The sequence below is a fragment of the Trueperaceae bacterium genome (assembly GCA_036381595.1).
Lineage (GTDB): Bacteria > Deinococcota > Deinococci > Deinococcales > Trueperaceae > DASVCN01.
On the sequence record DASVCN010000020.1, the window covers coordinates 1 to 115,343 of the forward strand.

At 66.0% G+C, this 115,343-nt stretch carries 106 protein-coding genes and 1 pseudogene (1 of these 107 running past the window's edge); 51 read left to right on the forward strand and 56 right to left on the reverse strand.

Annotated features, from left to right (window positions below; all coding sequences use genetic code 11):
- Positions 1–120 precede the first annotated feature (120 nt).
- Positions 121–1,611: an aldehyde dehydrogenase family protein gene (locus tag VF168_05120; GenBank protein HEX7003544.1), complete on the reverse strand. Its 1,491-nt coding sequence runs from the start codon at positions 1,609–1,611 to the stop codon at positions 121–123.
- A 315-nt stretch (positions 1,612–1,926) separates the two neighbouring features.
- Between VF168_05120 and VF168_05125 the strand changes: the two genes are divergently transcribed.
- The 8 genes from VF168_05125 (at position 1,927) to VF168_05160 (ending at position 12,724) form a co-directional block, all read left to right on the forward strand.
- A complete protein-coding gene (locus VF168_05125) occupies positions 1,927–3,309 on the forward strand; it encodes an NAD(P)-dependent oxidoreductase (protein HEX7003545.1) in 1,383 nt (460 codons plus the stop codon).
- A gap of 30 nt (positions 3,310–3,339) precedes the next feature.
- On the forward strand, positions 3,340–4,695 hold the full coding sequence (gene preA, locus VF168_05130; protein ID HEX7003546.1) for an NAD-dependent dihydropyrimidine dehydrogenase subunit PreA: 1,356 nt from the start codon (positions 3,340–3,342) through the stop codon (positions 4,693–4,695).
- Between the two features lie 41 nt (positions 4,696–4,736).
- Entirely contained in the window at positions 4,737–6,116 is a 1,380-nt protein-coding gene (hydA, locus tag VF168_05135; GenBank protein ID HEX7003547.1) for a dihydropyrimidinase, read from the forward strand.
- 124 nt (positions 6,117–6,240) lie between these two features.
- Positions 6,241–7,011: an ABC transporter ATP-binding protein gene (locus VF168_05140; protein HEX7003548.1), complete on the forward strand. Its 771-nt coding sequence runs from the start codon at positions 6,241–6,243 to the stop codon at positions 7,009–7,011.
- A gap of 16 nt (positions 7,012–7,027) precedes the next feature.
- Positions 7,028–8,881, forward strand: coding sequence for an ABC transporter permease (locus VF168_05145; GenBank protein ID HEX7003549.1), 1,854 nt, complete (start codon positions 7,028–7,030; stop codon positions 8,879–8,881).
- A gap of 8 nt (positions 8,882–8,889) precedes the next feature.
- Entirely contained in the window at positions 8,890–10,050 is a 1,161-nt protein-coding gene (locus VF168_05150; protein HEX7003550.1) for an ABC transporter permease, read from the forward strand.
- A 176-nt stretch (positions 10,051–10,226) separates the two neighbouring features.
- Positions 10,227–11,279 (forward strand): ABC transporter substrate-binding protein, encoded by a 1,053-nt coding sequence (locus VF168_05155; protein ID HEX7003551.1) that lies wholly within the window; start codon positions 10,227–10,229, stop codon positions 11,277–11,279.
- A 137-nt stretch (positions 11,280–11,416) separates the two neighbouring features.
- Complete coding sequence (locus VF168_05160) at positions 11,417–12,724, forward strand: aspartate aminotransferase family protein (protein HEX7003552.1); 1,308 nt, start codon at positions 11,417–11,419, stop codon at positions 12,722–12,724.
- Positions 12,725–12,833: 109 nt separating this feature from the next.
- Here the strand turns inward: VF168_05160 and VF168_05165 are convergent, their stop codons facing one another.
- The 5 genes and pseudogenes from VF168_05165 to VF168_05185 form a co-directional block, all read right to left on the reverse strand.
- Positions 12,834–13,712: a S1C family serine protease gene (locus tag VF168_05165; GenBank protein ID HEX7003553.1), complete on the reverse strand. Its 879-nt coding sequence runs from the start codon at positions 13,710–13,712 to the stop codon at positions 12,834–12,836.
- A 105-nt stretch (positions 13,713–13,817) separates the two neighbouring features.
- Positions 13,818–14,486, reverse strand: a complete 669-nt coding sequence (locus tag VF168_05170) for a response regulator transcription factor (protein HEX7003554.1) — start codon at positions 14,484–14,486, stop codon at positions 13,818–13,820.
- Positions 14,487–14,618: 132 nt separating this feature from the next.
- A complete protein-coding gene (locus VF168_05175) occupies positions 14,619–15,434 on the reverse strand; it encodes a hypothetical protein (GenBank protein ID HEX7003555.1) in 816 nt (271 codons plus the stop codon).
- 24 nt (positions 15,435–15,458) lie between these two features.
- Positions 15,459–16,694, reverse strand: a complete 1,236-nt coding sequence (locus VF168_05180) for a hydantoinase/carbamoylase family amidase (GenBank protein HEX7003556.1) — start codon at positions 16,692–16,694, stop codon at positions 15,459–15,461.
- 221 nt (positions 16,695–16,915) lie between these two features.
- A pseudogene (locus tag VF168_05185) lies at positions 16,916–17,209 on the reverse strand (SRPBCC domain-containing protein).
- A gap of 247 nt (positions 17,210–17,456) precedes the next feature.
- Between VF168_05185 and VF168_05190 the strand changes: the two are divergent.
- The gene (locus VF168_05190) at positions 17,457–20,852 is read left to right on the forward strand and encodes a chemotaxis protein CheB (GenBank protein ID HEX7003557.1); all 3,396 of its coding nucleotides are present in this window, start codon (positions 17,457–17,459) and stop codon (positions 20,850–20,852) included.
- Here the strand turns inward: VF168_05190 and VF168_05195 are convergent.
- The 11 genes from VF168_05195 to VF168_05245 form a co-directional block, all read right to left on the reverse strand.
- Complete coding sequence (locus VF168_05195; GenBank protein HEX7003558.1) at positions 20,750–21,286, reverse strand: DUF1579 family protein; 537 nt, start codon at positions 21,284–21,286, stop codon at positions 20,750–20,752. The genes VF168_05190 and VF168_05195 overlap by 103 nt on opposite strands.
- A gap of 4 nt (positions 21,287–21,290) precedes the next feature.
- On the reverse strand, positions 21,291–21,986 hold the full coding sequence (locus VF168_05200; protein ID HEX7003559.1) for a fumarylacetoacetate hydrolase family protein: 696 nt from the start codon (positions 21,984–21,986) through the stop codon (positions 21,291–21,293).
- A 97-nt stretch (positions 21,987–22,083) separates the two neighbouring features.
- The gene (locus VF168_05205) at positions 22,084–22,836 is read right to left on the reverse strand and encodes an ABC transporter permease subunit (protein HEX7003560.1); all 753 of its coding nucleotides are present in this window, start codon (positions 22,834–22,836) and stop codon (positions 22,084–22,086) included.
- Between the two features lie 13 nt (positions 22,837–22,849).
- Positions 22,850–23,656, reverse strand: coding sequence for an ABC transporter ATP-binding protein (locus tag VF168_05210; protein ID HEX7003561.1), 807 nt, complete (start codon positions 23,654–23,656; stop codon positions 22,850–22,852).
- A complete protein-coding gene (locus VF168_05215) occupies positions 23,653–24,465 on the reverse strand; it encodes an ABC transporter permease (protein ID HEX7003562.1) in 813 nt (270 codons plus the stop codon). The genes VF168_05210 and VF168_05215 overlap by 4 nt, the downstream gene beginning before the upstream one ends.
- Position 24,466: 1 nt before the next feature.
- The gene (locus tag VF168_05220) at positions 24,467–25,462 is read right to left on the reverse strand and encodes an ABC transporter substrate-binding protein (GenBank protein HEX7003563.1); all 996 of its coding nucleotides are present in this window, start codon (positions 25,460–25,462) and stop codon (positions 24,467–24,469) included.
- Between the two features lie 115 nt (positions 25,463–25,577).
- A complete protein-coding gene (locus VF168_05225; GenBank protein HEX7003564.1) occupies positions 25,578–26,777 on the reverse strand; it encodes an MFS transporter in 1,200 nt (399 codons plus the stop codon).
- 111 nt (positions 26,778–26,888) lie between these two features.
- A complete protein-coding gene (locus VF168_05230) occupies positions 26,889–27,341 on the reverse strand; it encodes a DUF488 domain-containing protein (GenBank protein ID HEX7003565.1) in 453 nt (150 codons plus the stop codon).
- Positions 27,342–27,422: 81 nt separating this feature from the next.
- Complete coding sequence (locus VF168_05235) at positions 27,423–27,761, reverse strand: 4a-hydroxytetrahydrobiopterin dehydratase (GenBank protein HEX7003566.1); 339 nt, start codon at positions 27,759–27,761, stop codon at positions 27,423–27,425.
- 253 nt (positions 27,762–28,014) lie between these two features.
- Positions 28,015–28,626, reverse strand: a complete 612-nt coding sequence (locus tag VF168_05240; GenBank protein HEX7003567.1) for a GNAT family N-acetyltransferase — start codon at positions 28,624–28,626, stop codon at positions 28,015–28,017.
- A gap of 43 nt (positions 28,627–28,669) precedes the next feature.
- On the reverse strand, positions 28,670–29,509 hold the full coding sequence (locus VF168_05245; GenBank protein ID HEX7003568.1) for a fumarylacetoacetate hydrolase family protein: 840 nt from the start codon (positions 29,507–29,509) through the stop codon (positions 28,670–28,672).
- Positions 29,510–29,612: 103 nt separating this feature from the next.
- Here VF168_05245 and mgrA point away from each other — a divergent pair, with 103 nt between their 5' ends.
- Positions 29,613–30,653, forward strand: a complete 1,041-nt coding sequence (gene mgrA, locus VF168_05250; protein HEX7003569.1) for an L-glyceraldehyde 3-phosphate reductase — start codon at positions 29,613–29,615, stop codon at positions 30,651–30,653.
- A 28-nt stretch (positions 30,654–30,681) separates the two neighbouring features.
- On the forward strand, positions 30,682–30,960 hold the full coding sequence (locus VF168_05255; GenBank protein HEX7003570.1) for a DUF2277 domain-containing protein: 279 nt from the start codon (positions 30,682–30,684) through the stop codon (positions 30,958–30,960).
- Between the two features lie 43 nt (positions 30,961–31,003).
- Here the strand turns inward: VF168_05255 and ppsA are convergent, their stop codons facing one another.
- Complete coding sequence (gene ppsA, locus VF168_05260) at positions 31,004–33,385, reverse strand: phosphoenolpyruvate synthase (protein ID HEX7003571.1); 2,382 nt, start codon at positions 33,383–33,385, stop codon at positions 31,004–31,006.
- 201 nt (positions 33,386–33,586) lie between these two features.
- Between ppsA and VF168_05265 the strand changes: the two genes are divergently transcribed.
- A complete protein-coding gene (locus tag VF168_05265; protein HEX7003572.1) occupies positions 33,587–34,405 on the forward strand; it encodes a pyruvate, water dikinase regulatory protein in 819 nt (272 codons plus the stop codon).
- A gap of 140 nt (positions 34,406–34,545) precedes the next feature.
- Positions 34,546–34,992, forward strand: a complete 447-nt coding sequence (locus tag VF168_05270) for a VOC family protein (protein ID HEX7003573.1) — start codon at positions 34,546–34,548, stop codon at positions 34,990–34,992.
- A 48-nt stretch (positions 34,993–35,040) separates the two neighbouring features.
- Here VF168_05270 and VF168_05275 read toward each other — a convergent pair whose 3' ends face one another.
- On the reverse strand, positions 35,041–35,169 hold the full coding sequence (locus tag VF168_05275; protein HEX7003574.1) for a hypothetical protein: 129 nt from the start codon (positions 35,167–35,169) through the stop codon (positions 35,041–35,043).
- A gap of 8 nt (positions 35,170–35,177) precedes the next feature.
- Complete coding sequence (locus VF168_05280; protein HEX7003575.1) at positions 35,178–36,020, reverse strand: aldo/keto reductase; 843 nt, start codon at positions 36,018–36,020, stop codon at positions 35,178–35,180.
- 318 nt (positions 36,021–36,338) lie between these two features.
- On the opposite strand from VF168_05280, the gene VF168_05285 reads away from it, so the two are divergent.
- The 6 genes from VF168_05285 (at position 36,339) to VF168_05310 (ending at position 41,382) form a co-directional block, all read left to right on the forward strand.
- Entirely contained in the window at positions 36,339–37,919 is a 1,581-nt protein-coding gene (locus tag VF168_05285) for an MDR family MFS transporter (protein ID HEX7003576.1), read from the forward strand.
- Positions 37,920–37,987: 68 nt separating this feature from the next.
- On the forward strand, positions 37,988–38,485 hold the full coding sequence (locus VF168_05290; GenBank protein HEX7003577.1) for a DinB family protein: 498 nt from the start codon (positions 37,988–37,990) through the stop codon (positions 38,483–38,485).
- Positions 38,482–38,964 carry a MarR family transcriptional regulator gene (locus tag VF168_05295; GenBank protein HEX7003578.1) on the forward strand — a complete coding sequence of 161 codons (483 nt, stop codon included), beginning with the start codon at positions 38,482–38,484 and terminating at the stop codon, positions 38,962–38,964. The genes VF168_05290 and VF168_05295 overlap by 4 nt, the downstream gene beginning before the upstream one ends.
- Positions 38,965–39,166: 202 nt before the next feature.
- Entirely contained in the window at positions 39,167–40,015 is an 849-nt protein-coding gene (locus VF168_05300) for a hypothetical protein (GenBank protein HEX7003579.1), read from the forward strand.
- Between the two features lie 78 nt (positions 40,016–40,093).
- Positions 40,094–40,624 carry a DUF1697 domain-containing protein gene (locus tag VF168_05305; protein ID HEX7003580.1) on the forward strand — a complete coding sequence of 177 codons (531 nt, stop codon included), beginning with the start codon at positions 40,094–40,096 and terminating at the stop codon, positions 40,622–40,624.
- A 119-nt stretch (positions 40,625–40,743) separates the two neighbouring features.
- Positions 40,744–41,382: a dihydrofolate reductase family protein gene (locus VF168_05310; protein ID HEX7003581.1), complete on the forward strand. Its 639-nt coding sequence runs from the start codon at positions 40,744–40,746 to the stop codon at positions 41,380–41,382.
- 3 nt (positions 41,383–41,385) lie between these two features.
- On the opposite strand, the gene VF168_05315 is transcribed toward VF168_05310, so the two are convergent.
- From VF168_05315 to VF168_05330, 4 genes are all read right to left on the reverse strand, one after another.
- Positions 41,386–42,207 (reverse strand): carbohydrate ABC transporter permease, encoded by an 822-nt coding sequence (locus VF168_05315; protein HEX7003582.1) that lies wholly within the window; start codon positions 42,205–42,207, stop codon positions 41,386–41,388.
- A complete protein-coding gene (locus VF168_05320) occupies positions 42,204–43,322 on the reverse strand; it encodes a sugar ABC transporter permease (GenBank protein HEX7003583.1) in 1,119 nt (372 codons plus the stop codon). The genes VF168_05315 and VF168_05320 overlap by 4 nt, the downstream gene beginning before the upstream one ends.
- Before the next feature lie 81 nt (positions 43,323–43,403).
- Positions 43,404–44,639 (reverse strand): ABC transporter substrate-binding protein, encoded by a 1,236-nt coding sequence (locus VF168_05325; GenBank protein HEX7003584.1) that lies wholly within the window; start codon positions 44,637–44,639, stop codon positions 43,404–43,406.
- A 292-nt stretch (positions 44,640–44,931) separates the two neighbouring features.
- Positions 44,932–45,897 carry a DUF3298 domain-containing protein gene (locus VF168_05330; GenBank protein HEX7003585.1) on the reverse strand — a complete coding sequence of 322 codons (966 nt, stop codon included), beginning with the start codon at positions 45,895–45,897 and terminating at the stop codon, positions 44,932–44,934.
- A gap of 66 nt (positions 45,898–45,963) precedes the next feature.
- On the opposite strand from VF168_05330, the gene VF168_05335 reads away from it, so the two are divergent.
- Positions 45,964–46,662 (forward strand): hypothetical protein, encoded by a 699-nt coding sequence (locus VF168_05335; protein ID HEX7003586.1) that lies wholly within the window; start codon positions 45,964–45,966, stop codon positions 46,660–46,662.
- Positions 46,663–46,679: 17 nt separating this feature from the next.
- Here VF168_05335 and VF168_05340 read toward each other — a convergent pair whose 3' ends face one another.
- The gene (locus VF168_05340; GenBank protein ID HEX7003587.1) at positions 46,680–46,853 is read right to left on the reverse strand and encodes a hypothetical protein; all 174 of its coding nucleotides are present in this window, start codon (positions 46,851–46,853) and stop codon (positions 46,680–46,682) included.
- 83 nt (positions 46,854–46,936) lie between these two features.
- On the opposite strand from VF168_05340, the gene VF168_05345 reads away from it, so the two are divergent.
- Positions 46,937–47,809, forward strand: coding sequence for a c-type cytochrome (locus VF168_05345; protein ID HEX7003588.1), 873 nt, complete (start codon positions 46,937–46,939; stop codon positions 47,807–47,809).
- 24 nt (positions 47,810–47,833) lie between these two features.
- Here the strand turns inward: VF168_05345 and VF168_05350 are convergent, their stop codons facing one another.
- The gene (locus VF168_05350; protein ID HEX7003589.1) at positions 47,834–48,547 is read right to left on the reverse strand and encodes a DUF72 domain-containing protein; all 714 of its coding nucleotides are present in this window, start codon (positions 48,545–48,547) and stop codon (positions 47,834–47,836) included.
- Between the two features lie 112 nt (positions 48,548–48,659).
- On the opposite strand from VF168_05350, the gene VF168_05355 reads away from it, so the two are divergent.
- The 5 genes from VF168_05355 (at position 48,660) to VF168_05375 (ending at position 53,625) form a co-directional block, all read left to right on the forward strand.
- Positions 48,660–49,136, forward strand: a complete 477-nt coding sequence (locus VF168_05355) for a YbhB/YbcL family Raf kinase inhibitor-like protein (protein HEX7003590.1) — start codon at positions 48,660–48,662, stop codon at positions 49,134–49,136.
- Positions 49,137–49,305: 169 nt separating this feature from the next.
- Positions 49,306–50,118 (forward strand): SDR family oxidoreductase, encoded by an 813-nt coding sequence (locus VF168_05360; protein ID HEX7003591.1) that lies wholly within the window; start codon positions 49,306–49,308, stop codon positions 50,116–50,118.
- A 4-nt stretch (positions 50,119–50,122) separates the two neighbouring features.
- Positions 50,123–51,559 carry a glucuronate isomerase gene (uxaC, locus tag VF168_05365; protein ID HEX7003592.1) on the forward strand — a complete coding sequence of 479 codons (1,437 nt, stop codon included), beginning with the start codon at positions 50,123–50,125 and terminating at the stop codon, positions 51,557–51,559.
- A gap of 58 nt (positions 51,560–51,617) precedes the next feature.
- Positions 51,618–52,841 (forward strand): N-acetylglucosamine-6-phosphate deacetylase, encoded by a 1,224-nt coding sequence (gene nagA, locus VF168_05370; GenBank protein ID HEX7003593.1) that lies wholly within the window; start codon positions 51,618–51,620, stop codon positions 52,839–52,841.
- A complete protein-coding gene (locus VF168_05375) occupies positions 52,825–53,625 on the forward strand; it encodes a glucosamine-6-phosphate deaminase (GenBank protein HEX7003594.1) in 801 nt (266 codons plus the stop codon). The genes nagA and VF168_05375 overlap by 17 nt, the downstream gene beginning before the upstream one ends.
- 56 nt (positions 53,626–53,681) lie before the next feature.
- Here VF168_05375 and VF168_05380 read toward each other — a convergent pair whose 3' ends face one another.
- Positions 53,682–54,761: a dihydrodipicolinate synthase family protein gene (locus VF168_05380; GenBank protein ID HEX7003595.1), complete on the reverse strand. Its 1,080-nt coding sequence runs from the start codon at positions 54,759–54,761 to the stop codon at positions 53,682–53,684.
- Positions 54,761–55,780 carry an NAD-dependent epimerase/dehydratase family protein gene (locus VF168_05385; GenBank protein HEX7003596.1) on the reverse strand — a complete coding sequence of 340 codons (1,020 nt, stop codon included), beginning with the start codon at positions 55,778–55,780 and terminating at the stop codon, positions 54,761–54,763. Before VF168_05385 ends, VF168_05380 begins: the two co-directional genes overlap by 1 nt.
- A 147-nt stretch (positions 55,781–55,927) precedes the next feature.
- On the opposite strand from VF168_05385, the gene VF168_05390 reads away from it, so the two are divergent.
- Genes VF168_05390 through VF168_05405 form a run of 4 tightly spaced genes read left to right on the forward strand, consistent with a single transcriptional unit; the run spans position 55,928 to position 59,836 of the window.
- Positions 55,928–57,079, forward strand: a complete 1,152-nt coding sequence (locus VF168_05390; protein HEX7003597.1) for a Gfo/Idh/MocA family oxidoreductase — start codon at positions 55,928–55,930, stop codon at positions 57,077–57,079.
- Positions 57,076–58,245 carry a dihydrodipicolinate synthase family protein gene (locus tag VF168_05395; protein HEX7003598.1) on the forward strand — a complete coding sequence of 390 codons (1,170 nt, stop codon included), beginning with the start codon at positions 57,076–57,078 and terminating at the stop codon, positions 58,243–58,245. Before VF168_05390 ends, VF168_05395 begins: the two co-directional genes overlap by 4 nt.
- Before the next feature lie 37 nt (positions 58,246–58,282).
- Positions 58,283–59,140, forward strand: coding sequence for a sugar phosphate isomerase/epimerase family protein (locus VF168_05400; protein HEX7003599.1), 858 nt, complete (start codon positions 58,283–58,285; stop codon positions 59,138–59,140).
- 15 nt (positions 59,141–59,155) lie between these two features.
- Complete coding sequence (locus tag VF168_05405; GenBank protein ID HEX7003600.1) at positions 59,156–59,836, forward strand: GntR family transcriptional regulator; 681 nt, start codon at positions 59,156–59,158, stop codon at positions 59,834–59,836.
- A gap of 1 nt (position 59,837) precedes the next feature.
- Here the strand turns inward: VF168_05405 and VF168_05410 are convergent, their stop codons facing one another.
- From VF168_05410 to VF168_05460, 11 genes are all read right to left on the reverse strand, one after another.
- Positions 59,838–60,680: a sugar phosphate isomerase/epimerase family protein gene (locus VF168_05410; protein ID HEX7003601.1), complete on the reverse strand. Its 843-nt coding sequence runs from the start codon at positions 60,678–60,680 to the stop codon at positions 59,838–59,840.
- Between the two features lie 58 nt (positions 60,681–60,738).
- A complete protein-coding gene (locus VF168_05415; GenBank protein HEX7003602.1) occupies positions 60,739–61,590 on the reverse strand; it encodes a GNAT family N-acetyltransferase in 852 nt (283 codons plus the stop codon).
- Between the two features lie 7 nt (positions 61,591–61,597).
- Entirely contained in the window at positions 61,598–62,659 is a 1,062-nt protein-coding gene (locus VF168_05420; protein HEX7003603.1) for a Gfo/Idh/MocA family oxidoreductase, read from the reverse strand.
- Between the two features lie 92 nt (positions 62,660–62,751).
- Entirely contained in the window at positions 62,752–63,633 is an 882-nt protein-coding gene (locus VF168_05425; GenBank protein ID HEX7003604.1) for a sugar phosphate isomerase/epimerase family protein, read from the reverse strand.
- A gap of 3 nt (positions 63,634–63,636) precedes the next feature.
- Positions 63,637–65,163, reverse strand: a complete 1,527-nt coding sequence (locus VF168_05430) for a tripartite tricarboxylate transporter permease (protein ID HEX7003605.1) — start codon at positions 65,161–65,163, stop codon at positions 63,637–63,639.
- A gap of 14 nt (positions 65,164–65,177) precedes the next feature.
- Positions 65,178–65,684 carry a tripartite tricarboxylate transporter TctB family protein gene (locus tag VF168_05435; GenBank protein HEX7003606.1) on the reverse strand — a complete coding sequence of 169 codons (507 nt, stop codon included), beginning with the start codon at positions 65,682–65,684 and terminating at the stop codon, positions 65,178–65,180.
- A gap of 63 nt (positions 65,685–65,747) precedes the next feature.
- Positions 65,748–66,761, reverse strand: coding sequence for a tripartite tricarboxylate transporter substrate binding protein (locus tag VF168_05440; GenBank protein ID HEX7003607.1), 1,014 nt, complete (start codon positions 66,759–66,761; stop codon positions 65,748–65,750).
- A gap of 449 nt (positions 66,762–67,210) precedes the next feature.
- Positions 67,211–68,398, reverse strand: coding sequence for an ROK family protein (locus tag VF168_05445; protein ID HEX7003608.1), 1,188 nt, complete (start codon positions 68,396–68,398; stop codon positions 67,211–67,213).
- Positions 68,399–68,585: 187 nt separating this feature from the next.
- Complete coding sequence (locus VF168_05450) at positions 68,586–68,774, reverse strand: hypothetical protein (GenBank protein HEX7003609.1); 189 nt, start codon at positions 68,772–68,774, stop codon at positions 68,586–68,588.
- Between the two features lie 33 nt (positions 68,775–68,807).
- Positions 68,808–69,368: a hypothetical protein gene (locus tag VF168_05455; protein ID HEX7003610.1), complete on the reverse strand. Its 561-nt coding sequence runs from the start codon at positions 69,366–69,368 to the stop codon at positions 68,808–68,810.
- Between the two features lie 105 nt (positions 69,369–69,473).
- Complete coding sequence (locus tag VF168_05460) at positions 69,474–69,965, reverse strand: flavin reductase family protein (protein ID HEX7003611.1); 492 nt, start codon at positions 69,963–69,965, stop codon at positions 69,474–69,476.
- A gap of 141 nt (positions 69,966–70,106) precedes the next feature.
- On the opposite strand from VF168_05460, the gene VF168_05465 reads away from it, so the two are divergent.
- The 10 genes from VF168_05465 (at position 70,107) to VF168_05510 (ending at position 82,697) form a co-directional block, all read left to right on the forward strand.
- Positions 70,107–71,621: a helix-turn-helix domain-containing protein gene (locus tag VF168_05465; GenBank protein ID HEX7003612.1), complete on the forward strand. Its 1,515-nt coding sequence runs from the start codon at positions 70,107–70,109 to the stop codon at positions 71,619–71,621.
- A 150-nt stretch (positions 71,622–71,771) separates the two neighbouring features.
- Positions 71,772–72,683: a 2,4-dihydroxyhept-2-ene-1,7-dioic acid aldolase gene (hpaI, locus tag VF168_05470; protein ID HEX7003613.1), complete on the forward strand. Its 912-nt coding sequence runs from the start codon at positions 71,772–71,774 to the stop codon at positions 72,681–72,683.
- A 64-nt stretch (positions 72,684–72,747) separates the two neighbouring features.
- Positions 72,748–73,548 (forward strand): fumarylacetoacetate hydrolase family protein, encoded by an 801-nt coding sequence (locus VF168_05475; protein ID HEX7003614.1) that lies wholly within the window; start codon positions 72,748–72,750, stop codon positions 73,546–73,548.
- Between the two features lie 19 nt (positions 73,549–73,567).
- Complete coding sequence (gene hpaE / locus VF168_05480; GenBank protein ID HEX7003615.1) at positions 73,568–75,088, forward strand: 5-carboxymethyl-2-hydroxymuconate semialdehyde dehydrogenase; 1,521 nt, start codon at positions 73,568–73,570, stop codon at positions 75,086–75,088.
- 11 nt (positions 75,089–75,099) lie between these two features.
- Positions 75,100–76,581, forward strand: coding sequence for a 4-hydroxyphenylacetate 3-monooxygenase, oxygenase component (gene hpaB / locus VF168_05485; GenBank protein ID HEX7003616.1), 1,482 nt, complete (start codon positions 75,100–75,102; stop codon positions 76,579–76,581).
- A gap of 169 nt (positions 76,582–76,750) precedes the next feature.
- Entirely contained in the window at positions 76,751–77,731 is a 981-nt protein-coding gene (gene hpaD, locus VF168_05490; GenBank protein ID HEX7003617.1) for a 3,4-dihydroxyphenylacetate 2,3-dioxygenase, read from the forward strand.
- Positions 77,732–77,794: 63 nt separating this feature from the next.
- Entirely contained in the window at positions 77,795–78,985 is a 1,191-nt protein-coding gene (locus tag VF168_05495) for an ABC transporter substrate-binding protein (protein HEX7003618.1), read from the forward strand.
- Between the two features lie 63 nt (positions 78,986–79,048).
- Positions 79,049–80,095, forward strand: coding sequence for a branched-chain amino acid ABC transporter permease (locus VF168_05500; GenBank protein ID HEX7003619.1), 1,047 nt, complete (start codon positions 79,049–79,051; stop codon positions 80,093–80,095).
- Positions 80,092–81,921 carry a branched-chain amino acid ABC transporter ATP-binding protein/permease gene (locus VF168_05505; protein HEX7003620.1) on the forward strand — a complete coding sequence of 610 codons (1,830 nt, stop codon included), beginning with the start codon at positions 80,092–80,094 and terminating at the stop codon, positions 81,919–81,921. The genes VF168_05500 and VF168_05505 overlap by 4 nt, the downstream gene beginning before the upstream one ends.
- On the forward strand, positions 81,918–82,697 hold the full coding sequence (locus tag VF168_05510) for an ABC transporter ATP-binding protein (GenBank protein HEX7003621.1): 780 nt from the start codon (positions 81,918–81,920) through the stop codon (positions 82,695–82,697). Before VF168_05505 ends, VF168_05510 begins: the two co-directional genes overlap by 4 nt.
- Before the next feature lie 82 nt (positions 82,698–82,779).
- Here the strand turns inward: VF168_05510 and VF168_05515 are convergent, their stop codons facing one another.
- From VF168_05515 to VF168_05525, 3 genes are all read right to left on the reverse strand, one after another.
- Positions 82,780–84,060 carry an MFS transporter gene (locus VF168_05515; protein HEX7003622.1) on the reverse strand — a complete coding sequence of 427 codons (1,281 nt, stop codon included), beginning with the start codon at positions 84,058–84,060 and terminating at the stop codon, positions 82,780–82,782.
- 389 nt (positions 84,061–84,449) lie between these two features.
- Positions 84,450–89,009, reverse strand: coding sequence for a hypothetical protein (locus tag VF168_05520; protein HEX7003623.1), 4,560 nt, complete (start codon positions 89,007–89,009; stop codon positions 84,450–84,452).
- Positions 89,000–89,518 carry an SdrD B-like domain-containing protein gene (locus VF168_05525; protein HEX7003624.1) on the reverse strand — a complete coding sequence of 173 codons (519 nt, stop codon included), beginning with the start codon at positions 89,516–89,518 and terminating at the stop codon, positions 89,000–89,002. Before VF168_05525 ends, VF168_05520 begins: the two co-directional genes overlap by 10 nt.
- Positions 89,519–89,777: 259 nt before the next feature.
- On the opposite strand from VF168_05525, the gene VF168_05530 reads away from it, so the two are divergent.
- Complete coding sequence (locus tag VF168_05530) at positions 89,778–92,624, forward strand: tetratricopeptide repeat protein (GenBank protein HEX7003625.1); 2,847 nt, start codon at positions 89,778–89,780, stop codon at positions 92,622–92,624.
- 59 nt (positions 92,625–92,683) lie between these two features.
- On the opposite strand, the gene VF168_05535 is transcribed toward VF168_05530, so the two are convergent.
- Positions 92,684–93,772: a Vms1/Ankzf1 family peptidyl-tRNA hydrolase gene (locus VF168_05535; GenBank protein ID HEX7003626.1), complete on the reverse strand. Its 1,089-nt coding sequence runs from the start codon at positions 93,770–93,772 to the stop codon at positions 92,684–92,686.
- Between the two features lie 45 nt (positions 93,773–93,817).
- A complete protein-coding gene (locus VF168_05540; protein ID HEX7003627.1) occupies positions 93,818–94,276 on the reverse strand; it encodes an HAD family acid phosphatase in 459 nt (152 codons plus the stop codon).
- Positions 94,277–94,425: 149 nt separating this feature from the next.
- Here VF168_05540 and VF168_05545 point away from each other — a divergent pair, with 149 nt between their 5' ends.
- Positions 94,426–95,172 (forward strand): hypothetical protein, encoded by a 747-nt coding sequence (locus VF168_05545; GenBank protein HEX7003628.1) that lies wholly within the window; start codon positions 94,426–94,428, stop codon positions 95,170–95,172.
- Positions 95,173–95,405: 233 nt separating this feature from the next.
- A complete protein-coding gene (locus VF168_05550; GenBank protein ID HEX7003629.1) occupies positions 95,406–95,930 on the forward strand; it encodes a DUF1579 domain-containing protein in 525 nt (174 codons plus the stop codon).
- A 13-nt stretch (positions 95,931–95,943) separates the two neighbouring features.
- Here the strand turns inward: VF168_05550 and VF168_05555 are convergent, their stop codons facing one another.
- From VF168_05555 to VF168_05580, 6 genes are all read right to left on the reverse strand, one after another.
- A complete protein-coding gene (locus VF168_05555) occupies positions 95,944–96,753 on the reverse strand; it encodes a carbohydrate ABC transporter permease (GenBank protein ID HEX7003630.1) in 810 nt (269 codons plus the stop codon).
- Positions 96,753–97,694: a sugar ABC transporter permease gene (locus VF168_05560; GenBank protein HEX7003631.1), complete on the reverse strand. Its 942-nt coding sequence runs from the start codon at positions 97,692–97,694 to the stop codon at positions 96,753–96,755. The genes VF168_05555 and VF168_05560 overlap by 1 nt, the downstream gene beginning before the upstream one ends.
- A complete protein-coding gene (locus tag VF168_05565) occupies positions 97,678–98,439 on the reverse strand; it encodes a creatininase family protein (protein HEX7003632.1) in 762 nt (253 codons plus the stop codon). The genes VF168_05560 and VF168_05565 overlap by 17 nt, the downstream gene beginning before the upstream one ends.
- A gap of 58 nt (positions 98,440–98,497) precedes the next feature.
- Positions 98,498–99,751: an extracellular solute-binding protein gene (locus tag VF168_05570; protein ID HEX7003633.1), complete on the reverse strand. Its 1,254-nt coding sequence runs from the start codon at positions 99,749–99,751 to the stop codon at positions 98,498–98,500.
- A 141-nt stretch (positions 99,752–99,892) separates the two neighbouring features.
- Complete coding sequence (locus VF168_05575) at positions 99,893–101,020, reverse strand: ROK family protein (GenBank protein HEX7003634.1); 1,128 nt, start codon at positions 101,018–101,020, stop codon at positions 99,893–99,895.
- A 123-nt stretch (positions 101,021–101,143) separates the two neighbouring features.
- Positions 101,144–101,731: a hypothetical protein gene (locus tag VF168_05580; GenBank protein HEX7003635.1), complete on the reverse strand. Its 588-nt coding sequence runs from the start codon at positions 101,729–101,731 to the stop codon at positions 101,144–101,146.
- A 236-nt stretch (positions 101,732–101,967) separates the two neighbouring features.
- Between VF168_05580 and VF168_05585 the strand changes: the two genes are divergently transcribed.
- The 5 genes from VF168_05585 to VF168_05605 all read left to right on the forward strand — a co-directional run bounded on the left by VF168_05585 (position 101,968) and on the right by VF168_05605 (position 106,244).
- Positions 101,968–103,494, forward strand: coding sequence for a hypothetical protein (locus VF168_05585; protein ID HEX7003636.1), 1,527 nt, complete (start codon positions 101,968–101,970; stop codon positions 103,492–103,494).
- Between the two features lie 164 nt (positions 103,495–103,658).
- Positions 103,659–104,468, forward strand: coding sequence for an NAD(P)-binding domain-containing protein (locus tag VF168_05590; protein HEX7003637.1), 810 nt, complete (start codon positions 103,659–103,661; stop codon positions 104,466–104,468).
- A 42-nt stretch (positions 104,469–104,510) separates the two neighbouring features.
- Positions 104,511–104,897, forward strand: a complete 387-nt coding sequence (locus VF168_05595) for a 5-carboxymethyl-2-hydroxymuconate Delta-isomerase (GenBank protein ID HEX7003638.1) — start codon at positions 104,511–104,513, stop codon at positions 104,895–104,897.
- Positions 104,894–105,607, forward strand: a complete 714-nt coding sequence (locus VF168_05600) for a PIG-L deacetylase family protein (protein ID HEX7003639.1) — start codon at positions 104,894–104,896, stop codon at positions 105,605–105,607. Before VF168_05595 ends, VF168_05600 begins: the two co-directional genes overlap by 4 nt.
- Position 105,608: 1 nt before the next feature.
- A complete protein-coding gene (locus tag VF168_05605; protein ID HEX7003640.1) occupies positions 105,609–106,244 on the forward strand; it encodes a 4-carboxy-4-hydroxy-2-oxoadipate aldolase/oxaloacetate decarboxylase in 636 nt (211 codons plus the stop codon).
- A 56-nt stretch (positions 106,245–106,300) separates the two neighbouring features.
- On the opposite strand, the gene VF168_05610 is transcribed toward VF168_05605, so the two are convergent.
- Positions 106,301–107,215, reverse strand: a complete 915-nt coding sequence (locus tag VF168_05610) for an amidohydrolase family protein (protein ID HEX7003641.1) — start codon at positions 107,213–107,215, stop codon at positions 106,301–106,303.
- A gap of 118 nt (positions 107,216–107,333) precedes the next feature.
- On the opposite strand from VF168_05610, the gene VF168_05615 reads away from it, so the two are divergent.
- From VF168_05615 to VF168_05625, 3 genes are read left to right on the forward strand one after another with little or no spacing between them, the layout of a single operon-like run.
- Positions 107,334–108,299 carry a TAXI family TRAP transporter solute-binding subunit gene (locus tag VF168_05615; GenBank protein ID HEX7003642.1) on the forward strand — a complete coding sequence of 322 codons (966 nt, stop codon included), beginning with the start codon at positions 107,334–107,336 and terminating at the stop codon, positions 108,297–108,299.
- Complete coding sequence (locus tag VF168_05620) at positions 108,287–110,173, forward strand: TRAP transporter fused permease subunit (GenBank protein HEX7003643.1); 1,887 nt, start codon at positions 108,287–108,289, stop codon at positions 110,171–110,173. The genes VF168_05615 and VF168_05620 overlap by 13 nt, the downstream gene beginning before the upstream one ends.
- A complete protein-coding gene (locus VF168_05625; protein ID HEX7003644.1) occupies positions 110,163–110,828 on the forward strand; it encodes a GntR family transcriptional regulator in 666 nt (221 codons plus the stop codon). Before VF168_05620 ends, VF168_05625 begins: the two co-directional genes overlap by 11 nt.
- A 158-nt stretch (positions 110,829–110,986) precedes the next feature.
- On the opposite strand, the gene VF168_05630 is transcribed toward VF168_05625, so the two are convergent.
- The 5 genes in view from VF168_05630 to VF168_05650 are tightly spaced (at most 50 nt apart) and all read right to left on the reverse strand, a layout consistent with a single transcriptional unit that may run on beyond the window.
- The gene (locus VF168_05630; GenBank protein HEX7003645.1) at positions 110,987–111,868 is read right to left on the reverse strand and encodes an ABC transporter permease; all 882 of its coding nucleotides are present in this window, start codon (positions 111,866–111,868) and stop codon (positions 110,987–110,989) included.
- Positions 111,861–112,865 carry an ABC transporter permease gene (locus VF168_05635; protein ID HEX7003646.1) on the reverse strand — a complete coding sequence of 335 codons (1,005 nt, stop codon included), beginning with the start codon at positions 112,863–112,865 and terminating at the stop codon, positions 111,861–111,863. The genes VF168_05630 and VF168_05635 overlap by 8 nt, the downstream gene beginning before the upstream one ends.
- Before the next feature lie 50 nt (positions 112,866–112,915).
- Positions 112,916–114,493, reverse strand: coding sequence for an ABC transporter substrate-binding protein (locus tag VF168_05640; protein HEX7003647.1), 1,578 nt, complete (start codon positions 114,491–114,493; stop codon positions 112,916–112,918).
- A 37-nt stretch (positions 114,494–114,530) separates the two neighbouring features.
- Positions 114,531–115,220: an isochorismatase family protein gene (locus tag VF168_05645; GenBank protein ID HEX7003648.1), complete on the reverse strand. Its 690-nt coding sequence runs from the start codon at positions 115,218–115,220 to the stop codon at positions 114,531–114,533.
- 17 nt (positions 115,221–115,237) lie between these two features.
- Positions 115,238–115,343, reverse strand: the 3' portion of a protein-coding gene (locus VF168_05650; GenBank protein ID HEX7003649.1) for a hypothetical protein. 1,094 nt of this gene lie beyond the right edge of the window; 106 of the gene's 1,200 nt are visible here — the last part of the coding sequence; its start codon lies off the right edge, out of view; it ends in the stop codon at positions 115,238–115,240.

The window sequence follows — 115,343 nt, forward strand, 5'->3', positions numbered from 1 at the left end:
GGCCACCGGCCGCGCCTCCTCCTTTCGCTGCCTCCTCGCTGCCTCCTCGCTACACCCACGCCGCCGGGATGAGGCGGGCCAGGGCACTGGCGCCGGGCCGCGAACCGGCCAGGAGCCCGATCAGCGGATGAGCGCCCGCTCCCCGCTGCCCGAGTAGTTGACGAACACGGTCTTCAGTTCGGTGAAGAAGTGCAGCCCCTCCTCACCCATCTCCCTGGGCCCCACGCCCGTCGATTTGGCGCCGCCGAAGGGAAGTTGGGCTTCGCCTCCGATGGTGGGCTCGTTCACATGGACCATCCCCACCTCGCTCTCCTCGATGAAACGCATGATCGAGCGGTTGTCCTGGCTGAAGATGGCGGCCGCCAGGCCGAACTCGACGGCGTTCGCCGCTGCTATCGCCTCATCGAGGCCCGACACCTCGCTCACCACAAGCACCGGCCCGAATACCTCCTCGCGGAAGATCCTCATGTCCGGGGTGACGCCGTCGAACAGCGTCGGCTCGACGAAGTAGCCGCCGCCCAAGTCGACAGCCTTGCCACCGTAGACGAGCCGGGCCCCCTCCGACCGGGCGATCTCGATGTACTGAAGGTCGGTCTCGAACTGCTTACGATCGACCGCCGGCGCCAGGTCGCTCGCCTCGTCGAGGCCTGGACCCAGTGTCAACGCCTTCGCTTTGGCCACGAGCCGCTCGAGCAGTTCATTCTTGACGTCGCGCTCCACGACGAGCCTCGAAGTGGCCGTACACCTCTGCCCGGTCGCCCCGAAGGCTCCGCCTACGATCGCTGTCGCCGCAGCGTCGAGGTCGGCGTCGTTCATGACGACGACCGCGTTCTTGCCGCCCATCTCGCAGGTGACCCTGGCGCCCCGCTGCGAGGCGCGGGTGTTGACGCCCATCCCGACGCTGTTCGAACCGGTGAACGAAACCGCTGCTATCCGCGGGTCATCCACGATCGTGTTGCCCACCTCGGAGCCCGAGCCTACGACCATGTTGGCGACGCCGGCCGGGAGACCGGCCTCCTCGAGTATCTCCATGAGGATGGCCGCGGTACCGGGCGTGAGACTGGCGGGCTTGAACACGACCGCGTTGCCGGCGACGAGGGCGGGGGCGGCCTTCCAGACGGGGATGGCCCAGGGGAAGTTCCAGGGGGTGATGAGCCCCACCACCCCCAACGGCCGCCTGAGGGTGTAGGTGTGGGTATCGCGCGACTCGCTGGGCAGCGTCTTTCCTGAGATGCGGAAGCCGGCTCCGGCATAGTACTCGAGCAAAGCGACGCCCTTCATCACCTCGCCCCGCGACTCGCGGATGATCTTCCCTTCTTCGAGGCTCATCGTCCGGGCGATCTCCTCGAGTCGCCTCCTGGCGATGTCGGCTGCGCGCCATAGCACCCGCCCGCGCTCGGGGGCAGGGGTGTCACGCCACTCGGGCCAGGCGGCCTGAGCGACCTCGATCGCCCGCAGCGTGTCTTCCCGCCCTGCGGCCGGGAACTCTGCCAGCACCTCGTCGGGTTTCGCCGGATTGACGACCCTTATGAGCTTCTCCGTCTTGGGCTCGAACCACTCGCCGGCCACGTATGAACCTGCCCGAATCGCTTCTCTGGACTGGATCGCCACGACACCCTCCTCGCGCGCTAGCGGCTTCTAGGGACCTCGCCAGTCTACTTTCGGGCGCAGGCGTTGCCAACACCGCAGGTGGCTCTCGCGGCGGTCCAGGGCTCCTTTACAACCTTTCGAACAGGCACGTATGATGACCGATAACTTGAACTATTTCACCTTCTGGAGGCGATAAAGCGCCCGGCTTCAGGAAGGTCGACCCGTACAGGTCGAGTAGGACCGGGACATGCGAAGCGCCTGCTACCCAGGGCTACCTGTAGCTGAGGAGGAGCAAACTATGGCAATGGTCGTGAATGTCGTGGTGGCCCGGTGAGCATGCAGGAAGTCGTGCTGGAAGGAACGCCGCTCGAACTCGAGGAGTTGCGGGAGCGCTTCACCGAGCTCAAGCCTCCCATGACGGCCCGCGAGGCGCGCATCGAGGCCAACCGCTGCCTCTACTGTTACGACGCTCCCTGCATCGAAGCCTGCCCCACCGACATCGACATCCCCACCTTCATCAGGAAGATCTCGACCGAAAACGTCACGGGCGCCGCGGTTACGATCCTCGAGGCGAATCTGATGGGCGCGACCTGCGCGCGCGTCTGCCCCGTCGAGGAGCTGTGTGAGGGCGCCTGCGTGATGGGCGCCCACCACAAGCCGATAGAGATAGGTCGACTGCAGCGCTACGCCACCGACCACCTCTACGAACGGGACATCATTCCGTTCCAGCCGGCGCCCTCGAACGGCCGCAGGGTCGCCGTGGTGGGCGCCGGTCCGGCCGGTCTCACCTGCGCCGGCGAACTGGCCAAACTGGGCTACGGCGTCACCATCTTCGAGAAGAACGAACTTCCCGGCGGGCTCTCCACCTACGGCATCGTGGTGATGCGCGAGCCGATCAGAGTGGCTCTGGAGGAGGTCGAGTTCGTCCGCAAGCTCGGTGTCGAGATACGCACCGGGGTCGAGATAGGCAGGGACGTCAGCGCGCAGCAGCTGTGTGAGGACTTCGACGCCGTCTTCATCGCAGCCGGGATGGGTAAGGTCCCCGAGATGGGGATCCCGGGCGAGGAGCTGGAGGGTGTCTTCGAAGCCCTCTCCTTCATCGCCGAAACGAAACTGGCCGAGATGGAGGGGCTGGAGCGACTCTCTCGACTTCCGGTCGGCAGGAACGTCGCCGTGATCGGGGCAGGTAACACCGCCATCGACGCCGCCACGATCGCCAAGCGCCTGGGGGCTCAGCGGGTGACGATCGTCTACCGCCGAGGCGAGAAGGAGATGCCGGCCTACGACTTCGAGTACGAGTTCATCAAGAACGAAGGGGTCGAGTTCCGCTTCCTCAGCCAGCCGGTGAGGGTGCTCGGCGAGGGTGGACACGTCGTCGGCCTCGAGTGCCTCGAGATGCAGCTCTCGGCCCCGGGCCCGGACGGCCGCCGCCAGGTGGTGCCGGTTGCCGGCAGCGAGTTCGTGATCGAATGCGACCAGGTGATCAAGGCGATCGGCCAGGAGAAGCCGGCGGCGCTCATCGAAGCGTTCGGGATCGAGTCCGAACGAGGCTACCTGCAGGTGGACGACGGGCAGAGGACGAGCGATCCGAAGGTGTTCGCGGGAGGCGACGCGGCCCGGGCCAAGGGTGAGGCGATGACCGTCACCGCCGCCCGGGACGGGAAGTCGGCAGCCAAGCGGATCCACGAATGGCTGGAGTCCGAGGGGGCGCGGCCGTGATCACGTTCGCTGCCGACAGGAAGGTGCCGAATGGCTGATCTCAGTATCGACTTCGCGGGGGTGAAGAGCCCGAACCCGTTCTGGCTCGCCTCCGCGCCCCCCACGAACAGCGCCTATCAGATCAACAAGGCGTTCGAGCAGGGTTGGGGCGGGGCCGTCTGGAAGACCATCGGGGCTCCGGTCCTCAACGTCTCCAGCCGCTACGGCGGCTTCGACTTCGGCGACAACAGGCTGGTTGCCATAAACAACATCGAGCTGATCTCCGACCGGCCGCTCGAGGTGAACCTCCGCGAGATCGCCGAGGTCAAGCGGCTCTGGCCCGACCGGGCGGTGGTCGTCTCGGCCATGGTGGAGTCGAAGCCCGAGGCGTGGCACGACATCGTCCGCCGCATCGAAGATACCGGCGCCGACGCGATCGAACTCAACTACGGTTGTCCTCACGGGATGAGCGAACGGGGGATGGGCTCGGCGGTGGGCCAGGTTCCGGAGTACTGCTCGATGATCACCTCCTGGGTGACCGAGGTCTCCAGTCTCCCGGTGATCGTCAAGCTCACCCCCAACGTGGCCAACATCGTGCCGCCGGCGAGGGCGGCGGTTGCGGGTAACGCCGACGCCATCAGCCTCATCAACACCATCAACTCGATAGTGGGCGTGGACCTCGACAACTTCCAGATCCAGCCGAACGTGGGCGGAAAGGGCTCTCACGGGGGCTACGCAGGTCCGGCCGTCAAGCCGATCGCCCTGAACATGCTCTCGGCCGTGGCTTCCGACGAGGAGGTGCGACGGGCGGGCCTGCCGGTATCGGGCATGGGCGGCATCCAGACCTGGCGTGACGCCGCCGAGTTCCTCCTGCTGGGCGCCACCAGCCTGCAGGTCTGCACCGCCGTGATGCACTACGGATTCCGGATCATCGAGGACCTCACCGACGGCCTCTCCAACTGGCTCGACGAGAAGGGGATCGCGAGAGTAACAGACGTGATCGGCGCCTCGATCGCTCGCATCTCCGACTTCGGCGATCTGGACCTTGCCTACAAGACGGTCGCCCGTATCGATCCCGACCTCTGCATCAGCTGCAACCTCTGCTACATCGCCTGCGACGAGGGCGCGCACCAGAGCATCGACCTGCTCGTCGACGGCGTGCGGGTCGAACCGCACGAGTACAACGGCAACGGCCACCGGCGTCCGGTGGTGGCCGAGGACCGCTGCGTAGGCTGCAACCTGTGCTCGCTCGTTTGCCCGGTGGAGGAGTGCATCACGATGGTCGAAGTTCCCTCCGGCCGAGAGAGCGTCACCTGGAAGGAACTGAGCCGGCGCCAGCCGGAGGTGACCGAGGATTGGCAGGCGATGCAGGAGTATCGCAATCGGGTCGGGATCGACATCCACTGACCGGTGCCAACGAAGCCCTACGCGTCCCGGAGGTAAGAGGAATGCCCCTACTCGTCAAGAACGGTGAGATCGTCACCGCCGACTCCCGCTACTTCGCCGACATCTACTGTGAAGGCGACACCATCACCCGCATCGGCAAGGACCTCGAGGCGCCGGCCGGCAGCGAGGTCGTCGACGCCAGCGGGAAGTACGTCTTCCCCGGCTTCATCGATCCGCACGTGCACGTCTACCTGCCGTTCATGGGCACCGAGACGAAGGACAACCACACCACCGCCAGCCAGGCGGCGCTGGTGGGGGGCACCACCAGCATCATCGAGATGGCGGCACCGGGACCGGACATCCCGGCCACCGAGGGGTACGCGCTCTGGAAGGGGAAAGCCGACGGCAACAGCGCCTGCGATTACACCTTCCACATGGGCGTCACTCACTTCGACGACAGCACTCCCGACCAGCTTCGTGAGGTCGTCGAGGACGGCATCACCTCGTTCAAGGTGTTCCTCGCCTACAAGGGCGCGCTCGACGTCGACGACGATGCCCTCTTCCGCACCCTCACCCTGGCGCGCGAGTTGGGCGTGACTGTCACCGCCCACTGCGAGAACGCCGAACTCGTCTATCGCCGCCAGCAGATGCTCCTGGCGCAGGGGAACGTGGGCCCGGGCTTCCACGAGAAGAGCCGTCCGGCCCGGGTCGAGGCCGAGGGAACCAACCACTTCGCCACCTTCCTGGAGATGACCGGCGCCAAGGGCTACGTCGTGCACCTCAGCTGCCTTCCCGCCCTGGAGGCGGCCATCGACGCCAAGCAGCGGGGAGTGGACATCACCGTCGAGGCGGTGATCCCCCACCTGATCCTCGACTACACCTACGCCGAGCGGCCCGACTTCGAGGGCGCAAAGTTCGTGATGTCGCCACCGCTGCGCACTCCCCGAGACCGGGAGGCGCTCTGGCGGGCACTCGAGCAGGGGATCGTCGACACCGTGGGGACCGATCACGCCCCGTTCGACTTCGAGGGACAGAAGGACATGGGCAAGGCCGACTTCACGAAGATCCCCAACGGCATCCCTGCGATCGAGGACCGTGTCAACATGCTCTACACCTACGGCGTCAGCCGCGGCAACCTGGACATCCACCGCTTCGTCGACGCCGCCTCGACCCGCGTCGCCAGAATCTTCGGTCTCACCCAGAAAGGTCAGATCGCTGTCGGCAAGGACGCCGACCTCGTCGTCTACGACCCCAAATACCGGGGCACTCTGAGCGACCGGCCGGAGTACATGAACGTCGATTACCGCGGTTTCGGCGGTTTCGAGATCGACGGTCGGCCCTCGGTGGTGACGGTCCGCGGTCAGGTAGCCGTACGTGACGGGGAGTTCGTGGGCGACACGAGCCGCGGCAAGCTCATCCGGCGCGAGCCGGTGAAGGGCTAGGGGTCGAGGTTCGGCTTCGCGGTCGGCAGGGAACGATGGAGGGCGCGAGCAGGAGTGCGAGCGGAGTTCGGGAAGTGACCGCTTGATGGTCCAGCCCCGGGACCAGCAGGCGTCCAGAGAGCCCTTGGCGGAGCCTGTCATCGCCATCGACGACCTGTCGATGATCTACCGCGGCCGAGGAACCGAGACGGTCGCCCTGCAGAACGCCAGCCTCGAGGTGAGCGAAGGCGAGTTCGTGAGCCTCATCGGCCCCTCCGGGTGCGGGAAGACCACCCTGCTCAGGATCATCGCCGACCTGGTCCAACCGACCGGCGGTGAGATAACCGTCGCCGGCAAGAGCCCCAGGCAGGCAAGACTCGACCGCGAGTACGGCTACGTCTTCCAGGCCCCGGTTCTCTACGACTGGCGCAGCGTCCTGAAGAACGTCACCCTGCCGCTCGAGATAATGGGCTTCGACCGCGCGGAGCGGCGCCTGCGGGCGCTGGAACTGCTGACGATGGTGGGGTTGCGCGAGTTCGAGTCGAACTACCCGTGGCAACTCTCCGGCGGCATGCAGCAACGGGTCAGCATCGCCCGGGCCCTCGCCTTCGACCCGAAGCTGCTGCTCATGGACGAACCGTTCGGCGCCCTCGACGAGATCACCCGCGAGGCGATGAACAACGAGCTGCTGAGGATCTGGCAGGAGACCGGCAAGACCGTCATCTTCGTCACCCACTCGATAGCCGAGGCCGTCTTCCTGTCTAGCCGCGTGGTCGTGATGACCGCCCGGCCGGGGAAGATCGAGCGGGTAATCGAAGTCGATCTCCCCTACCCGCGCAAAGAGGAGTCGCGGGAGTCGAACCGCTTCTTCGAACTGACCACCGGGGTGCGTGAGGCGCTGCGGGGCGTGCAGTGAAGGTGAGCACCCTGCCATGAACGGCGTTCGGCGCCACCTGCCGGTGATCCTCGTGCTGCTGGCGTTGGTGCTGCTGGGCTACCCCCTGGCGCTCCTCTTCGGCTTGCCGCTCGCACTGCGCGACATGAACGACCTGCGCAAGTGGGAGCACGCGACGATCAGCGCCCGCCCGCTCGCCCGCCTCGACGATGACCTGCTGCTCGAGTTCCCGGACGCCACTGAGGGCGGACTTCTGGTGAGGGACGACGTCCCGCTCGACTGGGAGTACGCGGTCACCGAGGATGGGGTGCGGCTGGCCGAGGAACCTTCCACGGCGCTGGTGAGCTGGGCCGGGCAGCTCGAACCGCAGGGCGGCGGCGTCTTCAGGCTACCCGAGTCCGTGGACGCGAGCGATCCCACCCTGGCCATCTACGCCGGCACCGTGCTTCTTACGGGCGGAACGGTCAAGGCGCGCGAAGTGCCCGAAGGGGTGCGCGAGACGTTCAGCTTCCCTGACGCGCAGGGGCCGGTGATCGTCGACGGCGACGTGCTCGAGGAGGGCGAGGATTACGAAGACCTGGGGGAGCGGGTGCGCTTGTCGGGGGCACCGTCGTTCGGCAGCGACGTCCGCCGGGTGAGAGCGGATTACGGAGTGGTGGATGCCGAGGAGGGCCTGATCGTCCTCAGCGAACCGACGGCCGCACCGCTGCGGGTGGCATCGAGCGTCGTGCGCCTGGCGGAGGTGCTGGAGAAGGTGGACGATCCCGAGGGCCGGCGCTACCGCTTCGCCAGCGGACGGGTGGTGGAGACCGACCGGGATCGCCGCGTCTTCGTAGGCAACGAACTCCTCTCCGATACCGACGAGCGGCCCGAGGAGCGCGTCGACGGGGTGAGACGGACCTTCACCTTCGAGAGCCCTCTGGGCATAGTCACCGTCGACGGCCGCCGCCAGGCCGAAGGTGAGGACTACGAGCGGGACGGCAACACCATCACCTTCACCGAAGCACCCCCGCGGAACGCCCGCCTGCGGCAATATCCCAACTATTTCCTTGCCGACCCTCGCAGGGGTGAGATCGAACTGGCCATCGCTCCCCGGACCGGGGAGACGGTGTGGACCAGTCGCTACCAGGTCTACGCGCGTCCCTCATGCGGAACCACGGTCATAGAGTGCTTCTTCGCCCTGCCGCAGCACCCGGTGCCGTTCCCCCACTGGATCGTCCAGAACGTGGGCCCGTTCTTCTCCCAGTACCCCCTTGCCGACGAACGCAACGTGGTTCGAGCAACGCTCTACACGACTCTGGGCACCATCGCCGCGCTTCTGCTCGGGAGCGCCGTGGGGATCGTCCTGGCGGTGCTGTTCGTGCTGCTCAGGCCGCTCGAGCAGGCGCTGCTGCCGTGGGTGGTCGCGTCGCAGACGATCCCGATCATCGCCCTCGTGCCGGTGCTGCTGCTGATCCTCGGCAACTTCGGGATAACCATCCAGACGAGCCTCCTGCCCACGGCCATCATCGGGGCCTACATCGCGTTCTTCCCCATGGTGGTGGGGACCGTCAAGGGACTCCGCTCGGTCGACCCGCTGGCGCTCGACCTGATGCGCTCCTACGCCGCGACACCGCTCCAGGTGTTCGCCAAGGTGCGCTTCCCCGCGGCGGTTCCGTTCTTCTTCACCAGCCTCAAGCTGGCAACCGCGGCCGCCCTCGTGGGGGCGCTCGTCGCCGAGACGGAGTCGAACAACCGCCGCGGACTCGGCTTCCAGATCCTCGGCCAGGTGCAGTCGGGGGACGTTGCCGACGTATGGATCCTGCTCATAGTCTCGGCGTTGCTGGGCGTGGGCCTGGTCGCGCTGGTCAGCGGCCTGCAGCGGATCCTCGCACCCTGGGAGCGCTCGTGAGGCCTACCGTGGCAGCCAACGAACCCGTTGCCGGCATCGTCCGGCCGCGCATCCGCCCCCTCTACACCTCGGTGGTCGGTGCCCTCCTGGCCCTGGCCGGACTGCTGGGCCCGTTCGCGGCTTCCTCCAGCGGCTACCAGGCTCTGGGGATGGCGGCCGGCTGGATCGGCATCCTCTGCCTCCTGCTCTCGATCGTCGGTCGCGACTGGGCGGCCGCTGCTCTGCTGCCGCTGGGCGTCGCCGGGGCGTGGCTGGCGGTGAGCGAACTGTGGCCCCTGAGTGTGTCCGGAGAGTGGGGCTACTTCGCACTGCTCTGGGGCTTCCTGCTGGTAGCACTGGGAGGCGTCGGGCGGGTGAGCCTCGTCGACCTGCCGCAGGACACGACCAGGCTTGAACGGAACTTCAGGCGGCTGCTGCCGCCCGCGGCCATCCCGTTCGTACTGCTGCTCATCTGGCAGGGGCTGGTGAGCGGCTACGCGGTGCCCAAGGGCATCTTCCCTGGCGTCATCGACGTCTGGAGCCAGTTGCGGGCGTCGTTCGTGGTGCTGATGGGCGACAGCTACGTCACCTTCGTCAAGGAGGTGCTCCTGGGCTTCGGCCTCGGCCTCGTCGGAGGTTTCTCGGCGGCTATCGCCATCGCCTTCTCACCCTTCCTGCAGCGCGGCTTCCTGCCGCTCGCCGCGGCGTTCGGAGCGGTGCCGATCGTCGGTTTGGCGCCCGTTCTGGGCCGCGCGTTCGGCGTGAACTGGGAATCGAAAGCGGCCGTCGTCGTCATCGTCACCTTCTTCCCGGTCGTGCTGAACATGGTCCAGGGTCTCACCCAAGTCGACCCGCTGAAGCTCGAACTGCTGCGCGCCTACGCGGCCAAGCCACGCGAGATCTTCTTCGAACTCAGGTTGCCTAACTCGCTCCCCTACCTCTTCAACGCCCTAAAGCTGGCTGCTGTCATCTCGGTGGTGAGCGTCATCGTCGCCGAGTTCCTCATCCCCGGGCCGCCCGAAGGACTGGGGCAGCGGATAAGCCTCTCTGCCCGCCGCGGTGCCTTCGACGTCGTCTTCGCCGCGATCGTCGTCACGAGCGTCATCTCCATCGCCTTCTACAGCCTGCTGTCGCTGGTCGAGCGGTGGCTCACCGGCTGGCATCCCTCGTTCCGCGAGGAGCGGCGGTGAGCTTCGTGTCACCCGCGCCAGGACCCTGCCGCCACGGGATCAGCGTAGGCACGAGGGCCGGCAGGCCCCACCGTCTCCGAGAGGAGCCAAGATGACGTGACGACGGCGCACGACCGTAGGACCGTGCAGGCACCGGAATGAGAACCGCTCGCAGAAGCACCCCTAGGAGGTAACCGATGAAACCCAAGAAGCCGTTACTCTTGCTGCTCCTCGCTCTGGCACTGCCTCTCGCCTTCGCCCAGGACCTGGTCGAGATCAACTTCCAGTCGAAGTGGTTCCCGCAGGCGCAGTTCGCCGGCTACTTCGTCGCCCAGGAGAAGGGGTTCTACGCCGAAGAGGGACTGACGGTGAACATCCTCGACGGCGGCAATGTCAACCCTACGGTGCAGGTGGCCAGCGGCAACGCCGACTTCGGTACCGACTGGAGCGCCAACATGTTGGTGCAGCGCGACCAGGGTCTCGACGTGGTCATGATCGGGCAGATGTACCAGGACTCCGGCTACCGGCTCGTGACCCTGCGTGACTCGGGTATCGAAACCTTCGCCGATCTGGCGGGGACCAGAGTAGGCGTCTGGGGATTCGGCAACGAGTTCGCCGCCGAGGTGATCTTCAACGTCATGGACATGACATCCAACCTCGACCCCACCGTGAGCAACCCCGACATCGAGGCTGTCGTCTACGCCTTCGACCCGGCTCTGGTCTTCCCTGACGAGGTCGAGGCGGCCAGCGCCATGACTTACAACGAGCTCGACCAGATCGTGGGCCTGGGCTACCCGCTCGACGGCCTCAACATCCTCGACCCTGCCGAGATCGACGCCGACATCATGGAGGACCTGGTCTTCACCCGACCCGAGGTGCTGGAGATGGCCGACTTCAAGGGCTCCGGGATGTCCGGCCGCGAGGTCGCCGAGCGGTTCCTGCGGGCCAGCATACGCGGCTGGGAGTACGCCGTGGCTAACCAGGAGGAGGCGGTGCAGATAGTGCTCGAGCATTGCGGGGACACCTGCGCCGGCTCGGGCAGCACCTCCAGCCCCCTCATCCACCAGACCTGGCAGATGGCCCGGGTGGCCGAACTGGTCAAGCCGAGCGCCGACACCGAGGTGGGCTCGATCAACCGCGAGCAGTTCGAGCGGACGGTCGAACTATTGGTGGACGTGGGGCTCATCAGCGAACCGGTCGCGTTCGACGACGTGGTCGACACCAGCATCTACGAGGCGGTAGCACAGTAGTTCATCCTCGTCCCGGGAGCCGGCATAGTCGCCGGCTCCCCCCGCTTCACCTCGTACTAGACTGAACGAGACAGCACATATCTTTATCGAGAGACTATGGAATCGGGGCCGCCAGTCCAGACAAGCGGAGGTAGTTGATGACGATCACCACCAGCAAGACCCAGGAGCTGCTCGAGCGCCACGAGAGGGTACTCCCGCCCATCCAGACGAAGATGCTCTACTACGGCGACGAGCCGCTCGCGGTCGAGCGCGCCAAGGACCAGTACCTCTGGGACGTCGAGGGGAACCGTTACCTCGACTTCTTCGGCGGCATCCTCACCGTCTCGGTGGGCCACTGCAACGACGAGGTGGTGGAGGCGACCGCCAAGCAGCTGAGGACGGCCGGCCACACCAGCACCCTCTATCTGAACGAGATCATGATCAAGGTGGCCGAGAAGATCGCCGAGATCACGCCCGGCCGGCTGCAATACTCGTTCTTCACCAACAGCGGCAGTGAGGCCGACGAGACGGCGGTCATGGCGGCGCGCGCCTACACCGGCAACTCCGACATCATCGCGCTGCGGCACGCCTACTCGGGCCGCACGACCGCGATGATGGGGGTGACGGCTCACTCCAACTGGCGCCAGGGCGGGGTCTACGACGGCTCGATAAAGCACGTCCGCTCGCCCAACATGTACCGGAAGCCGGAGGGCCTGAGCGAGGAGCAGTACCTCGACTTCCTGGTCCAGGATCTCGAGGACATGATCGCCACCGCTACCGACGGGCGTATCGCAGCGTTCATGGCCGAGCCGATCCAGGGCGTGGGTGGCTTCGCGGTAGTGCCCAAGGAGTACTTCAAGCGGATCCTGCCAATCGTGAAGGCGGCCGGCGGGGTGCTGATAATCGACGAGGTGCAGACCGGCTGGGGTCGCACCGGCAAGTACTGGTGCGGCATCGAACATTGGGGCGTGGAGCCCGACATCATGACCTTCGCCAAGGGGATCGCCAACGGCGCGCCGGTAGGCTGCACGGTGATGACTCCCGAGGTCGCGGAATCGATCAAAGGGCTCACACTCTCGACCTACGGAGGCAACCCGGTTTCGATGGCCCAGACCTGGGCAACCATCCGATACATCGAGAAGAACCGCCTCTGGGAGAACGCCGAGAAGCAGGGCGCCAGGCTCCGCCAACGGCTCGAGGAGATGGCTGCGAGTACCGACCTGATCGGTGACGTCCGTGGCATGGGCCTAATGCAGGCGATCGAGTTCGTCAAGCCGGGAAGCAAGGACCCCAACCCGGGCAAGGCGACCGAACTGGTCAACACCGCCCGCAAGAACGGGCTGCTGATCGGCAAGGGCGGCCGCGGCGGCAACTGCATCCGCATCGCCCCGCACCTGAACGTGAGCTCACAGGACCTCGAGGCCGGCTGCGACCTGATCGAGAAGTCGCTGAGGGCGATCGCCTAGGAACTGGAGAACGAAGCAGAACGGGGTCGTGGCAGTTCGCGCCGCGGCCCCATTAGACTTTCTGCGCCGCCGACCGCAGAAGCAGGCACTGACGAGCGCCCCGCAACCCCTACGGCCGCTCGCCGACCGTAAGCGAGGCCTCGCCTTCCTCACCGCCGCGAAGGTACCGCACGGTTACGCTCTCCCCTATCCGAGCGCCGTCGAGCACCTGGAACAAGTCGCCGGGAGCGCCGACCTTCTCGCCAGCGATCTCGAGCAGGGTGTCGCCTAGTGTGAGCCCGGCCCCTGCCGCAGGGCTGTCGGGTTCGACAGACATCACCAGTACGCCGCTCCGCTGACCGACCGACTCCTGCATCTCCCGCGGCAGCAGAACGAGCTGACCGGCGATGCCGACGTAGCCCCGCCTCACCTTGCCGTGAGCGAGGAGTTCGTCGACGGTGCGCCTGACCGCTGCCGGCGGCAAGGTAACCGAACCCGTTCGAGTGAGCGCCGCGGTGTTGATGCCCAGAACCTCACCGCCGCCAGTAATGAGAGGACCCCCTGAGAAGCCGGCGAAAGGCTTGGCGTCGGTAGTCAGGTAGCTGTCGACCTTGCCGCCACTGTATGTCCGCCACTCTCCCTCAAGGCTCGAGACGATTCCCAGGCTGGCGCGGACCCCATTACTAGGCCTGCCGACGATGAGCGCCACCTGGCCCACCTTCGGCTCGTCCTCACTCCAGCCCGCCTGCTGCAGCGATCCCGCGCCGACACGCAGCAGCGCGAGATCGAGACGAGGGTCGCTTCCTACGAACTCGGCATCGTGCAGACGACCGTCATCCAGGCCGACCTTTATCCCCTCTTCGCACTCGACCGCGCGACTGGTGGTTACCACCAGTTCTTCTGACCATGCCACCCCGCTCAAGGGGTAGCGCCGCCGCCCTTCCACCCGCACCACCGAGGGAGCAACCGTTGCTACCGCTTCCGCGAAGAGTTCCGACGTTCCGTTCATCACGTCCCCTTCCGGCGGTCTAACCGCCCGTGACCAACGCTAGCGTCGCCGCCGGCCAGTGCACCTCACCCGTTCGGTCAGGCTCGCCCTGGCCGAACGGTCAGGTCAGAGCGCGATCAGACCCAACCGGACAGCGGTGCTCACGGCCTCTGTCCTGTTGTGAGCCGCGAGTTTGTCGAAGAGGGAGTTCAGATGGAACTTGATGGTGTGCTCGCTGACCTCGAGTCGAGCGGCGAGCCGCTTGTTCGAGAGGCCGTCGGCAAGCAGCCCGAGCACTTCGACCTCGCGGGCGGTAAGCGGTTCGAGTGGCAGGTCGTTCTCCCCTATCCGTAGCTGTTCGTATGCGAACGGCCCGGAGATTGCGGACGCGAAGAGGTAGTCGAACTCGGGTTGCACCACGTATAGACCAGCTGCTACGGCAGCGACTGCCGCCGCCAGTTGGTCGGCGCTGGCTTCGCGGCTCACTACGCCCGCGACGTTCGCGCGGAGTCCCAGGAGCGGAAGTTCATCGGCCGGCAGATCCCGGTCCTCCGACTCGATCTCGGAAGGCAACAGCAGAAGGATCGGCACGGTCAACTCCGGCGGAAGGCGCGGTCCTTCGCCTCGACCCTCCCACGCCCAAACGATGACATCGAGCTCATGGGAGCCGAGCGCGTCGGCCGCTTCGTCGATGGTTGAGGAGGCGACCGGCACCGAAAGGCGCTCGCCTTCGAGGAGGGAGACGAGGCCGGTACGGCTCAGGTAGTCGTTCGCGACGACGGCGACTCGTAGCACGCCAGATCAGCCAGGCCGCTTCGCCTCGAGCACCTCCACGTCACTTCCCACGATCATCTCGAGGTGCTCGGTGACCTTCGCAGGAGGCGACTATGGCGCCGTTGCCGATCTTCTCTCGAGGCTCGGGGCCGTTCACCTGGCACCACCTTCCACATGGCTCACGTAACGCTTTGCCGAGCGGCGCACAGCCTCCTTGCCGCCTTCGGGCACGACCCGCTTCCACCAGGCTCCGTAGATCCTGTCGAATTCGAACGGCTCTACGGTCGCCGCGATGCGCCTCACCTCACTGGCTGGCAGGGGAATCAGGTTCGGATAGCTGTACATGAACGACACCCAGCGCCTGTCGGAGACTACCTGGATGATGTCGCCGCTCAGCAGAGCGCCCTTGCCTCCTGCGCCCGCGGGCCAGTGAGCCATGGTGCCACCCTCGAAATGCCCGCCGCCGCGGATGAGGGTCAGCTCGCCGAAGAGCCGCTTCGTCTCCCCTTCCCAGTAGCAGATCGTCGGGTCGGGACGCATCACGTGCTTGCGGTCGGCGGCGTGGAGGTAGACGGGTGCATCGAAGGCGTGGGACCACTCGGCCATCGAGCTGTAGTAGTGGGGATGGCTGATGGCTATCGCCGCTATCCCGCCCAACTCGCCGATGGCCGTGATCGTCTCATCGTCGATGAGGCTGATGCAGTCCCACAGGAGGTTGCCTTCACCGGTTCGCACCAGCAGCGCGCGCTGGTCGATGGCGAAAGCTGGCTCCGTGCCGATGCCGGTAAGGCACGGCTCGATCTCCTCGATCCGGTTGCTATGGCCGCTTCCCAGTTCCTCCAGCGTTGTCCACAGCTGCCCGTCGTACCCAACGTGCTGACGTTCGTCCTCGCAGATGGGGCAGGCCGGGGGTGCGACCGCACTCTCGGCGAACTGAGTGCCGCAGGTCCGGCAGATGAAGTGCGTCACCCCGACATCTTACGAACTGAGCAACTAGGCCAGCCAGGCCATCGCCTTCGACGCCAGCTTGTCGAACGCCGTCACCGCCATCTCGATGTGCTCCTCCTTGGTGTCCTCTATCTTGTTGTGGGAGATCCCGTGGAGGCTTTGCACGAACATCATCACCGTGGGTATCCCGATCCGGCCCGGTTCGGCGGCGTCGTGCAGCGGCCCTGACGGCAGCCGGTGGACCTGGCCGCTTGTCTCATCGATCGCCTCGTCGCACATCCGCAGCAACTCCTCGTTGAAGAGCACCGGGTCTATCTGCCAGAGGCGCTCCCACTTGACGGTGACGTCGGCTTCTCGCGCGAACCGTTCACTCGCCTCCTTGGCGTCACTCAGCATCTTGGCAAGCGCATCACCGTCGAGGTGCCGCTGGTCCAGGGTTATCCGGCACTCCTCCACCACGCTCGTGACGATCCCCGGCTTGGTGGTGCAACTGCCGATCGTGCACACTCCGCCGTGCCGATCGGTGATCCGGTAGATTTCGGGACTCATCCTGGCCGCGGCCAGAAAGGCGTCCTTGCGGCGGTTCATGGGGGTAGAGCCGGAATGGGCGGCCTGACCGTGGAAGGTCATGGCGTGACGCTCCACCCCGAAAGTTCCCAGCACCGTGCCCAGCGGCAGGTCCATGTCGAGGAGCACCGGCCCCTGCTCGATGTGGAGCTCGAGGTAGGCGGCAGCGTTCACCAGCTCCTTACCGCACTCCTTCACCCGCTCGAAGTCGATCCCCTGCGCCTTCAGGGCTTCGGGTAGCTTGACGCCATCCTTGTCCACCAGCCCTCGCGCCTCGTCCATGTCGAGGTTGCCTGAGCATGCCGAGGAACCGAAGAGACTCTTGCCGAAGCGCGCTCCCTCCTCATCGGCCCAGTCGACGAGCCTCACCGTCACCGGCGGCTTGCCGTCATACTCCTGGGCGACCCGGCGCAGGATCTCGACCCCGGCGAGGGTATTCAGGCAGCCATCGAGCCAGCCGCCGTTGGGAACGCTGTCGATGTGCCCGCCTATCAGGAGGGCCTTGTCGGACTCGCCCTGCATGGTCGCCCAGAGGTTGCCGGCTTCATCGCGGTGCACCTCGACCGGCAACGCCTCGAGCTTCTCCCGCAGCCACTTCCTGGCGGCAGCCCAGGTTTCGGTGAAGGCGACTCGCTGGGCGCCCTCTTCGTTGGCTGTGAAAGAACGTAGATCCTTCAGTTCGGCAACGGTCCGCTTGGGGTCCACGGCTGGCATCAGGTTGGTCCTCCTGGATTCGTGTTTTGATTCACTATAAACAGCGAGAAAGCCAGCGAAAGCAGGTGCAGGGCCGTGCCGGACAACGCACCGGACGAGTGGATCTCCACGCTGCTCGTGCCGGCGAATCCGGCCAGCCTCTCGGTCATCGACCTGAACGGTTGACCGCGGCTGCGCGCCTACAACGTCACGCCATCGGGCGCGCTCCTGGATCCGCCCGATTAAGCCCGCTCCTCGGGCCGCCCCCCGGGTGAACCTCCGCTCCACATGGAGCCGAGCCCGTTCTCATCGGCTCGCCTTTTTTGGAAACGGTGTTCAGTATGCATCAGCGAACCGGGAGTGGTGAGCTTCTCACCGGTCTCGAGCCAGGTCTTGAGGCCCGAGAGGATCATCGGCCAGCCGCCGTACAGCTCCTCGTTTGCGCCCTCCCGAAGCTCGCTGTGGGTGACCAGCAGGCGACAGGAATCCTCCACCTCAGTGATCTCCCAGGTGACCGTCGAAGCTCCTTTGCTGGAAACCGCCGACTGCGGCCGGCGATCCCGTTGGCACTTTGCTCTACCACGGGCGGAGTACCGGTGACCCTTTAGTCACATGTCAATAGCTGCTGCCAGCCGCTACGCCCACCGAACAGGCGACGCGGCGCAGCCACCTCCACTCCGGTGCCCACCGCGACATTCAGAGCGAAAGCATCGGGCCGCGCGGTATTGCCCCGGTCGAACACCTATACTCATGTACGAGCCAATCGTGAATGTGGGGTAGCTAATGGCCGGCAGCGAACACAGGACGCAGGCTTCCGATACGTCGCGCGATAGTCCAAAATCGAAAAGCGCGGCCAAGGTGCCATTACCCCGACAGGCTCCCAGACCCTCGGTGGTAGCCATAGGCGCGTCTGCCGGTGGCTTGGCGGCCCTCAAACTCTTCTTCGCGAAGGTGCCGGCCACCAGCGGCCTGGCATACGTCGTCGTGATGCACCTCGCCCCGGAACATGAGAGCCACCTGGCCGATCTGCTGCAGCCTAGTGCCAATATTCCCGTTCAACAGGTGACCGAGGACGTTGCCCTCGAACCAGATCGCGTCTACGTCATCCCACCCGGCAGCAACCTGTCCAGCATCGACACCCACCTCAGGCTCTCGGATCTCGAGAAATCGCGCCGCGAAAGGGCGCCGATCGACCATTTCTTCAAGACGCTGGCGGAAACTCATGATGGCCACGCGATCGGAGTCGTACTTACCGGCACCGGGAGCGATGGTGCGCTCGGCCTGCGCAAGATAAAGAATCTGGGTGGCCTCACCATCATCCAGGATCCGAACGAGGCCGAGTACTCCGGCATGCCGCGAAGCGCCCTCGCTACGGGACTCGTGGACCTCGTGCTGCCGGTCGAGGAGATACCTCAGGCGATACGTTCCTATGTTGCGACCGAACCTGATCTCGACGGCGCCAGGAACAGCGACGATCTGGAGGAGGCACAACGCCGGCTCCTCCAGACGGTCTTCTCGCAGGTGCAGTCTCGTACCGGCAGGGACTTCTCTCGCTATAAGCAGTCGACGATTCTGAGGCGGATAAGTCGTCGAATGCAGCTCGAACAAATCGAGAAGCTCGAGGACTACGTCGGCCTGTTGCGACGAAACGCATCGGAGGTACAAGCCCTCGCGGACGAGTTCCTGATAACCGTAACCGAGTTCTTCCGCGACCCCCAGATCTACGCGAGACTCGAAGAGGACATAATCCCGGCGCTTTTCACCGACAAGGGACCGGACGACGTGATCCGAGTGTGGTCGGTAGGTTGTTCCACCGGCGAGGAGGCCTACTCCATCGCCATGTTGCTGCAGGAGGAACGAAGCAAGCACGGCAGTCCTCCGCGGCTACAGGTATTCGCCAGCGACCTGCACGAGCATTCCCTCAAGACAGCACGGTCTGGCTATTATCCCGAAACCATTTCAGAAAACGTTTCGCCCGAGCGACTCAGTCGTTTCTTCATCAAGGAGGATGGCGGCTACACGGTAAGGCCGGACCTGCGCGAGATAGTTCTGTTCACGCAGCACAACCTGCTTTCCGATGCACCCTTCTCCAGGCTGGACATGATCACCTGCCGCAACGTCCTGATCTACCTCCAGCGAGGCGCCCAGGCCGATGTCATGGACGTCTTCCACTACTCCCTGAACGCCAACGGCATCCTCTTGCTCGGCACCTCCGAAACGGTAGAGCGCTCCGACTTCTTTCAACTGGAGAGCAAGGAGCACAGCGTTTACCGGAAGAAGGATGCACCCACTGGCAATGCGCGCCTGCCGGTTTTCGCACCCACGTTGCCTTTTGCCGCCGGTGGCAGGCGCGCGCCGGCCAGAGCGAACGACACCGCCAGCTACGGAGTCGCCCACGAAACGATAGTCGAGCAGTACGCCCCACCGAGTGTCCTGATCGGCGCCGACGACAAGGTCTTGCACCTCTCCAAGGGCGCCGGACGCTATCTGGTCCATCCCGGCGGGGTACCTACCAATGAGGTGTCCAAGCTGATCCGGGAAGAGCTGCGGATGGAGCTCAGCACCTCGCTCCACTCCGCCCGTCAAGAGCGCGAGCCGGTCAGGACCCGGGCGGTCCCGATGATGCTCGGTAGCGACCACCGGGAAGTGACCATCGACGTGCGACCGGCCGCGACAGAGAACGGACCCGGGCCTGTACTTTTGATCTTCGACGAGCGCCCACCCGCCGAGCCGCTATCCGACAGTCCCGATGACACCACGAACACGAGGGAACGCGACCTGCAACGGGAGCTCGACCTGGCCCGAAAACGCCTGCAGTCGGTGATGGACGAACACAACACCAACCAGGAGGAGATGTGGGCCGGCAACGAGGAGCTCCAATCGATGAACGAGGAGCTTCGCTCTGCCCTGGAGGAGCTCGAGACGTCCAAGGAGGAGCTCCAGTCGATGAACGAGGAGCTCGTAACGGTAAACCAGGAGAACCGCCACAAAATGGAGGAGCTCGCTCAAGTCAGCGCCGACCTCCAGAACCTGCTCAGCTCGACCGAGATAGCCACCATCTTCCTGGACCGAGAACTCCGCATCCTCCGCTACACCCCCAGGGTCGAAGAGATCTTCAACATTCGGGGGAACGACCGTGGTCGGCCTCTCGCCGACCTCACGAACCGCCTCGGCTACCCCACGTTGATTTCCGACGCCAAGCAGGTGCTGGCCAGCCTGGAGCGAGTCGAACGCGAGGCCGAGAGCGCAGAAGGCCACTGGTTCCTGATCCGCCTGCTTCCGTATCGATCCATCGATGATCGGATCGAAGGAGTCATCATCAATTTCGTCGACATTTCCGAGCGCCGGCAGGCGGAGCAGAACGTGCGAGAGCTGAACCTCAGGCTCGAGCAGAAGGTCGACGATCGGACCAAGCAGTTGAAAGCGAGCAACGACGAACTCGAAGCGTTCAACTACTCCGTGTCCCACGATCTCAGGGCGCCCTTACGCGGAATCGACGGCTTCGCCCAGGTGCTTCTCGAAGAGTATGGCGACAAGCTGGACGAGACCGGCCAAGGCTACCTCAACCGGGTACGAGCGGGCGCGGCACGAATGGGCGACCTCATCGACGACCTGCTGGAGCTGTCGCGAATTTCCAGCGGTATGCTGCGCCGCGAACCCGTTGACATGGCTGACATCGCCAGGGAGATCGCGGCCAGCCTGCGCGAAAGCTATGACGACAGCACGGTGGACTTCAGCGTTGGGGATGAACTCGCGGTAAGTGGCGACGCCAGCCTGCTGCGCATAGCACTCGAAAACCTTCTCGCCAACGCCTGGAAATTCACCAAGAACGGTCAAACCGCTCATGTCGAGTTCGGCTCCGAACAGCACGGCGATCAGCGGGTGTACTTCGTGCGAGACAACGGCATCGGTTTCGACATGCGCTACGCGGGCCGCCTGTTCACCCCGTTCCAGCGGCTCCACCCGGAAAGGCCGTTCTCCGGGACCGGAGTCGGCCTGTCACTGGTGCATCGAATAATTTCCCGCCACGGCGGCAAGCTGTGGGCTGATGGGACGCCGGACAAGGGCTCCACTTTCTACTTCACTCTGCCGCCTGCCGAAGAGAACGAGGGGGAGCAGCGGGTTGAACTGCCGGACAAACAGACGCTGATGAGTGAGCCGAGTGAAACCTTGAAGTAACTTGCCTCGACCGCAAGACCCTCTTCGCCCTGGGGCGTGATGTTGTACATGATCAGGTGAAGGCCCGGACCCGCTTCCAGCTCGATCCGCCAGCCCCACGGTTCCCCGCCCGGTACCGAGTACGACCCGGTCACTGCATACTTGCCGCCTCGTGCGCTGCCCCGGCAGGCCATCACACCGCGACCCATGTGCCAGCTGTCGATCCAGTGAGCTGTAACCGGCTGCGAAGCCGGTTCGTAACCCAGCAGCAGCGAGCCTTCCTGAGGTTGGTCCTGGTAGCTCCAGTCGTAGTCGAGACTTACGAACCTGCCTCCCAGGAGCGGCGAAACGACCAGTTTCGATTCGCTCTCGTCCGCCACTCCCTGCAGCGGATCCTGGAGGGTGCTCTGCCCCTGCCAGCGCCCAACCAGGTCGATGAGCGGTTCGAGACTCACAGCTTTACCCGCCTGCTCGGTAGCGGACCTCGATCTCGCCTATGCCGTCGATGTGACCGTGCAAGCTGCTCCCGGGGGCGACGGCATTCACCCCGGCGGGCGTGCCGGTCATTATCAGGTCACCCGGGGCCAGGGTCACGAGGGTGCTCAGGTAGGCGATAGTCTCCGGCACCTTCCAGATCTGCTGGGCGAGATCGCCGTTCTGGCGCCGCTCACCGTCGACCTCGAGCCAGATCGCCCCCGCCTCGGGGTGGCCGATCTCGGCCGCGGTGACGAGAGCGCTGATGGGCGCCGAGCGATCGAAGCCCTTGGCCATGTCCCAGGGGCGCCCCATCTTCTTGGCCACCGCCTGCAGATCGCGCCTCGTCATGTCGAGTCCGACCCCGTAACCGTAGACGTGCTGCAGAGCGTCCTCGGTCTTGATGTCGCTGCCGCCACCGGCCAGCGCGACAACCAGCTCGATCTCGTGGTGGAGCTCCTCGGTAGCCACCGGGAAGGGTACCTCTCCACCGCCGGGGACTATCGCGTCGGCCGGCTTGGTGAAGAAGAAGGGCGGTTCCTTGTCGGGGTCGTGGCCCATCTCCACTGCATGATCGGCGTAGTTGCGACCGACGCAGTAGATGCGCCGCACCGGGAAGCCGGCGTCCTTGCCGCGAACCTCCAGGACCGGGGTGGGAGGGCTGGGGATGACGTAGTTCATCTGGCTGTACCTCGCTGTGGAATTCGGGCCAGGGGCGGCCTGAGAGAACGGCTACGAACCTCACTCATTGTATGGGTGGAGAGCGCACGACCCAGAGCTAGCGACCGGAGGCGTAGTACTCCACCCTCCTCTCGAAGAGGGCGATCAGCTCCGAGGTGACGAAGGCGAAGGCGAAGACCACGATCAGCAGCGCCCAGAATTCGGGCATCAGGAAGTTGCGCGAATAGATCTCGAACAGGTAGCCGACGCCGGTCACGGCGATGAGGAGCTGGCCGATGACGACGCCCTTGACGCCGCGGATGAAGCCGAGCCGCAGCCCGGCCAGCAGCTCCGGCAGAGCGGCCGGGAAGATGATCTTGCGGTAGAGGTCGCCCTTCGAGGCGCCGAACGAGTTGCCCATCTCCACCAGCGAGCGGTCGACTTGCTGGACCCCGACCTGGGTGTCGAGCGCGATCACCCAGACCGAGAAGAGGAAGACGGTCACGATCATCGTCGGCAACCCGAACCCCAGGAGGGCCATCAGCGCCGGCACGATCGCGGTCAGAGGCGAGCTCTCGAAGATGTTCACCCACATGCCCATCACCTGACCGATAATCCGGTTCCGGCCCATCAGGATGCCCACCCCGACGCCGACTAGCAGGGAGAGCGCCATGCCGATGAGGAAGGCCTTGCCGGTGATAGTGATGGCCTCGACGAAGCGCTGGGTGCCCATCACTTCGAAGAGCGCCAGGAAGACCTGGGAGAAGGGCGGGATCAGCATGATCAGGTCGAGTTGGCCGATCACCTCCCAAACCACCAGCCAGACCAGCAGCGAGAACGCCATCGGGATACGTCGGTCGAGGATGGTCATCGCCGCTGTCCGCTCATTCCGTGAGGTAGCGCCGCAGTTCGACCCAGATCTCCTCGACGCAGTCGAGGTAGGTCGAGTCGCGGCGGATGTCGTCATAGTTGCTGCCTCGGTCTATCTCGGGTCGCACGACCTTCGAGACCCGGGCGGGACCGCGGGTCAGGATGGCGATCTGATCGGAAACGTAGACCGCCTCCTCTATCGAGTGGGTGATGAAGACTACCGTCTTGCGTTCCTGGGCCAGCAGGTGAAGCAGGTCCTCCTGGAACTGCCGCCGGGTCTGCTCGTCGACCGAGGCGAACGGCTCGTCCATCAGGATGATGTTGGCGTCGACGGCCAGCGCCCGGGCCAGGCCCACCCGCTGACGCATGCCGCCCGACAGTTGGTGCGGATACTTCTGCACGGAGCCCGAGAGCTTCACCCTCTCCAGGTAGACCCTGGCGATCTCCTCTCGCTCCTTGCGCGGCACTCCGCGCAGCTCGAGGCCGAAGCCGACGTTGCGGAGCACGGTCGCCCACGGAAGCAGCGCGAACTCCTGGAACACCAGGGCCCTATCGGGCCCGGGGCCGCTGACCCGCTCCCCCTGTACCAGCACTTCGCCGCCGCTGGCGGGGACGAGGCCGGCGATGATCTTGAGGGCGGTGGTCTTGCCGCAACCGCTCGGCCCTATCAGGCTGGTGAGTTCGCCCTCGGGCATGTCGAGAGTGATCCGGTCGAGAACCAGTCCGCTGCCGGGGAACTCCTTGCTGAGGCCCACCAGCCGGACGGCCGGCGCACCCTGCCGCTGGGCAGAGGCGCTGGGGGCAGCGCGAACGTCGCTCATGCGGGCCTCGTCTCGGGCCGGAATATCCGCTGCTCCAGCCCCTGCAGCATGGTGACGGTCACGCTGGCGAATATCACCAGTGAGAAGATCGAGGCGAACATGTAGGAGTAGAGCGCCAGTGAACGGTAATAGGTGATCAGGTCGCCGACGCCGGTGGGCGTGATCAGCAGTTCGGCCAGCACGGCGCCGGTGAATCCCTGCGCCACACCGAGGCGCAGCCCGGCGAAGATCAGGCCGCTGGCGGCCGGCAGGATGATCTTGCTGATCAGTTGCCAGCGGCTCGCCTGGAACGAGTTGCCCATCTCGACCAAGATCCGTGGAGTGTTGGCGATGCCCCGGTACGAGTTGAGGACGATGACGGGGGCAGAGAGAAGCACCACCGCCAGTACCTTGGCGGCGAAGCCGATGCCGTAGATGAAGGTGATCAGCGGGACTATCGCGGCCGACGGTGCCGCCTGCAGGACGATGAACATGGGCAGGCCGAGCCACTCGGCGCGCTTCGAGAGGCCCATCACGACGCCCGCCAGGACTCCGCCGGCGGCGCAGAGCAGCACCCCTACCACGAGCGGCTGGATCGTCTCGGCGTAGGCGGCGAGGAAGGTGCCGTCGGCGAGCATCTCGAAGAAGGCCGCCATGGTGGCCGTGAAGGTCGGGAACGCGATACTCACCGGCACCCTGCCGGCCCACTCCCAGAGGGCGAACACCAGCAGGATAGAGAGTAGTCGCCACACCCAGGCGTTGCGCCCCAGCCAGTTGCCGGCCCGTGACTGTGCTCGCCGTTCGGCATTCAGGTCCTCGGTACGGATCAAGCTATCCGCCCATGCTCTCCAGCAAGGTCTCCAGCGGCGCCAGGTACCAGAAATCCTCGACCGCCAGCGACTCCGGGTCGCCTTCCAGCTGACCCGACTTCGTATAGAAGTCGAAGTCGGACTCGGCAGCGTTTCGCCCACCACCGTCGGTCGGGAAGATGTTCGCTTCTACGCCCGCTTCGTAGTAGGGCAAGATCTCTTCCTCGAGCTCCGCCGGGAGGTCCTGCAGCAGACCCAGCCGCTCACGCTCCTCCATAAGGAACGACGGATCCTCGTTGAGTTCCCGCCAGGTCGAGAGAAGCTCCTCGAGCAGCACCTGGACGGCCTCCTGGTTGTTCTCCAGCCACTCGACATTGGCGAAGAGGGCCTCGTCGCTCGCGTCGATATCGGGCATGGGCAGACTGTGGAACTGGCCCGGAGCCTGTTCCATCACGAAGTTTCGGTTCGGGATGTCGAGGAAGGTGGCGTCGATGTTGCCGCGCAGCAGCGCGGTCGCCCGTACCTCGGAGCCGGGTACGAAGCTGATCTCCGAGAACTCGATCCCCTCCACCGCCTCGATGTAGTGCGCGGCGGCCTCGGTCCCGGAACCGCGCGAATGGACGGCGAACGGCTGGCCGTCGAGCGCTTGCCAGTCCGGATACTTCTCGGCGTTCACCACCGGGAAGAAGCGCAGCGTCTGCAACTGGTAGAAGATGCGGATCGGTGCGTTGACCCGCTGGATCAACGCGTAGGGAGCGCCGATCCCTACGTCGGCCTGGCCGTTCACCACCGCCTGGGTCGCAAGATCTTCCGATGTGAGCTCGATCAGCTCGACGGTCACGCCCCGCTCGCGTACGCGCTCGAGCGCCACGAACAGGTTCAGAGTCTCGACGCTCTCGATGTCGCCAAGGGCGACGCGAATGTCGGGATCCTGGGCCCGGGCCACGGGCACTGCCAGCAGGAGCATCGTCACAGCCACCACGACCGTACGGAACGGGAACACCAGGGCGTGCTTCATTCGCGTCCTCCTAGGGATTTGACTTGTCTAGGACTCGGATGATAGAGCAACGCGAGGAACCCCGTCAAACTCCGCAGTACACGGCTCTTGCCCCGGGTTCTGCGGTCTCAGGAGACTAGCGGGAAGGCGCGACGGTTCCCAGGTCGTACTTGCGCATTATGAACAGCGCCAACAGCGCCGCCGGGACGACGAAAGTGAAGCTCAGCGCCAGCGCGGGAGTGAGGCCGAGGAGCTGTTGGAAGGCGCCGAAACCTACGTAGAGGACGCCCGCCATGCCCCAGGTGAACCCCATCAGCATGCCGGAGGCGCTGGCGACCGCGTGCGGCGCGAGGTCCTGTGCGCTCACCAGCAGCAGCGGTATGGCGCCGTTGGTGAACATCCCGGCCAGCGCCGCCAGGGCGTAGAAACCGAGGGTGCCTGGGCTGACCAGCAGGGTGGAGAGGAGCAGCGGGGCGGCCAGCAGCATGCTGCCGGTCGCGAGCTTGGCGCGTCCCATTCGCCCCTCCAGTGAACCCGCGAGGAAGACGCCGGCAGAGGCCGCGGCCGAGTAGGCGAACAGCGTCCAGCCGATGACGGCCGACTCGGTGTCGAAGCCACGTACGTTCACGAGGTAGAGCGGCATGGCATTGGTGAAACTTATGAAGGCGACGGCTCGCATCGTGCCCGCCAGGGCCAACAGCCCGACAGGTCCGGTGAACAGCGAACGGTCGAAGATGCGCGGCCGGGCGCTCGCCTGCGGTTGCGTCTGACGCGGCGTCAGGAACAGGAGCAGGAGGCCGAGGATCACGCCGACGACAGCCAACCAGGGCACGTAGCCGATGCCGAACTGGCGGATGACGTAGAGGACGACCACCGGCATGGCGGCGCTCCCGATGGGCCCCCCGGCCATGAACAGGCCCATGCCGAAGCCTTTCCGTTCGCCCACAGCGTGCACCATCGAAGCTGCCGCTGGGTGGAATATCGCCGAGCCGAGCCCGCCCACGGCGAGGAGCAGGAACAGCGACCAGACGGTGGGTACCACCGCCAGGAAGCTCATCAGCAACGAGCCCACTACCAGGCCCAGGGCCGCGGCGCGGCGTCTCCCCCAGCGATCGGCCAGGGCACCGGCGAACGCCTGCATCACGTTCGACGACAGCGAGATCAGAGCCACGAAGCCGGCCAGGGCCGCCTCTCCCAGGTCGAAACGTACCTGCAGGATGGGCAGGTAAACGGGCAGGACGTTGGTGAACGCGTCGTTGGCCGTGTGGGCGAGCGTGATCAGAAGTGCGAGGTTGACGCCGGTGACGACTCTGCGACGAGAGGAGTTGACGGTCACGAGGTCGAGTCTACCGCCGCGCCGACGTCGAACTCGTCCTCGACGTCTCCTACGACCTCCTCGACGAGCAGGGAGAGGGCGGTCAGCGGGCACCCTCGTCGGAGGTGCCGGTCACCTGCTCAGCATCGGCGCCAGGTGCACCACCTCTTCGACGTAACGCCGGTCCCGCATCCGCTGGGCTACCAGTGAGCGGTGGCAGCTGAGCGCGTCCCGCTCGAAGCACATCAGACATGCCGCCTCCGGCGCGGTTCGCTCGGCGAGAGCAGCCACCAGATCGGGGCGGTCGTCGAGACGCCGCAGGTAAGCCTCACGATAGGCTTCCCAGTCTTTGTCCTTCTTGAGCAGGTCGCGGATAGGCTTGGGTGTTCCCAGGTCTCGCCAATGTTCGTAGGCTATGCCCGCTTCCGTGAGCGCCTCGGAGAGCCTGGTCTTGGAGAACCCGGCCTTGCGGCTGGCCGTTCGCTCCCGCACGTCGACGAGCAGAGACACGCCGTTCTCTCGCAGGCAGTCGATGAACTCCTGCGCCGTCGTCCCCTCGTAGCCGACCGTGAAGATGCGGGCCACGCCTTCGATTCTACAGAGCCCGGCTCCGCTTACCGGGAGACCAAGCTCAATGCCGGCGCGCTCCGGCCGCCAACCGGGTCGCTAGCTGGGCTGCAGGAGCTTGTCGGTCTTGGCTGCGAGCACGAAGTCGCTCTCGGTGAGCCCGTCGATCTTGTGGGTGAAGATCTCGACGCCCACCTTGCCCCACGACAGGTGGATGTCGGGGTGGTGACCCTGCTCCTCGGCCAGTTCGCCCAGCCTGTTGGTGAACTCGAGGGCCTGGCGGAAGTCCTCGAACTCGTAGGTCTTCTCCAGGTGGTGGTCGTTCACTACCCGCCAGCCGCCCCCGAGTCGCCGCTCGAGCTCCCGCAACTCCTCGCCTTCGAGCGGCGGCACGCCGCCCATGCACGGTACGCACTGCTTCGAAGCCAGATCGCTCATGCTCGCTCCCTCCGGAACCAATTGCAGGGTACGGGTGAGGGGCGCAAGGCGCAACAGGCTGGACGACTCGGGGCAGAGCCCGCACCAGCTTGGACCAGTCGGGGCAGAGCCCGCACCAGCTTGGACGACTCGGGGCAGAGCCCGGCTCAGCCTGGACGACTCAGGGCAGAGCTCGCACCAGCTTGGACCAGTCGGGGCAGAGCTCGCACCAGCTTGGACGACTCGGGGCAGAGCCCGGCCCGGCCTGGACGACTCAGGGCAGAGGGCGCACCATACGCACGCTCCCCTCCGTGCCGGCGTCGAAATCGTTGAAGCCCAGGGCGCGGTAGAACGCCCGCGCTCCGTCGTTGCGGGGATCGAGACCCAGGTGGACGCCCGGTGAACCGGCCCGGGCGATCATGCCGAGGAACCTCTCCATCATCGCGCGGCCGTGCCCCTGCCGCTGGGCCCTGGGAAGCAGGTCGATGTGGAGGTGCGAGGGGAAAACGTCGAGCCACTCCGGGTACTCCTGCCGGGGGAAGTGGACCTGGTGGTAGATGTGGTCGGCTGCAGTCCATGCCTCGCGGTCGGGGTTCGGGAGAGGCAGCTTCGCCTGCAGCGGCGGCAGCCAGAGCTCGATCATCCGTCGCCTGAAATCGCGCGTGTCGAGCGCCCCTACGACGTAACCGCACACCCCGGCTTCGTCCTCCAGCACGAAGGCGTGTTCGGGCTCGAGCGTCACGTAGGGCGCCGCGTACAGATGTCCGGGCAGCAGCGGGTCGGCGTAGAGGTGCGAGGCGTCGCTCCCGGCGTCCCCGGTGAGCAGGCAGATCTCGTAGACCGCGTCCAGGTCATCCGGCCGGCAGAGACGAACCTTCGCTTCCATCAGCGCACCTCGACTTCCTGACCCCTAGAGCTCCGGGCCGCTGCTACGACATCCTCCGCACCGGGTTGGTCAGCCGGCCCAGACCTTCGATCCGGCACTCGGCGACGTCGCCGTTCTCGATCACCACCGCGCCGGGAGTTCCGGTGCTGATGATGTCACCCGGGAAGAGGGTGGCCACGTGGGAGTGGAACGAGACCAGCTCGAACGGCGGGAAGGCCATGTCCGAGACCACGTTCTCACGGTGGAGCCGGCCGTTCTTGTAGGTTCCCACCTTCAGTTTCGAGATATCACCGATCTCGTCGAGCGTGACCAGCTGGGGCCCGAACGAGAAGAACGTGTTGAAGTTCTTCGCCCGGGTGAGGAAGCGCGGGTTGCGTTGGAGGATGTCCTCCGCCGTCATGTCGATTACCAGGCACACGCCGGCGATGTAGTCGGTCACCTCGTCACTGCTCACGTGGCGGCATTCGCGACCGATGACCACGCCCAGTTCCGCCTCGGCGGTCACCCGCTCGGACTGGGGCGGCAGCAGTATCTTGTCCCCCTGGCCGATGATCGTCTGCTCGCCCTTGATGAAGCTCGCCGGCTCGGTGGGGTAGGGGGCGCCGAGGTCGTCGGCGTGCGCCTTGTAGTTGAGGCCGATGCCCCAGATCTTCTTAGGGTGGCGGTAGAGCGGGCAGAAGGTCGTCGTCTCCTCGTCGAGCACCGGCAGATCACGAGCCTGCTCCACCAGCCGCGGGCTCAACCCCCTCTGTACGAGCGAGAGCAGGTCGTTTGGCCAGGAAGTGCCGTGGTGGGCGTTGACGGTGCTGACAGGGACGACACCGCGACCGGTTACGACGGCGGCCTCTTCCTTGCCGTTGTTGCGTATCGTTGCGAAGCGCATATAGAGACTCCTTGCTGGACTCCGGACGGTGCCGGTTCGACGCCCCCTACCATCGCACTCGGCACCGAAGTTGATAGCCTACGGCAGGATCGGGAGAGATCGTATGGCCGACGAACCTTACATACCAGCAGCAGACAGATACGAGCGCATGACCTACAACCGGACGGGCCGGAGCGGGCTCAAGCTGCCGGCACTGTCGCTGGGCCTATGGCACAACTTCGGGGGAACCAGCAGCTTCGAACGCGGCCGGGAGATGATCCGGCGAGCCTTCGACCTGGGCATCACCCACTTCGACCTGGCCAACAACTACGGGCCGCCGCCCGGGTCCGCCGAGGAGAACTTCGGCGAGATCATGAGGAAGGACCTGCGCCCCTTCAGGGAGGAGCTGGTCGTATCGACCAAGGCTGGTTACCTGATGCACCCGGGACCTTACGGCGAGTGGGGCTCCCGCAAGTACCTCCTCTCCAGCCTCGACGCCAGCCTCCGCCGCATGGGTCTCGACCACGTGGACATCTTCTACTCGCACCGGTTCGACCCCGAAACACCCCTGGAGGAGACCATGGGGGCGTTGGCGAGTGCTGTGCAGCAGGGCAAGGCGCTCTACGTGGGCATCTCCTCCTACTCGGCGGCCAAGACTCGGGAGGCGGTCGCTCTGCTCTCGGAGATGGGGGTACGTTGCCTCATCCACCAGCCTTCCTATTCGATGCTCAACCGCTGGATCGAAGGGGAGCTGCTCGACACGCTGGGGGAGCTTGGCGTGGGCTGCATCGCCTTCTCGCCACTAGCCCAGGGGATGCTCACCCCTAAATACCTGCACGGGGTGCCGGAGGGGGCCAGGGCCAACAACGCCCCCAGCTTCAGGACCTCCCAGTTCCTGAACGAGGAGAACCTGCGGAGGATCCGCGGGCTCGACGAGATCGCCAGGCGCCGCGGGCAGAGCCTCGCGCAGATGGCCCTCGCCTGGGTACTGCGCGACGAACGCGTAACCTCTGCCCTCATCGGAGCGAGCAGACCGGAGCAGATCGACGAGAACGTGCGGGCGCTGGAGAACGGCGAGTTCAGCCAGGAGGAGCTGAACGAGATCGATCGTTTCGCCCAGGAGGGTGACGTGAACATCTGGAGGCAGTCGAGCGAGGCCGGTTGAAGTCACCCCTCGGAAGGAGTGGGAACTCATGTGCAGGAACATCAGGACGCTCTACAACTTCGAGCCGCCGGCGACCGACGAGGAAGTGCGGCTGGCGTCGCTGCAGTTCGTACGCAAGGTGAGCGGCTTCACCAGGCCGTCGAAGGTGAACGAGGAGGCTTTCGACCTCGCCGTGGGCCGGATCAGCGCGGTCGTCAGGGAACTGCTCGACTCGCTCGAGACGAGCGCGCCCCCCAAGGACAGGGAGGAGGAAGCCGCCAAGGCGCGAGCCAAGGCGGCGGTCCGCTACGGGCAGGCGCCAGGGTAGGGGCCAGGGTAGCGGCTGCTGCGCGGTCCCGGTAGGCGACCCCTCAGGTAGTCGTCTCCGGCTGCTCCTCCCCCTCGCCGGCCAGGTAGAGCCAGGTCTCCAGGACGGTATCGGGGTTGAGTGAGATCGAGTCGATCCCGCGCTCGAGCAGCCAGCGGGCGAACTCGGGATGGTCCGACGGCCCCTGACCGCAGATGCCCACGTACTTCCCTGCCCGCTTGCAGGCGCCGATCGCCGCCTCCAGCAGAGCCAGCACCGCCGGGTCCTGCTCGTCGAAGAGGTCGGCTACCAGCCCGGAATCGCGGTCGATGGCGAGGGTCAACTGCGTGAGGTCGTTCGAGCCGATCGAGAAGCCGTCGACGCGCTCGAGGAAGGCGTCCGCCAGGACGGCGTTCGACGGGACCTCACACATCATGATCACCTCGAGGCCGTTGACCCCGCGTTGCAGGCCGTGACCCGCCATGATCTCGAGTACCTCGTCGAGCTCGCTCACGGCCCGCACGAACGGCACCATCACCTTCACGTTGGTGAGGCCCATCTCGTCGCGGACCCGCCGCAACGCCTCGCACTCCATCGCGAAACAGGGGGCGAACGCGGCCGAGCGGTAACGGGAGGCGCCGCGGAAGCCGATCATCGGGTTCTCCTCCGTCGGTTCGTAGCGGTCGCCGCCCAGCAGGTGGGCATACTCGTTCGACTTGAAGTCGGAGAGTCGCACGATCACCGGCTGCGGGGCGAAGGCTGCGGCGATAGTGGCAACGCCCTCGGCTAGCTTGCCGACGAAGAACTCCCTCGCCGAACCATAGGGTGCGATTCGCTGTGCCACTTCGTCACGCACCTCCTCCGGCAGGTCGGGATAGTCGAGGAGAGCCTGCGGGTGAACGCCGATGGCGTTGTTGACGACGAACTCGATCCGGGCGAGGCCCACACCTCGGTGGGGCAGGCCGGCGAAGGCGAACGCCCGCTCGGGCGTGGCGACGTTCATCATGATATCGACAGGCAGCTCCGGCATCCGCCCGAGCTCCACCGTGCTCCTTTCGAAGCGCGGCCTGCCGGCGAAGACCAGCCCCTCGTCCCCCTCGGCGCAGCAGACGGTAACGTCACCGCCGTCACGCAGGCGCGAGGTGGCGTCACCGCACCCCACTACCGCCGGCACGCCCATCTCCCGGGCGATGATCGCGGCGTGACAGGTCCTGCCGCCGCGGTTGGTGACGATCGCCGCTGCACGTTTCATCACCGGTTCCCAGTCGGGATCGGTCATGTCGGCCACGAGGACGTCGCCGTCTCGCACCCGGCTCATCTCCCGCGGGTCCGAGATCACCCGGGCCGGTCCCGTCGCGATCCGCGAGCCGACCGCGCGCCCTCGGGCGACGACCGGGGTGCGCTCGAGCATCCGGAACCGCTCGAGCACCTGACCCTCTCGGCTCTGCACCGTCTCGGGCCGCGCCTGGAGGATGTAGATCTTCCCGTCGAGGCCGTCCTTTGCCCACTCGATGTCCATCGGGCGGCGGTAGTGTTCCTCGATTGCCAGGGCCTGGCGGCCCAGTTCGGCCAGCTCCTCGTCGGTTAGGGCGAACAGGAGCTGCTGCTCGCGGGGGACCTCGGCGGTTTCGACGGTCCCGCCGCCGTCGCGCGCGTAGATCATCCTCTGCCGCTTGTTGCCCAGTCGCCTGGAGAGCAGCGCCCGGTCACCCCTCCGCAGGGCGGGCTTGTACAGGTAGAACTCGTCCGGGTCCACCGCGCCTTGCACCAGCAGTTCGCCCAATCCGTAGGCAGCGGTGACGAAGACCGCGTCGCGGAAGCCCGACTCGGTGTCGAGGGTGAAGGCGACTCCGCTCGCTCCCAGGTCGCTGCGCACCATCCGCTGGACTCCGGCCGACAGGGCGACCTCGGCGTGATCGAAGTCGTGGTGCACGCGGTAGGCGATTGCTCGGTCGGTGAACAGCGAGGCGAAAACGGAGCGGATGGAAGCGAGCACGTTCTCTACCCCGCGAACGTTCAGGATCGTCTCCTGCTGACCGGCGAACGAAGCCTCGGGCAGGTCCTCGGCGGTTGCCGAGGAGCGGACGGCAACCGACAGGTCCACCGGTCCTTCCCGCTCGAGTTCGGCGTACGCTTCCCTTACGGCCCGCTCGAGACCCGCCGGGAGCGGCGCCTGTTCGATCGCCTCCCGTATCGAGCGTCCCGCCTCCGCCAACGCCACCACGTCGGCCACATCGAGCGTACGCAAACGTTCCTCTATCCGGCGATCGAGGTCGTCTTGCGCCAGGAACTCACGGAACGCCGAGGCGGTCGTTGCGAAACCGGAGGGCACACGAACTCCGGCCCCCTGCAGGTTGGCGATCATCTCGCCGATCGAGGCGTTCTTGCCGCCTACCTCCTCGATGTCGGTCATGCCCAGCTCGTCGAAACGGCGTATGTAGACCACTGTCTGCCTCTCCGGGTCGGGCCCCGCCCACCCTCTTGCCAGGTTGGGAGCAATTCGAATGACAGGATAGAGAATCGAACCGCCCCTGCACCCGGCATCTCACACAGAGTCACGTTGTCGCGTTGACGCCCACACCGCTCACGGCGCTCGTCATCGAGGCGCTAGAGTCGTTGGGGGGCCGGTTCCAGTTGGGGGTAGAGCGTGTTGAAGGTTTACTTCGTTTCCGACCACACGGGCGTCACCGCCGAGATGCTGGGCCGCAGCCTGCTCTCCCGCTTCGACGATCTCGAGGCGCGCCTGGTCACCCGCTCCTTCGTCGACAGCATCGAGAAGGCCAAGGTTCTGGTCGACGAGATCAACCGGTCCGAGCACCCCGCCCTCGTCGTCTCGAGCATCTCCAAGGCCGAGGTTCGGACCCAGATCGAGGAGGCCGAAGCGTTGGTGCTCGACCTGTTCGGCGCCTTCCTCGAGCCGCTGGCCTCGTTCCTGGGCCGCGAACCCCATCAACGGGTAGGGAGCTTCCACGGGCTGCGGAACGTGGCCCGCTACCAGGAGCGGATAGACGCGGTGGAGTTCGCGGTGGGGACCGACGACGGCCTGGGTACCAACAACTACGATAAGGCCGATGTCATCCTCGTCGGCATCTCTCGGGTGGGCAAAACGCCTACCTGTCTCTACCTGGCCATGCACTACGGCCTCTACGCCGCCAACTACCCGCTGGCTGACGAGGACTTCGAACGCCACGATCTGCCACTGCCTTTGATGCCGTACCGGGAGAAGCTCTACGGTCTGACCATCGACCCGTTGCGCCTCCAGCAGATCCGCGAGGCCAGGCGGGGCGGGAGCGAGTACGCCTCCCTGCAGAGGTGCCGCTACGAGGTCGCTCGCGCCGAGTCGCTCTTCCGCCTGGTGGGCCTCGCCTATACCAACACCACCGTCGTGTCGGTCGAAGAGATCGCTGCCGGCCTCATGCAGGACGACCGCCTGGAACTGCGGCGTGGACGGACGCGGGAGTTGTAGCGGATGATTGACACGGTAGTTACGTGTAAATACACTTGCTTCAGTCCGGGAACGAGACGGGCCTCTCCGCCCCATCGAACGCGTCACTCTGGAGACCCAGGTCTTCACATCCGGTCCCGGTAGGTCGGAAGGAGCAGGCCATGGCCACGGCACACACCTATCTCAACTTCCCCGGCAACACCGAAGAGGCGTTCGAGTTCTACAGGTCGGTATTCGGCGGCGAGTTCACCAGCGTCGTGCGCTTCGGCGACTTCGGGCCGGCGAACAACGGCCAACTGGCGGAGGCCGACCGGGACAAGATCATGCACATCGGGCTGAAGATCGGCGAGAACGACATGCTCATGGGCACCGACGCGCCGGAGTCGATGGGCTTCAAGGTAACCTTCGGCAACAACAGCTACATCTACGTGGAGGCCGACTCGGCGGGGGACGCCGAACGGCTGTTCGGAGCGCTGTCGAAGGGTGGCAAGGTCGAGATGGAGCTTGCCAAGACCGAGTGGGCAGAGAAGTACGGCTCATTCACCGACAAGTTCGGAGTGCAGTGGATGATCAGCTACACCGGGGACGTCCAGTTCGGCGGCTACTGATCCGGCGAGAATCCTCTGCCCGCGGCACTCAGGGGCGTCGCCCACGAGCTAGTCCTCCAGGCCGTACTCGATCCCCGTCAGCTCCTCGGAGACCCGCCTGGGCCGCTCCAGCGCATCGACATCTCGAGCCGCCCGGGGCGGCGTTTCCACCGCCAGATAGCGCGATACCTCCTCCATCGGTGCCTTCAGTCGGAGAGTTCCTGGATGTCCTCCTCGGAGAGCTCGAGGCCGCTGGCCGCGATGTTCTCCTCGAGATGGGACACTTTCGAAGTGCCGGGGATGGGCAGCTGCACCGGGGAGCTCTGCAGGAGCCAGGCGATAGCGACCTGGGCCGGGGTCGCGTCGTGGCGGGAAGCGATCTCCTCGACCGCGCCCTGAAGTTTGCCGGCATCGAGCGGGCCCCAGGGGATGAAGCCGACACCCAACTCTTGGCACCTCTCGAGCACTGCCTGCGAGCCGCGCTGCTCCAGGCTGTACCGGTTCTGTACCGAGACGATGTCCGTTATCTGCAGTGCGGTTTCCAGCTGCTCGACGCTCACGTTCGACAGGCCGACGAAGCGGATGAGCCCCTCCCGCTGCCACTCGGCGATGGCGCCCACCGACTCCTCGAACGGCACCTTCGGATCGGGACGGTGGAACTGGTAGAGGTCTATCCTCTCCACGCGCAGCCGGCCTAGACTGCCCTCGAGCGCCTCCCGCAGGTGCTCGGGCCTGCCGTCCGGCTCCCACTTGCCCGGTCCCGGCCTCAGCAGGCCACCCTTGGTGGCGATGATCAATCCGTCTGGATAGGGGTGCAGGGCTTCGGCTATGAGTTCCTCGCTCACGTTTGGGCCGTACGAGTCGGCCGTGTCGATGAAGTCGACTCCCAGCTCGACCGCACGGCGGATCACCCGGATGGCTTCAGAACGGTCGGCGGGCGAGCCCCAGATCCCTTCGCCCGTCACTCTCATCGCGCCGAAGCCGAGGCGGTGGATCTCCTGTTCACCGCCCAGACGGAAGGTATCGCTTCTGTTCATTCTCGCCGTCATCGGAACTCCCCTCTCCCCCTTCCAACCCTAACCGAATGCGGGCGGTGGCTCGGTCGCTCACTGAGACCGGCACTCGACGGAGCCTGCGGCGCTCTCGGGTCCCTGCGCGGCACAGAGCCTCGCTGCTTGTGCGCGCGCCTGTTCGGCACCAGGCCTGCGGCGCTCGCGAACACCTGCCCGGCACATAGCCTCGCTGCTTGTGGGCGCCTGCTCGGCACTAGGTCTGACCCGTGGCGCTCGCCGGGCCCCCGCCCGTTCCACTGGTAGATTGGGCCGGGTAGTGAACAGACCGCTTCCCGTCCACCCCCACGCCCGACGATGCCGGAACTGACCCGCCGCGAGAAGCACCTGGCCTTCGCGGGCGTGCTGACGGTGCTCTTCCTCGCCTCTCTCAACCTCACCGTCGTGGGGACGGCCCTACCGAGGATCATCGCCGAGCTCGAAGGCTTCCACCTCTACGCCTGGGCGTTCACCAGCTTCTCGCTCGCCTCAACCGTAACCCTGCCCATCTACGGTCGGCTCAGCGACATCTACGGCCGCCGTTCGATCCTCCTCTTCGGCATCGTCCTCTTCTCCCTGAGCAGCGTTCTCTCGGGCTTCGCCCAGAACATGCCGCAGCTCATCGCCTCGAGGGTCCTCCAGGGGATCGGCGGGGGAGCGTTGATGGGGATGGCGTGGGCAGCAATCGGCGACATCTTCAGCCCCCGCGAACGCGCCCAGTACCAGGGCTTCAACGGGGCGGCGTTCGGTATCAGTTCGGTGGTGGGCCCCATCGTCGGCGGTCTCATAACCGACACCCTGGGCTGGCGATGGGTCTTCTTCGTAAACGTGCCGGTCGCGATCGTGGCCTTCATCGTGATAAGCCGCTACCTGCCTCAAGGCGAAAGCCAACGAGGTCACGGGCTGGACCTGGCGGGTAGCCTGCTGCTGGTCCTCGGCCTGGTTCCGTTGCTCCTCGCACTCACCTGGGGTGGCGTGGAGCTGCCCTGGAGGTCGGCACCGATCCTGGGCCTGCTCCTCTTCTCGGCAGGGAGCATCGCACTCTTCGGATGGCGCCAGGCCCGAACTTCCTCCCCGATTCTGGCGCCAGCCCTCTTCCGCGACCCAACCTTCAACGTCGCCAACGCCACCAGCTTCCTCACCGGCGTCGGCCTCTTCGGCGCCGTCATCTACCTGCCGCTCTTCGTGCAGGGCGTTCAGGGCGGCAGCGCCGCGGCCAGCGGCTTCGCCCTGGCTCCGCTCATGTTCGGGATGATCATCAGCAGCACAGCCTCCGGCATCCTCGTCACCCGTACCGGACGCTACAAGCCGTACATCCTGGGAGGCCTGGGGGTGATGGCGTTCGGCTTCTACCTCGCCAGCACCATGGGATCTCAGACGCCAACCTGGCACACGGTCATTTACATGGTCGTCCTGGGGCTGGGCATCGGTCCCACCAATTCGCTCCTGATCCTGGCGGTCCAGAACGCCTTGCCGCCGAACCTGCTGGGAACGGTCACCAGCGCCAATCAGTTCTTCCGCCAGATCGGGGGCACGATCGGCGTAACGCTCTTCGGCACCCTCGTAACAGCCAGGGTCCGCCGGGGACTGGCGTCTTCGCTGCCCGCCGAGCTGCGCGCCCTGCCTCGAGGCGTCACGGAGGAGCTGGCAGACCCCAACCTGCTCACCAACCCCGAAGCGCTCGATCGGGCCCGGGAGACCGTCGCTTCGCTGGCCGGCCCGGGCCTATTCGGTCCATTCATAGAGAGCCTGCGCGAGGCCTTGGGGTCGGGCCTCAGCCTGGTGTTCCTCACCGACCTCGCCGTGACCGTCCTGGGCCTGCTCATAGGCCTGTGGCTGCCGCAACGTGAACTGAGGAGCGTCGAAATCCGCACCAGTGCTGCGCCAACGGATGACTGAGACGGTGACGGTTATGATAGGTGCATATGCGCTCGTCGTCGGAAACACCACAACAGGAGGGGGATGCGATGGGACCGGCACCCGAAGTCAGCCTGTTCGCTCACAGTGCCCGCATCATCCGACAGACGGTCGAGGTCAACATCGAAGGCATCTCCCACCCCGAGAGCCTCATCGCACCACGGCCGGCCGGCAGCTGCGCGAACTGGATCCTTGGCCACCTGGCACACAGCTACGAACAGACGCTCCCCCACCTCGGTCAGCCGAAGGTCGTGGATAACGGCACGCTGGAACGCTACCGCCGCGGATCGGACCCGATCGGCGAAGGTTCGCCGGCATGCGACTTCGATGAGCTGCGCCGTATCTTCGCCGAGTCCAGCGACCGGATCGGAGCCGGACTGGCTTCGCTGAACGACGAGGCCCTGGCCACGACGAGCAACTACTTCGGCGGGAAGTCCGAGACTACACTGGCGAAGTTCCTGAACTTCATCTTCTTCCACCAGGCCTATCACGCCGGTCAACTGGGGGTGCTGCGCAGGATCGTGGGCAAGGAGGGCGCGATACCTTGACGGAGAGAAGCGACGAGCGGCTGGACCGTGAGCGCGGGCTAGAGATAGCCCGCACCTGCACCTACTTCAACGTTCGCAAGGCGACCCGGATCCTGGGCGACCTCTTCGACGACGCCTTGCGTCCGCACGGCCTGAAGGGTACCCAGTTCTCGCTGCTCGTGGCGGTGAGCCTGGCCGAAGGACCAACCGTCGGCCGACTCGCCGAGATCCTCGCCGCAGACCGGACCACCCTAACCCGCACTCTCGCTCCGCTCGAGCGCGACGGCCTGCTCGAGAGCCGACCGGGTGAAGACAAACGGGAGCGACGACTCTACCTCACCGCCGAAGGCGACCGCCGACTCTGTGAAGCCAGCAGCGATTGGGAGCGGGCACAGCAGGCGATCGTCGAGGAGCTGGGAGCCGGCTCCTGGGAGGACCTGATGACGGGCGTCCGGGCGGTGCACGGCATGGGGCGTACGGGGGAGACCGAGGCGACCTGACGCCAGGCGCAGGCGGAAGCGTTCGGTTCGATACCGGCTACTGCTCGCACGTCGCCGCTCTCACCTTCGACCCGACGCCTTCCTCGCGTCCCGTCGGCTAGGGCAGAGAGAGCAGCCGGGAGTGAAGTCGGGCCCAGATTCCGTTCCTCGCTTCTCGATGACTCCCCGGCTCCCAGTAAGCTCGAACGATGACGGAGAAGCGATGACGGAGAAAAGCACCCGGTTCCTCGACCGTGGCCGCCACCTGTGGCTGGGGCTAGCACTGATCGCCGTGATGTGGCCACTCAACTGGTTCCTCCCCGGCCTGCGGACGATGTTCCTCTTCTTCCCGCTCTGGCTGGGCTACATCCTCACCGTCGACGGCCTCGTGCTCCGCCGCAGAGGAAGTTCACTGCTCAGTCGGGCGGGACCGTCGGAGGCCGTCATGCTCTTCCTCATCTCGGCGGTCTCCTGGTGGCTCTTCGAGGCGGTCAACCTCGTTCTGCACAACTGGCGCTACCTGGGGCGAGAGCTCATCGGCGACGCCGCCTACGCCCTCTTCGCCTCGGTGGCCTTCTCGGTCGTCATGCCGGCCGTGTTCGCCAGCGCCGAACTCGTTCGCGACAGCGCCTGGATCGAGCGGTTCGGGTCGGGCCCCCGACTGCGGCCGACCCGCCGCAATCTGCTGCTCCTCATCGCGATCGGGTTTGTGATGCTGGCGCTGTCGCTCGGCTTCCCCGACCTCTTCTTCCCGCTGATCTGGGGCGCCATCTACCTTATCCTCGACCCGCTCAACCACCTGCTGGGCAAGGCCTCGCTGCTCGACCGGCTCGAGCGAGGCGATTGGCGGCCGGTCGCCTCGCTCGCCGCAGGCGCCCTGATGACCGGCTTCTTCTGGGAGCTCTGGAACTACTTCAGTTACCCGAAGTGGGTCTACGACATCCCGGGGGTGGGATTCCTCCACATCTTCGAGATGCCCTTGCTGGGCTACCTGGGCTACCTCCCGTTCGGGCTCGAACTGTTCGCCCTGTTCGCGCTGCTAAGGTGGAGACCGCTCGACCCGCAGTTGTAGCTGCTGTTGGCTGGCGGCGTCACTCGCGTCACTCTCGGCGGCCGGGATCCGCTGGGGCCTCGTGCTACCCTCGGCCTCGTGAGCGACGACCGGCTCTTCGTCTTCCTGCGGGCCGTCAACCTGGGCCGCGTCAACAAGGTGCCGATGAAGCAGCTCGTGGCCGAGGCAGACGCCGCCGGCCTCGGCGAGTGCCGTTACCTCTTGCAGAGTGGAAACCTGATCTTCCCCGGCTTCACCCGCGACCCAGTCGGCCTGAAGAGCGCGCTCGAGCGGCTGATCCTCGACCGCTTCGCGGTGACGACGGCGGCGGTGACGCGGAAGCCCCGAGAACTCCGCAGACTGGTCGAAGCCAACCCGTACGAAACCCCGGAAGGCGGCAGCATCCAGGTGGCGATGTGGGACGAGGAACCGGACGCCGAGGGTCTCGCGGAGCTGGCCTCAGGCGACTACGGCGAAGACCTCCTCTGCCTCACCGAAGGTGCCGCGATCATCAGGTACGCCAGCAGTTCGCACCGTTCGAAGCTGAGCAACAGCCTCATCGAGCGGAGGTGGCGAGTAGCCTCGACCCTCCGGAACATCAGGACGCTGGAGCGACTCCTGGACGTATAGGAGCACGTATGGGAGCGGCGTGCGGACGGCGTCCGCCAGCGGGCATGGTGTACGCGCCTACCGTACGCCGCCACGGCCGCTCGCGACTTTCCACTTTCGACTTTCGACTAGAGTTACTCATGTCGAAGTTGAGGATGCGAATCTCGGTATCGCTCGACGGTTACGTCGCCGGACCGAACCAGAGCGTCGAGGAACCCCTCGGGGTCGGCGGCGAGGGGCTACACGAGTGGGTGGTGCCCCTGCAGGCCTGGCGGGAGCCGCACGGCAAGGAGGGCGGAGAGGTCAACGCGAGCAGCGCCATCTTCCAGGAGTCGCTGGAGAACATCGGCGCGACGCTGATGGGCCGGAACATGTTCGGCGGACATCCCGGCGACTGGGACGCCCAGAATCCGTGGAAGGGCTGGTGGGGCAAGAAACCGCCCTTCCACCACCCGGTCTTCGTCGTCACCCACTATCCGCGCGAACCGCTCGAGCTCGACGACACCACCTTCACTTTCGTCACCGGAGGCATCGAAACCGCCCTGGAGGAGGCGCGGAAGGCTGCCGGAGGCAAGGACGTGGCCCTCGCCGGAGGCGCGGACATCTGCAACCAGTACCTCGCGGCCGGACTGGTGGACGAGATGCTGCTCCACCAGGTGCCTATCCTGCTAGGCGGCGGCGAGCGACTGTTCGAAAGGGTGGGAGACGATCTGCACGGGCTTCGGCTGGTCCGGACGGTCGCCACTCCCGAAGTCGTGCACTTGAAGTTCGCCCGCTGAGCCTCAGCCTTTCACCGATCCCGCCAGCAGCCCACGCACGAAGTACTTGCCCAGCACGATGTAGACGATGAGCGTGGGCAGGGCGGCGAGGATAGCGCCGGCCATCGGCAGATTCCAGTTGACCGCCTCGCCTCCCGCCAGGTTGGCGATCGCCACCGTTATCGGATGGGTGTCCTGGGTTGTAAGGGTGACGGCGAAGAGGAACTCGTTCCAGATCTGGGTGAACTGCCAGATGATGACGACCACGAAGCCGGAGATCGACAGCGGGAAGATCACGCGGCGGTAGATACCGAAGAAACCGGCCCCGTCGATCTTGGCAGCCTCGATCATCTCGTCGGGGATCTCGGCGTAGAAGTTGCGGAAGATGAGGGTCGTTATGGGCAGGCCGTAGACGATGTGGGTGAGGATCAGGCCACCCAGCGAACCGTAGAGCCCTATCGACGCCAGGAACTGGAAGAGGGGGATGAGGATGCTCTGGTAGGGGATGAACATCCCGAAGAGGATCAGCGGGAAGACGACGTTCGCACCCGGGAAGCGCCACTTGGAGAGGACGTAGCCGTTGAGCGAGCCGAGTACAGCCGACCCTGCGGTCGCCGACACGGTGAGGATCAGGCTGTTCAGAAGCTGCGGCGAGAACGCACGCCAGGCGGTGACGAAGCTCCCCCAGTTCCAGGTGTCCGGCAGATGCCAGGTAGTCGACAGCTGGATCTCGGCGGGCGGCTTGAGAGCGGTGATCAACACCAGATATACCGGCAGCAGGAAGAAGGCCGAGGCGAGCGCCAGCAGCAGGTAGGTGCCCGGACCGGCACGTGTGCTCCCGGTCATCTGCGCACCTCACCCCTCAGCTGAGTCCACAGGTAGGGGATGATCACAGCACCCACCATCAGCAGCAGGACCACGGCGATCGCCGCGCCCTCGGCGAACTGATTGGCGCGGAAAGCGCGCAGGTACATCGACAGCGCGGGCACGCTGGTGCGGATGTTGTCGGGTCCCGCCATGGCGAAGATCAGGTCGAAGATCTTGAGGCTGATGTGCCCCAGGATTATGACGGCCGAGAGCGAGATGGGCCCCAACAGTGGGAATATCACGTGGCGGAATAGCTGGAGTTCACTGGCGCCGTCCACGCGAGCGGCTTCGCGCAGGTCGTCGGAGATGCCGCGCAGGCCGGCGAGGTAGAGGGCCATCGTGTAGCCCGACATCTGCCAGACGGCGGCGATGATGATGCCTACCAGGGCGAGGTTGAAGCCGTGCGGCTCCGGGTACGAGAGGATCTCGACGCTCCTGGCGCCGGTCGCGGTCCAGATCGCCGCGACCGCCGTCAGCACGGCCATCACCGTTCCACGGCCCCGTCTCCCACGCCGGAACGAGAGGACCGTTAGCCACAGGAGGATGACGCCGACGCCGACGCCGAGGATGACGGGCAGGTTCTGCCAGTTGAACTGCCACACCTGCTCGCGGCTGGTGAGCCACCTGAACTGGAGCCGCGGCAGGCCGATCAGGGTGGGCAGCACGTTGACGCCGCCCTGCGGCTGCAGCATCCAGCGCCAGATGGTGCCGGTGACTATGAAGGCGAGCGCCATCGGGAAGAGGAACACCGTCCGGAAGAAGCCTTCGCCCTTCACCCGTCGGTCGAGCAGGATGGCGAGGGTGAGGCCGATCGCCAGGCAGCCCAGCAGGAAGAAGAGGGTGAAGAAGAAGGTGTTGACCAGGTCCTGCCGGAAGCGGCTGTCGAGAGCGCTGGTGAACAGGCTCTGGTAGTTCTCTAGGCCGATGAACGAGATGACGGGATTCAGCGCAAGCGCCTGGGCCGGGTTCTGCCCCCAGTCGGTCAGCGATACGTAGGCGGTGCGGCCGATGAATCCGTAGACGAAGACGCCCAGCAGCACGAGCGACGGCAAGATCATGAGGATGGCTGTGAGACGGTCTCTGGTCAGACGCACCGCGTTGTTCCCGATCGGAAGATAGCCGGTTCTAAAGAGGAGCAGGGGCGGTCTCCCGCCCCTGCCGCCTGGTCCGCTAGCTCAATCCCCTATGCCGACCTGGTTGGCCAGTTCCTGCGCGGCCGCGGCCGCGGCCTGCGGACTGCCACCCCCGGCCAGGCCCTGGATCACGCCCGGGAACTCGCTCATGAACGTTTCCGGAGCGACTACCCCGTGCTGCAGGCTGCCCACGAGAGTGTCGTTTCGGTAGTCCTCGAGAGCCGATTGCGAGTACTCGTTGTAGAGGCTCGCCTCCGTATCGAGCCGGGGCGAGATCGAGCCCTTGAGCGGGTTGAAGACGTTCTGCGCCTCGGCCGAGCCTACTAGCGTGAGCCACTCGACCGCGTTCTCGCGGTGCGGGGCGCCGACCGGGAGGCCGAACGAGTCGGAGAGGAGCATGAAGGTCCCGTCGGTCCCCGGGGAGGCGGCCCAGCCGAAGTCTTCGCCTGGCGTGAGGTCGAGGGTCGTGGTCATGTAGCCGGCGGCCCAGTCCCCCATCACGTTGAATGCCGCCTGGCCGTTCACGACCCGGTCGGTCGCCTGCTGCCAGGTGAGTCCGGCGGCGTCTTCGTTGGCGCACTCCATGACGTTGCTGAACGTCTCGAAGGTCTGCACCACCTGCGGGTCGTCGAACGCCAGTTCGCCGTCCCAGAGGCTCTGCCAGCCGTCGGCGCCCAGTTCGGCGAGCGCGACGGACTCCCACAGATGAACCTGGGTCCAGGGCTCACCGACCACCAGCGGCGTGACTCCGGCGTCCTGCAACGCCGGGCAGGTGGTGTCGACGAACTCCTGCCAGCTGCTCGGAGCCTCTACGCCCCACTCCTCGAGATTGGAGGGCACGAACCACATCACGTTGGAGCGGTGGATGTTGACGGGAACGCTCCAGATCCCTTCGTCGGTACTGATCAGATCGATGAGACCCTGCGGGAAGGCCTCCATCCAGCCCTGCTCCTCGAAGATGAAGGTGATGTCCTCCATCCGGTCGGCGGTGACCCAGGTGCCGATCAACTCCTGGCCGGCATGTACCTGGAACGAGTCGGGCGGTTCGCCGCCCAGCATCCTGGTCTTGAGCACGGCTCGGGCGTTTACGCCTGCCCCGCCGGTGACGGTGGCGTTGATGACCTCGGTCTCGGGATACTGCTGTTCGTAGAGGTCGATGAGCGCCTCGAGCGCCGGTCCTTCGTCACCGGCCCACCACGAGAAGATCTCGAGCTGATCTTCCTGAGCCCAGGCGAGCGTGAAGAACGTGATCGTCAACAGTGCCACTACTCTCTTCATCTCTTCTCCTAACCGTTGCCTCACAGACGAGATTCGTCAGCTCTTCCGAGTTCCGTTCAGACATTGCGGAGTCCGGCTTTTCGCAGACCCCTTCCTATATCGCTACCTCCTCTTCGGGATTCACCGCTCGCACGGGCCACCATGCCGACGTCCCCTATCGTCGCTGCCGTTCGCCCCCCGCTCACCTGGCGGCCGCGCGGTTGCGGCTCTGATCGTTGTTCAGCTGTCGATTGTACAGTTCGCGAGCGCGAATGTCAGGGTCGCCGGCAGCGGAAGCGGAGTTCGACCGGTCTTATCGGCCCAGTTCCTCCAGAGGTACGTCGACCTCGTAGGGCCCCTGGACGTAGGGGCCCACCGCGTAGGGATCGAAGAGTACGCGAACGCTCCAGGGGCTGATCACGAACGAATCGAGAAGCCACTCGGTCTCCTCCGTCACCTCGCCCTGCACGACCCAGGAGGCGCCTTGCCGCCTGAGTCCAGCGATTACGCTCCTGCGGATCGTGGCTTCGTCACACGTCCAGCCCAGTCGCTTCGGGACCTCGCAGATGCCACCTGCCGCTTCCCAGCCGCCGTCCACTCTGAGGAGCGTACGCGACTCACGGCGGCTGTTCGGGTGAGCGCCGCCAGTGTAGGTGTCGATGACGATGTAGTAGCTGACCAGGTCGGTGTCGAATCCGGCCAGATAGACGGTCCGCGAGTCGGTGTAGATACCGGCAGGGGTCCGGGGCAGCTCACGGCGCTGTAGCAGCCCCTCGGCCACGAACTCGTCGACGGCGAGATCGAAGGGTATCTCGCTCCACGGATCGGCGTAAAAGAAGGGCGCCCAACGCTGCACGGCGAAGCTGCCATCGGCAAGCCGAAGGCCGCCGAGGAGGACGCTGCCGACCGCTCGGAACTCGATCGGCTCGAGATCGTACAGGTAGAGCTGGCCGGCCCCCTGCGAGTCGAGTCCCCCGTCCGGCAGGAGGCCGGCGATGAAGGTCCACGTCTCGGTGACCACCTCCAACTCCCGCTGGTGCTCGATGTAGGGACCGGTGAGGGTGAGTTCGACGCTCGCCTCCTCGCCCGGTCCGGCGGGAGCCTCGAGCAGTTGCAGTTCGGCGCCGTCGGGAGGGAACAGGTGCAGCGAGGCGAGAAGCATCCTGCCCCGCTCGCTGGTCCCGACGTAGAGCGCGCCGTCGCTCGGCAGCGGAGGTTGCGCGGCGACGCTGCCGGTCAGCAGGAGGACCAGGAGGAGGCCGAGGGACCGGCGGATCATGACGAAGTGTAATCCGCGTCGGCTCGCGAGCGGGAGGCGCACGCTCCGGCCTCGTACCATGTGGCCGTGAGCAGGCGCTTCAACAGCTCCCAACGGTCGGCACTGCTCGCTCTGCGAGGCGGCAGCTTGCAGCACGGCGCTCACGGCTGGTTGGCCGAGGGGGAGGGCTCAGCGCAACTCCTCTCCGACGGGATAGTGCGCTGGCTCTTCGGCGAGGGCTACCTGGCGCGGTCGACCGACCGGACCTTCGAGCTGAGCGAACGAGGCGAAGCGGCCCTCGAGGAAGCAGTGAGCGAGGCCGGGACGACAGGCGACTCCGCAGCGAGCGTCGACGCCGGTACGCCGGTCCTGCTCCTCGGCCCCGCGCCTCACTCGGAAGAGCTCGACTACCTGCTGGTGGTGCCGTTCGGCCGCGGCGAAGCCGTCAGACATGCCGAGCGGCTGCGACGTCTGGCCGAGCTCCAGGGTGAAGAGCGGTTCGAGTTCGTCCAGTTCCGCGACGAGATCTTCGCCTTGCCGATCACCCCGCGCCTGGCCGAGTTCGGTTTGCTACGGGAGGGGAACGCGCGTCTCCTCGCCGGCGGACTGCCTGATCCGGCGGAATTGGGCCTGCGCCACTGCCCGGACCGGGGCGTGAACTACGGACGGGAATGGTTGCAATGGTTCGGCGGCTTCGACCCGGAGTCGCCGTTGATCGTAAGTTCGAGGCTGCCGACCGGGGCTTTCGACAGGCTCATACGGAACGGACCGGGAACCGGCGACTGAGTGGGCCACAGAGCCGACTACTCGTCTGGCGGCCGCTTCCACGACCTCATGTAGCTGGCGATCCCCATCCCCAACAGAACGGCAGCCAGGAAGTAGAGGAGGAAGGAACCGTTCTGCGTCGCCAGACGGAGCACGTAGATGCTGGCCAGCAGGAAGATCGTCGGCAGGAGCAGGAAACGCAGGAAACCCATCTGCCTCGTTTATAGCAGGTCGGCACAGGGCCGCTTCTCATACTTCCGGATGAAGACCCGCCGTCGCACCCGACGATAGGCTGTTGCCGGCAGGAGCGAGAAGCGATCCAACACGACGAGGAAGGAAACATGGCCGACTCGACGACACCCTCGACTTCCCCATTGCGCAGCGGCGCCGCCGCCGTCTTCCTGGGGGCAGCTGGCTCTTCGCCGCCGGCGTAGCTACTCAGGTCTATCTCGCCGGGGCCGGCATCCTTGTCGATCCGGCCTACTTCGGTTGGCATGTGACCTTCGCCCACCTCCTCGAGTCGCTCTTCCTGCTCCTCCTCGTCGCGGGGCTCCTCGGCGGCGTAGGCAGGAACGCCCTGGGCTGGGTCGGTCTCCTGTTCCTGCTCTACTCGCTGCAGTACGCCTTCGTCAACGGTTTCGCGGGCCCGGCTCGAGCTCTCCATGCGGTGAACGCTCTGCTGATGCTGCTCGTTGCCCTTCACCTGGGACGCCGGCAGTGGCGGGTCTTCCGTGGGCTGCCGGCCAACGCCGACGGACCGGGCGGCGACAGACTCAGGCGCAACCTGGTGATCTCGATCCTCGTCGCCATCCCGATCGTCGTCCTCTGGGCCCTGCTGACGCCAGCACCGACCGCAACCGCTACCGCGACGACTTCGGCGGTGGAGTCCGACACCGTCTCCGCAGGGGCGGGGGCGGAGATCTTCGCCGCCCATTGCAGCGGCTGTCATGGCGTTGAGGGTGAGGGTGGCTTCGGACCCCGACTAGCGGGCGAAGTGGACGTCGCCGCAGCGCTGGTCGAGCAGATACTGGAGGGTGGCAGCGGCATGCCGGCGTTCCGAAACCAGCTCTCGGACGAGCAGGTAGCCCAGGTGGCGAGCTACGTGGGCAACAGCTGGGGGAACGACCTGGGTCCGGTGAGCGCCAGGCTGGTGGGCGAGCACCGGTAGAAACGGCTCCTCCCGATCCGGGCCTCAGCCCGCCGACCCGCCGCGGACCATCTCGAGCAAGCGGAGCGCGTCGTAGGGGGCGTGTCCCTCGGCATCGTTGTCGAAATAGACGTGCACATCACGGCCCTCGTCCAGCCAGTTGCACACCTTGTGGGACCAGCCGCGGAGGAGGCGGCTGCTGTAACGCGAGGCGTACTTGCGGGTGTGACCGTGGAGCCGAACGTAGACGAGGTCGGTAGTAACACGCTCCCACAGGGGGAAGTCGGGAGCGTCCGATTGGCACACGGCAACATCGTGCTCCTCGAGCAGCGCCGCGGTCTCGTCGTCGAACCAGCTACGGTGGCGGAGCTCCAGAGCGTGGCGCACCTCCGGCCAGGTACCCAGGTCGTCCAGGAACTTCGCCAACTTCTCGGAACTCTTCTGCAGGCTCGCCGGGAGTTGCCATACGACTACCGCCAGCTTCTCTCCCATCGGCTCGGCTCGTTCCTTCATCAGTCGTACAGGCTCGGCGACATCGTTCAGCTTCTTGCTGTGAGTGGCGTAGCGGTGCCCCTTGATCGCGAAACGGAAGGTGTCCGGCGTCTCCTCCCGCCACTTCCGGAAGGTGTCCTTCGACTGCAGTCGGTAGAAGGTACCGTTCACCTCGATGCCTGTGAACCGCTCCGCACAGTAGCTGAGCCACCTCTGCCTCCACCCCTTGTAACTCCAGCCGCTTGTGCCTATGAAGGCGCATGCCATGCTCAAGGGTGCGGCGCGAAGAGCAGTTCGAGGGGCAGGTACGGCACAATCTGTCGGCGAACACGGACTCCGGCTGCGGAGTCGGGCGAGGGTAGTTCGCGAAGGAGGAACGATGGGATTCGCACTCTCCGACATGAAGCTGACGAGCAGCGCCTTCGAGCAGCACGGGCAGATCCCCAGGCGGCACACCGCCGAGGGCGAGGACGTCTCCCCGCCGCTCAGCTGGAGCGGGGCGCCCGAGAGCACCCGTTCGTTCGCGATCTTCTGTCACGATCCGGATGCTCCCCTGGTGAAGCCCGGCAGCTTCGGTTTCACCCACTGGGTGCTCTACGGGCTCCCCGGCTCGACCACGAGCCTTTCGGAGGGAACCGGCGAAGGGCGGCAGGGCGTGAACGACTTCGGCGGCACCGGCTACGGAGGTCCCAAGCCGCCTGTCGGGCACGGCACCCACCACTACTACTTCTGGGTGATGGCGCTCGACCGGGAACTCGACTTCGCACCAGGCCTGAACCTGGAGCAACTCCTGGAGAAGACGGAGCGGCACGTGCTGGGCATGAACAGGCTGGTAGGCAGTTACCGGATCGACTAACGCGTCTGTTAATATCCGGGGCGAGGCTCAGGGTGAGGGCTGCCTGTTTCAGGGCGAACCGAACGGCTCGGGGGAGTCCGGAGCCTATCCGGCCTGACGACCGCGAGGAGGCACCTGTGACCAGCGTCCTGACGGGTGATCGTGCTGCCCATCAGCTGAGCGAGTCCGAGTGAAACTGTTCGATCTCGATGGCCGGGTCGCTATCATCACCGGCGGCACCGGTGTGCTGGGTGGCGCGATGGCCCGGGGCCTGGCGGCGGCGGGTGCGAGAGTGGGGGTCCTTGGACGGCGCACGGCCAGAGCCCAGGAGGTAGCCGACACGGTCGCAGCCGCCGGCGGAGAAGCGCTGGCGCTGACAGCGGACGTCTTGGACAAGACGGAGCTGGAAGCGGCTCGCGACGCCGTGCTGGACAGTTGGGGACAGGTGGACATCCTCGTCAACTGCGCGGGCGGGAACAGGCCGGAAGCGACCGTGGTGGGTGACCTCACCCTGTTCGACCTCGATGCGGACGCGTTCAGAGCGGTAGTCGAACTGAACCTGACGGGCACGCTCCTGCCCACCCAGGTGTTCGGCCGTCCCATGGCCCTCAGGCGCAGCGGCTCGATCGTGAACGTGTCCTCCATGGCGGCCCAACGGCCGCTCACACGGGTGATCGGTTACGGGGCAGCGAAGGCGGCGATCGACAACTTCACCCGTTGGCTGGCAGTCGAGCTCGCCACCAAGTATGGCCCGTCGCTGCGCGTGAACGCGATCGCACCGGGGTTCTTCATCGGCGAACAGAACCGCGGGCTGCTGCTCGAGGATGGCGGCAACTACACCCCTCGCGGGCGGCAGATAATCGACCACACCCCAATGGGCCGTTTCGGCGAGCCGGACGAACTGGTTGGCACGCTCCTCTGGCTCGCCGGCGACGCGTCGAAGTTCGTCACGGGAGTGGTAGTGCCGGTGGACGGAGGTTTCTCGGCCTTCGCCGGGGTATAGCCGGATGGCCGAGCGCATCAGCTGGGATCTCGACCCGGATCGTTGCTTCTCCCCCGTTCCGGCTCAACGCGACCGCGGGCGCGATCTCTACGAGCGAGTCGCCGGTCTTCCCCTCGTTTGCCCGCACGGGCACGTCTCACCCGCGCTGCTGGTCGATCCGGAAGCCCGGCTGGGGAGCCCTGCTGATCTCTTCGTCATCCCCGACCATTACGTCTTCCGGATGCTCTACAGCCAGGGGGTCGGTCTGGAGGAACTGGGCCTGGCGGGCAAGCGCGGTGCCGGCGAAAGAGACCACCGTCGAGTGTGGCAGCTGTTCGCGGAGAACTTCTACCTCTTCCGCGGCACCCCAACGGGGCTTTGGCTCAAGGACGAGCTGATCACGCTCTTCGGGATCCAGGAACCGCTCACCGGCGAGAGCGCCCAGCGGATCTACGACCAGCTGGAGGAGAAGCTGGCGAGCGAAGAGTTCAGGGCGCGGGCGCTGTTCGAACGCTTCGGCATCGAGGTCCTCTGCACCACCGATGCGGCCACTGACGACCTCGAGCAGCACCGCCTTCTGCAGGAAGACGGGCTGAACGTTCGGCCCACGTTCCGTCCCGATGCCCTGATGAACGTCGCGGCGCGCGACTGGATGGAGAACCTGAGCCGGCTGAGCGACCTCACCGGCGTCGAGGTGCGCGACTACCGGAGCTTCATCGCGGCGCTGGAGGAGCGCCGGCGGGCCTTCTGCAGGGCCGGAGCGACGGCCAGCGATCACGGCGTACCAAGTCCCCACACCGAGAGGCTGTCGGCACGGGAAGCGAGCGAACTGTTCGAGAGGGCCCTGGAAGGCGAGGCCAGCGACAGCGACGCCGCCAGGTTCAGCGCTCACATGCTCATGGAGTTCGCGCGGATGAGCACCGAAGATCACCTGGTGATGCAGATCCACGCTGGCAGCCTCCGCAATCACAACCGGGCGCTGTTCGATCGGTTCGGGCCGGACATGGGGGCAGACATCCCGGTTCGCACCGAATGGACGCGCTCGCTCCGCGCCCTTCTGAACGACTACGGCGTCGAACCGGGATTCCGGCTAATCGTCTACACGCTGGACGAGAGCGCCTACGGACGCGAACTGGCGCCGCTGGCAGGCCACTACCCCTGCTTGCGTCTGGGCGCACCCTGGTGGTTCTTCGACTCGGTGAAGGGGATGGAGAGGTACCTCGATGCCGTCATCGAGACGGCAGGGATCTACAACCTCGCCGGTTTCAACGACGACACCCGGGCGTTCGCCTCGATACCTGCCCGTCACGACGTCTGGCGGCGTGTAACCTGCAACTGGCTGGCCGGCGAAGTGACGCGCGGGCTCATGGACGAGGCGGATGCGGCCGAAGCCGCCGTCGACCTGGCCTACGGGCAAGCCAGGCGGACATACCGTCTCGCGGAGGAGGGCGAGGGCGAATGAGCGGCCCTGAGTACGGCTGCCGCATCGAACGGGCCTTCGAGCGGCGGGCGCCCGAGCCATGAGGCTTGCGCTGATCGGCGGCACGCTCGCCACACCTCACCGCCTCTTCGAAGGGTACCTGCTCGTCGAGAACGGCGTGATCGGTGCGGTCGGCAAGGGTGATCCGCCTCCCGAACTGCTCGTCGAGGCCCGGGTCGTCGACCTCAACGGTGCGCTGGCGGCCCCTGGCTTCATCGACTCGCACGTCCACGGAGGCGGAGGCGCCGACGTGATGGACGCCTCCCCCGAGGCGCTCGCCGCCGTCGCCGCCGCGCACGCCGCCGGCGGGATCACCTCCTTCCTGCCCACCACGGTGGCCGTGCCCCTCGAGCAGCTCGAGCCGGTGTTCGCCGCCTACCGTTCGTTCGTGGCGGCGAACGGGGGTAGGGCGGGCGCCCAGCCTCTGGGGCTGCACCTCGAGGGCCCCTTCCTCAACCCCGAACAGTCCGGAGCGCTCGATCCGCGGTCCATGAGCGCCCCTGCCGAAGCAGAAATCGAGTTGTTGCTGCGTCCCGAGAACGGCGTGAGGCGGATGACGGTGGCGCCGGAACTGCCCGGAGGGATGGCGCTGGGACTCGAGCTGCGCGGACGAGGCATGGTCGCTTCGATCGGCCATTCGGCGGTGAGGGGCGAGGAACTCCTCGAGGCGCTGGACCACGGCTACGAGCTGATCACCCACTTCTATTCCGGAATGGAGGGTGTGACACGCGAGAACGCCTACCGGGTAGCCGGCCTGGTGGAAGGCGGTTACCTGCACGACCCGCTCTGGGTAGAGGTGATCGCCGACGGCCGCCACCTCCCGGCCGAACTGCTGCGACTCATCTACAAGGTCAAAGGTCCCTCACGCATTGTCCTCACCACCGACGCGATGCGGGCCGCGGGCCTCGGACCGGGCGAATACAGCCTGGGCTCGGGGTCCGCCTCCCGTCGGGTCCTGGTCGAGGACGGGGTCGCGAAGCTTCCGGACCGCAGCGCTTTCGCCGGCTCCGTGGCGCTGGGACACGACCTGGTGCGGACCATGGTGCGCACGGCGCAAGTCCCCCTTCTGGAGGCGCTGCAGATGTTCACTGTCAACCCGGCACGCCTCCTGGGCATCGACCACAGGAAGGGCCGGCTGGTGCACGGGGCCGATGCAGATATAGTCGTACTCGACGAGGACCTGAAGGCATCGATGACGATCGTAGGCGGCCGGATAGTGGCCGGCGGCAGCGGGGATGGAGCGACAGATGCAGGCAAGGAGTGACGAGGGGGAGATCGCGTCGTTCGAGGCGGACCGGTTGCTCGTGCACATCTTCGAGGACCGGGTAGCAGCCGGAGAAGCGGCCGCCAGGGGCGTGGCGGAAGACATGCGGGAACTGGTCAGGGCACGCGGCTCGCTGGGCATGGTGTTCGCCTCTGCCCCTTCACAACTCGAACTCCTCCAAGCCCTCGTCGTCACGCCCGACCTTCCCTGGAATCGAGTGGCCGCGTTCCACCTGGACGAGTACGTGGGGATCGGGAGCGATGAGCCGAGGTCTTTCGTGCGGTTCCTGAGGGAGCACCTCTTCGAGCGGGTGGAGATGGCAGAGACCCATCTGCTGAACGGCGTCGCCTCCTCCGCCGCGGAGGAGTGCCAGCGCTATCAGGCCCTGCTGAGGAGCCACCGGCTCGACATCGCCTGCATCGGTATCGGAGAGAACGGTCACATCGCCTTCAATGAGCCGGGCGAGACCGACTTCGACGACCCGCGACTGGTACGCCTCGTCGAGCTGGACCAGGCGTCCCGGCGCCAGCAGGTCAACGAGGGCCTCTTCGGAAGCCTCGACGAGGTGCCTACCGAAGCGATGACGCTTACCGTACCGGCCATAACTTCGGTGAAGAGGATCCACTGCATCGTGCCGGGCCGCAACAAGGCCCGGGCGGTCGAGCGCACCGTCGAGGGCGAGATGAGCACTGCTTGTCCGGCGTCGGTCCTGCGGGCTCATCCAGGAGCCGTTCTCTACCTCGACCGAGAGTCGGCCTCACTGCTGTCAGGTCGGGCGAGCTAGGTTCCGGAGGGGTGGAAGCGGGCCGCTCATCCGTTCGAGAGGGTGTGCCAGGCCTCCTAGGCCCGCTGCTTCGCCGTCGCCAGCCACTCCTGCAGGTGCTCGGCCACGAAAGCGTCGTCGGTGAGTTCCGGGTAGGCGGTCCGCACGCGGTCGATCTCCTCCCGCTGCCCTTCTGACAGCGACTCTTGCGGATCGAGGCACCAGGTTCCCCCGAGCAGCCCTTGATCCGCGAGGACCTGATGGACACCAGCGATGACTCCGTGGAAGTCGTTGCCGGCATCGAACACGGCCGCGTTGGCGTCGGTCAGGCGGACGTTCAGGCTGAGCAGCTCCCGCAGCTCTTCGGCGTCGTCCGACTGCCTCGCCCGTTTCACCCGCTCCAGGATCCGTACGGCCGTGTGCGTCCACACCGCCCACTGACCCAGCAGGCCCCCGACGATCCACTTGCGCACCGGTCTGCCGTCCACCATCAGGTCGTAGGGGGTCAGCAGGTCGGCGATGATGTTGTCGTCGTTGCCCGTATAGAGAGCGATCTCGTCACGCCGGCTCGATTCGCACACCGCGCGAACGACGTCGAGCGTTCGGTAGCGATTGAAGGGCGCCATCTTGATGGCTTCCACGCCGGGGATCTCGGCGAAGTCTCGCCAGAAGTCGTAACCGAGGACGCGACCGCCTACCGCCGGCTGCAGGTAGAAGCCGAAGACCGGTAGCACCTCGGCTACCGCTCGAGCTCGCTCCAGCAGCTGCTCCTCGCTGTAGGACGGCACGCCGCCGGGGCTCACCAGGGCCAGGTCGTAACCCAGCTCCCGAGCCAGCTCGGCCTCCCGGACCGCCTGCTCGGTCGGGCCGACCACCCCGGCAACGAGCGCCAGCGGTCCCCGGTTCTTCCGCTCCTGGGCCTCCTCCGCCGCCAGCCGCAGCACCGGCTCCAGCAGGCCGACCTCGCGGATCTCGAACTGGGTGGTGTGCACCGCCACCGCGAGGCCGCCCGCGCCGGCAGCCAGGTAGTAGCGGGTCAGGGCGCGCTGGCGCCGCTCGTCGAGTTCGCGCTTCGAATCGAGCGCCAGCGGATGAGCAGGGATCACGGTGCCGGCGTGGAGGTGGCGACGTAGGTTCGGGTCCAGTTCACGGGCCATCAGAACCTCCCGCTGCGGACGCTGAACTTGGTGGGCTTGCCGTGCGTCTCTCCGCCCCTCTTGATCCACTCCCCAACCCACTCCACGAGCTGGTCGACCGTCACAGATGGGTAGCCGAAGAGGGTGTGGGCCTTGCCGGCGTTGTTGAGTAGGGCGGTCTCCTGCTCCTCGCCCACCAGGACCGGCTCGATGCCCAGTAGCTTGCCCAGCTCCTGAGCGACCCGCCTGACGGAGACGATCTCCGGGCCGGTCACGTTGAGGACCGTTGGTGGCGAGCCGCACAGCTTCAGCGAGCGCAGCGCGATCCGGTTGGCATCACCCTGCCAGATAACGTTCATGTGACCCATGGAGACGTCTATCGGCTCGCCGTTGCTGATAGCTGTGGCGATATCGACGAGGGTGCCGTAGCGCAGCTCGACCGCGTAGTTGAGGCGGTACAGCAGCACCGGAGTGCCGTACTGGTGCGAGCCGTACTCGAACAGCCGCTCCCGTCCCAGGCACGACTGGGCGTACTCGCCGACCGGCCCCACGGGGTCGCCCTCGCGGCTTCCGCCCGAGGCCACGGGCACCAGCGGGTAGACGTTTCCGGTGGAGAAGGCGACGATCCGCGAGTCGCGGAAACGGCGCGCCACGAGGCCAGGCAGGAAGGCGTTCTGAGCCCAGGTGAGGTGTTCGTTTCCGGTGCTGCCGAACTTCATCGCCACCATGTAGATGATGTTCGCTGCGTCCGGAAGCGCCTCCATCGCGCCGGGCTCGAGCAGGTCGAGGGCGATGGTGGTGGCGCCCGCCTCTTCGAGCTGGGACCGTAGCCGCCCGTCGCCGAAGCGCGAGACGGCAGTGACCCTCTTCTCGACCCCTGCCTCGCGGATGGCGTTGCAGGCCATCCTCACCAGGCTGGGACCCATCTTGCCGCCCGCTCCCAGGACCAGGATGTCGCCGTCGAGGTCCGCCAGGTCCTCCACTACCCCAGGCGAGGGCGCCGCCAACCGCTCTTCGAGTTCCGCAACCGATCCGATCACCCGCGCATGGTAACTCAGCCGGCAGGCGGTGGCTTCGGCCGCTCGCCGGCAATCCCGGTTCGGGCGGAGAATATATTATATTCTCGGTCTACACGATCGGAACCCGGATAACCGACCGGTCGAACCGGCCACCCCGAGGAGGCTCCCGTGAGCAGACGAACGATCGGCATAGCGATGAACGGCGTAACCGGCCGGATGGGCAGGAACCAGCACCTCCAGCGCTCGATCCTGGCGATCCGGGAGCAGGGCGGGCTCGACCTGGGCGGCGGCGAGGTGTTGTGGCCCGAGCCGCTGCTCGTGGGTCGCAGCGAGTCGAAGCTACGGAAGCTCGCTTCCGAAAGCGGAATCGACCGCTGGACGACGGACCTTGGCGAGGCGCTCTCCCAGCCCGACATCGAGATCTACTTCGATGCTCAGATCACCTCGGCCCGGGTGCCCGCCGTGAAGGCTGCCATCGAGGCCGGCAAGCACGTCTACTGCGAGAAGCCTACAGCCGAGTCGTTGGATGACGCCCTCGACCTGGCGCGCCTCGCCGAGGCCCGGGGGGTGAAGCACGGCGTGGTGCAGGACAAGCTCTTCCTTCCCGGCCTCCTCAAGCTGAAGAGGGTCATCGACAGCGGCCTCCTGGGGCGGATCCTCTCGGTAAGAGGCGAGTTCGGATACTGGGTGTTCGAGGGCGACTGGCAGTCGGCTCAGCGGCCGTCGTGGAACTACCGGAAGGAGGAGGGCGGGGGGATCATCGTCGACATGCTGCCCCACTGGCGCTACGTGCTCGACAACCTCTTCGGCGAGGTCCGCGCCGTCTCCTGCCTGGGAGCGACGCACATAGCCCGGCGTTGGGACGAACGCGGCGAGCCGTACGAGGCGACCGCCGACGACGCCGCCTACGCCACCTTCCGCCTCGAAGGCGGGGTCATCGCCCAGGTCAACTCCTCCTGGACGACCCGCGTCTATCGCGACGAACTGGTCTCCTTCCAGGTCGACGGCACCGAGGGGAGCGCGGTCGCGGGCCTGCGCGAATGCCGGGTGCAGCACCGAGCCATGACGCCGAAGCCGGTTTGGAACCCGGACGTGCCCAACCCGTTCGACTTCCGGAACGACTGGACCGAGGTGCCCGACAACGAGGCGTTCGACAACGGTTTCAAGACCCAATGGGAGCTCTTCCTGCGCCACGTGACACAGGGAACGCCCTACCGGCAGACGCTCCTGGAGGGCGCCAAGGGCGTGCAACTCGCCGAACTGGGCCTCAAGTCGTGGCGTGAGGGCTGCTGGCTGGACGTGCCGGAGTTGCGAGCGTGACCGTCGCGAGCAGGGAACTCACGATCCCGCGCCTCGACGGCAGCCTCGAACGCTACTCCCCCGGCCAACCCCAGGCGTTCACCCGACCGGTCGAGCCGCTCTCCAGCCGGATCCTCTACGCGGCCGTGCACGTCGTCGCCGACCCGCTGGCCAGCGACACCGAGCGGGCTGTTCTCGACTGGCAGGCGACCATGGAGTACCGGCGCCACCTGTGGAGCTGGGGCCTGGGGGTGGCCGAAGCGATGGACACCGCCCAACGCGGGATGGGTCTCGACTACCGGGCGACCCGGGAGCTGATCGCCCGAACGGCCGCCGAAGCCAAGACGGTCGGCGGAGCGCTCGTGTGCGGCGCGTCGACCGACCAGCTTCCGCCCGACGAGCGCTTCGGGCTGAGCGAGATCACCTCTGCCTACATCGAGCAGTGCCGCTACATCGAGGAGCAGGGGGCGGGGATCGTCCTGATGGCCAGCCGGCACCTCGCGGCAGCGGCAGGAGGACCGGAGGATTATCGACGCGTCTACGACGAGGTGCTGAGCGAACTGGAGCGGCCGGTGATCATCCACTGGCTTGGCGAGATGTTCGATCCCGCCCTGGCGGGCTACTGGGGCTCGGCCGAGCTCGACCGGGCGATGGAACTGTGCCTCGGACTGCTCCACGACCACCGCGACCGCATCGACGGCGTCAAGCTGTCACTCCTCGACAAGGACCGGGAAGTTCAGCTGCGCTCGATGCTGCCCGACGGCGTGCGCATGTACACGGGGGACGACTTCAACTACGACGAACTGATCCTCGGCGACGGCGACCGTCACAGCGACGCGCTGCTGGGTATCTTCGATGGCATCGCGCCGGCCGCCTCTGCCGCCGTGCAGGCGCTCGACGACGGCCGGGTCGAGGAGTACCGGGAGATTCTTGCGCCCACCGTCCCGCTGGCGCGCCACATCTTCAGCACGCCCACCTACTACTACAAGACGGGGATGGTGTTCCTCTCCTACCTGAACGGCCACCAGTCCCACTTCCGGATGGTAGGCGGACTGGAGAGCGCCAGGTCAGTCCCCCACCTGAGCGAACTCTTCATTCTGGCCGACCGGGCCGGACTGCTTGCCGACCCGGAGCTGGCCGTTGCCCGCATGCGGGCCTTCCTCGAACTGGCCGGGGTCGACGCGTGAGCCGGGTTTCGACGCGCAAAGGAGCGGAGCGGGAACGGTGAACGGGCGGTCGGATGCAGGCGCCTGGGTCAAGAGTCCCCTCGAGCGGCTCAGTCTGAATCAGGCCACGGTCCAGTCGTGGGGAGTTCGCGAGACGATCGAGGGGTGCGCGCGGCACGGCATCCCCTACGTGGGCCTGTGGCGCGACAAGCTGGCTCAGGAGGGGGTCGAGTCGGCCCGGCGGCTGCTCGAGGAGACCGGGGTGAAGGTGTCGAGCCTCTGCCGCGGCGGCTTCTTCCCCGCTCCCACCGAGAGCGAGCGTCGCGAGCGGATCGACGATAACCGCCGTGCTATCGACGAGGCCGCCGCCGTGGGCACCGACGTGCTCGTGCTCGTCTGCGGGGGGATAGCCGGCCGCGACCTCGAGGGCTCGAGGCGGATGGTCGAGGAGGGCATCGCGGAGGTGCTGCCATACGCCAGCGAGCGCGGAGTGAAACTGGGGATCGAGCCGCTGCACCCGATGTTCGCCGCCGACCGGTCGGTGATCTGCACCCTGGGTCAGGCGGTAGCGATGGCCCAGCGATTGGATTCGGCGGCGGTCGGGGTGGTGGTCGACGTCTACCACGTGTGGTGGGACGACCAGGTGTACGAGCTCATCGAACGAGCAACCGGCAGGATCATCGGGTTCCACGTCGACGACTGGCTGGCCCCGCCGCCCGACGTGCTCATGGGCCGCGGCATGATGGGAGACGGCGCCATCGACCTCAGCGGCCTCTTCGAGGCGGTCGCCCGGGCCGGCTACGACGGACCGGTCGAGGTGGAGATCTTCAACCGCGACATCTGGGAGACGCCCGCCGACGAGGTAGTCGCACTCATGAAGGAGAGGTACCGCCGGCATGTCCTGGGCGACGGCTGACCGACCCTACCCGCGGTGGCGCGAGTGAGCATCGCCGCCACGCGCTCTCCAGCGGCCCGCGGCCGCAAGCAGGACCGGGTCTACCGGGCGGTTCGTGACCGCATCCTCTCGGGCGACCTGCCACCGGGCAGCAGGCTGCGGACCGACGAGATCGGTCGCGACCTGGAGGTGAGCCACATCCCGGTCCGCGAGGCCCTCAAACAGCTGCAGGCAGAGGGGTACGTAACGGTAGAACCGTTCGTGGGGGCGAAGGTCGCAGACCTCCCGGTCGAGTGGATAGAAGAGGTGTTCGAGCTCAAGGAGTCGCTCGAATTGCTGGGCGGCCGGGCCGCCTGCAGGTCGAGCGGTGAGGAGGAGTTGGCGGCCATCCGCGAGATCGTGAGGAGGATGGACGGCCTGACCGACGACCCCGAGGCGTGGTCACGCGCCAACGTCGAACTGCACCGGCTCATCTGCACTGCGGGCGGCAAGGAACTCACCGGGCGGATGCTGGGCCGGGTGATGGACCAGTGGGACCTGCTCAGGCGACGCTACCTGGAGGAGGTCTCGGCGCAGCGGCTCGCACAGGCGCAAGTCGAGCACCGGGCTATCTTCGAGGCGCTGGAATTGCGCGACGAGGAGAAGCTGGCGAGCCTGATAAGGGGTCACAACCGCGCGGCCCGTTCGGCCTACCTGCGACATCTGGGGCTGGAGTGACTCAGCTCCGCGCGCTCGAGCCGAGCCCCTCCTCCACGCCCCGCAGGTAGCCGATCGCCCGGGCCGCGGTGGTGGGTCCGTCGGGCAGGTAGACGAAAGGCTCCACCCCGCAGTAGCCCTCGTAGTTCACCTCGTCCAGGGCCCGCAGCACCGAGGCGAACTCGTCCTCGCCCTGACCGGGCGCGCCTCTGTTGCGGTCGTTCAGGTGCACATGGGAGACGATCCCGGGCGGCACCCAGCGCCTGATGAGGTCGGCGACCCCCTCCGACTCGCTCAGCCGGGCCGCCCGGCAATCGATCATGGTGCGGAGCGCCCTGTTGCCTATCTCCTCGACGATCTCCGCGGCCTCCGCGACGGTATTGACGAACTCGGTCTCCTGGACCGAGAGCGGCTCGATGCAGTAGGTGACACCGGCCACGCGGGCAGAGTCGCCGGCTCTGGCGAAAGCCTCCCGGGCCCGCTCCTTCGCCCCCTGCCTGTCCCCCTCGGTCAGCTCGCGTTGCCCGGGCGAACCGTGAACCAGCACGTTGCCGCCCAGGTCGGCACAGAGTTCGACCAGTCCCTCCATCACCTCGAACGTGCGCCTGCGAACTGCCGGATCTGGACTCGTGATCGAGAGCCCCTGGGGGCTCACCAGCAGCCAGTGCAGCGAGCCGACGACGCAGCCGGTCTCCTCGAGCGTTCGGCGTAGCCGGGCTCGTTCGGCGGACGGGACCAGGTGCGGTTCCTCGCCGAGAGTGAACGGCGCCAGTTCGAGCCCGTCGAAGCCCAGCTGCAGCGCCAGCTCGCACTGGGCCTCGAAGCTTAGTTCGCGTACGACTTCGTTACAGAGCAGATAGCGCAACGGCTGTCTCCCATCCGCGCGAGCGTACCGTTCTCCCCCGCCCGCGGCTTCGCGCCCTTCAACCCAACTCCAGTCCGGCCGCCAGCCGCACGGCGGCGCCGGTGAGCGTTGGCGGCCGCCCCTGCAGGCTCATCCGTGACAGCCGCCGCTGCGAAGCGAGTCCGGCTCTTCCCAGCAGCACGGTAGTCAGTTCGGAGTCGAGCACATCCATCAGCACCGGCTCACCCTGCAGGCGCCTCGCGGCCGCCATCAGCAGTTCGCTGATCTGCCCCTCGCCGCTGGCGACCAGCGGCCCCAACTGCCACTGCTCACGGCCCGGCCGCACGATCGCGTAACCGCTGACCCCCGGCCCCGTCCGAGTGAACCAGCCGGCGTTGGCTGGTTCTCTGAGCAGATTTTCCAGCAGCGTTCGTCTATCGACCCCGGTTGCCTCGAGGTCGAAATCGGCGACCTCGGCCAGAGATTCCATGGTGATCGCGGTGGCGCCGGCACTGGACGCCCCGGAGGTGGGCGCAGCGAGCGAACCAGCCCAGCGCTCGACCGCCTGGACGGCCTCGAAGCCGGCTGTCCGGTAGAGCGGCTCTCCGAACCGGGTAGCGTCGAGCCCGACCGCCGCAACACCCGCTTCCTGCGCCAACTCCAGCGATCGCCGCAGCACGGTTCGCCCCAGCCCCCTGCCGCGCTGGTCCTCGCGCACGATCACCATGCCGATCCATGCCAGCCGGTCTCCGTAGGCGATAACCGTGGCCGTTGCGACCAGTTCGCCGTCCTCACGGATGCCTGTTCCGCGGGCCCCGTCGAGCTCCAGCAGCCTCCGCCAGTCGGCCTCGCTCTGGTTCCAGCCGACCTGGCCCGAGAGCAGGACGGCTTCCTCGACAAGCGAGGGTCCGAGTACGATCGTTTCCGGCACCGGATCCTTAGCGGTCTCGGTCGCGGGTGGCGAGCTCGACGGGCGCGCCTGTCCTCGCCGAGCGGTAGATCGCCTCGGCGACCTCCACCGACCGCAACCCTTCATAGCCGTCCACCAGCGGCCCGACGTCGGTTTCGACTGCCCTCAGGAACTCCTCGAGCTGACGCCGGTGGTTCTCGAACGACATCGCCATCGGATCGCTGAACGTCCCCGAAGCCTGCGCCGAGTACCTACCCAGCAACCGCTCACGCTCCTCGTCGGAGACGCCTGCCAGCTGCCACTGTTCGATGCTGTCGTCCTTGACCCGTACGTACCCCTTGTCACCATGGATGTCCATGACCTTCGGCTGGCCGGGGAAGAGCGAGGTGGCCGCGCTGAGTTGGCCCAGCCCGCCGTTGGCGTAGCGGAGAACGGCGACGAGCGTGTCCTCGACCTCGAGGCGCTCGTGTGCCAGCGTCGCGGCGTAGGCGAAAACCTCCTGGATGGGACCCATCAGCCAGAGCAGCATGTCGACCGCATGGATCGCCTGATTCATCAGGGCTCCACCGCCGTCGAGCGCCCACGTCCCGCGCCAGTCGCTGGAGTCGTAGTACGCCTGGGAGCGGTACCACTTGACCGACGCGTCGGCCTGCAGCAGGCGGCCCAGCTCTCCCGCCTCGATCGTTCGCTTGAGCAGACGGTGAGAGTCCGAGAAGCGAGCCATGAAGATAGTCGCCAGCTTCACCCCTGCCTGCTCGGCCGCCTCGATGATGCGCCGCGCCCGTTCGACCGTCACCTCGAGCGGCTTCTCGACCACCACCTGCTTACCGGCCTGTGCAGCCGCGACGGCGGGTTCCAGATGAGCTCCGCTGGGCGTGCAGACGCAGACGACCTCGACCTCGTCATCGGCGACGAGCGAGTTCAGGTCGTCGTACGCCTTGGCGTCGTGCTTCCGGGCCAGATCCCTCGCCTGTTCTGGGCTGCGGCCCAGGACGCCGACGAGTCGGGCGTTGGGTAGCCGTTCTATCGAGTCGATGTGAGCGGCGGAGATGTTGCCGGTGCCCACTACCGCGAATCCGTACTGATGCATGTGCCTCCTCTACCGAGCACCGCCCCGACCGCGCCGCCCCTTCGGCCGCGCCGCTCACGCAGCTGCCGCCGGAGGGGCGACCAGGCGGACCTCTAGGCCAGGACCTTCTCCACGAGCTGCTGGGCCGCCTTCACCGCCTGCTGGGCCGCTTCGGCCTGCGCGACCCCCGCCGGGTCGTAGTGCGGCTCGAGTACCAGCTGACCCCCGTAGCCGTCATGGCGCAGCGCCCTGAGCTGCTGCTCGAAGCCGACCTCCCCACGGCCGACCGGAACGAAGGAGGCGGCGCCGTCGGCCCCTCTGACCACGTCCTTCAGGTGAACGTGACCAACGGAGCCGCCGGGAAGTGAACGGTAACCGCGAGGGAAGGCGTCCTCACCGGCCGCCTGGGCGTTCCCCGGGTCCCAGAGCACCGTGAGGTGGGAGAGCAGATCGGCGGCCAACCGAGCCTCCAGCCCCCTCCACAGCCGGCCCAGTTCCTCGCCGGTGCCGACGATGCAGACCGGTTCGTTCTCGACGGCCAGCACGACGTCGTGCTCGCGGGCAAAGCGGGCCGCATCGCCCAACTTGCCGATCAGGTCTGCTGCGACCTCGTCGCTCCACGGTTCACGCCAGAAGCTGAACACCCGCACGAAGCGAGTGCCGAAGCGCCGGCACAGGCTCGCCGCACGATCGAGCAGCTCGAGTTGTTCCTCGAAGCTCTCCGAGCCGCCGAGAGCGAAGTCGGCCGCCATCGCCCGGGGCTTGCCGTCGAGCGGCGACTTGAACACGGGCGAAGCTATCGCGGTGACGGTCAGGCCGAGTCGCTCGAGGATGCGCTCGGCGCGCTCGAGTTGCGACTCGCTCAGCTGGAGGACGTTCTCGCCCCACATGGTGCGCAGCTCGACGTGCCGGAGTCCCCAGGCCGCCGCCAGTTCGCAGGCCCTCTCGAAGTCACCGGCGACCTCGTCGGTGATGACACCGATCTCGAAGGCCACCCGTTACGAACTCTTCCGCTCGGCGTCCGCGCCGGCAGAACCCCTACGCTTGAACAGGCCCATGAACCACTCCGAGCCAAGCAGGAAGGTGATCAGAATGCTGACCCAGAGGACCAGGCTGATGGGTCGTGTGAAGAAGGGGAGCAGGTCACCGCCGGTGAGAACCAGACCGCGGCGCAGGTTGACGTCGAGGATGGGACCCAGGACCACGCCCAGGATGAGAGGCGCCATCGGGAACTTGAGCTGGCGCAGCGCGAAGCCGAGCACCCCGAACCCGAGCATCACCCAGACGTCGAACGTGCGGCTCGCGATGGCGAAGGAACCGACGGTGCAGAGCACGAAGATGACCGGCATGAGCCGCTCCCTCGACACCCTGAGCACCAGGAGCATCGGCTTGGTGAGCAGCAGTCCGAAGACGAGGATCCCCAGCGTGGCGAAGAAGATCATCGCGGTGATCTCGTAGACGAAGCTGGGGTCGGTGATCATGAGGAGCGGTCCCGGTTGCACTCCGTGGATGAAGAGCGCCGCCAGCAGCACCGCCGCGGGCGCCGAGCCGGGGATCGCCAGGGTGAGGACCGGGATCATAGCGCCGGGCACGACGGCATTGTCGCCCGTCTCTGCCGCCATCAGACCCTCGACGGAGCCCTTGCCGTACTCCTCGGGGTGCTTGCTCGATCCCTTCGCGGCGGCGTAGGAGACCCATGCCCCCATGTCCTCGCCGACGCCGGGGATGAGTCCCATCACCGTTCCGATGAGGCCAGAGCGGATGATGGTGACCCAATACTTGGCGACGTCTTTGATCCGCGGGATGATCGAGTCGGAGGCGTCCTTCACGGCGTTGTAGGCCGGCATCATCATCACGCCCAGCACCTCTGCGAAGCCGAACAGCCCGACCAGCACAGGGAGCAGGCCGAAGCCGCCGGCGAGGTTCATGTCGCCGTAGCTGAAGCGCGGGTAGGAGTAGATGGTTTCCTGACCGACCATCGCCACCAGCAGGCCCAGGAAGCCGGAGATCCACCCTTTGAGGGGGTCGCCCATCGCGGTCAACCGCCCGCAGATGACGACGCCGAACACCGCCAGCCAGAAGAACTCGAACGACTGGAAGCGCAGTGCCGCTTCGGCGAGAAGCGGGGATAGAGTCGCCAGGAAGAACATGCCGATCAGGGTTCCCATGACCGAGCCGCTGGTGGCGATCCCCATCGCTTGGCCCGCCAGGCCCTTCTTGGCCAGGGGGAAGCCATCGAGGGTGGTGGCGGCGCTGGCGGGGGTTCCCGGGATGTTGAGGAGGATGGCGCTGCGGCTACCGCCGTAGATGGCGCCCACGTACATGCAGATGAGGATGAGGATCGCGTATTCCGGAGCCATCCCCAGGGTGAGGGTGGTCATCAGGGCGACGCCCAGCGTGGCGGTGAGCCCTGGAAGCATCCCTACGGTGATGCCCAGGATGGTGGCCCAGGCGACGTGGAAGAGCGGCTCGAACCTGAGTAGGTCGAGGATCGCCTGGAGGAAGTAGGTAAGTCCCTCTAACACTTTTCAGACTCCATCTAAGGCAGCCGGACCAGGAAGATCTGTTCGAATATGTAGCTCACCGCGAGGCCTGCCAGCAGACCCTCGACGAGGGCGAAGCCCAGAAGACGGTAGCGCTTGCCAGGCGGATTCCGCGGGTTCCACTCGAATATCGCCACGGAGAGGCTCACGAATATAAAGGTCGCCATCCAGAAGGGCAGCCAGCCCACCAGTCCGCCGGCGTACCCGATGCTGAGGACAGCCATCGTGATGAGCCTGGACCAGGCGGCCGGTGTTCCTTCCTCGACGCTTTCGGCTTCGAGGTTCCTCGACTCGTGCGGCTTCCGAGCGAGCAGTGAGCGCACGAGCAGGATCAAGCCACACAGCGCGAGGATGATGCCGAGAGCTCCCGGCACGAGGCCGGGAGCCGTCAGCATGGTTCCTCCGCGTTGTTCGAACACCGGCATCCGCAGCGATTCGAACACCACGGCGCCACTGAAGACGATGAGGACGAGGGCGGTGTAGAAGTCCTGTCTAGAGGTCACTTGCCTCTACACCGCCGGCGAGCAGCGAACGGGAGGAGGTGAGTCACGAGAGTTGCCGCCGCCTCACTCGGGCCGCGGGATACCCACTTCGCTCGGCTCGATTACTGCCTTGCCGCCGTCGTAGAGCGTCCACGCCTGGTGAGCGATGCTGGAGAGCGAGTCCTGGTAGGCCTCCTCGCCGTAGATCGGGGTGAACAGCGCGCCGCGCGACTGCGCATAGTTGCGGAGCGCTTCGCTGTCCTGGATGCGGTTCTCCCAGACCATGTTCATGGTTTCGACCACTTCGTCGGGTATGCCCTTGGGCGCCCAGATCCCGAAGTAGTTCATGGGGATCTGCATGTCGGGCAGCCAGTTGGTGATGGGCGGTATCTCGCCGTAGCCTTCGATGACCAGCGGCTGATCGCTGTAAGCGGCCAGAGGCCGGATGCGCTTCCCGCGGATCATCTCGGCTTGCTCCACGGCGAGCTGGGTGGTGATGTCGGTCTCACCGGCGACGGTGGCGATGACCGCCGGGTTGCCGCCGTCGTAGGGCACGTGGCGGTACTCGAGGTCCGCCGCCTGGGCGATCTGCTCCATCACGGTGTGACCGGCCGAGGAGAGACCGGCCGTCGCGACGGAGATCTCGCCGGGGTTCTCGCGCATCGCTTCGAGCAGGTCGCCGAAGTCCTCGTATGGGGTGCGGGGGTTGGCGCCCACCACGCCGGTGTTGGCGACGGCGAAGTAGAGGTGCCAGTCGGCGGCCGAGGTATCGAGCATGCCCAGGACCGGATAGGTGCCCACGTCACGGATGGCGCCGGCGGCCCAGGTGTAGCCGTCCTTGGGCGCGTTGAGGGCGTTGGCCGTGCCTATCGAACCGGAAGCCCCCGGCTGATTGACGACGACAACGCTGACGCCGAGTTCATCCTCGATCTCGCCGGCGACGATGCGGGTCATCTGATCGGTGGAACCACCGGCCGCCCACGGGACGATGATGGTGATCGGTTGGGTGGGTTGCCAGGGGTACTCGCCCTGGGCCATGGCCACTGCCATGACCGTGGTCAGCAGGAGCGCGGTGATGCTGAGCAGGAGTCGCTTCACTAGTTCTTCCTCCAGGTCGTGCGGTCTAACTTCTTTCGGCTTCGGGCGCACTTCCCAGCGGGGTCGACCGACCCCGGCAGAGAGTCCACCAACGACACGGCGATCGTCACCTCGCGGTTCCTGCCTCCTTTCACCCTCGCGCGCCCCGAGCGCCAGCGGCGCTGGGCGGCCGAACAGCGTCGCGACAACTGCGAGCCGAGCGATCATGCAACGGATGTAAGGGGATCCGGTTGCGGTCGTTCACTCGTTACTCCTTGCCGTGACGCGCTGTCCTCTGTTGCGTCTCGGTCCGCCCAGGTGGGACACGAATTTGTATTGCCCTGAAAAAAATATCACCGGCTCGGGCCATGTGTCAATCATGAGAATCGCCTCCAGCACGAGTCAATCAGGGCTTCTTGCCGTCCTGGCGGGGCCCCTGGAGTGGCTTCATGAACCGAGTCGGGCGGCGCTCAGGTGACCAGCGCCCGACGCAGCAGCGAATCGCGGGCGATCGTCCGACCGAGTCCGACCGCGCCGAGGAGCGAGGCCTCTCTGCCCAGTTCCGTGCTCACAACCCGGGGCGCCACGGGTACCGATTCTTCGAGCTTCTCGCGGATCCGCTGGAGCCAGGAAGAGGAGTAACGGCCCACGCCGCCGCCCAGGACGATCATCCGCGGGTTCAGCGTGACCACAACGGCCACCAGAGCTTGGCCCAGGACGTCGCTCACGAGCCGACCGACATGGGCGTCTGCGGCCGGCCGCCTGGCGAGATAGGCGAACACCTCGCCCTCGGGGGGCCGCACGCCCGCTTTGGCCGCATACTCCTCCAGCGCCCGCCTGCCGATCACCCGCTCCAGCGCTACGACCTCCCCGTCAGCGAAAACGGGCAGATAACCGACCTCGCCGGCCCAGCCCAGCGTCCCCCTATGGAGGGTACCGCCCACCAGCGCGCTGCCGCCCACGCCCGAGCCCAGGCTCAGGTAGAAGAAGTCGTCGACCCCGCGAGCGGCGCCATGCTCCCACTCGCCCAGCGCCGCCAGGTTCACGTCGTTGTCTACCTCGAGCGCTCCCTTCTCGAGTTCGCCCGTCAGAGCGTCCTCGAAGAGCGCCTTGACGTCCTCGCCGTCGAGGATGGCGAGGTGCGGCGGCGCGTACGCCCGCCTCTCGACCTCGGACCAGACACCGGAGATGCCGACGACCAGCGAGGCCAACTTCACGCCGGGAGCGTGTTCGTCGCGGGCGCTAACGATCATCTCCCGCAACTGATCCGCCAGCCCGCTGGCCGAGTCGTCTCGCCGGTCGCGGGCGGCGCGGGCGACGACCTGCCCGTCGAGGTCGGCCAGGTGAAGGCGGATCCGCCTCGAACGGATGCTCGCCCCGGCGACGAGCCCTGCGGCCGAGTTCACCCTCAGGAGCGTCTGCGGGCGGCCGATGGCGGCGGCTACTCGCTCGCCCTGCTCGACGAGGCCCGCTCTGATGAGCGTCTCGGCGACCCTGCCGACCGACGCGGGCGAAAGTTCGAGCTTGCGGGCGAGGTCCGAGCGCGAACTCGGCCCACCCCTCGCCAGCTCCTCGTAGACGGCGCGGTGATTGAGGTTCCGGAGTAGGCCGTTGCCTCCCACGACCGGACCACCGGTCTTGTCCAGGTTCTGGTTCACTCTTTATTTCTCTCTGAGCGATAGTAACTCACCGCTCGGTGGGCCGGGCTGGATGAGCAGCACTCGATGACCCGCGCTCGGTGAGTCACGGTCGTGATCAGCACTCGGTGAGCCGCGCTCGTGGCCAGCACTCAGTGAGTCGCGCTCTGTGACACGCGCTCGATGACCAGCGCTCGGTGGGCCGCGTTCAGGCGCTCTCCCCTGGGCCTCTCGGCCGCCCCGGCGCGAGCAGCGCCACTCCCACGATCAGCGCAGCCGCAGCCGCCAGGACGGCGAGGAGCGGCGTCCCCAGGTTGGCGACGAGGATGGCGACGACCGCCCAGAGTGCGACGAGCGCGTAGGCATGGTCGCGCTCGCGCCCGAGTACCCACCACACGACCGCGCACAGCAGGGCGAGAGAGAATCCGGTTCACGCCAGGTCGAGTGGCCGGGACCGAAGCGGACCCAGGTCGTAGAGGAACACGGCCACGTTCACCAGGGTCGCGGCGCTTATCCAGCCCAGGTAGATGCTGAACGGCAGGCGGAGGCACCAGAAAGAGGTCGCTCCGCCGCGAACGCCACGCGTTTCGCGGTAGAGGATCACCAGCGTGGCCAGCAGGCACAGCATCAGCAGCAGGCTGAGCGGCACCAGCAGGTTGTGCCAGGCGACCAGCCAGGCCACGTTGAAGAGGCAGGAGAGCAGGAAGAGGAGGCGGATCCGGTCGAGCCGCCCGGCGGCCCCTGCGGGAAGCGCCTGGTAGAGCGTGAAGGCGGCGAGGCCCAGGTAGATGACGCTCCATATCGAGAAGGCGTAGTCGGCGGGCGTGACGGAAACGGGGAACCGGCTCGACACCTCGCCGGTGGTCCGGCCTGCCAGCGGCAAGCTGACGGCGAGATAGTTCATCGCCAGCACGACGATGAAGGCGAACACCGTGAGCCACGGAAGCCACCGAACCCGGCGGCGACCCGCCTTCGCGACCGTCGAACTCATGATCGCACCCCCTGGCGATGCTACGCCTGCGCCCGCCCGCGGACTTGGTCCGGCGACTCCGAAGCCAGTGGCTCCCGAACCGTCGGGGCTGTCGTTCGTCGACCCTCAGCCGGAAGCCAGCGAGAGCTCGGCCTGCCGGACGAACCCGCCGTACTTCCCCCTGAAGTAGGTGAGCGGCTCTCCCGCCTCATCCTGGCGAACCGCCTCCACCAGACCGAGGAAGATCGTATGGTCACCCGCCTCGTGCCGGGCGTGGGCCGAGCAGACGAGGTGCCCGATCGCGCCGCGAACCACAGGCAGGCCCGCGAACCGTTCGAACGGCTGGGCGACGCGCACTCCGCGTCCGGCGAAGTGGTCGGAGAGCGCCGACTGATCCTCGGCGAGGATGGACACGGCGAACTCGTTCGCCCGCACGAGACTCTCGTGCATCTTGCTGGAACGGTCGATCGACACCGCGATGAGGGGCGGCTCGAGTGAGACAGACATGAAGGCGCTGACCGTGAGCCCGAAGGGGAGCCCGTCCAGTTCGGCCGTCACCACCGTGATGCCGCTGGCGAAGCGGCCGAGCGTATTCCTGAAACTTGGTGCGTCTACCATCGCCCCTCCAGGTGCTGGTCGGACTGGCTAGTGGGTACACGTTAGGGCGAACGCTTGTACGAATCAATGGTGGACGGCAACACGCTTGCCGCTTACACTTGTCCTGCATCACAACGTCAGCCCGCTCCACAGGGAGACCGAATGCCTACGATAGCGTCACTCTTGGCGAAAGGTGAACTCGAACTGGAGCTTCATTGTGGAGATCCACAAGCAGACTTCCGAGCTGTCCGCCATGTGGACCGGCTGGAAGAACAAGCCTGGCTGGCACCTGGAGAGCTGAGACTCGTCGAGGACCCCTCCATCGAACCGCGAACGGCGCTTCGTGACGCTCCCGCCGCCATACTCTTCGGCCTCACACCCACCCAGCGCGAGCTGCCCGCACAACTGCTCCGACTCGCCTGCGAGCAAAGAGTCGCCTTCCTGTCGGCCCCCGCAGGCGTGAACCTGGACAGGGTCGAGCGCACGGCCCTGCGGTTGCTGGTGGGCGAGGAGGGCGACTCCCTGTCGGCCGCCGGCGCCCTGATGCGTTATCTGGCGCAGGGGTTGGAGAGCGTCAAACCGGAGCGCGAGATCATCGAGCGCCTCCACCACCTGACCGGAGCCTCGTTCCTGTTGCGGACTCCCTGGAGTGGCGAGGTGGCTCGCGCGGGACGCCGGGGCTGGCCACGACTCGACCTCGATGAGGGCGGGCTCGTCGAGGGCCGGCACGAGGTCGGTGGCCAGCCGCTGCTCGTCCTACGAGTGGCGAGGGCGGGCACGCCTTACGCCCTGCTGCTGGCGCGGGACCTGGGCCGCCAGCAGCTTCCCCTGCTCGAGACGGCGAGGATGCTGCTGGAGGTAGTCGCGGCCGAACGACGGGCCGAGCTGCGCGGCGAGCAGGCGCGCCGCTCCACGCTCCTGGCCGCCTGGCTCTCGGGCAAGGCCGAATCCGAGTTCCTGGGACCCAGGATGAGCGAGCTGGGGATAGAGCTCGACCGGCAAGCGGTCGTGGCCGTGGCCGAGCAGGGGGGCACGGGCCCCCGGCGGAGCGGCGCCGGGCAACGAGCCGCCCTTCATGCCATGCGCCAGGCCGGAGACGAGATGTTCGCCGCACTCGCAGTGGCGGCACTCTCGGACATCCGCGGCGACACCGTCATCTGGGCCTTCCCAGCCAGCCAGACCGCGCCCTACCTCGAGCGGCTCGAGCGGGCCCTCTCGGCAGGAGTACAGCAGCCGGTCCGCCTGGGCATGAGCATCCCCGGGCAACTCGGCAGCGACGCCGGCAGCGCCTACTTCCAGGCCCTGCTCGCCTTGCAATCGGTAACCGGCGACAGCGGCTCCGCCATCTTCTCCGAGCTGGATCCGGTGTACTGGGTGCTTCAGCAGCAACCGCTGGTCAACCTGCGAGCGCTGCGCGACCGGATGTTGGGGGAGCTGCGGGCCGGCGACAAGGACGGCAAGCTGTGGCGGACCCTGGCCGCCTATCTGCGCTCACCCGACGACATCGGTTCCTTGGCGGAGGAGCTGCACGTGCACCCGAACACCCTCCGCTACCGCCTTCGGCGGATCGAGGAGCTGACCGGCAAGTCGCTCGGGAAGCCAGCCAACGTCGCCGAGCTCTACCTGGCCGAGCGTATCGACCGGATGCTGGAGCGCGGAGTCGGGACCGCTGAATAGCTCGGCGTAGTCGATCGTTACAACTCGCGTGGCAGAAGTAGTGCGCGCCCACAATTGAGCCGTGCCATCGAGAGCCCTATACTCCGGCACAACCGCTCTGTATCCGGCAGCGCAGCCTTCTGCCGTGCATTCGAACGAATCGGGGGTCAGATGAAGCCGCTAAAGGGTTCCATCGTTCCGTTGCCCACGCCCTTCACCGGGCCGGACAACCGTATCGACGAAGAGTCTCTGCAGCGCATCGTAGCGTTCCAGCTGGAGAACGGGTCGCACGGAGTCAGCACCACCGGCACCACCGGGGAGCCGTCGTCCCTCAGCCTGGCCGAACGCAAGCGAGTCACCGAGCTGGTGGTCGAACTGGTCTCGGGACGTGTCCCGGTCGTGGCCGGAACAGGCACCGCCAACATCGACGAGACCCTGGAACTGACCCGGCATGCGGTGGAGGCGGGCGCCGATGCGGTGCTCGTCATAAGCCCCTACTACGTGAGGCCGAACCAGAATAGCCTCTTCGAGTACTTCAGCCGCGTCGCCCGCGAGGTGCCAGACACCCCACTGATCCTCTACAACATCCCCGGTCGCACCGCGGTGAACATCGAGCCGGCGACCATAGGCAGGCTAAGGCAGTCCCACCCCAACATCGTGGGCGTGAAGCATGCGACCAAGAACCTGGACGACGTCTCCTACACCTTCGTCCACGCAGGTCGCGACTTCGGCGTCTACTGCGGCGCCGAGACGATGACCTATCCCATGCTCACCCTGGGCGGTTCCGGGCACATCAGCGCTACGGGCGTCGTGGCGCCGCGAGAGGTAGCCGACATCTACGACCTGGCTGCGGCCGGCAAGTGGGACGAGGCCCGCGACCTGCACTTCAGGATGCTCGAGCTCAACGACATGCTCTTCATCGAGATCAACCCGGTGCCGCTCAAGACCGCACTCTCGATGATGGGCCTGTGCGAGGCGCGCTGGCGACTGCCGCTGGGCCCGATGATGCCGGAGAACGAGGCCAGGCTGCGCGCGACGCTCGCGAAGTACGGCATCGTCGAACGCCAGGAGGTAGAGGCGTGACGGGCGGTCGGCCCAGGCCCAGCTTCCACCTGGCCCAACCGGCAGCCACAGCCGGAGGCCGCAGGTGAAGCACGCGCGCGTCATCGCCGACGGCCGGTTCGAGGAGGTGGTCGTCGAGGAGGAGATGGTGGTCACGGCCGCCGGGCGCCGCTACCGGGAGGAGGAGGTCAACTGGCTGCCGCCTATCGAACCGGGCACGATGCTGGCTCTGGCGCTCAACTACGGCGACCACGCCAGCGAGCTCGAGCTGGAACGACCCGAGCAACCTGCGCTCTTCCCGAAGCTGAGGAACGCGCTGGTGGGCCACCGAGGCAAGATCGTGCGACCCAGTGGCGTGCAGTTCATGCACTACGAGAACGAGCTGGCGGTGATAATCGGACGGCCGGCGAGGCGCGTGAAGGCCGCCGAGGCGTACGAGTACGTCAAGGGGTACACGATCTTCAACGACCTGGTGGTGCGCGACTTCGTGATCAACCACTTCCGGCCGCCCATCAAACCGAAGAACTTCGACACCTTCGGACCGATGGGCCCCTGGTGGGTGGACGCGGCCGACATCGGCGATCCTCAGGAGCTCGAGCTCCGCACGCTCGTGAACGGCGAGGAGCGTCAGCGGGGCAACACCCGCGACATGCTCTACAAGATCCCCGAGATCATCGAGTACGTTACCGAGTTCATGACGCTGATGCCCGACGACGTGCTGCTCACCGGCACGCCCAAGGGGATAAGCCACCTGCGGCCCGGCGACACGGTGCGCTGCGAGATCGAAGGTATCGGCGCGCTGGAGAACAGCGTGGTTGCCGAGCCAGAAGACGAGCCGGAAGACGAGGTCGGAGTGGATCGAGCCGCCGAGGGAGCGCGGGCATGAGGGTATCGGAGGGGTTGGGATGACGGTCGCCGGGACCACCAGCGAGGCGGCCGAGAACCGCCAGCTCGCACTCCGCTTCGCTGGGCGCTTCGCCGAGATCCGCCACCTCATCTCCGGGGAGTGGACGGCGTCGGCCTCCGGCGAGACGTTCGAGACGCGCAGCCCGATCGACGACCGCCTCATCGCGAGCGTCTATGCGGGCGGACCCGAAGAGGTCGACCGCGCCGCCCGGGCCGCGCACGAGGCGTTCCCTGCCTGGCGCGACCTGCCCGCCAGGGAGCGCAAGCGGCTCCTCCACCGGGTAGCCGACCTCATCGAAGAGAACGCCCGGGAGATCGCCCTGCTGGAGGTGCTCGACACCGGCCAGACGATCCGTTTCATGAGCAAGGCGGCCGAGCGAGGCGCGCAGAACTTCCGCTTCTTCGCCGATCGCTGCGAGTCGGCCCGCGATGGTCTCAGCCTGCCTGCTCAGCAGCACCTCAACTACACGATGCGCCAGCCCATCGGCCCGGTGGGGGTCATCACCCCGTGGAATACGCCATTCATGCTCTCCACCTGGAAGATCGCACCGGCGCTGGCGGCCGGCTGCACCGTGGTGCACAAGCCTGCCGAGTGGAGCCCGCTCACGGCCGCGCGACTCGCCGAGATCATCAGCGAGGCGGGGATTCCTGACGGCGTCCTCAACCTGGTGAACGGCTTCGGGGAGAGAGCCGGCAAGGCGCTCACCGAGCATCCGCTGGTGCGCGCTATCGCCTTCGTGGGCGAGTCGGCGACGGGCAGCGCGATCATGGCGCAGGGCGCGGCCACCCTCAAGCGCGTGCACTTCGAGCTGGGCGGCAAGAACCCGGTCATCGTCTTCTCCGACGCCGACCTGGAGCGGGCCCTCGACGCCGCCGTCTTCATGATCTACAGCCTCAACGGCGAACGGTGCACCTCCTCTAGTCGCCTGCTCGTAGAGCGGAGCATCTTCGACGAGTTCACGGACCGCGTCGCCAGCCGGGCCGCGAACATCAGGGTCGGCGATCCGTTCGACCCCGCCACTCAGGTGGGTCCCCTCATCCACCCGCTCCACCTCGAGAAAGTCCGCAGCTACCTCCAACTTGCACGCGAGGAGGGCGCGAGCATCAAGGGGGGCGAGCTGACCGGGGAACTCTCCGGCTGTTACTTCCCACCCACGCTCTTCAGCGACGCAAGCCCGGATATGCGCATCGCCCAGGAGGAGATCTTCGGACCGGTGCTCACCGCCATCCCCTTCGACGGCGAGGAGGAGGCCCTGGAGATCGCCAACGGCGTGCGCTACGGCCTGGCCGCCTACCTGTGGACGGGCGACGTGGGCCGCGCCCACCGTCTGGCGCACAGACTCGACGCGGGGATGGTGTGGGTCAACTCGCAGAACGTCCGCCACCTGCCCACCCCGTTCGGCGGCATGAAGTCCTCCGGCATCGGCCGCGACGGCGGCGACTACTCGTTCGATTTCTACATGGAGACGAAGAACATCGCCATCGCCCTCGGGGAGCACCACATCCCCAGGCTGGGCTGAGGGGAGGAAGAGTGCCGGCACGAACCGGAAGGCAGTACCTGGAGGGGTTGAAGCGAAACCCGCCCCACATCTATGTCGACGGCGAGAAGGTCGAGGACGCCACCACCCACCCGGCCACCCGCAACGCCGCCCGCTCGATCGCCCACCTCTACGACCTCCAGCACCTGCCGGAACTGGTCGAGGTCATGACCTACACCAGTCCCACCACCGGAGACAGGGTAGGGCTTAGCTTCCTCGAGACGCTCACCCGGGACGACCTGGTGAGACGCTCGCGGATGCACAAGGTTTGGGCCGACTCCTCGCTCGGATTCATCGGGCGCGCCCCCGACTACATCAACGTCAACCTGATGGCGGCGGCCCGAGCGGCCGACTACTTCGCCCAGAACGATCCGCGCTTCGGAGAGAACATCCGCGACTACTACGAGCATGTGAGGGAGAACGACCTCTGCCTCACCCACGCGCTCACCAACCCTCAGGTGAACAGATCGGCCCGAGCCGACGAACTGGCCGACCCGTTCATCGCCCTGGGCATGGTGCGCGAGACCGACGAGGGGATCGTAGTGCGGGGAGCCCGGATGATGGCAACTCTTCCGATCGCCGACGAGATCCTGATCTTCCCCTCGACCGTGCTCAAGGAGCAGGAGGAGCTGAAGCGCTACGCCCTCGCCTTCGCCGTCCCCACCAGCACCCCGGGCCTGTCGTTCCAGTGCCGCGAACCTCTGGACATCGGCCGCTCGCACCAGGACCATCCGCTGGGCTCTCGCTTCGACGAGATGGACGCGCTGGTGATCTTCGACGACGTGCTCGTCCCCTGGGACCGCGTGTTCCTGATGAACGACGTGCGGCTGGCCAACCGCGCCTACGCCGAGACCGGCGCCGTCTACCACATGGCCCACCAGGTGGTGAACGTCAAGATCGCCAAGACCGAGGCTTTCCTGGGAGTAGCCCAGGCGATCGTCGACATGATCGGCAGCGAGCAGTTCCAGCACGTCCAGCAGAAGGTCGCCGAGCTGATCATCGACCTGGAGGTGATGAAGGCGTTGCGGTTGGCGGCCGAGCAGCAGGCGACGGCAGACCGCTACGGCACGATGACCCCCGCCAAGGAGCCGCTCAACGCCGCCCGCAACCTCTTCCCCCAGCTCTACCCGCGGATGGTGGAGATCATCCAGCTGCTGTCGGCCAGCGGGCTGATGATGATCCCCACCCAGAACGACCGCGAGGGGCCGATGGGCGAGAACATCGCCAAATACCTGCAGGCACGCAACGCCGACGCCGACGAGCGGCTCAGGCTGTTCCGGCTCGCCTGGGACATGACCCTCTCGGCGTTCGGTTCGAGGCAGAACCTGTACGAGAAGTTCTTCTTCGGCGACCCGGTGAGGACCCAGTGCGCGCTCTACGAGAGCTACGACAAGGAACCGTACGTGGAACGCGTCAGGCGCTTCCTCGAGTCGAGTGACGAACCGGCCGTGACGCCGGCGGTGCCGGCGGACTGAGATGCTGCCGGCAGCCGTCAGACAGCTGGAGCCCGGTAACGGTGGAGCGAGATGCCGCTAGTCGCCCACAGGCCCATGCCGTTCGCGATCACCTGGGGCGGAGGAGCGAGATGCCGCTAGGAGCCGCGCCGACGCTCCCGTTCGCGATAGCCGCAGGCGGAGGAGCGAGATGCCGCTAGTACCGGCTCGGCAACCTCCCTTCGACATCGTCCGCAGCAGCTTCCTGGAGCTGGGCGTGAGCGACCTCGACCGCAGCCGCGACTTCTACGTGGAGAGGCTCGGCTTCGTCGAGAGTGACGGCGAAGGGGACGCACTCTACCTGCGGGGTCTCGAGGAGACCAGCCACCACTCGCTGGTGTTGCGGCGAACACGAGAGCCGCTGGCGCTGCGACTGGGCTTCAGGGTGGCGTCGGAAGCCGACCTGGAGAAGGCCCAGGGGTACTTCAGCGAACTGGGTTGCGACGTCGAACGGCTCGAGCGGCCGCACCGGGGCCCGTCGCTATCGGTTCGCGACCCGCTCGGCGTGCCGCTCGAGTTCCACGCGGGCATCGAGCGGGTAGCCCGCAAGCTGCAGCGTTACGGCGAACATCGTGGCGCCAAGCCGGCCCGCATCGACCACTTCAACCTGTTCGTCGCCGACGTCCAGGAGGCGTACGAGCAGTACGCCCGGCTGGGCTTCCGCACGACCGAGTACACCGAGACGGAGGACGCCGACCCGGCCCTCTGGGCGGTCTGGATGCACCGCAAGGGGAACGTCCACGACCTGGCCCTCACCAGCGGCCGCGGACCCCGGCTCCATCACGTGGGGATCTGGGTCCCCTCGGTCCTCGACGTGATAAACACCTGCGACGTCCTGGCCACGACCGGCCACCTCGACGCGCTCGAGCGCGGGCCGGGGCGGCACGGCATCTCCAACGCCTTCTTCCTCTACCTTCGCGATCCCGACGGGCACCGTGTCGAGCTGTACACCTGCGACTACCTCACCGTCGATCCCGACTTCGAGCCGATCGGCTGGAAGCTTTCCGATCCACAGCGGCAGACGCTCTGGGGAGCGCCGGCTCCTCGTTCCTGGTTCGAAGAGGGCAGCCACTTCGAGGGAACGGAGGTGAAGGAACCGAGGCTTCCCGCCAAGCCGATAGTAGCCGTCTGATCGACCTTCGCGCCGTCCCTGCCGGCATCAGCCGGGCGGCACTCAGCAGAAGAGGAGGCAGAAATGAAGCTGGCAACGTCTACTCCGCCCCGCCTGTTCACGTTCGTCGTGCTCGGGATCCTCCTGGTCTTATCCCTCGCCCAGGCCCAGACCATCCGGATCGGAGCGGTCGCCTCGGCTACCGGTGGGGCCTCGGCCCTCGGGGAACCGGAGGCGAACACCTTCCGCATGCTCCAGGAGCAGCTCAACGAGTCCGGCGGAATCGCCGGCCACCCGGTCGAGATCGTCTTCCTCGACGACGCCACCGACACGCAACGGGCGGTTACGAACGTCAACCGGCTCATCAACGAGGACGAGGTGCACGTTGTCATCTGCTGCACCATCTCGGCGAACTCGCTGGCGATCATCGACACCCTACAGAGGGCCGAAGTACCGAACATCTCGATGGCCGCCGCGGCGGCGATCATCGAACCGGTCGAGGAGCGTCACTGGATCTTCAAGGTGCCGCAGACCGACAGGCTGATGATCGGCGGGATCGTCGAAGACATGCAGGAGCGGGGGGTCGAGACGGTGGCGTTCATGGGTCTCGACGACGCCTACGGCGAGGGCGGACTGGTCGAGTTGCGCGAAGCGGTCGACGGCACCGGCATCGAGGTGGTCACCGAGGAGCGCTACGGCCGCAACGACACCAACGTGACCGCGCAGACGTTGCGCGTTACCTCTCGGCGTCCAGATGCCGTCCTGGTGTGGGGCGTGGTCCGCGACACCGCGATGGTGGTCCAGGCGCTGCGCGACCGCAACTACCAGGGGCAGATCTACGTGTCGCACGGGGTAGGCAACCCCAGTTTCCTGGAGCTGGCCGGGGAGGCCGCCAACGGCGTGCGTTTCCCGATCGGACCGATGATCGTGGTGGACGAGCTCACGGGCGACAACCCGATCAAGGCCGAGGCGCAGAAGTACATCGAAGCGTACGAATCGCGCTACGGAGAGGGCACCGCCAGCACCTTCGGCGGCCACGCCTACGATGCGATCAAGGCCCTCCGGCTGGCGTTCGAGAACCTCGCCGAGGAGGACGTCGACTTCGCGGATGTCGAGGCGACCCGCGCCGCGCTTCGCGACGAACTCGAGGAGATGCCCGAGTTCGTGGGCGTGGGCGGCGTCTTCGACTGGACCCCCCAGGACCACCTCGGCCTCGATGAACGGGCGCTGGTGATGGTGGAAGTGGAGGACGGCGAGTTCACCCTGGCGGACTAGCCGAGTGGTCCGGCGGCGGGCGCGTCTCGCCGCCGGACCACTCGGGTATCTAGAGGCGCTATCTTGTTCGATCCGGTCATCTTCCTCACGCTCCTCTTCGACGGCCTCACCAACGGCGCCATCTACGCCTTCCTGGCGCTGGGCATCGTGGTGCTCTACTCGGTCACCAGCGTCATCAACGTCGCACAGGGCGAGTTCGTGATGCTGGCGGGCCTGAGCGTGGTGAGCTTCCGGGCAGCCCAGGTGCCGGGAACGCTCTTCATAGTCGTGGTCGGGCTCCTCGCCTGGGGCGCGCTCGAATCGGCCGCCGCGCTTCGCCGCCGTCACTGGCGACGGGGGTTGCTGGCGTTGCCGCTGGCCGTCGCGGCGGCCGGGATCGTCTATCTGCTGGTCTCCCTGGCTGCCCGGTCGTCGCTGGGCTATCTCCCGCAGCTGCTGCTGGCGGTCGCGCTCACCACGCTGCTCGGGCCGATCTGCTACCGGCTCATCGTCCAGCCGCTGCCGCGCGCCTCGGTGCTGGTGTTCCTGATAATCACCATCGGCCTGCACCTGGCGCTGCGCGGCCTGGGCCTCTACTTCTGGGGACCGCAGCCGTACCGCAGCCCGCCACTAGTCGAGGGCGGGGCCGCGGTGGGGCCCGTCTTCCTCACCTACCAGGCGATCTGGCTGCTGATCGTGAGCGCGCTGCTGATGACGTTGCTCTATCTCTTCTTCGACCGCACCATCTACGGCAAGGCGCTACGGGCCGCCGCCGTCAACCGGCTGGGGGCCCGGCTCTCGGGCATAAGCGCGGTGCAGGCGGGCAGTCTCTCCTTCACGCTGTCGGTCTTCCTCTCGGCCGTGGCCGGCGTGCTGATCACCCCGATCACGAACATGGTCTACGACTTCGGCTTCGTACTGGGGCTCAAGGGGTTCGTGGGGGCGATCATCGGCGGCCTCACCAATCCTCTGCTGGCCGTTGCCGGCGCCCTCTTCGTCGGTGTCGCCGAGCAGTTCTCGGCCTTCTACATCTCCAGCGCCTATCAGGACGCCCTGGTCTTCCTGCTGGTGATCCCGGTGCTGCTGGTAAGGAGCCTGCAGCACCAGGACTTCGAGGAGCACGTCGATTGACAGCTCAGTCCGAACGCCCCGCTCTCCCCCGTCGTCGCCATCTTCCCTGGCGAGCGCTCCTCACCGGAGTCTTCCTTCTGGCCGTGCTGGTCGCACCGTTACTGGTAGGCAGCTACGAGGTTCGGCTGCTCTCGCTCATCGGTCTCGATGCGATGGTGGTCGTGGGCCTTGTGCTGCTCACCGGTTACGCCGGCCTCGCCTCGCTGGGACAGGCGGCCTTCGTTGGCACCGGGGCCTACGCCGCTGCCATCCTCGCCAGCCGCTTCGACCTGAACCCGTGGCTGGGCATCCTCGCCGGCATCCTCGTCTCGGTCCTGATCGCCTGGCTCATCGGCCTGGTGACGCTGCGGCTGCGAGGCCACTTCCTGGCCCTGGCGACGCTCGCCTGGGGTCTTGTGATCACAAGCGTGCTGCGCAACTGGATCGAGGTGACGGGCGGCAACACCGGCTTCGGCAGCGCCACCGGCAACAGGTTCCCGCCCCTACCCTTCTTCCGAGGCCCGCTCCTCGATTACGACCTCTACTACTACCTGATCTGGGCGGCCGCCCTGGCGGTCATCTGGGGTTGCCTCAACCTGATGGGTTCGAGGGTCGGACGGGCGATCAAGAGCCTGCGTACCGGCGCGGTCGCTGCCGCCTCCTTCGGAGTGGACGTGCAACGGCTCAAGATGACCGTGTTCCTGCTCGCGGCCGCCTTCGCCGCCCTCTCCGGCGGACTCTTCGCATTCCGCGAGCTGTTCCTCGCCCCCGGCATCGCCGACCTCGAGGCCTCCATCGACTACCTGATCATGGCCGTGCTGGGAGGGATCGGTTCGATCTGGGGAGCGGTCTTCGGATCGGCGCTCTTCATCCTGCTCGAGGAGGCGCTGCAAGACTTCCTGCCGCGAGTCCTGGGCCGAACCGGCAACTTCGAGGCGATCGCATTCGGCTTGATCCTCATCGTCGTGCTCCACCGGGCGCGCCGCGGACTCTTGCCGCTGCTTGCCAGGCTGCTGCCTCCCGCGCCCCCGCCCAGGCTCGATCCCGATGCCCGTCCGCTCCCAAAGCGGACGCCGCTGTGCGCCCCTGGTCCTCTGCTGGAGATCCGGGAGATCTCCCGTACCTTCGGGGGGCTGCGCGCGGTGGACCGGCTCTCGTTCGAGGTGCTGCCGGGCGAGATCCTCGGCCTCATCGGACCGAACGGCGCCGGCAAGACGACCGCCTTCAACCTCGTCACCGGGGTGCTGGCGCCGGACGAGGGGAGCATCAGCTTCGCCGGCACCGATATCGCCGGGAAGCCGCCGCACCGGATCGCGCGGCTGGGCCTCTCGCGCACTTTCCAGCATCTCAACCTGATCGGCGACATGACTCTGCTGGAGAACGCTGCCCTTGGGGCCTACACCCGTACCGAGTCGGGACTGCTGCGGGGGATGCTGGCGCTCGACCGCGGGGAGGACGCGCGAACGAAAGCCGAGGCGTACCGTCAGCTCGAGCGGGTAGGGCTGGCCGAGCAGGCGTTCGACCGGGCGGACTCGCTGCCGCTAGGCAAGCAGAGACTGCTGGAGGTGGCCAGGGCGCTCATGGCCGACCCGGTGCTGCTGCTCCTCGACGAGCCCGCCGCCGGCCTGCGCCGGCACGAAAAGGTGGAGCTGTCGGCGCTGATCAGGAGGCTGCGTGACGAGGGCGCCACCATCCTGCTCGTGGAGCACGACATGGATGTGGTCATGGGGCTGGCCGACCGGATCGTGGTGATGAACGAGGGCCGTAAGCTCGCCGAGGGCACGCCCGAGAAGGTGCGGCGCGACGAGCGGGTGCTCGAGGCGTACCTGGGGGTGGAGGCGGCGTGAGGCTTGCAGCGAACGGGGCCGAGCGAGAGGCGGCCGGCGCGAGGGACGGGGCCGAGCTCCTCCGCGTCGAGGGGCTGAGCGTTCGTTACGGCGGTGTCCACGCCCTCGAGGGCGTCCACCTGGAGGTCCGTGAAGGGGAGCTGGTCACCGTCATCGGGGCGAACGGCGCCGGCAAGTCGAGTCTGGTCAACTCGCTCGTCGGGGTAGTGCCCAAGAGCGCCGGGCGCGTGTTCTACCGCGGCGAGGTGATCACCCGCCTGGGCCCGGAGGAGCTCGTGAGCCGCGGCGTGACGCTCGTTCCCGAGCGGCGCGAGCTGTTCGCCGCGCTCAACGTGCGCGACAACCTGATGCTTGGCGCCTTCCAGCGGGTGCGTCGCGGCGACAGGCAGGTGGCGGAGGACCTGGAGCGAGTCTTCGAGGTCTTCCCCCGGCTGCGTGAGCGGAGTTCGCAGCTCGCCGGCACCCTCTCGGGCGGCGAACAGCAGATGCTGGCTCTGGGCCGGGCGATGATGGGCCGGCCCGCGCTGCTCCTGCTCGACGAGCCGAGCCTGGGGCTGGCGCCCCTGATCGTGGCCGAGATCTTCCGGGTGATCGCCCGCCTGCGTGACGAGGGTCGCACCGTCCTGCTCATCGAGCAGAACGCCCGAGCGGCCTTGCGGCTGGCCGACTACGCCTACCTGCTCGAGACCGGCGAGGTGGTCGCCAAGGGGCCGGCGCGGCAGCTGGCTGACGACCCTCGGGTGGCCGAGGCGTACCTGGGGCTCGGGGCTCAGTAGCAGTTCGCGCACGACCCTCGGAGCGCCGAAGCATATCTGGAGTTGAGAGCCCAGTAGCAGTTGACCATACGGCCGTAGGCCGTCAGTCCCTCGGCCTCTCCGGCTTCCTGGGCGGCACAGCGAAGACGAAGAAGAGCGAGCTCGAGCCCACCAGCAGCGCGAGCAGCATGAAGGCCAAACGGTAGCCGCCGGTGGCGTCGGCTAGTATTCCCGCGAGCAAGGGGCCCAGCATCTGGCCGATCATCACGAACGAGAAGCTGATCCCCATGATCGTGGCGAACGAGGCCCGCCCGAAGTAGTCCGCGCGGAGAGCCTGCATGATCGGGCCCCGTACGCCCCAGCACAGGCCATGCAGGACCGCGAAGAACAGCACCATCGCCAGGTTCGACGCGAACGCCACCGACAGGAGAGCGACGGCGTGCCCGAGCATCGCGAGTGCGGCTACGACCCGCTTGGAGAACCGGTCCCCCAGGAATCCGCCCAGAAGTTGACCCAGCATCGTCACGCCGGTCATGAGCGCGATGATGGTGGCAGCTGTCTGTATCGAGTAACCGAGACCCTCGTTCAGGTGGATGACTATGTGCACGGTCACGGCCGCAACCAGCGTTACGGCCGTGGCGTGGCCGGCGGTGATCAGCCAGAAAGCGCGCGTGCGCAGGGCTTCCCGGGTGCGGAAGTCCCGGGAGATGATCGAGTCGCGGTCCCCGCGATCCGCTCCCTCGCGTGCGGCGGGCGCGCCGACTCCCTCCATCGGCACGCCGAGTTCTTCGGGACTGCCCCGCATGACGGCGCTGAGCGGCAGCCCGAGCGCCAGTACCAGCCCGGCCGAGAGCAGCGCGGTGAAGCGCCAGCCGAAGTCGGTGAGCAGCCAGGCGACGATCGGCACCAGCAGTCCACCCACGCTTATGCCGATCTGCATCAGCGCCAGTGCCGAGGAACGGCGACGTTCGAACCAGTTGACCACCGTCACGGTGAGCGACAGGAAACCGCTGAGGGCGACCCCGAGTGCCATCACCAGGAAAGCCAGGTAGAAGCCGGCCTGGGTTTCGAAACGACTGAGCATGACGAAACCGATGGCGAGCACCACCAGGCCGGCGCGGATGACCAGCCGTGGTCCGAAGCGTTGCAACAGGCGGCCCTGTACCGGGCTCAGCAAGGCCATGAAGCCCCGCTGCAAGGCGAAAGCGAGGGCGAAGACGGTCGCCGTCCAGCCGAACTCCTCTTTCCAGACCGCGACGTAGGTTCCGTACGCCTGCATCACCAGGCCGGCGCCCAGGATCTGCAAGCCGATCCCGCCGGCCACGATCCACCAGCCGAAGTAGGTCTGCCGGACTCCGTTCTGCAACTTGTCGAGTGCGCTCAAGGTGAACCGCCGGAAGGGATCTGGCCAGGGGCTTAGGTTCCCGCCGAGGAGCGGGAACAGAGGGGCAGTGTAACCAGCCGGAAGCGAACGGCCTGCATCACAGGTCAGGCGATCTGCCGGAACTCGACGGTCGGCGGCCGGATGACGGGGCTCAGGTGTGCAACCGGTACTCGCAGCCTGGACCGCAACCCGGAGGGCGCGGCCACGAACACCGTGGGCGGCGGCGCTCCGGGCCTACCGCAGGGGTGGGAGGCGAGTACGCTCTGCGGAGGCGCTCCGGGCCTACCGCAGCGGTGGAGGCGAGTACGCTCCGCGGCGCGCTCCGGGCCCATCACAGCGGTGGGAGGCGGCCGAAGCCGCCTCCCAGGGAGATCCGAGTCGAGAGAAGCTCAGTTAAGGACGATGGACCAGTTGATGGTGAGACCGCACATGTCGCCACCGTTGAGCGACTTCGAGTACGATCCCCCGATCGACGAACCGTAGTTGAACGTCTGACTGAAGGAGCCGAGGTTCTCGTTGCCGCTTCCACCGTCCCAATCCTCGATGACGCTGCTGGAGGCGGTGAACGATTGACCATCGAGGAGGGTGAAGGAGCGGGGTCTCAGGCCCGTCAGGTTGACAGTAGCTCCCTCGTCGACGTTGTCGATGATGCCGTCGCCGCCATCGTCGGGCCGTTCGAGGTTCCAAACCGTGCTGACGGTACCGTCCGGGTAGTGCAGCCTCAACACGCCCTGCCAGTCGGTGGTGCCGCCGCTGCCGTCGTCGCAGTCGCCATCCACCGTGATGGACGTGTACTGGAAGGTCACTCCGACGTTGCCCCGCAGCGGGAAGGAGTCGGCACCGTCGAGGCTGCCGTCCCCATCGGTGTTGGCGTTGTCGGGATCGGTTCCCGCTAGCATCTCTTCGGCGTCGTCGAGCCCATCGCTGTCGAGGTCAGCGTTGGCGGGATCGGGCGAGACGCTGTACCCGCTCTGGCCGTACGGCGTAACCGTCCAGCTCGTCTCCAGCTCTACATCGTCGTCCAGGCCATCGTCGTCGGTATCATCCCTGGCCGGGTGAGTTCCGTACGGCAAGCCTGGGGCGGTGGGGGCCGAGTAGCTGCAGGCGGTAGCGCCGTAGGTCACGCTGCCGCAGCGGGTGAGGAACGAATCGAGGTTGAAGTCGACGCCGGGCAGGTTGTCCACGGTGTTGATGTCGACCTCCTGATAGTCACTGAGGCCGTCACCGTCTCCTTGTGCTGAGCGTGGATCCGAGCCGATCAACTGCTCGAGCAGGTCGGGCAGGCCATCCCCGTCGGTATCGGGTTCGTACTTTGAGGAGCCGAACTCGTCCTCGAGCGAATCGCTCAGACCGTCCCGGTCGGTATCGACGAAGTCCGCGGCGTCGGCGAACTGTGGGTTGGCCCCGACGGCGGGCTCGTAGCCGTCGAGGATGCCGTCCCCGTCGGTGTCGGGATCGAGCGGATCGGTGACGAACAGCTCGACTTCGCCGGCCGCGCAGCTCTCGCCCGCGATCATCGCCGGGCAGAACTTGAGGGTGACGTCGCTGAAGGTGAAGTCGCCCCGGAAGCGCATCGAGAAGCCGTAGATCTCGTCGAAGTCACTGAAGGCATCGGCGTCCGAGTCGCGCTTCATCGGGTCGGTGCCGAGCTCCCTTTCGATGTGGTCGACGAGGCCGTCGCCGTCCGAGTCGGTGAGGCGGGGCGAGGGGTAGGCACGGTAGGCGGTCTCGCCGCGGACCGCGACCAGCCAGCCTTCACGCACCTCAGCGAAGTCGCTCAGGGTGTCGCAGGTGTAACGGGGCCGTTCGAGGGGGAGCGTGGCGCCGGCGTTCTCGGCCAACTGGAAGTAGTCGAACGCGTAGCCGTCCTGGCTGCACTCGAAGCTGTCGTCGTCGATCGCGTTGTCGCTGTTGAGGGCGTCGTCGCGGGAACCGTGGAGGTACTCCTCGCGGGCGAAGAGCTTGTCTTCGTCCTGGTCCTGCAGGAAGGCGAGCTGGTAGCTGGTGCCGGCGCGGAGCACGAGGTCATCGAAGTCGCTGCCGTTCACGATCGCACCTATACCGCTGCTTCCCGGTCCGTCATCGACGAACAGCACCCAGGCCTGGTGTGATTCGGGAGCGTTCTCCACGTCACCGATGCGCACCAGCACCTCGTTGTCCCCGTCGTCGTAGGCGACGTCCTGCACCTCGTAGTCGACCTCCAGGAGAGCGAGGGCATCCTCCATGGTGCGGCCAACCACCCGGCCCCGTTCGTCGAAGGTGATCCGGTCGCGGTCGGTGACGGCGCCATCGCCGTCGTTGTCGCAACTGTCCCCTTCCGGCAAGCCGCACCAGAGGTCTATCTCGCCGTTGCCGTTGGTGTCGGCGAAGGGGGCGAGTCTGGTCACGTTCGCCGCGATCCGGTAGCGACCGACGGAGCCGTCGCCGTAGTCGATCGTGATGCCGGCGGTCCGGTCGTAAGTGTCGAGGGAGCTGAAGGCGAAGTTCCGGCCCTCCTCGTCCTCGATGTCGTAGTTGGCGACCTTGAACACCAGGCCGCGGGGCGAGCGCATCAGTTCTTCGAGCGTCTTCGGGAACACCGAGCGGTTGGCGAAGACCAGCGGGCCGATGTCGGGCACGAACGGTCCCAGGTTGTACTGGGGCGCTTCGCCGGTGTCTAGCTGGACCTCGGGCACCAGGCTGGCGACCGGCACGAGCCGGGTCGGTTCTATCGGATCTTGCCACATGGCGGTGATCTCGAGGTTGGTGACCGAGAAGGGCACGTCCGAGACGCTGCCGAGGTTGAGGGCCAGCTGCATGGCGGCGCCTTCGACTTCGCGGACCACCGAGCTGCTGGTCTCGAAGGTGGAGCCTCGCGCTACCGACTCGTTGTAGGTCTCATTGGAGCTGACCGCCGACTCCTCAGAGACGGTGCTGGTGTACTCGTCCGAGGAGGACTGTTCGGAGTTCGTGGTCGCCTCTGCCCCAACCGAGCCGCCAGGGAACTCGTAGGTTCCGCTCACGGTGAGCGACTGGCCGAAAGTGAGGGAGCTGCCCAGGGTGGAGGTATCGCTGGTGCCATACGTCCGCTGCGTTCCCTGCTCGAGGGTGGTGCTGCTCGAGGTCTCGACCGTCTGACTGTTCCCTTCGGTGTCGGTGTAGCTATACCGCTCGTCGAGGGTGAGGTGGACGTCTCCCACTTCGATACTCACCCTTGGGAGGTCGGCGAGCACCGGACTGCGGCTGGGCAGCACGACCTCTTCACCGTCACTGAACTGGTCGCCATCGGTGTCAGCGGTTACTGGCGAGGTGCGGAAGAAATCTACCTCGAGTCCGTCGATGAGCCCATCGTCGTCGCTGTCCTGGATCGTGGGGTCGCTGTAGATGAAGTTCAGCTCCTCGAAGTCGCTGAGGCCGTCGTCCTCGCTGTCCCCGTCACGAGGATCGATCCGGTACGCCTTCTCCGTGGCGTCGCCGATGCCGTCGAGATCGCTGTCGCCCTCGTAGGGGTCGCTGGTCACCGTGCGGGTTTCGACGATCCCCCTGGGCAACAGGATGTTCACGCTCCAGCCGCGTTCCTCTTCGGCGTCGCTGAGGCCGTCCTCGTCGCTGTCTACCAGGTCTCCGCCGCTGGGCGCGATGCCCGTGAACTGGGCGCGGTTCGGGTAGGGGCGAAGGATGCTGGGCGCCTCGAGCGGCGTGCCCTCCTCGTCGCGTACGTTCACTACCTCGACCTGGTAGCGGATCGCCGACTGGCGCCCGGTGGTCAACTGCACGGTGGTGCCGGTGACGAGCTGGGCGAGGTCGACGCTCAGGGAGCCTCCGCTGTCGAGCGCCGTGATCCGGTAGTTCGCCGGGGTCTCGGCCCCGAACCGCGCTACCGGCTTGTTGAAGGTGACCAGCACCGTCGTGTTGCCGGTGGCGCCGGCAGCTACCACGCGGGGAGGATCCTCGGTAACCCGACCCACTCCGGTGAACTCGAAGCGGCCGCCGGCCTCGGTCATAGCGTTGCCGTCCCTATCGCCGACGCCGCTGACCTGGAGGGTGTAAGGCTCACCGGCCAGCTGTTGGCGGGTCGTCAGCAGGACCGAAGTGTTGAACGGCCTGTTGAGGGTGACGTCGTGGAGAATGAGCACGTCCCCGTCGGCGCCGCGGATCCGGTAGTTGTCGATCTCGGCGGCGGCTTCGTCGACCGGCTCGCTGAAGTCGACGCGCACCGTCTGATCGGTGAGCGGCTTGGCACTGACGACGACCGGAGGCGTCTCGTCGAGGGCAGAGAGGCCAGTGAACCGGGCGACCGACCTCTGCGGGTCGACCAGGCGTCCGACCATGTCGAATACGCCTCCGGCTTCCGCCTGGTAGTCGCGCACCTCCTGCGGCTCGGTGGTGATGATCAGATAGTTGGGGGCGATCATCTCGACACTCACGACGTCCAGGGCGGGATCGAACCGCACCCGCGCAGGGTCGACCGATTCGGGGAGTTCGACCGGCCGGTAACCGTCCGGGTTCGTGAATATCAGCAGCACCTCTGTGCTGCTCAGCGGAGCGGCGCTCTCCAGCACCGGGGCGGTGACGGTCGTTCCTACGAACGACTGACCCTGCGGCTCGGCGCGAACCCTCACCAGTTGGCCATCGGAGTCGCGCAGATCGACCAGCTCGAGCTGGTACCTGGCGTCGGGAGCCTGGGGAGCGGTGGAGAGGTAGACGATACTGCCCCCCTCGGCGAGGTAGGCGCCCAGGACTTCGAGAGGGCCGGCTGAGGGGCTGGAGAGTGCGAAGTGGCCGGGATCGAGCGCGGCCGGGCCGAGCGCACCGTCGAAGGTGAGCTTCAGGGAGGTGGCGCTCGTTGCGATTACCTCGTCCAGCGTGACGTAGGGCAGGCGCAGGTTCGAGGTCTGCCGGGAGCTACAGGCGGCGATGAGGATGGCCAGCCCGAGTAGCGTGAGGAGACGGAAGGCCCTTACTGCCATACGTAGTGCTTCACGATCTGTTCACTGGCCGCCGACGGTCCGCTGCCGCGCTCGGTCGACAGGGTGGTGAACGTGGGCGGCAGGCGATGGCGCAGCTTGAACGACGTTCCGGGCGCCAACCCGTCGACTCGGTACTGCCCGACGCCGTCGGTCACCACGGTCACCGTCTCGCCATCTTCGAGTTCGACCATGATCTGGGCGTTCGAGAGGACCGAGTCGCCCAGACCGAAGACGCCGTCGCCGTCGCTGTCGTTCCAGAGCACGCCCTGGAGGGCATGACCGGCGACCACGCCGCTGGGGCCCTCACCCGTGAGTTCGGCTGACGGCCCTGGCGCCGGGTCGCTCCCGGGCGGGGGGCTGTTGACGGCCTGCTCACCCCCGCTGCAGGCGGCCAGGAGCAGAGCCAGCAGCGGAGCAACGAGCAGGCGGGGGCCAGGCGCTCGCCTTCTCGGAAGCGAGCTGACGACGCTTTCCCTTGCGTCGCCGTTGGCGATGGACCTGTATGGCATCGGACGAACCTCCCAGTGAATCGAGCCGGAACGGGGCTGCCGCGAAGTACGCCCCACCGGCCGCTGACGGGAGCGGGGGTTGGGGGGCCAGCAGGCCGGCGGAACGCTTCGTTGCATGCGGAGGACCTCCGGGGGGACCTCCAGGAGGATGATTACCGGGAGGGTGCGACCGACCTGCGACCGGGGTGCGACCGGTTGGCCGGTTGAGGGCCAGCCGAGCCCGGATACTTAGATATTGCCTTGCCTTACAATCGGAGCGGTGCTCAGGACACTCGGGAACGTCGGCGTCGCCGGGCACGAATTCGGCCGGCCAAAGCCGCTGCTGCTTCTCGCCTACCTGACCCTGGAGGGCCCCCAGAGCCGCCGCCACCTTGCGGAATTGTTCTGGCCCGGTTCCGACCAGGGCCGGCGTAGCCTCACGACTGCTCTGGCGAGGCTCCGCAAGGCGGTGCACGGTTCCATCGGAGCGAACGACTCGCAGGTGTGGAGCGAACTCGACTGCGACGTGATCGAGCTGCAGAGGGCGCTCGAGGAGGGCGAACTCGGCCGCGCGCTCAGGCTGTACGAGGGGCCGTTCCTGGGGAACCTCGATCTGGACGAGTTACCCGTGGAGCTGGAAGAGTGGCTGTACGAGAAGCGCGAGTCGATAGCCTCTCGACTGCAGAAGGCGCTGTTGGAGGAGGCGCTACGCCATTGGGCCCGGGGTGACGGCGCGGGAGCGGCCCGAACGGCCGCTCGAGGCTGCCGGCTGGCGGGCGCGGGACCGGCGCCGCCACTGGTGGCATCGAAACTGCACGCCCTGCTGCTGGCGGCCGACCACCCGTTGGCAACCGAGGTAGCGCGCGAGCTGGGCGAGTACGGGCTCACGCTGCCGGCCAGCAGCGCCGAGGCAAGGGAACAGTTGCAGAACCTCAGCCTCGAGGCGACACCTCACCGGTTGCCTCATCGGGGCGGCGCCTTCATAGGCCGTGAAGTCGAGCTGGCCGAGCTGTCGCTGGCGCTCAATCGGGGGGACAGACGGTTGATCACCCTCGTCGGACCGGGGGGAATGGGCAAGACCCGTCTCTCCATCGAGGTCGCCCGCCGAGCCCTCCTCGCCGGAGCTTTTCCCGACGGAGTCTACTTCGTTGGCCTAGAGGCCCTCCGCGAGGCCGAGGAGGTGCCGGGCGCCATCGCAGACGTGTTCGAGCTCGAGTTGGCCGACGCCGATGGGGCGCTCGCACGCCTGTCGGCGCTCCTCAGGCGGAAGCGCACGCTGCTGGTACTCGACAACGTCGAACAGTTGCCGGGAGTGCAGGAGCCGATAGCCGGTCTGCTGGAGGAGTGCGAGCAACTCACACTGATCGTCACCTCGCGGCATCGTTTGGGCCTGTCCGGGGAGTGGGTCGTCCCGCTTTCGGGCCTCTCGTTCCCGGACCGCCAACTCGACCAGGGAGAGGCGGCGCTTTTCGACGCACCCAGACTCTTCGAACAACGGGTCCGTCAGACCGGGGTGAGACTGAACCTGGAGAAGGATCTGGTCGACGTGCTCAGGCTCTGCAGGCTCCTCGAGGGGGCCCCGCTGGGGCTAGAACTGGCGGCCGCCTGGGCGCCGCTGCTGTCAGTCGACGAGATCGCGGATGAGGTCGAGAACTCTTTCGACCTGCTGACGTCATCCGGCGACTCGGCGCGCCAGAGCAGCTTGCGAGCCGTGTTCGAACACTCCTGGACACTGCTCTCGACCGACGAGCAGGCCGCGCTACGGCGACTGTCCCTGGCACGAGGCGGCTTCACCCGCGACCTCGCCCACGAACTCGCGCTTTGCGACGCTCGCACGCTCCTGTCCCTGGCCGGCAAGTCACTCATCGAACGCGTCGGGAATGGCCGCTTCCGCCTCCTCGAGGTCACGCGCGAGTACGCGTTCGAGCAGCTGACTCGCTCAGCCGACCTTCGCGGCGCGTGGCAGCGGTTCATGGCTCACTTCCTCCGGCTGGCTGAGGATGCGGAGGAGGGATTGCGGGGCGACCGGCAAGTCGAGAGCCTCGAGCGACTCAGTGCCGAGCGCGACAACTTGCGAGCGGCGCTCCACTACTCGCTCGAGAGCGGCAACGTCGAGCCGGGAATGCGTATCGCAGCGGCTTTGCAGATGTTCTGGTGGATCCGCGGCGAATACCGGGAAGGGCTGGCGCGCATCGAGTCCCTGCTCGCCGCCGCACGACCGGAGGTAGAGGCTTCGGCCCGAGCGAAGGCGCTCCACCGCGCTGGCACCCTCGCCCACGAACTCGGAGAGTACATCAGGGCTCGCGCTCACTACGAGGAAGCCCTGGCGATCGCGGAGCGAGCGAACCTGCAGCAGATCCGGGCCGACGCGCTGCACAGCCTCGGACTACTTGCCAGCAAGAGGGGCGAGGTAGCGATCGCAGCGGAACTCTACGAGCAGTGCCTGCAGCTGCAGCGGCAGCTGGGGGACCGCTGGGGCTCGTCGGCGACTCTGAACAACATGGGTGTGAATCTGCTCAGTGGCGGCCATTTCGAAAGGGCGCGGCAGCCCCTCCTGGAGAGTCTCGAACTGAAGCGAGCCATGGGCGAGAAACAGGGCATCGCCTACGCCCTGCACAATCTGGGGACGGCCGCGCTGGCGCTGGGCGAGTTGGACGCTGCTCAGGAGTACGTCGAGGCGAGCCTCGAGCTCAAGCGCGCGCTGGGCGACGAACAGGCGCTTTGCACCTCATACACCGCGCTCGGCAGGATCGCACTGCGAAGGGGGCAGTACGACCGCGCCCGGCAGAAGCTGCTCGCCGGGCTATGGCAACTGGCCAAGCTGGAGAATCGCTGGACCTTCACGACAGAGCTGGCAGCCTTGGTGAGCCTGGAGGCATCGTGCGGGAAACCGGAGAAAGCCCTCCGGCTGTCCGGTTTCATAGAGTCCAGCTGTAGGGATCTGAACATGCGACTGCCGCGCCTGGCTGCCATCGAGATGCAGGAGGGGCGCCGGAAGGCGATGACCGAAATCGACGCCGCAGCCGCCGAACGGCTGCTGGCCCAGGGCAGAAGTCTCGATCTGGCAGGTGCGGCTGTGCATGTAGCGTCGGAGGCTGACCGGCTTCCGGCAGGCAAGATCGACTAGGAACGTTATCGGCACATGCCGGTCGGTCTCCCCCGACGGGAACGGGTTCTCGAGCTGGCTCAGTAACGCAGGAGGGCGGCCACGCGACCTGACTTCGAAAGGCCGCCGATCGGGTCGGTGAACTCCGTCTGGGCATCGCTCAGCAGCATCAACTCCACGAGCTCCTCTACCAGGTCGACGGTGAACAGCGAGTCGGACTCGCAAACTGGGCAGTTCTCCTCGGCCTCGGCGAAGAGGTTCTCGCACTCCCGGCAGCGCTGCCCGGCGATGCGGGCGTCGCGGGTCACGAGCAACCGCTCGACCCGGCCAACAGCAGCCGCCTCGAGCACCTCCTGCGGTCCCAGGGCGGCGCGACCCGAGCGTAGACTCTCGGCCTTGATCAGGTCCCACAGGTCCCGGTCGTGCCGACGCTCCTCCTCGAAGAACACCTCGAAGACGCCCTCCCAGGCCTCACCCTCCTGATGCAGGTCGACCGGTTCGGCCCCGACTAGTTTGTCGATCAGGTTCTGCGGAAGCTCGGCCCGTATAGCCTGCATTGTCTCCTCGGAACCCGCAAGCACGATGTACTCGAACTCGCGTCGCTTCTCCAGCTCCTCGAGCACGCCCACAACGTCCTTCGCGTAGTGGTCGAGGGCGTTCTCCCGCCTGCGTGCGTAGCGCTTCTGCGACCAGCCCCCCTTGCGCACGTGGTTCTTGATGTGCCCCTTCACCGTCTCCTGCTCAAGGGGAGTGGCAGAGGTAACGAGGTAGACATGAGTCTCCGTGTTGTCCGCCAGTACCACGACGAAGTTCTCGTACTTGTCCTGCAGTTCGGCCAACGGTCTGATGTAGGGAGAGGAGTCGATCCAAAGGAGGTCGGCTACCTCCTTCTCGAAGGAGTAACCCTGTAAGAACTCCAGCGCCCAGCAGGAGAAGATGGCCAACGAGCCGGCGGTGAAGTCGTAGTCCGCCAGGAACTTCCGCACGAGTTTCAGGTTCTCCTCGAAGTGCTCCGTTTCGTCGGCGTTCTCCTCGAGCAGGCCCCGTACCTTCCTGATCCGCGCGTCCAACGAATCGAGCGAGTCCGGGCCCGACAGGTAGAGGCTCACGAACGCACGCTCCGGGCCGCTGAGCTCGGCCAGTGCTTCCAGGTCTATCTTGTGGAACATCCGCAGAGCCTACTCGCAGCGCTCGGGGGAATGTGTGGGGCAGGGCTAGAAGTCCCCGGGTGCGACCTGGAACGTGTGAAAGCCACGCTCGCGCCACATCTCGACCACCTTGTTCCGGTCGTCCAGCACCATCAGGACGTCCTCCGGCCCGATTCCCAACTCGTCCACCATCTCGGCCTTGACGATCGTGTCGGACCTGTGGTCGGCATCGCGTCGCATCAGCAGCTGGTCGTAGGGCACCCCATGCTTCTCGAGCCACTCCTCGGTCTCGGTCCTGACCAGGTCGCTGCGACCGCTCACGATCAGGACGCGGAAACCGACCTCGTGCAGCCTCTGCACCAGGTGGATCGTGTTCCTTATCGGCAAGTCCTCGGTGCAGGCCCGGAAGAAGGCATCCCAGTCCTGCCGGCTGCTCCCTCTGATGTGGTGCACGCGATGTTCGATGTCGGCCAGGGTGCCGTCCAGGTCGCAGATGATGGTGCTCGGTATCTCTGTGTCGGGCATCGGCTTCCGTTCCCCCTCTTCCAGCGAGTCTACGTCGCTCCACCCGGGCGCCGCTCGGATATTCTTTCCCCAGCAGCCGATCTCTCTTCGCTGACGACTGCTGCCTGGACTCGAAAACCGAATAGCGAAGGGCCACTGGAGGAAGATGGATGGTCTGCGTAGCTCGTAGGGTCTTCACCATCGATGTCGGGCTACTGGCGCTGGCGCTCGTGCTGTCGGGGTGCGGCCGAGATAACGAGGCGGCCGACGGAGCCCTCGCTCCCGTGACCGCGGTCGCGCAGCAGCCGGCAGTCACGGTCGGCGAGTGCAGCAGAGCGGTGGAGGTGGAGGCGTGGCAGGGAACGATCTCGTACAGCCACGCCAGGGACGTCGAGGGGGGCTATCCCGATCATGTGGTCTATGCGGTGGACGTGAACGTGAGCGCCCGGCTGGAGGAGAACTACCGGAATGAGGACGCCGCGGGGTTCCTGGCCACCGCCATGACCGGCACCATCGCCCACTCCAGCGAGGAACACACCCACAACACCGACGAGCACCGGGTCGACATGGTCATGCGCGGAGAGGGACCGCCGATCGAGGGCTCGCGGATGACGCTCAACGTCTCCTCGGACTGTCGCTACGGCTTCTACTTCATCGGCAACGTCTACGTCACGGGTCGATCAGGGGACGAGCAGATCGAGGGACCGAAGGGCGTGAATCCGATCAAGGGCGAGTTCGAGGCCCAGGGGCTGGAACTGAGCGGCAGCTACGACTTCCCCGTATACGGCCCCGGCGACATCGAGGCGAGCGTCGACAAGCCTATCTGGTTCGCGGAGCGCTACGACGTGGCCGACATGCTCGGGGGCGAAGGCTTGGGAACGGTGCGCGTCAGCTGGAACTTCGTTCCGGCGGACTGAGAACGGCGGAGGTCCAGGGCGGCCGATCGCAACCGCCGCCGGACTGAGGACGGCGAGGTCCCGGACGAGGGGTCGCAGTCACCGGCGGACTACAACCCGGGCAATCCGGGGCGACCGATGGCGGTCCCCGTCCTGTGGAATCGTGGTCTTCAGGACGCAGCGAGCAGTAGGCTGTAGCCCACCCGCGGAACTGGCGGGCGACACCTTCGCGACGTACCCCAAGTGGAGGAGCCATGAACGAGTCCGAGCCGATGCCGACGGCGCAGCCATTCGAACCGGGACCGGAGCACGCCTGGCTCCAGCGCCTCGTAGGGGAGTGGGTGATGGAAGCGGAGGCGGCCGGCCACCCCAGTTTCACCGGCAGTGAAACGGTCAGGCCGTTGGGACAGGCGTGGATCGTCGCCGAGGGGAGCTTCCAGGCAGAGGGCAGAGAACCCGACAGCTCCCTCATGATGCTGGGGTTCGACCCCGAGAAGAAGCGGTTCGTGGGCACCTGGGCCGGTTCGGCGCTTGCCTACCTGTGGGTCTACGAGGGGCAGTTCGGCGACAGCGAGAAGATCCTGAACCTGGACTGCATGGGGCCGAGCATGCGTGGCGACGGGAAACTGCTCCCTTACCGCGACGTGATCGAGTGGGTGAGCGAAGACGAGCGACTGCTGCGGGGACTGGTCCGCGACGCGGACGGCAGCTGGCAGCAGTTCATGGTGACGCGGTACAGGAGGCGTGGAGCGGAGGGACGATCGGGCGACCAGGTCTAGCGTCAACCGGCCGCTACCCCTTCACACCCGTCAACACGACCCCTTCGATGATCTGCCGTTGGAAAAACAGGAAGACTATCAACACCGGAATGACCGAGAGTGACGACGCCGCCATGATCAGGTGCCAGGCCGAACCGGCTTCGCCCGAGAACAGCGCGACGCCTACAGGGATCGTGCGCATCGACGGACTCTGGACGATTATGAGCGGCCAGAGGAACGAGTTCCAGCTCGTCAAGAAGGTGAAGATCCCCAGAGCAGCGAGCGCAGGGCGGACCAGGGGAAGGCAGATCCGCCAGAAGATACCGAACTCGCTCACGCCGTCGAGCCGGGAAGCGTCAAGCAGGTCGTTGGGCAGCGTCTCGAAGAACTGTCGCATCAGGAACACGCCGAAGGCGCTGACGATGCCGGGGAAGAGAAGACCCCAGTAGCTGTCCGTCCAGCCGAGTTCCGCGGACATCACGTACCACGGAATCACCAGCATCTCGGTCGGCACCATCAGGGTCGACAGGATGAGGATGAAGAAGATGCGCTTACCTCTGAAGCGGAGCTTGGCCAACGTGTAACCGACCAGCGAGTCGAAGAAAAGCACAGAGAGGGTGGTGACACTGGCGATCAGGGTGCTCACCCCGAACCAGCGCGGAAACCGCGTATCGAAAAGTACTTCGCGGAAGTTGGCGAAGGTGGGCTGTTGCGGAAGGATCGACAGGTCGAAGATTTCCCGAGGCGTCTTCAGCGCTGTGAGGAACATCCAGACGAACGGGAAGATGATCACTGCCCCGATCGCGAGAAGCAGCAGGTAACTGAACACCTGCCGAAGCTTCATCAGTATTCCACGCGGCGCGTGATGAGGCGCATCTGCACCAGGGTCACGAACAGCACGATGACGAACAGCACCACGGTCACGGCCGAGGCGTAACCGAACTGGAATCTCTGGAAGGCCAGCTGATAGATGTAGAGGGCAACGCTAAGAGTACTTCCTAGCGGCCCGCCTTGATCGGTGAAGTTGAGGTTGACGATCAGAGTGAAGAGTTGCAGGTAACGGATGGTGAAGATCACCGTGGAGAAAACGATGACGCCGTTCAACAGCGGCAGGATTATGTGGCGGAAGAGAGACCAGCCATCGGCCCCGTCGATGCGGGCGGCCTCGAAGTAGGTCTTCGGTATCGACTCCAAGCCCGCCAGAAACAGGACTATCTGAAAGCCGAGGTGCTGCCAGATCACTACTCCCGTGACAGTGAGCAACGCTTGATCGGGGTCGCGAAGGAACTCCTGTGCCGGTATGCCTACCGCGATGAGCAGAGTGTTGACCACACCGAAGTTGGCGGACAGCATCCAGCTGAATACCCAGCCGATCGCAACAGCCGGAACTACGTAGGGAGCGAAATAGAGGGCTCGGAAGAAGGCGCGAAAGCGGGGGATGCTCTGGAGAAGAATAGCCAAGCCAAGGCCCAACGCCAATTGAACGGGGACGCCGATAAGAGTGTACTTGACGGTGTTCAACAGCGCTTGACCCAGGCGCGCATCGACAGCCAGCCGCATGTAGTGCTCCATCCCGACGAAGGGCCGGTTCGCGGGGTTGGCGCTCCACTCATGCAGGGAAAGGTAGAACGCCTGTATAGCCGGGTAGATGCGAATCAGAAGGAACAGGGCGAAGGGTACGAGGAGGAAGGCGTAAGCCCACATCGCTTCTCGGCGGCGGAGGCTCATCTGGCGATAGGTTGCACCGGCACGGCGAGCGGTTTTCGCTTCAGGAAGTACGCTCAAGCCACTCCTCCACCATGCGTGCGAGATTCTCCGAAACCTCGTCGACCAGCACTTCTCCCTTGGCGGGATCGATTTCGTCGACCCGCCCATGGAAGCCGGAGAAGCCTTCCGGCTCTTGTCCTACGCCTACGGCCTGGCCGGCGACCCGCCACCAGGGCGATTCGTATTCGATGTTCGTCGCAAGATGTGGCTCCACCCCGCTTGGATCGAACGCAGCTACGGTCGAGATCTCCAAGGGCCCACCGTGACCGTGCCCGCCATGGTCGGTAAACAAGCCTTCGCTAGGCGCGTCTCTACCGATCCCCACCAGCTTCCACCAGTTCACGTACAGGACGCTCGACTCGGGGTACTCGAGCGCCAGTCGTTCAGCCGCCAGGCGAAGGGCGAACTGATTCTCGCTGTGACCATTGAGGGCAACTATTCGCCGCGCTCCGTTGGCGGCAAGCGCAAGTAGCACCTGATAGAGGTATTCGAGGAAGACATCGGGAGAAATCGATACGGTCCCGAGGTGCCGCGAAGTGATGCTGGGCGCGAAGGTGTAGGTCACTGGCGGTAGAAGAATGGCCGAGAATCTCTCGCAAAGCCTCTTGGCGAACCCGACCGCCAAAGTCGTATCGGTTCCAAGTGGGGCATGAGGGCCGTGATACTCGATACTGCCCACCGGCAGAACGATGAATGGCGCGGTCCGGATGCTTTCCCTTCGCGCTCCACCTAACTGGATAATGTCGATCATTTGCGGCTCCATCGATACAGGAAGTCAGATAACTGGCGGGGGGTGAAGATCCCCGCCGTATGGAGACGGATCAGTTGCCTTCCCAGTAGGTGTCGAGCAGGGCCTGCTCTTCGCGGGCAAGTCGCGAGAGGACCTCGTCCGCGTCAGCCCCGTTGATCACCACCTCGTTCAAGGCGTCATAGAACAGCTGGCGCTGTTGATTCTCCTCGACGAATACAGTGCTCTCGGCATATGGAACCGAAGCGACGAAAGGACCGATTACGGGATCCTCCAAGAGGTCAGGGCTCTCGAGCAGGCTCTGGCGGGCGGGCAGTTCACCTACTTTTTCGAGCCAGTACTCCATGACCTCTTCCGACGCAAGGTACTCGATGAACTTCGCAGACGCTTCCAGTTCGGCTCCGCTCGTCCCACGCGCTATCCCGTTCATCCAGAAGGAACCGTAGTTGACCTTTTCGCCGGTCGGCCCCGTCGGAAGTTCAGCAACGGCCCAGTCAGCTGCTGTCGCATCGCTGCTTAGCGTGCCGATGGCGAACGAACCATCGATAATCATTCCAACACGGCCCGCCATGAAGGCATCGCGGAAGCCCCCATATCCGGGGAAGAAGTCGATCTCGCCTACCTTGTGCTCAGTGATCAGGTCGGTGTAGAAGTTGAAGGCCTGGTGGCCGGCCTCCGAGTCGTAGGCGACCGTCCGGCCGTCATCGGAGTACGGTTCACCACCGAATTGCCGAACGAGAACGTCGCGCCAGAGGTGGTAGCGCTGGTTGCCAGGGACGAAGCCAGCCTGAGTCATCCGCGCGCCGCTCCCTTCGGTGAGGGCTATCGCGTCCTCGACGAATTCTTCCCATGTGGAGGGAGGACCGTTGATGCCCGCTTCATCGAAAAGGTCTCTGTTGTAGAAGAGGGCAAGGGTACGAACGGCGGTGGGTAGGCCCCACAGTTCGCCATTGACGCGGGCGGCCTGAACCAGTGGCACGAATTCCGACTCGAGTTCGGTGGCCGAGATCGTATCCTCGGGCAAGGGCTGAAGGTAGCCAGCATCGATGAAGCTAAGGACCCATCCGTAATAGAGGTTAAGGACGTCGGGGCCCTCGCCTGCAGGGATAGCGGAGGCCACCTTCTGCACGTAAGCGTTATAGGGAAACGTCTCCTGCACGACGTGGATACTCGGATTCTCTGCTTCGAACCGCTCAATCAGTTCGTCGATGGCTTCGATCTTCGACTCGTACTCGTATTGCCAGTAAGTGATCGTGACGTCTTGTGCCAAAACTTGCTGGGTAAACAACATCCCGGCGATAGAAATACTCAACAGCAGCTTTTTCATTCATTGCTCCTCTTAGGATTAGGGGTTCGCACGTCTGCCTTGGGAACGGGTAGCTCCGAACATTACGCCAGTTGCCTGTCGTTCACCTCCTCCAGGAAGTTCGAGTGTGAAGGATCGGTGGCAGTGGCTCGATAGTGGTCATCATGGGGACCGGCTCCCAAGAGCGATCTCCGCAGCTATGGCGTCGAGAGCAAGTCGAGACACACCCTTCAGGGCGCTACCGGAGGACCTACGAACGGCTTCGACCCGGATCGGATCAGGACCTAACCAGCGCTTCCCGATCTCTCTCGCGAGTACGCCCTCCTCGTCCGGGCTCCAATCGATGAGAAACAGATCGGGATCGAGTGCGCAGGCCAGATTGTGGACCAGGAACTGAATGCCCGCCAAGAAGCGTTCGAACGATCGTTCTGCAGCCGGACTGTTTACGCTGAGTCGGCCCTGAGCATCAAGAGCCGCACAAACTTCCTTGACGAGTGCAGCTTCGAGTGGTCCGGCGGTCCCGAACTCGATCTTCTGCGGCTGGTCTTGCAAGCCGAGCAGAGAGAATCCTACCTCGCCTGCCGCGGCTCTGCTTCCCCGGTAGAGCTCCCTGTTCACGACGATGCCGGCACCGATTCCTCCCGATGTCACCAACAGATAGATGAGATGTCTCACCGAGTCAGCGTCCCTGAGATCCAGCTGCGCGAGGGTCAAGGCGTTCACGTCGTTTTCGATGACGACTCGCAAGCCCGTCTTCTCTTCGAGCACGCTGGCGAGAGGAAAATCGTCCCAACCAAGGGAGGGCGCCAGACGAACCCTGCCGGTACTCGAATCTATTACGCCTGGAGCCGCTATCGCGATGTAGTGCAAGCGGTCGTCCGAGAGCGACACGAGGTCGCAGAGCCATTCCAAAACGGCTTTGGCCGTTGACGGCGAGATAACCGGTCCGGCTTCCAGACTCAGGAGTTCTCCACATAGATCGAGCTTGCCCGCTTCGGCTACTCGACCGCTGAGGTCGGCGGCCAGAACCTGACGAGCATCTCGTCGCGGTTGGAATACCTCGGCGGGCCGTCCCCCTCTGTTGGTGCTGAAACCGACGGATTGGATGATCCCCAGTTCGGAGAACTCCTGGAAAATAGAGGTCACGGTAGGAACGCTCAGTTGAGTCCAGTGGGCGGCGTCGGCACGGGAGAACTCCTCACTTTCGAGAACCGACCTCAGCAAGCTGAGGCGATTCGCTACCCTCACGTTCTCTGGCTGCACCGAGCCGTTGGCCATGTCAGTCTGCAACTCCAATTGCAACTACATAAAGAGCTTTGTAAATGTCCTTTAAGAATATGAACAGCCCGGCCCGTTGTCAAGGCCGGAAGCTCTGAACCGGGAGAGCGGGCAGGAACTCGACGAAAGGCTTGCTTAGTTGATCAACCTGTCGCCTGCCCCGTCCAGCGGGGGCAGGGGAACCCTCACGAGTTCGCCGGTCCGCTTGTTCAGGAACACGTTGGCCGAGCCGTCCCGGCGCAGGAACAGCAGCTGCCGCGGAACCTCGTTAGGCTCTCTGGCCGCTTCCGCGCTCCCGTGTTCGAGCGACCAGCCGACCGGCAGGGCTATGAGCCGGTTGGGGTCCGTGTCGGACAGGTAGGCGTAAGCCGGCCCGCTTGGGCGCTTACCCGTCCTGAGCCACGAGCAGTTCGTCGTGATGCCTCTTCCCTCGTCGACGACGGCCACCTCCCGGTAGCCGAACTCGTCCACAATCTCGAACTCCCGGTCGCGCAGCATGGCAACCAGGGCATCGATGTCGGACCCAGCGTGTGAACCGACTCGAGTGATAAGGCCGTCGCAGCAGAAGCCGAACCTCAGCGTGTGGCGACGATACGCGAGCAAGCCACCCGGATACTTCCGCTCGAGCGTCGAAACTTTGACTACCAGGTTGTGGTCTTCGATCAGTACAGCCACGATCGCAACGCCCTTCCGTCGGGACTCGTATATCTCGGACTCTGCCACGCAGTGCGTCCGATTACAGGGAGAGGAAGTGCAGTCTAGGCAGATGGTGCGACGCCTAGTGTCGCAATCGCAAAGGCGCAACGGCACTCCAGGCGATTCCAGACAGCCGGTTACTGGGGACAGGTACGGGGTACCGCCTCGTCGCGGCGGCGTAACGGTCGCATAACGCGCGCGAGCTCAGAGTCGTGTCGTGGCGCTTCCGGGCGTCGTCCCTGTTCCGACTGAGGAGGTCGAGGTTGACACGGCTGCGTGGTTCGAGGAGCAAAGCTCAGGTCGCCCTGGTAGTGGTGGCCGTCGCGATGAGCGGCTGTGGCGGCCAGGGTGGCCCGCCCAGGATTTCGAGCATCGGCACCCAGAGGACGACGTTGGGTGAACCCCTCTCGGTCCCGTTCACGGTCGTCGATGAGGATCCCTCGACCGTCGCAGTTTCCGCCACGGCGGATGAAGCGAACCTGGTCCCGCCCTCAGGGCTCGTGATAAGCGGAGCCGGACCTCAACGCAGCCTGCTGGTAGCCCCCGCGGCCGGCGCCACCGGCTCTACGAACGTCACCGTGCGGGCTAGCGACGGCACCGGTACAGAGGCTAGTGAGAGTTTCGCCTTGGCCATCGAGATGCCGTTCGCTGGCGACCATCTCGTGATTCCCGCCGACAACCGCTCCAACACCTTCTTCGGTGGAGCGGTCGCGGCACACGGTGACGAAGTTCTGGTCGCCGCGGTAGGCGAGGACGACGCCTCTGGAGCCGCGTACCTCTACCGCAGGGACGGCAGCGACTGGAGGTTGTCATCGCGGCTGGAAGCGAGCGACGCCGCTCCGCAGGAAGGGTTCGGCTGGTCGGTAGCGTTCGACGGCGACCACGGTGTGGTGGGGGCCATCGCTGACGCCCAGAAGGGGACGAGCGCGGGTGCGGTCTACGTGTTCGAACGTGACGGCGAAGGCTGGCGCCAGAGCGCCAAGCTCACCGCCAGTGACGGCGAACAGTTCATGTTCTTCGGCGCGGCGGTTGACGTCAGTGGCAACTACCTGGTGGTGGGCGCACCGGGGCACACGGGCTCGACGGGGGATGCCGGCAGAGGGGCGGCCTACCTGTTCGAGCTCATCGCTGGAGAGTGGTCAGAGGTCCCGATCGTTCCCGCGCTCGACCCGGCCGTCGGAGACGAGTTCGGACATTCGGTAGCGATAGACGGCGACCGACTGGTGGTGGGCGCCCGGGGCGACGACACAGCCGGGGCGAACGCGGGCGCGGTCCATGTTTTCGAGCGGATAGGCACGGAGTGGGTGGCGACGGCCTCTCTGTTGGCGCCCGATGCGGTTGACGACGACGGCTTCGGTGCCTCCGTGGCCCTGGAAGGGGACAGGCTGGTAGTCGGTAGTCCGGGCTGGGACGACGCCGCGACGAGCGAGGGGGCCGCCTACGTGTTCTCCAACGATGGCGACGAGTGGCTGATGGTGGGAAAGATGACGGCCAGCGTCCCCCTCGAGATGAACGTGTTCGGCTACTCGGTCGACGTCTCGGGGCGCTATGTGGCCGTAGGTGCGCCGGGAATAGATCCTGCGCCCGTTCCGGTGCCTGGAGCGGCTTACCTGTTCATGGAAACGGAGGGGGCTTGGTCGCAGGTAGCCCGGCTCACTCCCAGCGACAGCTCGCCCGACGAGCGCTTCGGCTACCACCTGAGCCTGACGCGAGAGTACGTGGCCGTTGGGATGCCGCTGGCAGAAGCCGAGGGGCTGATAACGGGAGCGGTGCATGTGATCGAGAGGTGAACGCCGATGGCGGGCTTGCGCCAACGGCGCAGCACGCGGGCGCCCTGAAGGCGTCCTCGACCCCCCAGTTCCGGATCGCCGGTCTCCCGATCCCGGTCCAGATGCGACTTCCCCTCGTGGACGATTTTGTTGACAATATTTTCGCCCGCTGAGTACCATCGAGCATGCCCGAAACGAAGGAGCAGGAGGCAGCGCGGCGCGGCGAGTTGACGGTCGCGATCCTCGGTTTGGGCGAGGCGGGAAGCTGCTTCGCGAGCGAACTGCTGGGAGCCGGCGCCGATGTCGTCGGCTGGGACCCTCAGCCGAAGGAGCACCCCAAAGGCCTGCGCTTCGCAAGGAGCAACTCCGACGCCGCGAAGAACGCCGACGTCATCTTCAGCGTCAACCTCGCTAGCGTTGCCCGGGAGGTTGCCGAGGAGGTCGCGCCGGTTCTGCGGCCCGGCCAGATCTACGCCGAACTGAACACCGGCTCCCCTCAGCTCAAGGTCGATTGTGCGGAAGCGATCGAACCGAGCGGTGCCCTCTTCGTCGACGTCGCGATCATGGCCCCGGTCCCGCCCAAGGGTGTGCGCACCCCGATGATGGTGAGCGGCCCGGGAGCCCACGGGTTCCATGAACGCCTTGCCCCCTTCGGCACGGATATCGCGGTCATCGAGGGTGATCCTGGTCGAGCCGCCACCCTCAAGTTGCTGCGCAGCATCGCCTACAAGGGGATCGCCGCCGTGGTAATCGAGTGCCTCGAGGCGGCCCGCAAGCTCGATCTCGAGGAGTACGCCCGCGGGCAACTGGCCACCCTGGTCGAGGCGCAGATGATCGACCGTTTCGAAGAGGGCAGCCGCAAACATGCACGCAGACGGGTTCACGAGATGGAGGCGGTCGAAGAGCTGCTCGCGTCGCTGGGGGTAGAGCCGCTCAGTAGTCATGCCGCCTTGCTGCGACTTCGTGAGCTGACCCGGGAGCCGAGACCAGCCTGATGCTCAACGCGCCGGGGTCGACCCGGCCGGAAACGAGGAGCGATGCCGCACATCACATTCGAATACTCCGACAACCTCGACGTCGACACGCGGAAGTTCCTGGCCGCACTGCACGAGCGGCTTTCCGCCACCGGGATCGTCGCCAGCAAGGGGCTCAAGAGCCGCGCGCTGCGCTTCGACGACTGGTACATCTCGGACGGCAGTGAGGACTACGCCTTCGCGCACCTGAACATGCTCATCCGCGGCGGACGCTCTGCCGAGGAGAAGGAGCGCCTGACCCGCGAGGCGATCGCCTTGCTCGAGGAGACGTTCGCGGAAAGGCGCGAGAACGGCTACATCTCCCTTTCTGTCGACATCAAGGAGATGCTGGAAGGGGAGCACGTCACCCGCCACAACATCCCCAACCGCCGGGAGGAGGGGGCGCTGTGAGCCGCAAGCTGCTGGTTGTCGGCGCCCACTCCGCCGACTTCGTCTGGCGCAGCGCCGGCACCGTCGCTGTAACTACCCAGGCAGGCGGAGACGTCCTGGTCCTCGCCCTCTCATACGGCGAGCGAGGCGAGTCGGGCAACCTCTGGAAGGAGCCCGGGCAAACAGTCGAGAACGTCAAGCGGATCAGGCACGAGCAGGCGAGCAAGGCGGCAGAGGCGGTAGGCGCCCGCTTCGAGTGCCTCGACCTTGGCGATTATCCGTTGGAGCTCGATCGTGAGGGTATGGACCGGGTCAGCGAGGTGTTCCGCCGTGAGAAGCCGGACGCGGTCCTCACCCACACCGCTGTCGACCCCTTCAACCCCGACCATCCGGTTGCCAACGAGGTCGTCACCAGAGCGCGGCTTCTCGCCTCCGGCGCCAACGTCGCAAGCGCCTTCGAACGCGTGGATCCGCCCGTGCTGTACGCCTTCGAGCCGCACCAGCCGGAACTCTCGGGCTTCACCCCCAACACCTTCGTCGATATCACCGCAGTCTTCGAGATGAAACTGGCGGCGATGAAGTGCATGGGCGCCCAGAGTTACCTCTACGACTACTACAGCGAGCTCGCCAATCGGCGCGGCAACCATGCTCGGCGCATCTCAGGCGACAACAGCGTCGAGTATGCCGAGGCGCTGATGCGGATGACCCCCGCCGTGGTGAAGGGGGTCTGAGGTGGCACGCGATCTCCGAGCGATCTGCGAGCGCCTCGCCGAGCTGGGTGTTGCGACCGTCTACGAGGCCGCCGGCCGGCAGGGGCTCATAGACTGCGATCTGGTGCAGCTACTGCCCGGATCGCGCGTTGCCGGACCTGCCCGTACCGTCTCCTTGGGCCAGTCGGACAACCTGATGGCGCACGCGGTGATCGAACGGATCCAACCGGGCGACGTAGTAGTCCTGGCGATGCCGGCAGAGGAGCCGGTCGGACTGATCGGTGAGCTGCTAGTTACCCAGATCCAGAAACGCGAAGCGGCGGCTGTACTGAGCAACGGCGCCATGCGTGACGTCGAGGAGCTCGAGCAGATGGGCCTGCCCATCTGGAGCCGCTTCATCCGGGCCAAGGGCGCGACCAAGAAAGTGCCTGGCGCGCTCGACGTACCGGTCGTCCTGGGGGGCACCACCATTGAGCCGGGCGACGTGATCGTCCTCGACGCCGACGGCGCTACCTGCGTGCCGGAAGCTCGGCTGGACGAGGTGCTGGAGAAGTCGGAAGCGCGACTCGAGCGCGAGACCGCCATGCGCAAGCGTTTGCAGGACGGGGAGATGTCGATAGACATCCATGGGTTGCGGGAGGCGGTGGAGAGAGTATAGACGGTCCCAACGCTTACTCCACAACCATACTTGTATACAAACGCAGTTGTAAGGCCTCAAAGTTGCAGAGAGCAGTCATCGTCACTCCTGCCGCTCAAATTCGTAGTTCCCCACCCGTACAACCGGGCAGGATTGCCCACCAGGATCTTCCGCCTGGTCTCCTCGTCCGGAGCGAACTGAGGCAGCAGGTCGACGAGATCCCCGTCGTTCGGCATCCACTTCCTGATGTTCGGGTGGGGCCAGTCGGTCCCCCAGAGAACCCGGTCGGGTGCGACCTCGATGAGCGCGCGGGCGAACGGCACGGCGTCGAGGAAAGGGTGGCCGTCGGCCGAGATCCGCTCGGCCCCGCACACCTTCACCCACCAGTTATCGCGCTCGAGTCGCGACAGCAGTATCTTGAACGCTTCCTGGTCCACCCCTTGCGACACGGGCACGCGACCCATGTGGTCGACGACGATAGGCAGCTGGAAGCGGGAGAAGAACGGCTCATGCTCGATGAGGTCTTCTGCATTCACGTGCACGACCAGGTGCCAGCCCAGCGGCTCCACCATCCGCACGACACTCTCGATGAAGTCGAGATCGGGCGCTCCGCCGAGGTGCTTGACGAAGTTGAAGCGCACGCCACGCACGCCTCCCCTGTCGAGCTCCTCGAAATCGCTGCTGCGGAAGCTGGAGTCGGCGATGCAGACCCCGCGGTATCTGCCGCCGCTAGATGCGATGGCCGCGAGCATGGCCCGATTGTCGGGCCCGTGGCAACTTGCCTGAACGATCACCGCCCGGTCGATGCCCAGGAAGCGGTGCAGCTCGGCGAGCTTCGCAGCAGGTGCGTCTGGCGGGATATAGCTGCTCGTTGGGTGATAGGGGAAGACGCTTGCCGGGCCGAAGACGTGGCAGTGAGCGTCACATGCCCCGGGCGGAGGCGTAAAGGTCGGCTTGCGCGGGTTCGGGTCCGGCGGCATGCAGGTTTTCATGAGTGGGACCGATGCTAGCAGCGGCGACAAAATGTGTCAATGGGATTATGGGCATGATTGTTGACAATCTCGTCGGCCGACTCCTATAGTCGAACGTAGCCCAATCAGGAGGTCGAGCATGAAGTTTCGGCAAGCAGGCCGCAGTCTCGTCGTAGCCGTAGTCGCACTCATCGGACTAGCCTTCGTCCAAGCGCAGGAGGAGGATTGGCCGCGCTTCGTGTCCATCGGCACGGCCTCCCCGGCAGGGGCTTACTACCCGTTGGGCGTAGCCATGGCAGACCTCTGGAACCGCAACATCGAAGGCGTTCGTTTCTCCTCACAGGAGACCGGTGGAAGCGTCGCCAACATGAACATGCTCGAGTCGGGCGACATCGAGATCGGAATCGCCAACGAGAACATCGCCTGGAACGCCACCGAGGGCAACGAACCGTTCTCCCATCCGATCGACGTGAACCTGGGGTGGACCCTCAACAAGAGCATGGGCCTGTTCGTAGCGCCCCGTTCTTCCGGCCTGGAGACGGTCGAGGACCTGCGCGGCAAGCGGGTTTCACTGGGTACCCCCGGCTCTTCTGCAAATGTCCTCGGCGCCCGGGTGCTCGAGAGCCAGGGCCTGGCCGAGGGCGACTACGAGGCCGTCTACATGGGCTGGCAGGAGTCGGCCGACGCGATGAACGACGGTTTCGTCGACGCCGCTTTCTTCGTGGGAGGTCAACCCTTCCCCGCGATCGAATCGCTGGCGGTGCGCACTCCGATCAACGTCCTCGACTTCGATGCCCAGAAGCTGCGTGAGCTACCCGGATTCCCACTCAGCACCGGCACCATCCCAGCAGACATGTACGACACCGAGAGCGACGCCACCGCCGTGCAGGTGCGCTCGATCAACTACGTCGACCCGGAGCTGCCCGCCGACCTCGTCTACGAGATGGTGAAGGTGGTCTTCGACAATCTCGACGCCCTGGCCGCGGCCCACTCGACCGGTGACCAGGCAGAACTCCTGAGCCCGGAGGACGCCGAAGCGCTCGGCATCGAGGTCCACCCCGGCGTGGTGCGCTACGCCCAGGAAGTGGGGGCGTGGGCCGACTAGACAAGACGCGCGCCTGGCTCGGAAACGGAGCCTGGCTGGCGGCTGTACTGTTCGTGACGACGGTACAGCCGCTCTACCTCTTGCCCATAGAGCAGCAGTTGCCCATCACGCTGATGCTGGTGATGGTGGGCCTGTTCCTCCGGCGGCCGCTGTTCCGCAGTGAACGCCTTGCCCGGGTGGGCAGCGTAGGCGTCGCCATCGACCTGCTGCTCGTCGTCGCCTCGGTGGTGGTCGGCCTCTACGTCGCCCTCAATTACCACGACATCATCTTCCGTCAGGGGGCGTTCACCCGCGCGGATCTGTGGATCAGCCTCATCGGGCTCTTCCTCACCCTCGAAGCGGTCCGGCGCTCAGTAGGCTGGCCCCTCACGATCGTTTGCCTGGTGTTCGTGCTCTACGCCGTCTACGGGCGCGTCATGCCCGGCGCGCTGCTGCATCGCGGTTACTCGATAGACCGGGTGGCCCAGCACGTGACGCTCAGCTACTCCGGCATCTACGGGATCCCCTTGGCCGTGATGGTCCGTTACGTGATCCTCTTCATCGTCTTCGGAGCGCTGTTGCAGGCCAGCGGCGCAGCCGACTTCCTGGTGCGCTTCGCCCAGGTCGTGGCCGGAAGGTACACCGGGGGCCTCGGCAAGGTCGCCGTCGTGGCCAGCGGACTGGTGGGCACCATCTCGGGCAGCGCCGCCGGTAACGTGGCCACTACCGGCAGCGTGACCATACCGGCCATGAAGCGCAGCGGCTACCATCCCCACTTCGCCGGGGCCATCGAAGCCGTAGCGTCGACCGGCGGGCAGATCATGCCACCGATCATGGGTGCGGCTGCCTTCCTCCTGGCCGACTACCTGGCGATCCCTTACATCCGTGTGGTCACGGCAGCCATCATCCCCGCTCTGTTCTACTACCTGAGTGCCGGGTTCGCGATCGACCTCTACGCTAGGGCGAACGGGATCAGAGGTCTGTCCAAGGAGGAGTTGCCTCGGTTCTGGCCGACGCTGCGCTCGGGCTGGATCTTCATCATCGTCATCGCCCTGGTATACGGGATGCTGATCTACGGCTACTCACCAACTCGGGCGGCCTTCATCGGGGTGGTGGCGGCGGCCCTGCTGGCACTCCTGAAACGGGCGGGTCTGCGGGCCTCGCTCGACGTCCTGATCGACGGCGCCAAATCAGCAGCGATCCTGTGCGCGGTGACGGCCGGAGCCGGCATCGTCGTGGGCGTGGTGCAACTCACCGGCCTGGGCGCCATTCTCGCTTCGGCACTGGTGGACATGTCGCTCGGCAACGTCCTGATACTCCTGGTGCTGGTGATGGTCGCATCCATAATCCTCGGCATGGGCATGCCGACGACCGTTGTCTACGTGCTTCTCGCCGCGCTGGTGGGCCCGGCACTGGTCGATATGGGCATCCGTCCGTTGGCCGCCCATTTCTTCTTCTTCTACTACGGCGTACTGGCCGCCATCACGCCGCCAGTGGCGCTGGCCTCCTACGCGGCCGCATCGATCGCCGGGAGCGACTTCAACCGTACCGGCTGGGAGGCGTTCCGGATGGCGCTGCCGGCATTCATCGTGCCGTTCTTCTTCGTGCTCAACCCGGCCCTGCTGCTCGATGGGACACCCGGCGAGGTGATCCACACCTCCCTGTCGGCCGGCCTGGGCATCTGGCTGTTCACCACCGCCGTGATGAACTGGTTACGCGGCCGCATGTCTGTGTGGACACGCTTGCTGCTGTTCGCGGCAGCGTTCCTGCTGCTCGATGGCGGCTGGAGGACGGACGTCATAGGTCTTGTCGTAACCTGCGGCGTGCTGCTTCTACGGCTGCGGCCAGGCAGAGTGACGACCAACGAGGAGGTCCCGGTAAGAAGTGCCGAGTGAAGCTTCATCCGAGAAGAGCGCGACCGACGTAGCCTACGAGCGCATCCGCGAGAAGATCGTCGAGGGCGAGTTCCGCCCTTCGCAGAGGCTGGTCGAGGCGACCCTGGCAGAGAACCTGGGCGTCAGCCGGCACAACGTGCGAGTCGCCCTGGGCAGGCTTCAGTCCGATGGTCTGGTGAGGATCGAACCGAACCATGGCGCCACAGTCGCAACCCTTGGCCTGGAGGACACGCTCGACATACTGGTGGCCCGGGAAGCATTGGAGGCCGAGGTAGCGCGACTCGCGGCGGAGAGGGTCAGCGCCGCGGAGCTCGAGCAGCTCGAAGCCTGCCTCAGGACGATGAAGTTGTCGCTGGAGCAGTCGGAGTTCGAGAACTACTCGAAGACCAACCGCACCTTCCATCAGATCATCTACCGAGCCAGTGGCAACGGGACCATGCCCGAGCTCATCGCACTGTTGCGCTTGCGGATGGCCAGGCTGCATGTTCGCACCATCCTCATCCCCGGGCGCAGCGACAAGTCGCTGGCAGAGCACACGGGAATCCTGGATGCGTTGCGGGAGGGTGACGCCGACGGCGCGGAGGCCGCGCTTCGGACGCATATGAAGAGTCTCCGCGAGGCGATCAGGAAGGCCTGGAATCTGGTGGGGGTGTAGAGCTGCAACCCGGGCGCGAATGCGTCAGGCGAGGCGCTGAACACACGTCGGCACTTGCTGCGCCACGGCATTTAAGGAGAGTTCGAAGTGACCGGGGTGCTGCTGGCGGACGCGTGCCGCGGCGCACTCGACCGGCCAGTTGCCGTGCCGCCGATCGGTCATGAGCCAGAGCGCGGGTCGATGAGATCACGCATGCTGTCGCCCACCATGTTGAACCCCAGCACTGCCAGGAAGATGCCGAGGCCCGGAAAGGTTGGCAACCACCAGGCATCGAGGATGTAAGACCTGGATTCAGTGATCATGGCGCCCCACTCGGGCGAAGGGGGCGCTGCGCCCAGCCCGATGAAACTGAGCGACGCGGTTGCGAGGATCGCCTGGCCCATGTCGAGACTGGCCTTCACGAAGACGGGCGTCATCGTATTCGGCAGGATGTGTCGAAACATCAGCCGGAGCTGGGTCGCGCCCAAGGCTCGAGCCGATGTGACGTACGCTTGACCGCGCAGGGAAACGACCTTGTTGCGGACCAGCCTTCCGTACTGCGCCCACCACACCATAGCCAGGCCGATGATGGCATTCTCTAGGCTTCGACCGAGCAACGCGGCGATGCCCATCGCAAGGATGAGGTATGGGAACGCGAGGAACACGTCCACTACTCGCATCATCACCCGGTCGACCGAGCCGCCATATAGTCCCGACACGGCGCCGAAGAGCGTGCCGAAGAGTCCTGCCGAGACCACTACCCGGAGACTGGCCCAGATCGATACTCGTGCTCCGTATACGACCCGGCTGTAGGTATCCCGTCCCAGATGGTCGGTGCCGAACAGGTGTTCGGTCGATGGCGGCTGAAGTCTTTCCAGAGGGGAGATCTGGACGGGCGAGTGGGTAGCGAACAGCGACGGGAGCAGCGCGACGAGCGCGAGGAACAGCAGGATCATCAGGCCCGGGCCGCCGCCGCGCACGAATCTGATACCGCGACGGAGTTGCCAGCGGAAGCCCTGAAGGCCGTTCCTCGAACCGGCCCAGGAGCTGTCGCTAGTCATACTGCACCGTCGGGTCGAGCCACGCCAGCGATATGTCGGTCAGGAGGTTGATCAGCGCGTAGAAGAGCGTCATCGTCATGACGAACGCCGTGATCGCGAAGTAGTCGTTACGCAGCATCGCCTTGACGGCGTAGTCGCCAACGCCGGGCCACGAGAAGATCGACTCGGTGATGACGGCGCCGGCCAGCAGGTGACCGAAGCGCAGACCGATGACGGTGACAATCGGGATGGCGGCCGTTCGGAGAACGTGGCGATACAGGACGGTCCGCTCCGTGAGACCCTTCGAACGCGCCGTATCGACGTACGGCTCTCTCATCACGTCGAGCATCGAGGAGCGCGTCATCCTCATGATCGTCGCCAGCGTGAGGCCGCTGAGAGACACGACCGGAAGGACGAGGTGCCTTGCCACGTCGAGCATGGCTCGCCAGTTGCCACTGACGATGGAGTCGAGCACCAGGAAGCCGGTCACCGTTTCGATATCGGCAGCGGTACCGAGACGACCGCCGGCGGGCAGCCAGCCGAGCCGACCGTAGAAGATCAGTTGCAGCATCAGGGCCACCCAGAAGATGGGTAACGCGGCCGCCGAGATGGCGATCCCCCGCAAGAGCCCGTCGACCCAGGTTCGGGCGTGACGCGCGGAGGCCACGCCAAGTGGAACGCCCACCAGGATGCTCAGCAACATGCTCAGGAAGGCTAGTTCGATGGTGTTCGGATAGCGTTCCAGGAGATCGGTCATCACTGGACGGTCGGTGACTATGGATCGACCGAAGTCGCCGCGGACCAGCCGCCCCAAGTACTCGACGAAGCGGACGAGCGTGGGCTCGTCCAGCCCCAGCTCCTCGCGCATGGCGTCGATCATCTCCTGGTTCGCGCCCACACCCAGAGCGGCTACGGCTGGGTCGGTAGGGAGCGCGTTCGCCATGAAGAACACCACCACGGCAACACCGAAGATGATGAACACCGTGAAGAACAGGCGCCTCAGGACGTAGGTGAGCACGCGCTCCCGATCCTCTCGTCTAGGTCTTCAGAAGTCGCTCAGGGCGGCCATCAGGGTGCCCTGTGCAGCTCGTAGAAGTGGATCAGTTCCGCCGTCATCGGTCTGTGGACGTAGCCGGCCACGTCCTCACGCATAGGCACGAACGCCTGCATCCGGCCAGCGAAGATGTCCGGAGCGTCCCGTACCACGATCTCGGCGGCCTGGCGCATCAGCTCGATGGCCTCCTCCTCGTTCGCCGACACCATGGCCTCGTCGATCAACCGGTCGACCTCCGGATTGCTGTAGTTCATGTAGTTATTGCCCTGGCCGTGCATCGAGTCGGAGTGATAGAGGAAGAGAAAGAGCTCCCTAGGGTCTCCGTAACGCGTCTTGATGTTGAAGATCATCAGCTCCTTGCGGAGCGCCGGGTCGCCGGTATTGCTGTAGTCGACGACCGTCTTTCGGATGGCTGGCCACTCGGCCGTCTGGATCTCGGCGTTCACGCCGGCGCTGGCCAGGAGGGCCTGGATCGCTTCTGCCAGAACCTTCTTGGTCGGGTCAGGTTGGTGTGTCCAGATCCGCAACTGAAGGCCCTGTCCGTTAGGGTAACCAGCCTCCGCCAGCAGTTCCAGCGCCTTCTCGGGGTCGTAGCTGTAGGGGTTAGGGACCGCTTCGCCACCCAGCAGCTCCGGAACGAGCGGGCCTGGCGAAGGAGCGGCCATGCCGTCCATCAGGTCGGCGAAGACCTGGCCATCCCAGAGGTAGTTGAGGGCCTGGCGAACCCGCACATCCTCGGTCGAGCCACCCATCACCTGGATGCGGGCGAATATCTGATCGAGTGTTGGCCCACCCTCGACCTTGATGCCGTCCGTATCCCGGTAGATGTCGATATAGGTGGGCTCGTAGAGGAGCGAGATGTCGAGGTCGCCGCGCTCGAGCATCAACCTCTGGGTGGCCGCCTCCGGCACCGTAAGCAGCTCGATGGTCGCGAAGTGGGGGCCTTCCCAGCCGCGCCAGTAATCGGGGTTGGCCTCGAGCACGATCCTCTCGCCTCGTTCTCGCTCGGCAAGCACGTAAGGACCGGTACCGGCGCTGTTCTCTTCCAGCCAGTCGCGCCCCCCGTTCTCTTCATCGTGCTCCTCTACGGCCGTCGGACTGACCATCCAGGCAAGCCAGAGGCTGCGGAGGAAGGGGGCGAACGGCTCACCGAGGGTGACGCGCAGCGTGAGCGGGTCGATGGCCTCGATGGTGTCGACATGCTGAAGCGACAGGTAGGCGCCCGAGCGCTGCAGCTCTATGAGCCTCTCGAGCGAGAACTTGGCGCTCTCCGCATCGAAGGGCGTGCCGTCGGTGAACGTGACGTCGGGCCGCAGGTGGAAGGTGTAGGTAAGGGCGTCTTCGGAAACCTCCCACGACTCGGCGAGCACGCCCTCGAGTCTCAGATCGGGAGTCAGGTCGACGAGCGGCTCGTAGACGTTCCTCAACTGAACGACGGTGGAGAAGTCGCTGGCTACGTGTGGGTCCCAGATGTCCGCTTCGGTTCGCACCCCGACTCGAAGCGCGCCCTCGGGCTCCGCCATCGCGCCGCCTGAGAACAGCGCGCCCACGAACGCGAGCAAGGTCAGCGTGAATCCGACAAGCCTCTTCATCGTTATCCTCCAGTTGGCGAGTGGCTTCAGTCCAAGATCACTTCGAAAGGCTGGTAGTTAGAACCGTCTTGCGCAGTTCGGAAACAACCTCGGCGAGCGGCATGACATCGGCGAACTTCATGTCCATGTCGATGAGGCTGACAGCGTGGGAGAGGCTCGACCTGTCGGCGCAGCACTCCTCGGGCACGATGACCCTGAGGTTGCAGGAGAAGGCGTCGGTGACAGCGGCCCGCACGCAGCCGCTTGTCGAGACCCCGCCAACTATCAGCGTGTCCACGCCCAGGTACGCCAGTTGGCTCCGTAAAGGCGTCTCGAAGAATGCGCTGGGCTTCGATTTCCGGATCACATACTCGCCATCGCGCGGTTCGATCGACTCCGGCCACTCGTCCGCCTCCGGATCGACGAGCCAGAGCGGATCCTCGGTGTGACCCCACTTGAGCGCGGTCACACCCCTCTCCACTTCGGTTCGCCTCGAGTCGCGCCTGGAGAAGAAGATCGGAAGCCGCAGCTCCCGCGAAACGCCCAGAAGCTCCCGGTACGCTTCCAGGGCCTGCTCGGCTCTATCGCCGTAGGCGTTCGGGTACTTGGGATCGACGAACAGCTTCGTCATGTCGACCACGAGAAGGGCTGGTTTCGAGCCGAATCCCATCCTCCGACCGAAGCCCCCCTTCTCGAACGCGGCGATGTCGTCTTCGCTGAGGACGGATGCCCACCTGCGTATCTCCACTGCGCCTTCTCCTCCCCTCAGGCCTTGGCGGAAGAAGTCATCTCTTCGACTCGGGTCCTGAACGCATCGTCGGAAAGGCTTCCGCCCTGCCGCTCGGCCTGGCTCCTGGTCCAGTCGACCAGC

Bases quoted from the DNA above. Each gene is read 5' to 3' on its own strand.
- VF168_05340 (HEX7003587.1), bottom strand. From the start codon at position 46,853: ATGGGTTTCCTGCGTTTCCTGCTCCTGCCGACGATCTTCCTGCTGGCC.
- VF168_05285 (HEX7003576.1), top strand. From the start codon at position 36,339: ATGCCGGAACTGACCCGCCGCGAGAAGCACCTGGCCTTCGCGGGCGTG.
- VF168_05555 (HEX7003630.1), bottom strand. From the start codon at position 96,753: ATGAAGCTTCGGCAGGTGTTCAGTTACCTGCTGCTTCTCGCGATCGGG.
- VF168_05455 (HEX7003610.1), bottom strand. From the start codon at position 69,368: ATGAGTTCGACGGTCGCGAAGGCGGGTCGCCGCCGGGTTCGGTGGCTT.
- VF168_05590 (HEX7003637.1), top strand. From the start codon at position 103,659: ATGCCCGAAACGAAGGAGCAGGAGGCAGCGCGGCGCGGCGAGTTGACG.
- VF168_05280 (HEX7003575.1), bottom strand. From the start codon at position 36,020: ATGACGGCGAGAATGAACAGAAGCGATACCTTCCGTCTGGGCGGTGAA.
- VF168_05310 (HEX7003581.1), top strand. From the start codon at position 40,744: ATGTCGAAGTTGAGGATGCGAATCTCGGTATCGCTCGACGGTTACGTC.
- VF168_05355 (HEX7003590.1), top strand. From the start codon at position 48,660: ATGGGATTCGCACTCTCCGACATGAAGCTGACGAGCAGCGCCTTCGAG.
- VF168_05190 (HEX7003557.1), top strand. From the start codon at position 17,457: ATGGCCGGCAGCGAACACAGGACGCAGGCTTCCGATACGTCGCGCGAT.
- uxaC (HEX7003592.1), top strand. From the start codon at position 50,123: ATGGCCGAGCGCATCAGCTGGGATCTCGACCCGGATCGTTGCTTCTCC.
- VF168_05290 (HEX7003577.1), top strand. From the start codon at position 37,988: ATGGGACCGGCACCCGAAGTCAGCCTGTTCGCTCACAGTGCCCGCATC.
- VF168_05630 (HEX7003645.1), bottom strand. From the start codon at position 111,868: ATGACTAGCGACAGCTCCTGGGCCGGTTCGAGGAACGGCCTTCAGGGC.
- VF168_05125 (HEX7003545.1), top strand. From the start codon at position 1,927: ATGCAGGAAGTCGTGCTGGAAGGAACGCCGCTCGAACTCGAGGAGTTG.
- VF168_05375 (HEX7003594.1), top strand. From the start codon at position 52,825: ATGCAGGCAAGGAGTGACGAGGGGGAGATCGCGTCGTTCGAGGCGGAC.
- VF168_05535 (HEX7003626.1), bottom strand. From the start codon at position 93,772: ATGTTCCACAAGATAGACCTGGAAGCACTGGCCGAGCTCAGCGGCCCG.
- VF168_05275 (HEX7003574.1), bottom strand. From the start codon at position 35,169: ATGGAGGAGGTATCGCGCTATCTGGCGGTGGAAACGCCGCCCCGGGCG.
- VF168_05220 (HEX7003563.1), bottom strand. From the start codon at position 25,462: ATGAAGCACGCCCTGGTGTTCCCGTTCCGTACGGTCGTGGTGGCTGTG.
- hydA (HEX7003547.1), top strand. From the start codon at position 4,737: ATGCCCCTACTCGTCAAGAACGGTGAGATCGTCACCGCCGACTCCCGC.
- VF168_05640 (HEX7003647.1), bottom strand. From the start codon at position 114,493: ATGAAGAGGCTTGTCGGATTCACGCTGACCTTGCTCGCGTTCGTGGGC.
- VF168_05245 (HEX7003568.1), bottom strand. From the start codon at position 29,509: ATGCGCTTCGCAACGATACGCAACAACGGCAAGGAAGAGGCCGCCGTC.
- VF168_05570 (HEX7003633.1), bottom strand. From the start codon at position 99,751: ATGAAAAAGCTGCTGTTGAGTATTTCTATCGCCGGGATGTTGTTTACC.
- hpaE (HEX7003615.1), top strand. From the start codon at position 73,568: ATGACGGTCGCCGGGACCACCAGCGAGGCGGCCGAGAACCGCCAGCTC.
- VF168_05325 (HEX7003584.1), bottom strand. From the start codon at position 44,639: ATGAAGAGAGTAGTGGCACTGTTGACGATCACGTTCTTCACGCTCGCC.
- VF168_05495 (HEX7003618.1), top strand. From the start codon at position 77,795: ATGAAGCTGGCAACGTCTACTCCGCCCCGCCTGTTCACGTTCGTCGTG.
- VF168_05550 (HEX7003629.1), top strand. From the start codon at position 95,406: ATGAACGAGTCCGAGCCGATGCCGACGGCGCAGCCATTCGAACCGGGA.
- VF168_05380 (HEX7003595.1), bottom strand. From the start codon at position 54,761: ATGGCCCGTGAACTGGACCCGAACCTACGTCGCCACCTCCACGCCGGC.
- VF168_05350 (HEX7003589.1), bottom strand. From the start codon at position 48,547: ATGGCATGCGCCTTCATAGGCACAAGCGGCTGGAGTTACAAGGGGTGG.
- VF168_05615 (HEX7003642.1), top strand. From the start codon at position 107,334: ATGAAGTTTCGGCAAGCAGGCCGCAGTCTCGTCGTAGCCGTAGTCGCA.
- VF168_05235 (HEX7003566.1), bottom strand. From the start codon at position 27,761: ATGAGCGATCTGGCTTCGAAGCAGTGCGTACCGTGCATGGGCGGCGTG.
- VF168_05210 (HEX7003561.1), bottom strand. From the start codon at position 23,656: ATGAGCGACGTTCGCGCTGCCCCCAGCGCCTCTGCCCAGCGGCAGGGT.
- VF168_05180 (HEX7003556.1), bottom strand. From the start codon at position 16,694: ATGCCAGCCGTGGACCCCAAGCGGACCGTTGCCGAACTGAAGGATCTA.
- VF168_05315 (HEX7003582.1), bottom strand. From the start codon at position 42,207: ATGACCGGGAGCACACGTGCCGGTCCGGGCACCTACCTGCTGCTGGCG.
- preA (HEX7003546.1), top strand. From the start codon at position 3,340: ATGGCTGATCTCAGTATCGACTTCGCGGGGGTGAAGAGCCCGAACCCG.
- VF168_05300 (HEX7003579.1), top strand. From the start codon at position 39,167: ATGACGGAGAAAAGCACCCGGTTCCTCGACCGTGGCCGCCACCTGTGG.
- VF168_05520 (HEX7003623.1), bottom strand. From the start codon at position 89,009: ATGGCAGTAAGGGCCTTCCGTCTCCTCACGCTACTCGGGCTGGCCATC.
- VF168_05330 (HEX7003585.1), bottom strand. From the start codon at position 45,897: ATGATCCGCCGGTCCCTCGGCCTCCTCCTGGTCCTCCTGCTGACCGGC.
- VF168_05165 (HEX7003553.1), bottom strand. From the start codon at position 13,712: ATGAACGGAACGTCGGAACTCTTCGCGGAAGCGGTAGCAACGGTTGCT.
- VF168_05160 (HEX7003552.1), top strand. From the start codon at position 11,417: ATGACGATCACCACCAGCAAGACCCAGGAGCTGCTCGAGCGCCACGAG.
- hpaI (HEX7003613.1), top strand. From the start codon at position 71,772: ATGAAGCCGCTAAAGGGTTCCATCGTTCCGTTGCCCACGCCCTTCACC.
- VF168_05155 (HEX7003551.1), top strand. From the start codon at position 10,227: ATGAAACCCAAGAAGCCGTTACTCTTGCTGCTCCTCGCTCTGGCACTG.
- VF168_05205 (HEX7003560.1), bottom strand. From the start codon at position 22,836: ATGACCATCCTCGACCGACGTATCCCGATGGCGTTCTCGCTGCTGGTC.
- VF168_05545 (HEX7003628.1), top strand. From the start codon at position 94,426: ATGGTCTGCGTAGCTCGTAGGGTCTTCACCATCGATGTCGGGCTACTG.
- VF168_05270 (HEX7003573.1), top strand. From the start codon at position 34,546: ATGGCCACGGCACACACCTATCTCAACTTCCCCGGCAACACCGAAGAG.
- VF168_05460 (HEX7003611.1), bottom strand. From the start codon at position 69,965: ATGGTAGACGCACCAAGTTTCAGGAATACGCTCGGCCGCTTCGCCAGC.
- VF168_05540 (HEX7003627.1), bottom strand. From the start codon at position 94,276: ATGCCCGACACAGAGATACCGAGCACCATCATCTGCGACCTGGACGGC.
- VF168_05565 (HEX7003632.1), bottom strand. From the start codon at position 98,439: ATGGAGCCGCAAATGATCGACATTATCCAGTTAGGTGGAGCGCGAAGG.
- VF168_05145 (HEX7003549.1), top strand. From the start codon at position 7,028: ATGAACGGCGTTCGGCGCCACCTGCCGGTGATCCTCGTGCTGCTGGCG.
- hpaD (HEX7003617.1), top strand. From the start codon at position 76,751: ATGCCGCTAGTACCGGCTCGGCAACCTCCCTTCGACATCGTCCGCAGC.
- VF168_05420 (HEX7003603.1), bottom strand. From the start codon at position 62,659: ATGCATCAGTACGGATTCGCGGTAGTGGGCACCGGCAACATCTCCGCC.
- VF168_05525 (HEX7003624.1), bottom strand. From the start codon at position 89,518: ATGCCATACAGGTCCATCGCCAACGGCGACGCAAGGGAAAGCGTCGTC.
- VF168_05465 (HEX7003612.1), top strand. From the start codon at position 70,107: ATGCCTACGATAGCGTCACTCTTGGCGAAAGGTGAACTCGAACTGGAG.
- VF168_05200 (HEX7003559.1), bottom strand. From the start codon at position 21,986: ATGAACTACGTCATCCCCAGCCCTCCCACCCCGGTCCTGGAGGTTCGC.
- nagA (HEX7003593.1), top strand. From the start codon at position 51,618: ATGAGGCTTGCGCTGATCGGCGGCACGCTCGCCACACCTCACCGCCTC.
- mgrA (HEX7003569.1), top strand. From the start codon at position 29,613: ATGGCCGACGAACCTTACATACCAGCAGCAGACAGATACGAGCGCATG.
- VF168_05240 (HEX7003567.1), bottom strand. From the start codon at position 28,626: ATGGAAGCGAAGGTTCGTCTCTGCCGGCCGGATGACCTGGACGCGGTC.
- VF168_05610 (HEX7003641.1), bottom strand. From the start codon at position 107,215: ATGAAAACCTGCATGCCGCCGGACCCGAACCCGCGCAAGCCGACCTTT.
- VF168_05595 (HEX7003638.1), top strand. From the start codon at position 104,511: ATGCCGCACATCACATTCGAATACTCCGACAACCTCGACGTCGACACG.
- VF168_05255 (HEX7003570.1), top strand. From the start codon at position 30,682: ATGTGCAGGAACATCAGGACGCTCTACAACTTCGAGCCGCCGGCGACC.